The organism is Anabaena sp. FACHB-83 (assembly GCF_014697485.1).
Taxonomy (GTDB): domain Bacteria; phylum Cyanobacteriota; class Cyanobacteriia; order Cyanobacteriales; family Nostocaceae; genus Nostoc_B.
In genome coordinates this window covers 1-115343 of the sequence record NZ_JACJRY010000004.1, presented here as the reverse complement: position 1 = coordinate 115343, position 115343 = coordinate 1, and the positions used below count along the sequence as shown (strand labels likewise).

General features: G+C 41.3%; 92 protein-coding genes and 2 pseudogenes (1 of these 94 running past the window's edge). 56 read left to right on the top strand and 38 right to left on the bottom strand.

All coding sequences use genetic code 11. From position 1 onward, the window contains the following. The 4 genes from H6G79_RS06470 to H6G79_RS06455 form a co-directional block, all read right to left on the bottom strand. On the bottom strand, positions 1-1951 hold the 5' portion of the coding sequence (locus H6G79_RS06470) for a VgrG-related protein (protein WP_190590525.1). It extends 17 nt beyond the left edge of the window; 1951 of the gene's 1968 nt are visible here — the first part of the coding sequence; it begins with the start codon at positions 1949-1951; its stop codon lies beyond the left edge, outside the window. Positions 1952-2024: 73 nt separating this feature from the next. Beyond that, positions 2025-2546, bottom strand: a complete 522-nt coding sequence (locus H6G79_RS06465; RefSeq protein WP_190590526.1) for a hypothetical protein — start codon at positions 2544-2546, stop codon at positions 2025-2027. Between the two features lie 223 nt (positions 2547-2769). Next, positions 2770-3261: a hypothetical protein gene (locus tag H6G79_RS06460; protein WP_190590527.1), complete on the bottom strand. Its 492-nt coding sequence runs from the start codon at positions 3259-3261 to the stop codon at positions 2770-2772. Between the two features lie 262 nt (positions 3262-3523). Continuing rightward, positions 3524-5161, bottom strand: coding sequence for a DUF3352 domain-containing protein (locus H6G79_RS06455; RefSeq protein ID WP_199333981.1), 1638 nt, complete (start codon positions 5159-5161; stop codon positions 3524-3526). Positions 5162-5416: 255 nt separating this feature from the next. On the opposite strand from H6G79_RS06455, the gene H6G79_RS06450 reads away from it, so the two are divergent. The 4 genes from H6G79_RS06450 (at position 5417) to H6G79_RS06435 (ending at position 8973) form a co-directional block, all read left to right on the top strand. After that, the gene (locus tag H6G79_RS06450; RefSeq protein WP_190590528.1) at positions 5417-5776 is read left to right on the top strand and encodes a rhodanese-like domain-containing protein; all 360 of its coding nucleotides are present in this window, start codon (positions 5417-5419) and stop codon (positions 5774-5776) included. Between the two features lie 448 nt (positions 5777-6224). Next, the gene (hrcA, locus tag H6G79_RS06445) at positions 6225-7322 is read left to right on the top strand and encodes a heat-inducible transcriptional repressor HrcA (protein WP_190590529.1); all 1098 of its coding nucleotides are present in this window, start codon (positions 6225-6227) and stop codon (positions 7320-7322) included. A gap of 214 nt (positions 7323-7536) precedes the next feature. Further along, positions 7537-8274 (top strand): tetratricopeptide repeat protein, encoded by a 738-nt coding sequence (locus H6G79_RS06440; RefSeq protein WP_190590530.1) that lies wholly within the window; start codon positions 7537-7539, stop codon positions 8272-8274. 21 nt (positions 8275-8295) lie between these two features. After that, entirely contained in the window at positions 8296-8973 is a 678-nt protein-coding gene (locus H6G79_RS06435; protein WP_190590531.1) for a DUF2834 domain-containing protein, read from the top strand. 3 nt (positions 8974-8976) lie between these two features. Here the strand turns inward: H6G79_RS06435 and H6G79_RS06430 are convergent, their stop codons facing one another. Both H6G79_RS06430 and miaA read right to left on the bottom strand, forming a co-directional pair. Continuing rightward, positions 8977-9612 carry a type I restriction endonuclease subunit R gene (locus H6G79_RS06430; RefSeq protein ID WP_190590532.1) on the bottom strand — a complete coding sequence of 212 codons (636 nt, stop codon included), beginning with the start codon at positions 9610-9612 and terminating at the stop codon, positions 8977-8979. 64 nt (positions 9613-9676) lie between these two features. Continuing rightward, entirely contained in the window at positions 9677-10570 is an 894-nt protein-coding gene (miaA, locus tag H6G79_RS06425) for a tRNA (adenosine(37)-N6)-dimethylallyltransferase MiaA (protein WP_190590533.1), read from the bottom strand. A 356-nt stretch (positions 10571-10926) separates the two neighbouring features. Here miaA and gyrB point away from each other — a divergent pair, with 356 nt between their 5' ends. Together gyrB and rpoD are read left to right on the top strand one after the other, a co-directional pair. Then, positions 10927-12864 (top strand): DNA topoisomerase (ATP-hydrolyzing) subunit B, encoded by a 1938-nt coding sequence (gene gyrB, locus H6G79_RS06420; protein ID WP_190590534.1) that lies wholly within the window; start codon positions 10927-10929, stop codon positions 12862-12864. Between the two features lie 1863 nt (positions 12865-14727). Beyond that, positions 14728-15903: an RNA polymerase sigma factor RpoD gene (gene rpoD / locus H6G79_RS06415; protein ID WP_190590535.1), complete on the top strand. Its 1176-nt coding sequence runs from the start codon at positions 14728-14730 to the stop codon at positions 15901-15903. A gap of 242 nt (positions 15904-16145) precedes the next feature. On the opposite strand, the gene H6G79_RS06410 is transcribed toward rpoD, so the two are convergent. Both H6G79_RS06410 and gyrA read right to left on the bottom strand, forming a co-directional pair. Further along, complete coding sequence (locus H6G79_RS06410) at positions 16146-16328, bottom strand: chlorophyll a/b-binding protein (RefSeq protein ID WP_190590536.1); 183 nt, start codon at positions 16326-16328, stop codon at positions 16146-16148. 510 nt (positions 16329-16838) lie between these two features. Then, positions 16839-19361 (bottom strand): DNA gyrase subunit A, encoded by a 2523-nt coding sequence (gene gyrA / locus H6G79_RS06405; protein ID WP_190590537.1) that lies wholly within the window; start codon positions 19359-19361, stop codon positions 16839-16841. 227 nt (positions 19362-19588) lie between these two features. Between gyrA and H6G79_RS06400 the strand changes: the two genes are divergently transcribed. Then, the gene (locus H6G79_RS06400) at positions 19589-19987 is read left to right on the top strand and encodes a response regulator (protein WP_190590538.1); all 399 of its coding nucleotides are present in this window, start codon (positions 19589-19591) and stop codon (positions 19985-19987) included. A gap of 248 nt (positions 19988-20235) precedes the next feature. On the opposite strand, the gene H6G79_RS06395 is transcribed toward H6G79_RS06400, so the two are convergent. Beyond that, positions 20236-21093 (bottom strand): tetratricopeptide repeat protein, encoded by an 858-nt coding sequence (locus tag H6G79_RS06395; RefSeq protein WP_190590574.1) that lies wholly within the window; start codon positions 21091-21093, stop codon positions 20236-20238. Positions 21094-21349: 256 nt separating this feature from the next. Here H6G79_RS06395 and H6G79_RS06390 point away from each other — a divergent pair, with 256 nt between their 5' ends. Together H6G79_RS06390 and H6G79_RS06385 are read left to right on the top strand one after the other, a co-directional pair. Then, a complete protein-coding gene (locus tag H6G79_RS06390; RefSeq protein WP_190590539.1) occupies positions 21350-21979 on the top strand; it encodes a TetR/AcrR family transcriptional regulator in 630 nt (209 codons plus the stop codon). Positions 21980-22262: 283 nt separating this feature from the next. Beyond that, a complete protein-coding gene (locus tag H6G79_RS06385) occupies positions 22263-23609 on the top strand; it encodes a pentapeptide repeat-containing protein (RefSeq protein WP_190590540.1) in 1347 nt (448 codons plus the stop codon). 309 nt (positions 23610-23918) lie between these two features. Here the strand turns inward: H6G79_RS06385 and H6G79_RS06380 are convergent, their stop codons facing one another. Then, on the bottom strand, positions 23919-24689 hold the full coding sequence (locus H6G79_RS06380; RefSeq protein WP_190590575.1) for a YdcF family protein: 771 nt from the start codon (positions 24687-24689) through the stop codon (positions 23919-23921). 326 nt (positions 24690-25015) lie between these two features. Between H6G79_RS06380 and ctpB the strand changes: the two genes are divergently transcribed. The 4 genes from ctpB to H6G79_RS06360 all read left to right on the top strand — a co-directional run bounded on the left by ctpB (position 25016) and on the right by H6G79_RS06360 (position 31259). Continuing rightward, positions 25016-26353: a carboxyl-terminal processing protease CtpB gene (gene ctpB, locus H6G79_RS06375; RefSeq protein ID WP_190590541.1), complete on the top strand. Its 1338-nt coding sequence runs from the start codon at positions 25016-25018 to the stop codon at positions 26351-26353. A gap of 133 nt (positions 26354-26486) precedes the next feature. Next, positions 26487-27455 carry a glycosyltransferase family 2 protein gene (locus H6G79_RS06370; RefSeq protein WP_190590542.1) on the top strand — a complete coding sequence of 323 codons (969 nt, stop codon included), beginning with the start codon at positions 26487-26489 and terminating at the stop codon, positions 27453-27455. A gap of 146 nt (positions 27456-27601) precedes the next feature. Beyond that, entirely contained in the window at positions 27602-27928 is a 327-nt protein-coding gene (locus H6G79_RS06365; RefSeq protein WP_190590543.1) for a hypothetical protein, read from the top strand. Between the two features lies 1 nt (position 27929). Next, positions 27930-31259, top strand: coding sequence for a tetratricopeptide repeat protein (locus tag H6G79_RS06360; RefSeq protein ID WP_190590544.1), 3330 nt, complete (start codon positions 27930-27932; stop codon positions 31257-31259). 41 nt (positions 31260-31300) lie between these two features. On the opposite strand, the gene H6G79_RS06355 is transcribed toward H6G79_RS06360, so the two are convergent. The 4 genes from H6G79_RS06355 to H6G79_RS06340 all read right to left on the bottom strand — a co-directional run bounded on the left by H6G79_RS06355 (position 31301) and on the right by H6G79_RS06340 (position 33581). After that, positions 31301-31717 carry a PIN domain-containing protein gene (locus tag H6G79_RS06355; RefSeq protein WP_190590545.1) on the bottom strand — a complete coding sequence of 139 codons (417 nt, stop codon included), beginning with the start codon at positions 31715-31717 and terminating at the stop codon, positions 31301-31303. Continuing rightward, on the bottom strand, positions 31714-32019 hold the full coding sequence (locus tag H6G79_RS36615) for a ribbon-helix-helix protein, CopG family (protein ID WP_242048215.1): 306 nt from the start codon (positions 32017-32019) through the stop codon (positions 31714-31716). Before H6G79_RS36615 ends, H6G79_RS06355 begins: the two co-directional genes overlap by 4 nt. Before the next feature lie 84 nt (positions 32020-32103). Beyond that, complete coding sequence (locus tag H6G79_RS06345; RefSeq protein WP_190590546.1) at positions 32104-32805, bottom strand: Uma2 family endonuclease; 702 nt, start codon at positions 32803-32805, stop codon at positions 32104-32106. Between the two features lie 143 nt (positions 32806-32948). Then, entirely contained in the window at positions 32949-33581 is a 633-nt protein-coding gene (locus H6G79_RS06340) for a Uma2 family endonuclease (RefSeq protein ID WP_190590547.1), read from the bottom strand. 136 nt (positions 33582-33717) lie between these two features. On the opposite strand from H6G79_RS06340, the gene recQ reads away from it, so the two are divergent. Next, on the top strand, positions 33718-35874 hold the full coding sequence (gene recQ, locus H6G79_RS06335) for a DNA helicase RecQ (protein WP_190590576.1): 2157 nt from the start codon (positions 33718-33720) through the stop codon (positions 35872-35874). Positions 35875-35952: 78 nt separating this feature from the next. Here recQ and H6G79_RS06330 read toward each other — a convergent pair whose 3' ends face one another. Further along, the gene (locus tag H6G79_RS06330; RefSeq protein WP_190590548.1) at positions 35953-36102 is read right to left on the bottom strand and encodes a hypothetical protein; all 150 of its coding nucleotides are present in this window, start codon (positions 36100-36102) and stop codon (positions 35953-35955) included. 382 nt (positions 36103-36484) lie between these two features. Here H6G79_RS06330 and H6G79_RS06325 point away from each other — a divergent pair, with 382 nt between their 5' ends. The 3 genes from H6G79_RS06325 (at position 36485) to H6G79_RS06315 (ending at position 40259) form a co-directional block, all read left to right on the top strand. Further along, positions 36485-37114 carry a Uma2 family endonuclease gene (locus H6G79_RS06325; RefSeq protein WP_190590549.1) on the top strand — a complete coding sequence of 210 codons (630 nt, stop codon included), beginning with the start codon at positions 36485-36487 and terminating at the stop codon, positions 37112-37114. A gap of 553 nt (positions 37115-37667) precedes the next feature. Then, positions 37668-39674, top strand: coding sequence for a long-chain fatty acid--CoA ligase (locus tag H6G79_RS06320; protein ID WP_190590550.1), 2007 nt, complete (start codon positions 37668-37670; stop codon positions 39672-39674). 135 nt (positions 39675-39809) lie between these two features. Then, positions 39810-40259: a YlqD family protein gene (locus H6G79_RS06315; RefSeq protein WP_062295191.1), complete on the top strand. Its 450-nt coding sequence runs from the start codon at positions 39810-39812 to the stop codon at positions 40257-40259. Between the two features lie 44 nt (positions 40260-40303). On the opposite strand, the gene H6G79_RS06310 is transcribed toward H6G79_RS06315, so the two are convergent. Further along, the gene (locus H6G79_RS06310) at positions 40304-40828 is read right to left on the bottom strand and encodes a hypothetical protein (RefSeq protein WP_313933885.1); all 525 of its coding nucleotides are present in this window, start codon (positions 40826-40828) and stop codon (positions 40304-40306) included. Between the two features lie 531 nt (positions 40829-41359). Between H6G79_RS06310 and H6G79_RS06305 the strand changes: the two genes are divergently transcribed. From H6G79_RS06305 to H6G79_RS06270, 9 genes and pseudogenes are all read left to right on the top strand, one after another. Then, positions 41360-42691, top strand: coding sequence for an AAA family ATPase (locus tag H6G79_RS06305; protein ID WP_190590551.1), 1332 nt, complete (start codon positions 41360-41362; stop codon positions 42689-42691). A gap of 217 nt (positions 42692-42908) precedes the next feature. Continuing rightward, positions 42909-44579, top strand: a complete 1671-nt coding sequence (locus tag H6G79_RS06300; protein ID WP_191049344.1) for a tetratricopeptide repeat protein — start codon at positions 42909-42911, stop codon at positions 44577-44579. 26 nt (positions 44580-44605) lie between these two features. Then, a complete protein-coding gene (locus H6G79_RS06295; RefSeq protein WP_190590553.1) occupies positions 44606-44923 on the top strand; it encodes a DUF2281 domain-containing protein in 318 nt (105 codons plus the stop codon). Continuing rightward, on the top strand, positions 44916-45281 hold the full coding sequence (locus H6G79_RS06290) for a type II toxin-antitoxin system PemK/MazF family toxin (RefSeq protein ID WP_190590554.1): 366 nt from the start codon (positions 44916-44918) through the stop codon (positions 45279-45281). Before H6G79_RS06295 ends, H6G79_RS06290 begins: the two co-directional genes overlap by 8 nt. Positions 45282-45302: 21 nt before the next feature. Beyond that, a pseudogene (locus H6G79_RS37260) lies at positions 45303-45401 on the top strand (DUF2887 domain-containing protein); the annotation flags it as partial. Between the two features lie 6 nt (positions 45402-45407). Next, positions 45408-45731, top strand: a complete 324-nt coding sequence (locus H6G79_RS06285; RefSeq protein WP_242048214.1) for a hypothetical protein — start codon at positions 45408-45410, stop codon at positions 45729-45731. A gap of 235 nt (positions 45732-45966) precedes the next feature. Further along, entirely contained in the window at positions 45967-47268 is a 1302-nt protein-coding gene (locus H6G79_RS06280; RefSeq protein ID WP_190590555.1) for a dihydrolipoamide acetyltransferase family protein, read from the top strand. Positions 47269-47511: 243 nt separating this feature from the next. Further along, entirely contained in the window at positions 47512-48603 is a 1092-nt protein-coding gene (locus H6G79_RS06275) for a patatin-like phospholipase family protein (RefSeq protein WP_190590556.1), read from the top strand. Between the two features lie 367 nt (positions 48604-48970). Then, positions 48971-49744, top strand: a complete 774-nt coding sequence (locus tag H6G79_RS06270) for a PEP-CTERM sorting domain-containing protein (RefSeq protein ID WP_190590557.1) — start codon at positions 48971-48973, stop codon at positions 49742-49744. Between the two features lie 666 nt (positions 49745-50410). Here H6G79_RS06270 and H6G79_RS06265 read toward each other — a convergent pair. Next, on the bottom strand, positions 50411-50623 hold the full coding sequence (locus H6G79_RS06265) for a hypothetical protein (RefSeq protein WP_190590578.1): 213 nt from the start codon (positions 50621-50623) through the stop codon (positions 50411-50413). Positions 50624-50633: 10 nt separating this feature from the next. Between H6G79_RS06265 and H6G79_RS06260 the strand changes: the two genes are divergently transcribed. The 5 genes from H6G79_RS06260 (at position 50634) to H6G79_RS06240 (ending at position 55345) form a co-directional block, all read left to right on the top strand. Next, entirely contained in the window at positions 50634-51743 is a 1110-nt protein-coding gene (locus H6G79_RS06260; protein ID WP_313933884.1) for an MFS transporter, read from the top strand. Between the two features lie 214 nt (positions 51744-51957). Further along, complete coding sequence (gene cbiE, locus H6G79_RS06255; RefSeq protein WP_190590559.1) at positions 51958-53160, top strand: precorrin-6y C5,15-methyltransferase (decarboxylating) subunit CbiE; 1203 nt, start codon at positions 51958-51960, stop codon at positions 53158-53160. Between the two features lie 367 nt (positions 53161-53527). Continuing rightward, positions 53528-53962 carry a cyclic nucleotide-binding domain-containing protein gene (locus tag H6G79_RS06250; protein WP_062286916.1) on the top strand — a complete coding sequence of 145 codons (435 nt, stop codon included), beginning with the start codon at positions 53528-53530 and terminating at the stop codon, positions 53960-53962. A 39-nt stretch (positions 53963-54001) separates the two neighbouring features. After that, positions 54002-54844 carry an FAD-binding domain-containing protein gene (locus H6G79_RS06245; protein ID WP_190590560.1) on the top strand — a complete coding sequence of 281 codons (843 nt, stop codon included), beginning with the start codon at positions 54002-54004 and terminating at the stop codon, positions 54842-54844. An 84-nt stretch (positions 54845-54928) separates the two neighbouring features. Continuing rightward, positions 54929-55345 carry a hypothetical protein gene (locus H6G79_RS06240; protein ID WP_190590561.1) on the top strand — a complete coding sequence of 139 codons (417 nt, stop codon included), beginning with the start codon at positions 54929-54931 and terminating at the stop codon, positions 55343-55345. 109 nt (positions 55346-55454) lie between these two features. On the opposite strand, the gene pdxH is transcribed toward H6G79_RS06240, so the two are convergent. Continuing rightward, a complete protein-coding gene (pdxH, locus tag H6G79_RS06235) occupies positions 55455-56099 on the bottom strand; it encodes a pyridoxamine 5'-phosphate oxidase (RefSeq protein WP_190590562.1) in 645 nt (214 codons plus the stop codon). Positions 56100-56225: 126 nt separating this feature from the next. Here pdxH and H6G79_RS06230 point away from each other — a divergent pair, with 126 nt between their 5' ends. From H6G79_RS06230 to H6G79_RS06220, 3 genes are all read left to right on the top strand, one after another. Continuing rightward, on the top strand, positions 56226-57320 hold the full coding sequence (locus H6G79_RS06230) for an AI-2E family transporter (RefSeq protein ID WP_190590563.1): 1095 nt from the start codon (positions 56226-56228) through the stop codon (positions 57318-57320). A gap of 232 nt (positions 57321-57552) precedes the next feature. Further along, positions 57553-58380 carry a segregation/condensation protein A gene (locus H6G79_RS06225; protein ID WP_190590564.1) on the top strand — a complete coding sequence of 276 codons (828 nt, stop codon included), beginning with the start codon at positions 57553-57555 and terminating at the stop codon, positions 58378-58380. A gap of 257 nt (positions 58381-58637) precedes the next feature. Continuing rightward, positions 58638-59804 carry a sugar phosphate nucleotidyltransferase gene (locus H6G79_RS06220; protein ID WP_190590565.1) on the top strand — a complete coding sequence of 389 codons (1167 nt, stop codon included), beginning with the start codon at positions 58638-58640 and terminating at the stop codon, positions 59802-59804. A 233-nt stretch (positions 59805-60037) separates the two neighbouring features. Here the strand turns inward: H6G79_RS06220 and speA are convergent, their stop codons facing one another. Next, positions 60038-62056, bottom strand: coding sequence for a biosynthetic arginine decarboxylase (speA, locus tag H6G79_RS06215; protein ID WP_190590566.1), 2019 nt, complete (start codon positions 62054-62056; stop codon positions 60038-60040). Between the two features lie 229 nt (positions 62057-62285). Between speA and ndk the strand changes: the two genes are divergently transcribed. Next, complete coding sequence (gene ndk / locus H6G79_RS06210; RefSeq protein ID WP_190590567.1) at positions 62286-62735, top strand: nucleoside-diphosphate kinase; 450 nt, start codon at positions 62286-62288, stop codon at positions 62733-62735. A gap of 303 nt (positions 62736-63038) precedes the next feature. Here ndk and H6G79_RS06205 read toward each other — a convergent pair whose 3' ends face one another. Beyond that, entirely contained in the window at positions 63039-63761 is a 723-nt protein-coding gene (locus H6G79_RS06205) for a TerC family protein (protein ID WP_190593565.1), read from the bottom strand. Between the two features lie 581 nt (positions 63762-64342). On the opposite strand from H6G79_RS06205, the gene H6G79_RS06200 reads away from it, so the two are divergent. After that, a complete protein-coding gene (locus tag H6G79_RS06200; RefSeq protein ID WP_190593566.1) occupies positions 64343-64978 on the top strand; it encodes a hypothetical protein in 636 nt (211 codons plus the stop codon). A gap of 36 nt (positions 64979-65014) precedes the next feature. Here H6G79_RS06200 and H6G79_RS06195 read toward each other — a convergent pair whose 3' ends face one another. Then, positions 65015-65983 carry a CHAD domain-containing protein gene (locus tag H6G79_RS06195; RefSeq protein WP_190593570.1) on the bottom strand — a complete coding sequence of 323 codons (969 nt, stop codon included), beginning with the start codon at positions 65981-65983 and terminating at the stop codon, positions 65015-65017. Positions 65984-66225: 242 nt separating this feature from the next. Between H6G79_RS06195 and H6G79_RS06190 the strand changes: the two genes are divergently transcribed. Continuing rightward, positions 66226-67293 carry a DUF3616 domain-containing protein gene (locus H6G79_RS06190; protein ID WP_190593572.1) on the top strand — a complete coding sequence of 356 codons (1068 nt, stop codon included), beginning with the start codon at positions 66226-66228 and terminating at the stop codon, positions 67291-67293. On the opposite strand, the gene H6G79_RS06185 is transcribed toward H6G79_RS06190, so the two are convergent. Together H6G79_RS06185 and H6G79_RS06180 are read right to left on the bottom strand one after the other, a co-directional pair. Continuing rightward, a complete protein-coding gene (locus tag H6G79_RS06185) occupies positions 67290-67694 on the bottom strand; it encodes an NIL domain-containing protein (RefSeq protein ID WP_190593574.1) in 405 nt (134 codons plus the stop codon). The two genes, H6G79_RS06190 and H6G79_RS06185, sit on opposite strands and share 4 nt — an antisense overlap. Positions 67695-67780: 86 nt before the next feature. Continuing rightward, positions 67781-68675, bottom strand: a pseudogene (locus H6G79_RS06180) (IS982 family transposase). 141 nt (positions 68676-68816) lie between these two features. On the opposite strand from H6G79_RS06180, the gene H6G79_RS06175 reads away from it, so the two are divergent. After that, the gene (locus H6G79_RS06175; RefSeq protein ID WP_190593635.1) at positions 68817-69404 is read left to right on the top strand and encodes a thioredoxin family protein; all 588 of its coding nucleotides are present in this window, start codon (positions 68817-68819) and stop codon (positions 69402-69404) included. Between the two features lie 357 nt (positions 69405-69761). On the opposite strand, the gene H6G79_RS06170 is transcribed toward H6G79_RS06175, so the two are convergent. After that, complete coding sequence (locus H6G79_RS06170) at positions 69762-70037, bottom strand: MoaD/ThiS family protein (protein WP_190593575.1); 276 nt, start codon at positions 70035-70037, stop codon at positions 69762-69764. Positions 70038-70096: 59 nt separating this feature from the next. After that, positions 70097-71401: a threonine synthase gene (gene thrC, locus H6G79_RS06165; protein ID WP_190593636.1), complete on the bottom strand. Its 1305-nt coding sequence runs from the start codon at positions 71399-71401 to the stop codon at positions 70097-70099. Between the two features lie 502 nt (positions 71402-71903). Between thrC and H6G79_RS06160 the strand changes: the two genes are divergently transcribed. The 6 genes from H6G79_RS06160 to H6G79_RS06135 all read left to right on the top strand — a co-directional run bounded on the left by H6G79_RS06160 (position 71904) and on the right by H6G79_RS06135 (position 85330). After that, positions 71904-74438 (top strand): hypothetical protein, encoded by a 2535-nt coding sequence (locus tag H6G79_RS06160; RefSeq protein ID WP_190593577.1) that lies wholly within the window; start codon positions 71904-71906, stop codon positions 74436-74438. Positions 74439-74462: 24 nt separating this feature from the next. Then, the gene (locus H6G79_RS06155) at positions 74463-75026 is read left to right on the top strand and encodes a DUF11 domain-containing protein (protein ID WP_190593579.1); all 564 of its coding nucleotides are present in this window, start codon (positions 74463-74465) and stop codon (positions 75024-75026) included. A gap of 200 nt (positions 75027-75226) precedes the next feature. After that, the gene (locus tag H6G79_RS06150; protein ID WP_190593581.1) at positions 75227-76750 is read left to right on the top strand and encodes an isopeptide-forming domain-containing fimbrial protein; all 1524 of its coding nucleotides are present in this window, start codon (positions 75227-75229) and stop codon (positions 76748-76750) included. A gap of 7 nt (positions 76751-76757) precedes the next feature. Further along, positions 76758-80393 carry a TonB-dependent receptor gene (locus H6G79_RS06145; protein WP_190593583.1) on the top strand — a complete coding sequence of 1212 codons (3636 nt, stop codon included), beginning with the start codon at positions 76758-76760 and terminating at the stop codon, positions 80391-80393. 395 nt (positions 80394-80788) lie between these two features. Continuing rightward, positions 80789-84037, top strand: a complete 3249-nt coding sequence (locus H6G79_RS06140; RefSeq protein WP_190593585.1) for a lamin tail domain-containing protein — start codon at positions 80789-80791, stop codon at positions 84035-84037. Between the two features lie 396 nt (positions 84038-84433). Further along, complete coding sequence (locus H6G79_RS06135; RefSeq protein ID WP_190593587.1) at positions 84434-85330, top strand: hypothetical protein; 897 nt, start codon at positions 84434-84436, stop codon at positions 85328-85330. A gap of 248 nt (positions 85331-85578) precedes the next feature. On the opposite strand, the gene H6G79_RS06130 is transcribed toward H6G79_RS06135, so the two are convergent. After that, on the bottom strand, positions 85579-86781 hold the full coding sequence (locus H6G79_RS06130; protein WP_190593589.1) for a phosphoglycerate kinase: 1203 nt from the start codon (positions 86779-86781) through the stop codon (positions 85579-85581). An 88-nt stretch (positions 86782-86869) separates the two neighbouring features. Between H6G79_RS06130 and H6G79_RS06125 the strand changes: the two genes are divergently transcribed. Beyond that, a complete protein-coding gene (locus H6G79_RS06125) occupies positions 86870-87283 on the top strand; it encodes a universal stress protein (RefSeq protein ID WP_190593591.1) in 414 nt (137 codons plus the stop codon). A 241-nt stretch (positions 87284-87524) separates the two neighbouring features. Beyond that, complete coding sequence (locus H6G79_RS06120; protein ID WP_190593593.1) at positions 87525-88964, top strand: RtcB family protein; 1440 nt, start codon at positions 87525-87527, stop codon at positions 88962-88964. 86 nt (positions 88965-89050) lie between these two features. Here H6G79_RS06120 and H6G79_RS06115 read toward each other — a convergent pair whose 3' ends face one another. The 4 genes from H6G79_RS06115 to H6G79_RS06100 all read right to left on the bottom strand — a co-directional run bounded on the left by H6G79_RS06115 (position 89051) and on the right by H6G79_RS06100 (position 92461). Then, entirely contained in the window at positions 89051-89797 is a 747-nt protein-coding gene (locus H6G79_RS06115; protein WP_190593595.1) for a Uma2 family endonuclease, read from the bottom strand. 390 nt (positions 89798-90187) lie between these two features. After that, a complete protein-coding gene (locus H6G79_RS06110) occupies positions 90188-91024 on the bottom strand; it encodes a DNA-formamidopyrimidine glycosylase (protein ID WP_190593597.1) in 837 nt (278 codons plus the stop codon). A gap of 281 nt (positions 91025-91305) precedes the next feature. Beyond that, complete coding sequence (locus tag H6G79_RS06105; RefSeq protein ID WP_190593599.1) at positions 91306-91515, bottom strand: photosystem I reaction center subunit IV; 210 nt, start codon at positions 91513-91515, stop codon at positions 91306-91308. A 361-nt stretch (positions 91516-91876) separates the two neighbouring features. After that, complete coding sequence (locus H6G79_RS06100) at positions 91877-92461, bottom strand: PAP/fibrillin family protein (protein ID WP_190593601.1); 585 nt, start codon at positions 92459-92461, stop codon at positions 91877-91879. A 252-nt stretch (positions 92462-92713) separates the two neighbouring features. Here H6G79_RS06100 and H6G79_RS06095 point away from each other — a divergent pair, with 252 nt between their 5' ends. Together H6G79_RS06095 and mraY are read left to right on the top strand one after the other, a co-directional pair. Further along, positions 92714-92956 (top strand): DUF3134 domain-containing protein, encoded by a 243-nt coding sequence (locus H6G79_RS06095; RefSeq protein WP_190593603.1) that lies wholly within the window; start codon positions 92714-92716, stop codon positions 92954-92956. A 76-nt stretch (positions 92957-93032) separates the two neighbouring features. Then, positions 93033-94139 (top strand): phospho-N-acetylmuramoyl-pentapeptide-transferase, encoded by a 1107-nt coding sequence (mraY, locus tag H6G79_RS06090; RefSeq protein ID WP_190593605.1) that lies wholly within the window; start codon positions 93033-93035, stop codon positions 94137-94139. Positions 94140-94316: 177 nt separating this feature from the next. On the opposite strand, the gene H6G79_RS06085 is transcribed toward mraY, so the two are convergent. The 3 genes from H6G79_RS06085 to H6G79_RS06075 form a co-directional block, all read right to left on the bottom strand. Continuing rightward, positions 94317-95813, bottom strand: a complete 1497-nt coding sequence (locus H6G79_RS06085) for an HlyD family efflux transporter periplasmic adaptor subunit (RefSeq protein WP_190593607.1) — start codon at positions 95811-95813, stop codon at positions 94317-94319. A 166-nt stretch (positions 95814-95979) separates the two neighbouring features. Further along, positions 95980-96855 (bottom strand): SDR family oxidoreductase, encoded by an 876-nt coding sequence (locus tag H6G79_RS06080; RefSeq protein WP_190593609.1) that lies wholly within the window; start codon positions 96853-96855, stop codon positions 95980-95982. Between the two features lie 344 nt (positions 96856-97199). Continuing rightward, on the bottom strand, positions 97200-98126 hold the full coding sequence (locus H6G79_RS06075) for a carbohydrate ABC transporter permease (protein WP_190593611.1): 927 nt from the start codon (positions 98124-98126) through the stop codon (positions 97200-97202). Between the two features lie 257 nt (positions 98127-98383). Here H6G79_RS06075 and H6G79_RS06070 point away from each other — a divergent pair, with 257 nt between their 5' ends. Beyond that, positions 98384-98995, top strand: coding sequence for a DUF1003 domain-containing protein (locus H6G79_RS06070; RefSeq protein ID WP_190593613.1), 612 nt, complete (start codon positions 98384-98386; stop codon positions 98993-98995). A gap of 245 nt (positions 98996-99240) precedes the next feature. After that, positions 99241-99963: a cadmium resistance transporter gene (locus tag H6G79_RS06065; protein WP_190593615.1), complete on the top strand. Its 723-nt coding sequence runs from the start codon at positions 99241-99243 to the stop codon at positions 99961-99963. A 135-nt stretch (positions 99964-100098) separates the two neighbouring features. Here the strand turns inward: H6G79_RS06065 and H6G79_RS06060 are convergent, their stop codons facing one another. Both H6G79_RS06060 and H6G79_RS06055 read right to left on the bottom strand, forming a co-directional pair. Further along, the gene (locus H6G79_RS06060; protein ID WP_190593637.1) at positions 100099-100704 is read right to left on the bottom strand and encodes an exopolysaccharide biosynthesis protein; all 606 of its coding nucleotides are present in this window, start codon (positions 100702-100704) and stop codon (positions 100099-100101) included. 115 nt (positions 100705-100819) lie between these two features. Then, positions 100820-101740: a lipid kinase gene (locus H6G79_RS06055; protein ID WP_190593617.1), complete on the bottom strand. Its 921-nt coding sequence runs from the start codon at positions 101738-101740 to the stop codon at positions 100820-100822. A 712-nt stretch (positions 101741-102452) separates the two neighbouring features. Here H6G79_RS06055 and H6G79_RS06050 point away from each other — a divergent pair. The 5 genes from H6G79_RS06050 to H6G79_RS06030 all read left to right on the top strand — a co-directional run bounded on the left by H6G79_RS06050 (position 102453) and on the right by H6G79_RS06030 (position 106249). Continuing rightward, the gene (locus H6G79_RS06050; protein WP_190593619.1) at positions 102453-103511 is read left to right on the top strand and encodes a metal ABC transporter substrate-binding protein; all 1059 of its coding nucleotides are present in this window, start codon (positions 102453-102455) and stop codon (positions 103509-103511) included. Between the two features lie 132 nt (positions 103512-103643). Further along, positions 103644-104510: a metal ABC transporter ATP-binding protein gene (locus H6G79_RS06045; protein ID WP_190593621.1), complete on the top strand. Its 867-nt coding sequence runs from the start codon at positions 103644-103646 to the stop codon at positions 104508-104510. A 107-nt stretch (positions 104511-104617) separates the two neighbouring features. Then, positions 104618-104848 carry a type II toxin-antitoxin system Phd/YefM family antitoxin gene (locus H6G79_RS06040; RefSeq protein ID WP_190593623.1) on the top strand — a complete coding sequence of 77 codons (231 nt, stop codon included), beginning with the start codon at positions 104618-104620 and terminating at the stop codon, positions 104846-104848. Further along, entirely contained in the window at positions 104845-105231 is a 387-nt protein-coding gene (locus tag H6G79_RS06035; RefSeq protein WP_190593625.1) for a PIN domain-containing protein, read from the top strand. Before H6G79_RS06040 ends, H6G79_RS06035 begins: the two co-directional genes overlap by 4 nt. Before the next feature lie 160 nt (positions 105232-105391). Next, on the top strand, positions 105392-106249 hold the full coding sequence (locus H6G79_RS06030) for a metal ABC transporter permease (protein WP_190593627.1): 858 nt from the start codon (positions 105392-105394) through the stop codon (positions 106247-106249). A 69-nt stretch (positions 106250-106318) separates the two neighbouring features. On the opposite strand, the gene H6G79_RS06025 is transcribed toward H6G79_RS06030, so the two are convergent. From H6G79_RS06025 to H6G79_RS06015, 3 genes are all read right to left on the bottom strand, one after another. Then, complete coding sequence (locus H6G79_RS06025) at positions 106319-112270, bottom strand: AAA family ATPase (protein ID WP_190593629.1); 5952 nt, start codon at positions 112268-112270, stop codon at positions 106319-106321. A 172-nt stretch (positions 112271-112442) separates the two neighbouring features. Beyond that, positions 112443-113276 carry a nucleotidyl transferase AbiEii/AbiGii toxin family protein gene (locus H6G79_RS06020; protein WP_190593632.1) on the bottom strand — a complete coding sequence of 278 codons (834 nt, stop codon included), beginning with the start codon at positions 113274-113276 and terminating at the stop codon, positions 112443-112445. Beyond that, the gene (locus H6G79_RS06015; RefSeq protein WP_313933883.1) at positions 113269-113931 is read right to left on the bottom strand and encodes a hypothetical protein; all 663 of its coding nucleotides are present in this window, start codon (positions 113929-113931) and stop codon (positions 113269-113271) included. The genes H6G79_RS06020 and H6G79_RS06015 overlap by 8 nt, the downstream gene beginning before the upstream one ends. A 333-nt stretch (positions 113932-114264) precedes the next feature. Between H6G79_RS06015 and H6G79_RS06010 the strand changes: the two genes are divergently transcribed. After that, positions 114265-114933 carry a 2OG-Fe dioxygenase family protein gene (locus H6G79_RS06010; RefSeq protein ID WP_190593634.1) on the top strand — a complete coding sequence of 223 codons (669 nt, stop codon included), beginning with the start codon at positions 114265-114267 and terminating at the stop codon, positions 114931-114933. Positions 114934-115343 lie beyond the last annotated feature (410 nt).

Below are 115343 nucleotides of genomic sequence, written 5' to 3'. Positions count from 1 at the left end.
TTATCCCGCCTAAAATGCCGACGGAAGCTGCACCGTTGATACTGACTGTAGCGCCAGCATTGACGCTGACCGAACTACCAGAATTAGCGGAAATTGCGCCACCAGCGTTAGCACTCAAAGAACCTCCAGCTTGCACACTGATGGAACTACCAGATTGGATACTGACAGTTCCCGTCGTTCTCATTGTGATACCACTAGTTGTCAGTTCAATACTTGTACCTCCTACAGTTAAAGAAATTTTTTGTATTGCAGTTAAAGCAATTTCACTACCGTTGACACTAATTTTATTGGCTGTCCCGGTTGTGCCAGATTTAACGGTGATGTCACCTGTGGAAGTCAAGCTAATGGTTTTATTGCTGTCATCACAGCGAAATTTGTGACCGCCTGTAGTTTCTAATTCAGCAAATTTCTCGCTGTCATTCATTCGTAAGTTATGACCGCCTACTGTTTGCAGATATGCACCTTTTTTAGTAGTGCTTTTGTCTTCTTCAACGAATTGGAGTTTATGACCAACGCGGGTTTTAAATGTCCGCAGGCGCACTTTGCCACTAACAACGGTATCAGCAACTGCTTCTGGTGGTGCGTCTGTGCCATTCCACACACCACCAATGACGTAAGGACGATGAATATCGCCGTGTTCAAAGGCGACTAAAACCTCATCGTTGATCTCTGGTAAACAGTCAAAACCACGGCTTGGGCCTGCACCAACACTCACAACTCTTGCCCAATTACTTTCATGCTCTTCAGTTAATGTTGGAAACTTCACTCGCACACGACCCCAACCTTTTGGGTCTTGGTTGTTACTCACTACACCTACTAATAGAGTTTGTCCTGCTTGCAGATGTGTTTGGGGTGAGAGAGTTGCTAATAAATCTCCAGAACGCAAACCCCGCACACTAAACTCTGTAACGAATTTTCGCTCCTGAAACAGATGGCGAGTTTCTGTCACGTAGTAGCTACCACTGTAACTACCCATATCTGTCAATTTAATGACTTTTCCTGGCCTGATTTCGGGATTTCCTTCACCAACAGCATCAGCCATAACAAACTCACCACCCAGTTCATTACACAAAGCTTGGGCGATTTTTGCTGCTTCATTCACACTAAACACAGGCTGGTCTACCACAATCATTTTCGGCTGGCTGCTGAATTTTGTGCTGCTTGAACTGCCTTTGCCGTTATCTGTGGTGGTAATAACCTGCTCTGTAGAAGCTGTAGAAACAATAGACTTTTTGGTAGCGTAGTCCCAGCCTCTTACTTCCACAGAACTGACTTGTTCTGCACTGCTAACACGAACCCGGAAGTTATGGATATCTTCTAACCATTTAAGTGATAAAGATTCATTTTGGGCAGGTTGGCGAAAGTTTAATTTACTATCCTGCACATATAATTCAAAGCCAAGGCGGGCGGCTCGTTCCCGCAAAAATTCCATATTGGTCTGATTTTCTTGAAAGACGTAATCATGAACAATAGTGGTAGAGGTAACTGTACCTGCTGTAATACCTGCTTCACCGATAACTTGGTTGACCACATCGCTATCGGTAACATTTTGAAAGGAGCGATTGTAGCGTCCTCGGTGCAAGCGGTGGGACATATCATAGCCACGAATGATGATGGGAGCTTGAGAACCACTGGTGAACTCAGTTTCTATGGCTGTAATTTCCCCTTCTAAGACGTAACCTTGCTCTGCATCTTCAAAATCTGCGTTTTGCGTCGTGCTGGAAACAAAGCCAATTTTAATTTTCTTACCAATAGCAAATAAACTTTGATGCTTCCAAGTTGCTTCTGTTGTCTGTCCTGGAAAGTAATCATTACGGATTACTAAAGTAAACATTCCTGGTAAATGCAAACTTTCTTCGACTGTGATTTGCAAAATATCATTGAGCAAATCAGCAGAAGCATTAGTGCCATCAATTTGTAATAGTGGCTCAGGTATGTAAAGGACAGGCATACATATTGGCAAGAGGTGATTGCCAATAGCCTAGTGAAGATATTGTGTTACACGCTATTCCCCAAAGGTCGAATTAACTGCGGCTACTTCTGCTGTCGCCAGTCCGGTCTACGCTGCTAGATGTCCCCATCCCAGGCTGAGAAATTGATTCATCCACTTCCTCTAGGGTGAGGTTAACTTTGGCACGTACTGGTGTACCGTCTGGTAAAAACAAAGTCAGGCTGTAGTTAAGAGATTGGACAAAACAGCGTAAATATTGCTGGTCGCCCCAGGTAAATATATACACTGGTGGGCGTTTTTCTTGACCTGCGCCAGCTTCAGCAAAGTTAACTGCTTTTTCAAATTTTTTCAGATGGGTGAGGACGCTAGTACCGCTTTCGTAAGTATCAAATATGATGTTACTAATACTGAGTCTGCACGGTTCTGGGTAAGCAAAACTAACTTTCGGTAAACCTCGTCCTGTACGCGCACCGCTACTTTTAGTCAAATTAATTTGCTGCGAGAAGTCTAACTGGCTGGGGTTAAACATAAACTCGATATCTGGCGCAGCTTGTTCTGTAGCGATGAGTTTTGCTTTTACTAAACGACTAGTCATATTTGGGGAGTCGGGAGTGGGGAGTGGGGAGTGGAGAAATGGGGGAGTTTGGGTTAAAAGTACTGATCATGAAAATTAACTAGTACAGGTCGGCGGAAATAAACAGACCATAAGAAATTGCTAAAAGGCTTGTGGTATCGTTATTCTTTCTTTTTACTTTTGCCTTTTTACTTTTGCCTTGCTGTACTAGCCCCTAGCCCCTAGTTCCTAGCCTCTTTCTTGATTATTTCTGCTGGACTGTCAAAGTATACTTATGTTTGGCATCAGAATTAAATGTACCGACCCAAATTTGATAAATACCTTTTTTCCAGTTGCGATCGCTAATACTAGCATCTTTACTTCTACCAGTGTCATCGCCGCAACGAATTGTGTCATTGTCTGGGCCTTTCACCAGCAATGTTGTATCTGTATTCCCCGTGTTAACTAATATTGTTAGTTGCTCAAAGTCTTTTTCTAAAACCATTGTGTAATCTGGTTTAGGATCTGCAAAGCCAATGCAAGCGTTTTTATTGCGATCGCGGTTACTAATCGCCGACAAGGAAAAAGAACCACCCGTATAACCCGAAAATCTACCTTGGGCAGTTTCAAACCCTGGTACTAGATTGAATTTACCAAAGTTGGGTGTTTCGGCGATCGCTGGTGCTGCTGTAACAGCTGCTAAGATAGCTAAAACCCAGCCGATTCGCTTCTGAAGTCGGGGGCGACAGTCTTTCATAGTAGCTCTCCAACAAGCTTGACTAAATGTAGTTATATATACATATTGTAATTAGTTCATTCCTGAAAAGTTTGATTTGGCTGTGCCACATTAAGATGTGACACAAAAGTATGAAGTGTGAAGTCTGAAGTCTGAAGGCTAGTCCGCGTAGGCGGACTAGCGTAAAGTCAAAAGTTTTGTCCGTGTAGCAGCGACTTCAGTCGCTTGGTGCAAGAGGTGAATCTTCATTTCATACTTCATACTTTACACTTCAGACTTTTTCTTACTCTTGCAGTTGTAGGAAAATCCCGCCTTTGAGTACGTTTGTTTCGCTACTGTAACTGCTGACTGTGAGCGATCGCAATCTGTTAAAAAATGGTTTACCCAGGACTTCTATGAGTTTCAGTACGGGGATTTGCCTTTCTAACACTCCTTGACTTTTTGCCCAATCTAGATATACATAACCTTGATTGGGTTGGGGAATCGCCGCGACGCTGGTTTGAAAATTGCGACTGTCTAGTAAGGATTTTTCTTTACCTGCAAGAACTTCATCCATTGTCGCCAAGTCGGAAGTAAAAATTTCGTAATTGTCGAGGGTGGTGTGTATCCCTTGGGCTGTGGCTTCAATGGTGAAAGATGGTTGGTCTTTATTTGCTGTTTTTTTAGCGGTTAACTCTGTCCAAGCGGAGATTTTTTGTTTATCTAAACTCAGGGTACTACTGCTAAGTCCCTTTGCAGAGGCGATCGCATCTAATTTCGCAATTCCTGCTGGTAATTCCTCAGTTTTCTCCACAACAAAAATCCAATCGGGGAAAACTTGGCCTGTACGTGGTAAAAGTGCGATCGCATATTCTCCTTTAACCCAGCTAAAAATATCTTGATTAAAGTTCATCCCCCAGGTTTTCTGGACTTCTGTTAATGGTTGTACCAAGCGGGAAATCACATCTGTTTCCGAACCAGAAATGGCTGTTTTAATTTGCGTCCAGAATTTGGCTAAATCACTGTCAGCCAAGTTGCTTAAGTTTGCACCAGAAATTGCCAAACCCGCCGATGCTGGAATATATTTCAACGCCTCGACTGGTTGTGTGAGTGGCGTGGCTGCTTGGGTGAGTTCGGATGTTGTTAAAAAGCTGGTTTCTGCTAATAAACCTTTGGAGTTCAAGCCCAAAGACACAATTTCACCGTCGTAGGTTGGTTCTGGTAGTTCTAAACTTTGCCATTGAGCAATGATGGGAAAATTCAAGAAAGCCACGGCTAAGGAAGCTTCGGGTAATTGCTGGAGAGCTTTTTGGTATTGGGGCGAACTAGTTAAATTGAGGTCTGGTGCTTGGACGTTGTTAATTGCATCCTTGACAACGCTGGGACTATTTGCAAATAACACAAAGCCATCACCAACCACTGCGGCTGCAAGTTGGCTATCGTAAAGCACCTTCACACCTTGATATTCTTCTGTATCTAAGTTCGCGCCAGCTAATACTCGTTTTGAAAACAACAACTCGACAAACTCGCGGCTTTTGTCTTGTTTGTTGGTAGCTAAAGCCATGAGATATCCTGGCTGCTGTCCATTGGCGGAATCACGGTCTAAATCTGTGGTGGTGACAGCTAGGGTAATTTCGTTACCCAACCAAGGCTGAATATCTTTTTGATAATCAATGCCACTTTTAGCCAATAAACTGGTTTTGATTTTAGAAATTTCTCCTTCTCGTTCCAAAGCCTGCAAACGGTCAGGGTTGGTGAGTAACGACACCATCACCGGAGAAAGCTTCGACACAAAAATAGCTGCACCAGGCTGGGAGGTGGTGGAAGTGACGAGGGTAACAGGAGTTCTGGTGAAGAACCAAAAACCTGCGATCGCAATTAATACCAGTGCGATCGCACCAGCCACTATAAAACCAAAAAATGAGCTTTGCCGATTCACCATAAAGTTATTAAATACTGACTTTCACAGCCATTTAAGCAGAATTAATGAACAGGGTGTAAGGATGTGAAAGATAGGGATGCGGGTTTAGGTGAATAGAATCATTATTTTCCCTTATACCCCAACACCCTTAACCCCCTACACCCCGCCTGAACAGACAATCTTGAGACTAAGCCTAAAATCACTGAGAATCATTGCTCATGCTAAGGGTCAGATTTTCTGTCAACATAAATGTATAGGATCGTTTACAAAAACTTCATGACAGATAAATCCTTTGGGCAACCCATGACTCAAATTACCGTTGAAGAATTAGCCAAACGTTTAGCTACTGGCGCTGCAAATATTCAGTTAGTAGATGTGCGTGAACCCCAAGAATTAGCGATCGCCAGCCTCCCAGGGTTTGTTAACTTACCGTTGAGTGAATATGCCAACTGGAATGAACAAATTTTCACGATGTTGAATCCAGAGGCTGAAACCCTTGTCCTTTGTCATCACGGTGTGCGTTCTGCTCAGATGTGTCAGTGGTTGATTGCTCAAGGATTTACAAATGTCAAAAATATTACAGGTGGTATCGCCGCTTATTCTCAACTAGTTGACCCAGAAATCCCACAATATTAGTCAATAGTCATTGGTCATTTGTCCTGGCTTCTTCCCCCTACACCCAAGGTTGGTGAGCGCACTTGTGCTGAGCGCAGCCGAAGTAGCCGAACCACACCTCTACTCCCGGTTGGTGAGCGGAGCCGAACCACCACTCATCACAATCAGCATTTATCCTGACGACATCTAACTTAAATGGTGAGAAAAATAAGTATCTACCAATACAACTTATTTGTAAAATTTGTGGGAAGATACTTAATAATTAAAAAACTTTAAATTGTCAAACAGCTTTTTTAGCTGAAAAGATTAATTCGTTCAGAGTTAGCAACTCAATTAATGTTGCTGCAAGTAACTATAATATAGATAAAAATTTTGCTATCTTAATTAACCAATATTAATCTTTTTTTGCATTAGCTCAAAAAATTTTTTTCAAACTTTTCTTAAATTTGCTTTCGGTAATACACACCTTATGGAAGTCCAGTTAACCAATCGACAACAGCACATCCTTTGGGCAACAATACGTCACTACATTGCGACAGCAGAACCTGTTGGATCAAAGGTTTTGGTTGAAGAGTATGACTTAGGCGTTAGCTCGGCCACAATTCGCAATGTGATGGGTGCATTAGAAAAATCTGGGCTACTTTATCAACCACATACCTCAGCTGGAAGAATACCTTCTGACTCCGGTTATCGCATTTATGTTGACCAGTTAATTACACCTTCTTTGCGAGACGCTACACGAACAGAAACCTTAGCCAAGGAAGTAGAACTTTCACTCCAACAACGCCTGCATTGGGAAGATTGGAGTTTGGAAGCCCTGATTCATGGAGCCGCACAGATTTTAGCGACATTAAGTGGTTGTATTAGCTTGATTACTATGCCCCAAACTTCAACAGCCTTAGTGCGACATTTACAACTGTTGCAAATTGAAGCTGGTAGAATCATGCTAATTTTAGTCACAGATGGCTATGAAACCCATTCTAAAGTGATGGATTTGCCACCAGAAAAAGAAAATTTGCAACTTGATGCTGAAGTAATTGATCGGGAGTTGCAGATAGTTTCTAACTTCTTAAATAGCCATTTACGCGGGCGGAGTTTATTAGAAATAGCTAACTTAAATTGGAGTGAATTAGACCAAGAATTTCAACTGTATGGCGAATTCTTGAAAAGTTCAGTTGCGGAATTAAGCCGTCGCACTCAAGCACCAACCCCAACACAAATTATGGTGCGTGGTGTCACAGAAGTATTGCGTCAGCCAGAATTTTCTCAATTGCAGCAAGTCAAAACAATTATGCAATTGCTAGAAGAAGAACAAGACAAATTATGCCAATTAATCTTTGATGAACCAGAGACAGAAGATGCAAGTAAATCTAGGGTGACAGTGCGAATTGGTGCAGAAAATCCCTTAGAGCCGATACGTACTTGCAGCTTAATTTCTTCTACCTACCGTCGAGGTTCTGTACCGATTGGTAGTGTCGGGGTTTTAGGGCCGACGCGCCTAGATTACGAAAGTGCGATCGCAGTAGTAGCCGCCGCCGCCGATTACCTGTCTGAAGCTTTCAGTTAAATGCTTTCTCGCAATCCCACGGACTAGGTTTGTATCTTTACTAACCCTTGATGATTTGACTGAATCTAGGTTTTAATGGAATTTCCTACCTCATACGTTTCTACTTTACAGAAATACTAGGGTATCATCTCGGAAACTAGGACTGTTCCCAAACGAGTGAAACGCATTTTGTGAGGAAAAATCAAACTTGCAGATAGGCTAGGGAATTCAGTTAATGATCAAAGTTGTGGGATTGTTGTTAATGACCGGATTTTGGTTATTCATGCTTTATGACTGTATTCGCAATGAACCAGACAAGCGGTTATGGCTGTGGGTTTTAATTATTGTCAACTTTTTTGGGGCGATCGCTTACTGTTTTCAACGTTGGATACCGCGAGGACATATCCCAGTTCAGAAGCATTGGCGCAACTTGACAAGCTCTCATAAACGACGCAAAGTAAAACTAAAAGTAAAAAGTATCAAAAAAGCTGCTCAGTATGTTAATTTCAGTCATCATCTCTCAGATGACGTGGAAAGCTTTGATCAACCAACAGCCTTAAATCAGCCTGATTTTAACAACGAAGATGACAATCTCCAAACCCTTTGGCATGAAGCATTTATTGATATTAAAAATAAAAAATTCACCTCTGCCAAGTCTTATTTACACACTCTATTAAAAATAGACCCAGATTATAAATATGGTGATGCTTCTTTAATGTATGGCGAAACATTGTTTGCTTTACAAGAATTTGAAGCCGCTAAACAGCATCTAGAAAACCACATTCAAAATTGGAATCATCCACAAGCCTATATCATCTTGGCGGAAATTCTCTCTCACCAGGGAGATGTCCAGACTGCATGTAATTATCTGGAAACAATTATTGTTAAAATTCAAGAGTCTTCCTACTTCCATTACAAGCGTAAACGGCTGGTCAATAAAGCAGCAAAACTCTTAAGAACCATAAAACGTTAAAATAAATTTATTTTTAAGTTTATGTTGAGGAAAGTATCTCTGTTTTCCCTGTGGGTGGGATTTGTGGTTTATGCTTTTTTCCTAGCACCCCCTGATCAACCTGATACATTCGAGTTAATCAAGAAACTTTCTCTTGGACAATGGCAAGGAATCAACCCTCTAGTGATTTCCTTGTTTAATCTGATGGGGATTTGGCCTCTTGCCTACAGTGCATTAGCATTTATTGATGGTAGAAATCAAAAAATCCCAGCTTGGCCATTTGCGACTGCATCTTTTGGTGTAGGTGCTTTTGCTTTGTTACCTTATTTATTTCTCCGAGAGCCAAATCAAGCATTTGTTGGCAAAAAAAATATTTTCATCAAGCTGCTAGATGCTCGCGTGACTGGGATTATACTCACCGTAATTGCAGGCATATTAGTTGCTTATGGTGTGCAAGGTGGAGACTGGCAAGATTTTATCCAACAGTGGCAAACTAACCGCTTTATCCATGTGATGAGTTTAGATTTTTGCTTGCTGAGTTTATTATTCCCGGTGTTGCTAGGAGATGATATGGCGCGTCGGGGTTGGAAAAATCATCAAATATTTTGGTTAATCAGTTTGGTTCCGTTATTTGGCCCGTTAATTTATTTGTGTGTCCGTCCAGCTTTACCGGAAGCTGAGACAACAGGTATATCTAAGCAAAAATTGACTGTTAATTAACATTCAACTCAGCACTACTTGTCCCAATCGCTTCATAATCTGCAAAACTTCAGCTAACTCATGTCTTCTAGGAAATAAAGAAAATGTTCGTGATACATCATACTGGGGATTTTCATTGAAAGTGAGCTTAAGAAATACAAACTCATCACCGTTTGTCGCCATTCCAAACACAGGTTTATTGCTTTCAGAGTTAGTCAGCATATAAGCTAATAACTGTGGTAATGCTGCGGGTACAGGAATGCCAGTTCGTTTCGACTCCACAACCAAAATCCAAAGCCTATCTTGTACAGTTAGGGTATCAATAAAGCCGCGAATTGTTTCTTCAGGATCTTCAAGTTCTAATGCGACTCCATAAGGTGAACGAATTCGGTATGGAGGATCGAGAAATCCTGCAAGTTCTAGTAAAGGTGAAACTACTAAAAGATTAATCGTACCTTCTAAAAGTAACCCATCAACCCGGTGATAATCGTAGCGTTGCTTAATCCGAGTAATACCCGCCTGTTCTTGGGGATTGAGTTCGGTTAATTCTTCAAACCATTCAAAGAAAAAGCGATCGCTATCAGCTTGAGTTAAATTACAACGAGTTTGTAAATCACTCAAGCTTTTAATAGTGTCAGTAATACCAACGCCAGAAACCATCTGTTGTTATCTGTTTATTACTTTATAGTGTAGCAGTTGTAGGCAATTTACTGGTATAAGCTTTTTAATTCACAAACTCATTCACATGCAGCCAAACTTTCTCTATCACATCAACATCATCTGCATTAAACCACTTAATTTGCGGATATGCTCTAAACCAAGTACGCTGGCGTTTGGCAAATTGTCTTGTATGCAAAACTGTTAATTCTTGTGCTGCATTTAAAGTAATCTCACCCGATAAATATTGCTTGATTTCTTGATATCCCAAAGTGTTTAACAATGATAAATCTGCACCATATTTATGACATAAATATTCCACTTCAGCAACTAAACCATCGGCAATCATTTGTTCAGTCCGCTTGTGAATGCGTGTGTCTAATCTTTCCACATCACAATCTAAACCAATCTGCAAAATCGGGTAATCTGGCGGGTTTTCACCTTGTTGTTCAGATATGGGATTTCCTGTTATGTAAAATACTTCTAATGCGCGTAAAGTCCGAACGGGATCATTGGGATGAATTTTTTGTGCGGCGGTGGGATCAACTTGTTGCAACATACTATAAAGTTGATTTTGACCGAGAGATTCTAACTGCGATCGCAATTCATAATCAGGCGCGACTCTGGGAATTTTCATCCCCTGCACAATGGAACGAATATATAAACCAGTTCCACCCACCAATAAAATTGGCTCAACACTAAAAGACGCAATCAAAGCCTGTGCTTGTTCTTGATAATCTGCTACCGTCATTGTTTCTGTTGGTTCGCAGATATCTATTAAATAATGTGGCACTAATTTTTGTTCTGCTAACGTTGGTTTAGCTGTGCCAATGTTAAACTCTCGGTAAACCTGACGGGAGTCTGCACTGAGAATCACAGAACCCAATCTTTGCGCTAAAGTTAAACCTAAACCAGATTTACCTGTGGCAGTCGCACCACAAATCACAATTAATTTAGTCATTGATTAATGGTCAATTGTCATTGGTCAATAGTCAATAGTTTGTTGCTCCTCAACAATGGTATATTTGTACTATATTCTCAATAGTTGAGAACCATGTTAACCTCTCAAAGAAGTATTTTTATTGAGGTTTTATAAAGTCATCTTTAAAAATGCTCTGTGTCCATAAGTGCTGAAAGAAGTGATTTCGGAAAAAATTAGATTATCTATCGGGAAAACTTATGGGGATACATCCCCTAGATAAACTTCTCACAAAAATGCCCTACAGTCGTCACTAAGGCTTTTGTGTTAAAATTTTGGTGTGTTTTTACTTTTTCAGCCTTTTGGCGATTTCAACCCCACGCATCAGGAGAATTTTCATGACGAGCAGTTACAGTGCCGATCAGATTCAAGTTCTGGAAGGTCTGGAAGCCGTCCGCAAACGACCGGGGATGTACATTGGTTCTACCGGGCCGCGAGGACTCCACCATTTAGTTTATGAGGTGGTAGATAACTCTGTTGATGAAGCATTAGCAGGATACTGCACGCATATAGAGATAGAGATTAATGCGGATGGTTCTTTGACTGTAACAGATGACGGTCGGGGTATTCCTACTGATACTCATTCGCGGACTGGGAAATCGGCTTTGGAAACCGTAATGACAGTGCTGCACGCTGGCGGTAAGTTTGGCGGTGGCGGCTACAAAGTTTCTGGAGGATTGCACGGGGTTGGGATTTCTGTAGTAAATGCCTTGTCTGAAGTTGTAGAAGTTACAGTCTGGCGCGATAAAAAGGTTCACACCCAACGCTATGAACGGGGTGTACCAGTGACTGAATTGGTAGCGAAGCCATATAAAGAAGCGCGAACTGGGACTTCTGTAACTTTCAAACCCGATATTCAAATTTTTACTACTGGTATTGAGTTTGATTACATCACCCTAGCAGGCCGTCTGCGAGAATTGGCTTATCTGAATGCTGGGGTGAAGATTACTTTCACAGACAATCGTTTAGAAATTCTCAAAAGCGATACACCCAAGGTCGAAACTTATGAATACAAGGGTGGGATTAAAGAATATATCGCTTACCTGAACCGGGAGAAGCAGCCACTCCATGAAGAAATTATTTATGTCCAGGGAGAACGCAGTAACGTTCAAATCGAAGTGGCGTTGCAATGGTGTACTGATGCGTACACAGACAACGTTCTAGGTTTTGCTAATAATATCCGCACCGTTGATGGCGGGACGCATTTAGAAGGTTTAAAGGCAGTTTTAACGAGAACCTTAAATGCGATCGCCCGTAAACGAAATAAAATCAAAGAAAATGAACCCAACCTCAGTGGTGAACACGTCCGTGAAGGTTTAACCGCAGTCATTTCTGTCAAAGTCCCTGATCCTGAATTTGAAGGACAAACCAAAACCAAACTTGGTAACACTGAAGTGCGCGGGATTGTTGATTCTTTGGTAGGCGAAGTTCTCACGGAATACCTCGAATTTCATCCGGGGATAGCAGACTCTATCTTAGATAAAGCCATCCAAGCTTTTAAAGCCGCAGAAGCCGCACGCCACGCACGGGAGTTAGTACGGCGTAAATCTGTACTGGAATCCTCGCCATTACCTGGTAAATTAGCAGATTGTAGCTCCCGCGATCCTAGCGAATCTGAAATTTATATTGTGGAAGGTGATTCTGCGGGTGGTAGCGCCAAACAAGGACGCGATCGCCGCACTCAAGCTATCCTCCCCCTGCGTGGTAAAATCCTGAACATCGAAAAAACTGACGATTCTAAAATCTATAAAAACAACGAAATTCAGGCGTTAATCACAGCCTTGGGTTTAGGCGTAAAAGGTGAAGAATTTGACTCTACCCAGCTGCGCTACCACCGCATTATTATCATGACCGACGCGGACGTAGACGGGGCGCACATCCGCACATTGCTGTTAACATTCTTCTACAGATACCAGCGATCGCTCATTGAGCAAGGTTTCATATATATCGCTTGTCCTCCTTTATATAAAGTAGAACGCGGCAAAAATCACGAGTATTGCTATAGCGAACGAGAACTACAACAAGCAATTGCCAAGTTCCCGGCTAATGCGAACTATACCATTCAACGCTTCAAAGGTTTGGGTGAAATGATGCCCGAACAACTCTGGACAACCACAATGAACCCAGAAACCCGCACCCTCAAGCAAGTTGAAATTGAAGACGCTGCCGAAGCCGATCGCATTTTTACCATTTTAATGGGCGATCGCGTGGCACCTCGACGCGAGTTTATCGAAACTTACGGTTCTAAACTCAATTTAGCAGAACTTGATATATAATATCAAGCTAATATCAATTATCCTGATGTGCAGTAATGGTAGGTAATGGGCGATCGCTCATTACCTTTTTTTATGTCCGATCAGATTCTGGCTGACGATATCACAATACAGTTCAGTTAAGGCAACAACTTAGACTGGTGTAGGTTGGGTGGAGGAACGGAACCCAACATTCACGCATACTTTGTTGGGTTACGCTATCGCTACACCCAACCTACTATTCTCTTAACTGAACTTTATTGGATTATATCGTGTCGCGGAAAGACTTATCATTAAGACAGAACCGGGGGTAGCACCTCGACCCGACGACCAAAAGCAGGCCATTAGAGAGTTTTAACCTCTAACCTCTAACCCCTAGCCCCTAACCTCTAGCCTCTAGCCTCTATCCCTACGTAAATTTGTGATAAGTATTATTTCCTGGTTCTAAAAGTTGTTTGATAAAATACATAATTATTAATTAATAAGGTTATTAGTTTTCTTTTTGTCATAAAAGTGCATAAAAACTTTTTTTCGTCAAGTTAGTGGTCAAGTGGGTTTAATACCTAAATCCCCACTTCAGTGGCATTTAGCCAAAATTAAAAATCCCTAATCAAGAATTTGTGTAGTCAAATTTCCTTCTAGCCGGAAAAGCATTTGTTATCCTTAAGGTGCGAAGCTTAATCTTGTATACCAACAAAATTGGTTAAGTGTTTAAGGATGTTGAAGATTACACAAAGTCATCATTTTCTTCATAAACCAGTAGTATATTTAACATATGCGTACGTGAGCAAAATTAACTAACTAGATTCTCCACCAAGGCGCTAACTTCACCTATGTCCAACTTACCAGTTACTAGCGGCAAAAATTTGTGGAATATAGTACATGCAAACATCTTGATGTTGTCTTGCTAACATAGCTAATTTGTCTGTATCCAATAAACTTTTGCCGTGAACAGATAAATATCTAAATTAGCAACTGTCAAATTCTTTATAAATTGATTAAAATATCCTTGTATACAATAGGAGCAGTTTGTCAAGATTCATAGGGTTGAAATCTCATCTGTGCGCTAATGTGTGAATAAGACCAACTCAGTTAAAACTTTATTGAACGCCATCTGGCAGATTCTGCCTTACTCTCAACTCCTCAGTTAAGGTAACTGGCATCAACCAAAGTTTAGTGTCTTGATATTAGCAGCATCTTTATGACTGCTTTATATAGCATGACTGCATAACTGTTTGGGATGAGTCATTTATAAAGGAAATGTAAAAATATGCCTCTCAAGACTTCTTGCCTAAGTTAATATAAAACACACTGTTTCTCGGTAATTAATGTTGTAGTTAATACCTAAAATTGTGTGAGGGTGAGAGTAATTTCCTTTGAATGTAAAGATGAGTCCACTGTAATTCCAAAAAGGTTTAAAGAAAATTTAAGGGAATACCTAGCCTTTCTTATATCTTTTTGATAATAGTGGCTTTAACTTACTTAATGACTTCATGATTAACACACAAAAAGAGTGCAATTTTTGTGAAACAGGCTACAATCGGAACAGTCTTTGTAAGAAAATATGCCAGCAATCATAATTGTTTATATGAAGTGGTGAATTTTTGAGCAACACAAAGACAAGTCCTGTTTTAAACAAACAAGTTAAAAGTTGTGTGCGACAGCAACACGCGACTATTAATAAAGTGAGTAAGTCAGCAGTCAACGCGACTTTTCACACTTCAATAAATAACTCCTCCAAAATGGAGTAAAACCACCGAAAAGTTTTCAGGGAAAACAGCCTAAAACCCGATTTTTCGGTTGTTAAATAGCCCTCGCCAAAAGAGTGCTAAATACATCTTGAGTAATTGAAGTAATTGATTCTGCAAGGAGCATGAGGAACGCGGCATGAACCAGGCTAACAACGTACTCGAAAGCAATTATCAGCCTGACCTAGAAATAATAAATCAGCCTGATTTCGAGGAGTTAGAAGACCTCCTGATCGAAGAAGAGGATGACTTGCTTCTCGTTGATGACGGCGACATGGATGAATTTTTAGAGCCTCAGTCTGATGAGGACGACGCAAAGTCTGGAAAAGCCGCTAAATCGCGTCGTCGCACACAAAGCAAGAAAAAGCATTACACCGAAGATTCAATTCGTCTTTACTTGCAAGAAATTGGGCGAATTCGCTTATTGCGGGCTGATGAAGAAATTGAATTAGCACGGAAAATCGCCGATTTACTGGAATTAGAAAGAGTCAGAGAAAGACTCTCAGAACAGTTAGATCGCGATCCCCGTGATAGTGAATGGGCAGAAGCAGTACAATTGCCGTTGCCAGCTTTTCGTTATCGTCTGCACATTGGCCGGAGAGCAAAAGATAAAATGGTGCAGTCAAACCTCCGGTTGGTGGTTTCGATTGCGAAGAAATACATGAACCGTGGTTTATCATTCCAAGACTTAATTCAAGAAGGTAGCCTTGGTTTGATTCGTGCGGCGGAAAAATTCGACCACGAAAAAGGTTATAAATTCTCCACCTACGCTACATGGTGGATTCGTCAGGCCATCACCAGAGCGATCGCTGATCAATCTCGGACTATCCGCCTACCAGTTCACCTTTACGAAACTATATCCCGGATTAAGAAAACCACCAAGCTACTTTCTCAAGAAATGGGTCGCAAACCTACAGAAGAAGAAATTGCGACTCGGATGGAAATGACCATCGAGAAACTGCGGTTTATTGCTAAATCTGCACAGCTACCAATTTCCTTAGAAACCCCCATTGGTAAAGAAGAAGATTCTCGCTTGGGTGATTTTATTGAATCTGATGGTGAAACCCCAGAAGATCAAGTTTCTAAGAACTTGTTGCGGGAAGATTTAGAAAAAGTTCTGGATAGCCTCAGCCCCCGCGAACGCGATGTTCTTAGACTGCGTTACGGCTTGGATGATGGACGGATGAAAACCCTGGAAGAAATTGGCCAAATTTTCAACGTTACCCGCGAACGTATTCGTCAAATTGAAGCCAAAGCCCTCCGCAAATTACGCCACCCCAACCGTAATAGTGTCCTCAAGGAATATATTCGGTAGTCAACCAATTTTAGATTTTGGATTTTAGATTTACTCCAACTCCAAGGAAAGGGGTCTGAACTAATAATCCAAAGTCCAAAATTTAAAATCTCAAATTTGGAGATTCAACAATTAATAGTCATCAGTTTCTAACAAATGACTCTTGACTAAGGACAAATAACAAGAATAAACAACCTGGTAGTTAATTGCTACCAGGTTTTTATTTTTCATATTCTTAAAAAAGTGAGTTCGTTACTTAAAACTTAAAGAATTCCCCAGAAATGTAGGAAGCCTTGACCAGAAAATAATTCAATCAACACCGCAGCTAAAAAGCCAATCATTGCTAAACGACCATTCCAAATTTCTGCTTGTGGAGTAAAACCCCAACGCCAAGCATTACGATCTTCAACTACAGGAGCGGTGATTTTTGTGGTTGTGTTAGTCATTGTTAAAACTCCAAACTGGATTTACTCAAGATTTATTGCCTTATGTAAACTAATATAACAACTTTTTTAAGAAATGCAACATTTGTTGATATTTACCAAAGTGCGATCGCACCGAACTATTCTCATACCAATAAATTGTGTAGAGACAAAAAACTGTTTGCTCTGATAAACAATGAAGGTATGGGGCAGATTATGTATTAGTTAACAAAACAAATAACCGGAAAAATCTCTCTTCCGGTTGATCATTAATCTGTAAATTTGATATAGCAATCCTATCTGAGTTGTGAAAAAGTATTCTTTTTAACGAACCGCAAAGGACGCAAAGGACACAAAGAAAGAGAGGAAGGAAAAGAAAGGAAATTTCACGAATGATTTAGCACTGCTATGGGAGTTCCGCAATCATAAATCCGCTACACACTCTTGTTCTGATTTGTGAATTCTGACTGCTGAGTTCTTCTTCAATAATTTTTTCTGATTTTTCCTATATTTTGACTACTGAATTCTTACGAATCAAGACTGAACCAGATGAGAGCGCACATCAACAACAGCAATAATTTTCTCATCTCGATTGAGTTGCAGAATGCTTTCGCCTGTTGTATCTCTAGTCAAAACCGGGACTGTATCTACAGTTAGCCGGACTACACGCTCTTTATTGGTGATGAGTGCGACTTCTGGGGTAGTTGCCTTCACCATACTGGCTAAGTTGTCGGTTTTACTCGCAAACTTCAGAGCTTGTGTACCTAAATCGCCACGGTTCGCTGCTCTTAATTGACTTGCGGGCATCCGCTTGGCGTATCCTTGTTGAGTCACTAACAGCAATTGGTCATCTTTACCCACAGTTGCACAGCCAACCATCTGCTGATTTCGCAACAGTCGAAAGGCTTGCAAACCCATCGCGGTTCTACCCATAACGGTTAACTGTTCGTCATTGACAGCAAACCGCAATAATCGCCCACCGGAACTAGCTAAAATTAAATGTTCTCCTGTGGTGGTGAACTGAGTAAATAACAATTCATCATCGTCTTTGAGTTTGACAATTGTGATTCCGCGACGAGTCAGGTTAGTAAATTCTGCCAAAGATAACCGCTTGATTCTGCCTTGTTTTGTCAGGAGAATCATTTGCTTGGAGTCGAAATCTGCTGGTAATAAAAAGCGGCTGACAACAGGTTCTTGACTGCCTTGGGCTGTAGTGGTGAGTGTGGTAATTAATGGTGTTCCCCGTGGAGAACGACCCGTAGTTAAGGGAATGTCGCCGACTCGCACAGGATAAACTTTGCCACCACTGGTCAGAATGAGTAAATCTTGGTTTGTATCGGTTAATTCCGTTTGGATGAGGAAATCATTGTCTGGTAGACCATTTTCTACTTTTGATTTTTTCCCAGTGGTGGCTAGGCGACGGACATAACCCCGTTGGGTAAACTCCAGAATTGCGTCTTCCGCAGGCTGTTCGATGGCGGGACTTTCTTCAGTTTCTTCGGTTTTACGACTTCTAGAACCTTCTGCTGTTTTGCTTTTTGGGAATTCCTCGGCTATGCTGGGGCCTAGCTTAGTACGTCGCGGATCATTATACTTGCGCTTGAGCGATCGCAAATCTTTTTTCAGTGACTTTAACAATTCCCGGCGATCGCTAAGTAAGTTTTGCAATAAGGCAATTTGTGAAGTGAGTTGCTCAAATTCTTGCTGCAAATTCTGTTGTTCTAAACTTGTTAAGCGCCGCAAAGGCATAGCTAAAATTGCGTCTGCTTGCGTCTCACTTAAATTTAACTGGCTACTCAAATTCATTTTGGCTGTACTACCGTCAGCAGCTTGGCGCAAAATGCTAATCACTTCATCGACTTGAGATAAGGCTTTGAGTAAACCCTCAACTATATGCAAGCGACTTTCAGCTTTACCTAATTCGTAACTATAGCGACGGTTGAGGGTTGCTTCTCGGAAATTGAGAAACTCTTGTAACAATTGACGCAGGCTTAATTGCCGGGGTTGTCCTTCGACAATTGCCAGTAAAATTGCCCCAAAATTAGTTTGTAAAGCAGTTTGATGATACAAATGTTGCAATACTTCTTGGGGATTTGTATCACGTTTGAGTTCAATGACTACCCGCATCCCTTCGCGATCGCTTTCATCACGAATATCAGAAATACCCTGCAAGCGTCCTTGGTTAACTAACTCTGCGACCTTTTCAATCCAGCCAGCCTTATTCACTTGATAAGGCAATTCCGTAATTACAATGGCTGTCCGGCGCTTTGTTCCCTTCCCGCCAGCAACTTCTTCAATTTGGGCAACACCCCGTAAGATAATTCCACCTTTACCTGTGGTGTATGCTTCTCTAATGCCTGCATCACCCACAATTTCCCCACCAGTAGGAAAGTCTGGCCCTGGAATTAACTCTAATAACTTTTCATCTCCTAAATCTGGCTGGTCGATTAAAGCAATTAAGCCATCAACAATTTCCCCCAAATTGTGCGGCGGAATATTCGTGGCCATACCCACAGCAATTCCCGCACAACCATTGAGTAACAAAAAAGGTAACTGTGCAGGTAATACTGTGGGTTCTTGCTGGGAATTATCAAAGTTGCCGATAAATTCTACAGTTTCTTCACCGATTTCTGTCAGCATCCCCTCATGGCTAATGGATGCTAAACGAGTTTCGGTGTAACGCATGGCGGCTGGTGGGTCATTATCCACGCTGCCAAAATTGCCATGTCCTGCTAGTAAAGGATAACGGCTGGAAAAATCTTGCACCAACCTCACCAAAGCATCATAAACTGCTTGATCACCGTGGGGGTGGTATTTACCTAGTACATCACCCACCACACGCGCACATTTACGATACGGTCTGTCTGGTGTTAAACCTAGTTCGTGCATGGCATATAAAATGCGCCGATGCACAGGCTTTAAGCCATCGCGGACATCTGGCAAAGCTCGCCCAACAATCACACTCATGGCATATTCTAGATAAGACCTTTGCATCTCGGTGTGCAAGGCTGTTGTAATTACCTGTCCCGTTGAGAGAAGGTTTAACTGTTTTGCCATGAGTTTTTTCCCTGAAAGTTAACTACACAAAAATCTCTATAACTGAACAATGCAGCAAACACAGCATAACGGATGAAAAGACATTCCTAACACAATCTTGTTAGCCACAGGATAAACGGCAGTAGTATTATCCTTGATGACGGGAACATACATTAGTGATTAAAAAAGAGCTAGACAACTTTGCTGCTCAGTGCATTCTTCCCTTAACCTCTATTAATAAAATTCTCATGAAAACAGTTTTAATTGTTGAAGACGATCTAATTAATGCTCGCGTTTTTTCCAAAATTTTGACTAAGCGCGGTGGACTAGATGTAAAACATACCGAAAATGTCGAAGAAGTAATCCAAATTGCTCAGTCTGGGAACGCCGACTTAATTTTAATGGATGTTTCTTTGTCTAGAAGTGTCTATCAAGGTAAATCTGTTGATGGTATCAAAATTACCCAAATGTTAAAGGCTGATCCACAAACAGCCAAATTACCGATCATTTTAGTGACTGCACACGCGATGGAAGGCGATCGCGAGAACTTCCTCAAGCAAAGCGGCGCTGACGGTTACATCTCTAAGCCTGTTGTTGACCACCAACAATTTGTTGACCAAATCATGGCACTGCTTCCCCATTCATGACCGCTAGGAATTAACTAGACTCTGTGAAAATATTCGCCCGAAAGCACAGTGTTTTTGGGCGAATATTTTCCTTTTATCTAGTATATGTGTACTATAAGATACGTTTTTCCGCAAGTAGTAGTGAGAAAAAAGTGCTGAGTGCTGAGTAAGAGTCGAGATTAATCATCAGAACCATCATATTTGGTAAATGCCCTACACCGCGTAGCGGTCTTTTGACTCAGCACTTTCAACTCAGCACTCAGCACTCCTTACTGCGTTGGCTGTTGCTGTAGAGCTGCTTGAATGCGGGGCAGTTCTAAAAATTTCTTAGTATCAGTTAGTAGACGTTCACCCCAAAGATTTTCTTTTAAAAAATCTAAATCAGCGTAACGCTGATCAATACGTAAAGCGTTTTCTCCCAATGTCAAACTTTGTTGACGATCGCCTTTAGTATATAGTGCGACTGCTAAAGCTAATAAAGGTTCAGCCGCTTGCTTATCGATAGATATAGCCGTTTGCCATTGCTTAATGGCAGCATCAGTTTGACCCTGTTCGTATTGAATTAAGCCAATGTTATTAATTGCCGCCCAGAATTTTTTATTTTGGGCAACAGCTTGATTATATTGGGCGATCGCCTCTGGTAATTTACCCAGCATATAGTAGGCATTACCTAAATCAAACAAAGCTTCTGGGTCATTGGGTTTGAGCTTTAAACCTGCTTGATAATTAGTAACTGCCGCATCATACTGTTTCTGTTGAAAATTAGCCGAACCCATCGCAAAAAAAACATCGGCATTTTTAGGGTTGAGCGATTGTGCTTTTTTCAAAGCTGCAAGCGCCGGCTCAAATTCCCGATTTTGTAAATGCAAACCACCCAACAGCAACCAAACTTTATCATTTTTGGGAGCCAGTTGGCTGGCCAACCGCGCTCTTGGTAAAGCTAAATCAATCTGCTGAAACTGAGCGAGTTGCGCTGCTTCTTGAGCTAAAGCCAAACCTTGCTTCTCCAGTTTTGCTGGATCTAGTTGCAGGGTATGGGGAACGAGTGCCTGTGCATGAGCTACTTGGGGTAAACTCAACAAACTACAGGCAACCAGAAATGAAATCAAACCAACGTGTTTAGGCACACTACCGCCTCTTACCACAAATCGAATCATCTGTCAGTTAGCTTAAACGATCTCCACTTTAGCTGACAGGCCAAGTTTACAGTCGTTAGCAATGGCTGTATTCATCACCTTAGCTTAATTGAGTAGAAAGTGCTGAGTGCTGAGTGCTGAGTAATTTAGTCCCTAGCCTCTAGCCGCTAGTCTCTGCCTCCTATCTCCCCAGTATTGACATCAGCATGAACCAAGCATAAATTCATCAGTATGTAGTTACTTCTGTATGGCTCGTAAACCTAAAATTACTAATCAGCAAATTTTAGAAGCTGCTCGCCAAGTTTTCTTTCAGCAAGGTTTTAGTGGTTCCACAATCGAAATTGCTCAGTTGGCTGGTATTTCTGAGGCTTTAATTTTCAAGCGTTTTTCTACAAAAGAAGAATTGTTTTTTGCGGCAATGGGGCTTCCAGAAAAGGCTTTGTGGATGAAAGAATTGGAAAACTTATGCGGCAAGGGTAATCTCAAAGAAAATCTGATTCAGGTCTGTTTTCAAATTCTGGAATTTTACAGTGAAGTCCTACCCCGGTTTATGATGTTGCGTTCTCGTGGCAATGCCATTCCAGAAAATTGTGTGACCAAAGAACAAGGGCCAGTACAAGATGTAAAAATACTTACTGATTTTCTAGAACAAGAAATTAGTCTCAGTAGATTGCGTCCAGTTAATGCCAAAATAATTGCTCATATTTTAGTAGGAACTCTGATGAACTACGCCCTCTCAGAACAACTACATTTCTCGCCAAATCATTGCCAAACAGAAGCTATTCCAGACTTTGATTTAAAACAGCAACCAAAAGTAGAGTTGTCATTTGTACAGGGTTTGATAGAAGCAATTTGGTTGGGGATTGCACCGATTTAATCCAAATAGGGCTTAGGCGGTGAGATGAAAATCAAGGGTGTAGGGGTGTAGGAGTGTGGGGAGTTTGGGGAGAGGGGGGAGAGGGGGGAGTGTGGGGGGAAAGATTTCTTTACCATCCTCCCACACCTCCCACCCCTCCCACACTTCCCACTCCCAACTCCCGTCCTGCACGGATAATCACACCAAATTACTATACTAGCGATCGCCCTGTGCCGAATTCTACCTGTTAGCAGTTAACATAAAACAGCTGTTGAACTGAGTCTACTGGGGCAGAATAGAAAGCATGTCCATTGAATCAAACTCACCCAAACCCCAAAACCCAGAACCTTTACCCGAAGAGGAACCAAACGATTTCGATCATGGCTTGATGGATAATCATGTTAATCCCGAAGCACTGACGGCACAACAAGCTTTAGCGGCGATTTCATCTTTGCAATCATCGCAAAATAATGCCGTTATGCAGCAAGCCCGTTCTCAGGTACTACAACGCTCTATTCCGCATTTTACAGTTAAACCCAGGGCATTAATCGTCACAGTAGCAGCGATCGCTATGACTTTGCTGGGAGTGATCATCAATAACTGGATAATTGGAATTTTGGGAACCTTGGTGACTTTGGTATTATCTCTAGCGATGCTCTTGCCTTGGTTGCAATATGTCCTCAAAGAATGGTTTACACCAGAAGACAGAACCTTGTTTGTTGGTTTTTTGGGATTAATCGCTGCATTGGTAGGCTTGATCAAATTTTCTGGTACAGGCGATCGCCTACTGATGTTTGGGCAAAAAATCAACTGGGAAGCTTCTGGTACATTAGCAGAATGGTTTGGAGCATTGGGGCAAATTTTAATTGCCATTATTGCTGTTTATGTAGCTTGGCGACAGTATGTAATTTCCAAAGACCTGACCATTCAACAAAATTTGCTGACAGTTCAACAAAATATCATTACTCAACAGCAGACCATAGATTCTTATTTCCAGGGCGTTTCTGACTTGGTGTTAGATGAAGAAGGCTTACTAGAGGACTGGCCCCAAGAAAGAGCGATCGCAGAAGGTCGCACAGCAGCCATTTTTAGTAGTGTTGATGGTAGTGGTAAAGCCAAAATTCTCCGCTTTTTATCCCGTTCTAAGCTACTCACACCCTTAAAACGCGATCGGCGCTTAGGTCGAGCCATTCTCAACGGTATGGGTGGTTATGAAGAAGACCGCCTAGAAGGTGTGCGTGTAATTGACTTAGGTGTAATGTTAGCCGCAGCCGACCTTTCCGCAACAGATTTACGCTGGACTGACTTGAGTGAAGCGAATTTAGTCCGTGTCAACCTGAGTGATTGCGACTTGGTAAAAGCCAACCTCTCGCGCACCATTTTGTATAATGCCAATCTTAGGGGCGCAGACCTCAATGGAGTACGTTTATTTTATGGCTCCCTAGAGAAAGCCTCACCCCGTAGCCGCTCAGAACCACCCAACTACGAAACTGGTGAACACACAGGCGCTGTTATTGAAAATGCCGACTTCACCAACGCCCAAAGAATTTCTGAAACTAACCGTTACTACTGCTGTGCTTGGGGTGGAGAAGCAACTAGAGCCACCATTCCCGGCGGTTGTGAAGGTATTCCCAACTTGTTGGGGAGATAAATCAAGTCAAAAGTCAAAAGTTAAAAGTCAAAAATTCTCTATCTTTTGGCTTCTCCTTAGGGGTGTAGCCCGGATTTCTCACCACACCTTTCAAAGCCTGTGCAGGGGAGCAGGGGAGAATGAAGGTACTCTCTCCCCTGCCCCTCCGCACCTCTGCCCCATCAAACGCCTGAAGCTTGTGAGAAATGCGGGTGTAGGTGTTCAAAACCCTCACACCCTCAAACCCTTACACCCATTCTTCACCGACAATCTTTGTTCCCTATTCTTATTGCACCAACTTACTGAGTCAAAATTCATCTCCTCCCTTATCTACCTTGTCCCCCTTGTCCCCCTTATCTCCCCTGTCCCCCCTTCCCCTACACCCCCAATACCTCCTCGCCCTCTGCCTCCCAAATCGCCTTGTCGTTCACAGACAAAACCTTGGCGTTGCCAAAACTGCATATTTACATCGGTGAGTTCAATGACAGATGAGCATTGTGGTTGGACAAATTGACTGATCACAGCCCAAAATAAACTGCGTGTAATATCAAATACTGTTTTCCACCAATATTCCTGATTTGCGGGACGACCTTTTTCCTTGACTACTTCTGGTTCTACCCAAATACCATGCGCCCCTAAAAGGATCTGCGCCATCCATTTGGCTCTCGGAAAGTGACTTGGTGAACTAATTAACTTAACTTTATGTACTTTCCAGCGTTTGAGAATCGGAATGCCGTAATAGAAATTATCAAAGGTGGAATTGGCGCAATTTTCTAACCACACGTTTTCTAAATCTGCTGTTTCCCTTTCAAAAATCAGCTTTATACAAGGGTCGAGCGAACCACGAGAAATTAAAATTGGAATTTTGGGATTTTCTTTGGCTTGTTGGGCAACATAGATTTCACGGCGAATGCTACCACCAAGGACAAATAAAGCGTCCACTGGCTTGGAGGATGCCGGAACTAAGGTTATAGTGATGAAAATTAGCCAGCAGCCCAAAATTAAGCATAAAGTACGTAATATTTTTTGTAACAATTGCAACCATTGTCTGATTTTTCTTTGGTCAAGAATTGATGAAATACGAGTAAATTTATGTCTCATGTCATAGCTAAAAAAAGCTAAGTTAAATAATATCCAAAATGCCAGCAGTCCATTCAACAAAATGCTATCTTATAAAATTAATATAGGGTGTAAATATGACACGGTTAAAAGTGTCACAATACTTGTATAGGACTCGATAAGACTGCTAAGTTATTTAGCAGAAGTATGGCTACGACACTAATGGTAAGTAAGGCAAAATTATCAAGATAATTCCGAGGGGAAAATAATGAAGAAAGCTTAACTGAAAATAGATTATAAAAACTTAAAAGTCTCTGAAAAGTCTGATTGCTAAACTTTCAACAAAACAACCATTCCAGCTAATATACATGAACCAATCTGCGAAACGTTACTCGCCCCTCCAACTGGCCATGATTGGTGGAGCGATCGCCACAACCGCTACCGTGTCCGTATTCGGCCCTGCTTGGACTCGTTGCGTTCGTGCCGCCCTACAAGATAGCCCCAAAGCCTTAGTTGACCAAGTGTGGCAACTGGTAAATCGTGAGTATGTTGATGGTAATTTTAATCAACAAGATTGGCAAGCAACTAGGCAGAGCTTATTAAGTAAAGATTATGCTTCTAAACAAGAAGCCTACATCGCTATCCGCGAAGCTTTACAAAGATTGGGCGATCCATATACAAGATTCATGGACCCTAAACAGTATGAAGCTCTCACCAGTCAAACTTCTGGCGAAGTCTCTGGTATTGGTATTCGGATGGAAATTAACGAAAAAACTCAACGGCTGACGGTTGTCGAAGCCATAGAGAATTCGCCAGCCTTGAAAGCAGGGATTAAAGCTGGGGATGAAATATTAGCAATTGATGGAAAACCCACTGTGAAGCTGAAGGTGGATGATGCTTCTAAACTAATTCGTGGTCAAGCAGGTACACCAATCACATTACGCTTGGAAAGAAGTGGACAAGGTGCTTTTGATTTGAAACTGACAAGAGCAACCATTGAAGTCCCGACTGTTAGTTATAACCTCAAGCAAGAAGGTAATCGCCGTGTAGGTTATATCCGCTTAAGAGAGTTTAGTGGTCACGCCGCCGATCAAATGCGTCGAGCCATTCGAGATTTAAATGGTAAGAAAGTTGATGCTTTTGTCTTAGATTTGCGTGGCAACCCTGGTGGTTTGTTGCAAGCTAGTATTGAGATTGCGCGGATGTGGATGGATAATGGTGCGATCGTCCGCACAGTTGACCGTCAAGGTAGCAGCGAACAAACCAGAGCAAATCGCACTGCTTTAACAAAACTCCCCTTGGCAATTTTAGTAGATGGTAACTCCGCTAGTGCCAGCGAAATTTTGACCGGGGCGCTCAAAGATAATAAACGCGCCGTAGTTATTGGTAGTCAAACCTTTGGTAAGGCTTTAGTCCAATCAGTACATGAACTATCTGATGGTTCTGGTTTAGCTGTGACTATTGCTCATTACTACACTCCACTGGGAACTGATATTAACCATAAGGGTATTACTCCCGATATCAAGATTGATTTAACCGAAGCACAAGAGCGTCAATTGGCATCTAACCCCGGTTTAATCGGCACTTCTAGCGATCCACAGTATGCAAGAGCGATCGCAGCTTTGTCTAGTAACAGTTTTGCTCAGTCTTCTGTGATTCAAAACATCCCGCCTGTGAGTGCGAGTGCTGAAACCTTGAAGTTCTAATGATTTCAGGTTCATGTATGAGGGTTTGTTAATCTAAATTGCTGGAGTAAAAAAACTACCTGATGAAATCTACATAGAATTAGGGAATTGGGAATAATAATGAGTAATCTAATTGCCAAAATCCCTAATTTTTATGAATCATCAGTCAATTGATACAACCACCGCCGCCAGATTTTTGCCAATGGTTTCGGTGGTTGTTCCTATTTATAATGCTGAAGCAGATTTATCAGCGTTGATTGCTTGTTTGTCGGCGCAAACCTACCCCCAAGACCGAGTAGAATACTTGTTGGTAGACAATAACAGTAGCGATCGCACCTTAGCTTTACTCCAAGAAGCGGCGGCAAATTCAGTAATTAAAATTAGTGCTTTAAGCGAAAATCAAATTCAAAGTTCCTACGCTGCCAGAAATACAGGAATTCGCGCTGCAACCGGAGAAATTATTGCTTTTACCGATGCTGATTGTCATCCCCAACCCCAGTGGCTAGAATCGCTCATTCAACCATTTGTTAATTCTGATGTGGTAATTGTTGCTGGCGAAATTACAGCACTTCCAGGTAACAGTTTATTAGAACAGTACGCCGAACTTCAGGACGTTTTATCGCAAAAGCACACATTAGCTCATCCCTTTTGCGCCTATGGACAAACTGCCAATTTAGCAATTCGCCGCATCGCTTTAGAAAAAGCTGGCTTATTTCGTCCTTACTTAACTACTGGTGGTGATGCAGACATCTGCTGGCGGATTTTGCGGCAAAATCTTGGGCGTTTAGAGTTTGCACCCCAAGCGACTGTACAGCATCGCCATCGTTCTACACTTAAAGAACTGACTAGTCAGTGGCGACGTTATGGACGCTCAAATCGCTATTTGCATGAATTACATGGGGTAGAACTGATGCCAGAATTGACGCTGGCAGAATATGGACATCGGTTGGGACGTTGGATGTTCAAAGAATTACCTAAAAATACGGTAAAGGCGATCGCAGGTAAAGCCTCTCTTGTAGATTTATTGAATACTCCTATTAGTGTCTTTGTTATTCAAGCTCGCGCGGCTGGGCAGAAAAACGCTAAGTTACCAGAAAATGCCAAGATAATTGCTTGGTTGTAAAAGTTAATAGAGGCTAGGGGCTAGGGGAATTTAACTTATTGAGATGAAAAATGTTGTAAGTTAGGAGATTTATAAGCTAAGTGACTACAGCTATATTTAAAATATTTTTGGGATGTATGATTTTATTCTTGTGGTAAAGATTACTAATGGCAGAAATTCAAATTGGGATTGAGGGTGAAGGCGCACCAGCCGCCGCCGAAGCTTTGTTAGAAATTCCTGGGATATCGGGGAGTTATGAAGTACCGACGCAGCGCGAGGGAACTTTGGCTGCTATAGCTACCATTGTCGGGATTGTTGGCGGTGTGGTGGCTTTAGCTGAACAAATCCGCAAATGGTATCAAGAATGGCAAGAATCCCATCCAGATAAGCAATTTGATGTGGTAATTCTTGACCCAGATACAGGTAACAGGATTTTTCTTGCAGACGCTACTATAGAGGAAATCACCGAAATCCTCAAATCTCTCAGCAAATAAAGTGCAAACTATCCGCATTCAACTCCGGGAAAGTACACAAGAAACTGTTGAACTCAGGTATTGGCTACCACAGCAAAAACACTATGAATCTCGTACTCTCAACTTGGCGGAAATTGCCGACTTGTTGAAACTGGGGAAACGAGAATACTATAATCTGCTGCCTAATTTACCAAACATCGGGCGGCAGTTATTTTATTGGCTGGATGGCGATGGTAGATGGCTGAGTCGTGCGATCAAAAATTGTCGCGGGGATGGATTAGTAGTTGCCATTGATACTACAGAATTAGCTCATTTACCTTGGGAAGTGCTGCATGATGGTGATGATTTCCTGATAAAGCGGGTGAATCCGGTAGTTTTGCCTGTGCGCTTGGTGGAGGGAGATACCGAACCTTTCACCGTAGAAACGCGACAGTTGCGCGTATTGTTTATGGCAACAGACCCAGAAAATGTTACTCCCAAATTAGACTTTGAACGGGAAGAAGCGCGAATTTTAGCTGATACCCAAGATATGGGTTTAGATTTGCGGGTGGAGGAAAGCGGCTGTGTGACTGAGTTGGGGAAAGTTTGGAGTCGGTATATTGATAGTTTTGATGTATTTCACCTGACGGGACACGCTTCCATTAGCGGTGAATCACCTTACACGCCTTATTTTATTACCGAGACGGAAACGGGAGAACGTCAGGAAACCACCGCCGCCGAATTAGCGCAAGTTTTCCGGTTTCGCTTTCCTAAGTTAGTGTTTTTGTCTGGCTGTCGTACCGGAGAAGCAGCCGCTAATGGTGCTGTCCCTTCAATGGCTGAGGCGTTGATTGCTCAGGGTGCTAGAACCGTGTTAAGTTGGGGTCGTCCGGTGGAAGATAGGACAGCGACAAGTGCCGCCGCACATTTATATGGTAAGTTGGCGGGGGGATATCAATTAGCGGAAGCTTTGGCTAGTACCTATCAATATTTATTTCAACAACAAGTTCAAGATTGGCACTTGTTACGGTTGTATGTGCGTGGTGAATGTCCCGGTGCGTTTGTGGAAACTTGGGGGGATGTACCTCTACCGCTAGTAGAAACAGCATATCAACAATTTTTAGATCCCCAGACGCAACAGGTGAGAGTAGCGACAGCAGCCGAGTTTGTGGGGAGACGGCGATATTTGCAGCGTTGTCTCAAAGAAATTCGCAATCATTTAGGGTTACTGATTCATGGCTTGGGGGGTGTGGGTAAAAGTACCCTAACGGCGCGGCTGTTGGAAAGGTTGGTGGGTTATGACAGGTTGGTGATTTATCGGGGATTAGATGCAGATAAATTGCGAAAAGTCTTAGCTGAACAATGTACATCAGAACAGGGGTTAGAAATTCTCAACGGCAATTTACCCCTGATGCAGCAACTCACTAAGTTTTTTCAGGAAGGTTTGAATACTCAAGAACAGCGTTTTGCTGTGGTGTTGGATGACTTTGAAGCAAATTTAGAATTGCGCGGGGATGGGGTGTATGTGTTACAGCCGCAAGTGGTGGAAGTGCTGCTGGCGTTGTTGAAAGCTGTACAAAATTGCCGACTTCCCCATAAGGTGATTATTACCAGTCGCTATGATTTTGTACTGCCGGAATTAAATCAACGCTTGCATCGAGAAAATTTGGCGGCGTTGCGGGATGCAGACTTGACGAAAAAGTATAGCAGGTTGAATGCTTTTAATGGGGTGTTGGCGATTGATGCTGAGTTGCAGTCACGCGCCAAGAAAGCAGCAGATGGTAATTCCCGGTTGTTGGAATGGTTGGATAAGGTTTTGCAAGATGGGACTTTGCAAGCGCAGGGAGTAGAGGCGATTTTGCAAAAGATGCAGGGGGAGGAGGAGAGATTTCGAGAGAATATCTTGGCTGAGGAGTTGCTGAAGTTGCAAAAGCCAAGTTTGCGGAAAATGTTGGGGAAGATGTTGGTATATGAGTTACCAGTTCCCAAGGCGGCGATTTCTGCGATTTGTGGTGAGATTTGTGGTTGGGAAGGAGATTTACAACGGGCGGCGAGTTTGGGTTTAGTGGAGGAAGTGACGGTAAATGGGGGAGAGGTGCTGTATCGTGTGCCTCGGATTTTAGCACCGTTGTTAGAGTTTGCAGGTGAGGAGTTGTATCCGCAAGCCGTAAAGGTTTTATATCGGCTGTGGTGGGAGGAGGCGAAAGGCGCGACGGAAGGGCAAAAGTTAGAAATTCATCGCTTGGCTTTGTTGGGGAAGGATGAAGGGATTGCGGCGAACATTGCGGAGAGAGTGGTTTATGAATGGTGGTATCAAAATCGATATCGTGAAGGAGTGCAGCTTTGTCAATCAACCTTAGAAGTTACTGAAGACTTTCGTGTTCTCACAAGAATAGCTTATTGTGAGCAACAATTAGGTAATGTTGAACCAGCACAAGAATATTATCAACAAGCTTTACAACTTTGTCCCGCAGAAGACGAACAAGAATTAGCATTAATTTATCACCAATTCGGTATCCTCAAAGGAGAACAAGGGGAAGTGGATGAAGCTATCGCTCTCTGCCATCAGTCTTTGGATATCACTGAACGCATTGGTAATGTCCGAACCAAAGCCGCGACGTTGCACCAACTAGGAGTTCTCTACGCCAACAAAGGGGAAGTGGATGAAGCGATCGCTCTCTACCAGCAGTCTTTGGAAATCAAAGAACGCATTGGTGATGTCCAAGGTAAAGCCGCGACGTTGCACCAACTAGCAGGTATCTACGCCAACAAAGGGGAAGTGGATGAAGCGATCGCTCTCTACTACGAGTGCTTGGAAGTTTTTGAACGTATTGGGAATGCTTATTGGAAAGGATTAACTTTATACAATCTAGCAGGTATCTACGCCAACAAAGGGGATGTGGATCAAGCGATCGCTCTCTACCAGCAGTCTTTGGAAATCAATGAACGCATTGGTAATGTCCAAGGTAAAGCCGCGACGTTGCACTGTTTAGGAATGATCTACGCCAACAAAGGGGAAGTGGATGAAGCGATCGCTCTCTACCATCAAGTCCTTGAAATTGATGAACGCGTTGGTAATGTCCAAGGTAAAGCTGCGACGTTGCGCGAACTAGGACGTATCTACGCCAACAAAGGGGAAGTGAATGAAGCGATTAAATTATTTCAGCAATCTTTAGAAATTAATGAACGCATTGGTTATGCTGAAGGCAAAGCCAAGACTTTGTGGAGGTTAGGACATTTGGCAGAACAACAGGGTGAATACGCTCAAGCCATATCCTATTTGCAACCAGCTTTAGAGATTTTGCAGAAGTTACAATCACCCGATGCTGAACAGGTAAGGGCGATGATTGAGAGAATAATTCGTAATTCGTAATTCGTAATTTACTGGATATGATGTTTGTGTTTGAAACCTTTTTACTCAGCAAGCATTTTCAACAACTCTTCTGGCAAGATTGCTGGCACTGAGGACGCTGTAAAATCGGCTTTATTTCGGGTGACAATTACTTCTAAATTAGCGTTCATCGCTGCTGCACTTGTCACTGCATCTTCAAAATCTTTAATTGAACTTTGCAAAGCTTGGTGAATTACTTTGTCTGTAACGCTGGCAACTTGTATGTGTTGCAATAAATTTTCTATCAATTTATGTGCTGCCTCACTGCCGATTTGCCGACGTAAAATATAGAAGATATTTGTAACAGCGTGTCCTGAAACAAAACCTTGCACTTGTTGTTTCATGACTGTATTTAACGCTTGTGCTGAGGCGATAACAAAAGGTTGACGTTGAGCTAAAATATCAAGCAAAACATCGCTGTCAAATAATACTCGCTTCAACTATATTTTTCCTCTAGGTAATTAACATAACTTTCCTGTTGATTTTCTGATTCTAAAGAAATTACACCTATTAGGCTTTTAGTCCAAGGATCAAGCTCAGATAAGTTTTCTAAGTTTTGACTAGCAGAAACAGCAGATGGTATTTGTTGTTTCTCCGTCACTATATTTTGCATTAAGGTAATAGCTTGACGCACAACATCGCTTTTACTTGCGCCTATTTTCTTTGCTAATTCTTCAAGGGTTTGATTTAGTTCTGGTGATAAATCCAAGGTTATGTAAATCTTTCCAGATGTATCAGTCATCGTTGTATACTGATGTAATAAGTTAGTTTTGGTAGTGAATAGAGACTTTAAGAGAATACAGAATCATTTGTAATTTACAGCAATTTAGGTGAGAGAATCGGGATCTACGCCAAGAGATCGCAACCTTTCCGCTAGTAATTGTACTTGTTGTTGGGCTTGCTGGGCTTGTTGCTTTGCTTGCTGGGCTTGTTCTTCTGGTGTTAACAACCGTTCCCCTTGTTCGTTATACCAATACACCCACTCGCGCGGAATGCCTAAATAAGTTCCTCTTTCGATGCCAATTCCTAAACCAATTTCTGGCAACCAAACATGATTTCCATCATGCAATAATTCATAAGCATTATTCACTAATTTATAAACTTCTAAACGCGGTTTACGGCGACGCAGTGGGTTGTAAACTACATAATATAAAATTCCCAATTTTGCATACTCGGCTTTCTTAGTCGAATACTCACCGCGATAAGTTTGAGATACCACCTCAAATACTAATATTGGTAGTTTCTTCTCTTCCCAAAGCACATAACTGGGGCGGAGGTATTCATCATAAAATCGCTCTACGCCCAAACTCAAAAACCCATCTGGGACGATCGCTGGTAAATCTGGGTCATAATAAATACCCATATCTACGCCAAAAAACCAATCCATGCGTTCTGGCCAAGCCATTGCTAGAAGGGCTTTGAGTAGACCGGGAATTAAATCTTGTAATTCATTATCCACGGGGGTATCGTCAGAGTCTGGCAGTTCCTCAGATGAAGGCAAGCAAGCTAATGGATTGTAATTTAGCATGATTGATATCCCGTTCCTCAATTATGAGTACATTTTTATTTTATAAATGAAAGTATCAGGATCTACGCCGAGCGATCGCACTGAAATATTGTCGTCTCACGCAGAAGTGAAAAACCGCGAAGAATCAATCTTTAAATTAGAACTTACGCATCTTGTTCAAATTGGTCGATGGCTTCGATATCATCAGAAATCTGAACGCATCGTTCTAATAAGGCAATATTGAGTTCTGGTAATATTTCACTTGCAGTAATCTGTTCGTAACCGTGAGTATCTAATAACTGAGTGGGTGTTTCTTCACGTAAATGATAAAGTTTGAGTTGATTGAATTGCCAAACCCAAACCTCAGCTACTCCTAAACGTTGGTAAATTTTTAACTTGTCCAGGCTACCACTAGTAATATTTACCTCTATAGCTAAGTCTGGGATATCTTTTTTCTCGCCAATGGCGTAGCATTCATCGGGTTCAACTCCAGCTTGTTTGAGTTGTTTTTTAACAGTAGAACTTCCCATTGGGCTGAAGCGGATTCTTTTTAAGTAGAGATAGCGTTCTATTAAAATTGCCAAACGTTTTTTAAGATTTTCATGTCTGATAGACGGTGAAACAATTTCTAATATTCCATCTATGTAAGTAACGCGGTAATGAGAGTTATCTTCTAGTTTGGCTAGTAATGCTTCATACATTTGCCAGTTTACGCCAGTAGTGATAAATTTTTCCTCTGGGTCATCAATTTGGGATAACTCTGGATCGTTTAAAAGTTCTGTCAGGCTACTGACCATAATTTGATTTCTCCTAGTAAGGTTTTCCTGGGGTCATGCCTGCACATATTTTAATTCACACCGCAGACAGGATTTTATGCTTTTATAATCTTTGTATCAACTACCTACGCGGAATGCAGCCAAAAAAGCGATCGCTATGCTTCAGTATCCTAATCTCGAACAGGCGCTAAAATATCACTTCGGTTATGATCAATTCCGTCCGGGACAGCGAAAAATTATCGAAGATGCGCTACAAAATCGGGATTTGCTGGTAGTTATGCCCACAGGTGGCGGTAAGTCTTTGTGCTTTCAGCTACCAGCGTTAATTAAGAAGGGATTGACGGTGGTGGTATCGCCGTTAATTGCGTTGATGCAAGACCAAGTAGAAGCACTGCGAAATAATAATATTAGCGCCACGTTTCTCAATAGTAGTTTGAATCCTTATCAAGTTCGCTCTCGTGAAGAAGCCATCCTGAATGGTAGGGTAAGATTACTCTATGTTGCCCCAGAACGGCTGATGAGTGAAAGGTTTTTGCCGTTTCTCGATTTAGTACATCACCAAGTTGGGATTTCTACCTTTGCAATTGATGAGGCGCACTGTGTTTCGGAATGGGGACATGATTTTCGTCCAGAATATCGCCAGTTGCGCTCGTTGCGATCGCGTTATCCCAATGTCCCGACGATTGCGTTGACAGCAACGGCAACTGAACGTGTGCGTTCTGATATTATTCAACAAATCGGGTTAAAGCAACCTAGTATTCACATTGCGAGTTTTAATCGGCAAAATCTGTATTACGAAGTCCGCCCCAAAACTAAATATGCTTACGCTGAATTATTAGAATTAATTCGAGAAATTGACGGTTCAGCGATTATTTATTGTCTGACGCGCAAAAAAGTTGATGAATTAACTTTTAAACTGCAAAATGATAAAGTTTCAGTTTTGCCTTATCATGCGGGATTAAGTGACGAAGAACGCAGCAATAATCAAACGCGATTTATTCGAGATGATGTGCGGGTGATGGTGGCGACTATCGCTTTTGGGATGGGAATTAATAAACCAGATGTGCGGCTAGTAATTCATTTTGATATTCCCCGCAATTTAGAAAGTTACTATCAAGAATCTGGGCGGGCAGGGCGCGATGGTGAACCTTCACGCTGTACAATCTTTTTTAGTTTTGGTGATATTAAAACTATTGAGTGGAGTATTAACCAAAAAACAGATGCCCAAGAACAGTTGATTGCTAAACAACAACTGCGACAAATGATAGATTATGCTGAGGGGACAGATTGTCGGCGGACAATTCAACTAAGTTATTTTGGCGAAAGATTTCTCGGAAATTGCGCTAACTGCGACAATTGTCGTCATCCCAAACCCGTGGAAGATTGGACAATTGAAGCGATGAAGTTTTTATCTTGTGTGGCGCGTTGCAAAGAAAGATTTGGAATGCTGCATATTATTGATGTGTTGCGGGGGGCAAAAAATCAGAAGATTACCCAATACGAACACGACAAGTTATCTACTTACGGTATCGGCAAAGATAGAAGTGTGGAAGAATGGCGAATGTTGGGGCGATCGCTGTTACATCAAGGTTTGCTAGAACAAACTAGTGATGGTTACTCTGTCTTAAAATTAAACGCCCACAGTTGGGAAGTGATGCGACGACAGCGCAAAGTGGAAATTGCTGTGTCTGCAACCCAAAAATTAACTTTAATCGAAGAAAGTCCCAAAGCTGCTGAGGCTGAAGAATTATTACATAAATTGCGATCGCTGCGTAAGCAATTGGCTGATGAACAGTCTGTTCCACCTTACGTAATTTTTCATGACTCGACGTTAAAGTTGATGGCACAGGTACAGCCTAAAACATTAGTTGAATTTGGCAAGTTATCTGGTGTCGGGAGTCATAAACTTGCCCAATATGGCGAAAAATTCTTAGCAGAAATTCGGACTTACCGCGAGGCGAAAAGTTCAGCTAGTTTTGATGTTGATGTGATACCTTCAGTCAGCTTAATTTCTGGAACGGAATTACAAACACTGCATTTACATCAACAAGGTTTAAGTGTCGCTGAAATTGCCAAACAACGCAAACTCAGCCCAACGACAATTGTTAGCCATCTCGCAAGATTAATCGAGAAAAATCAGCCTGTAGACTTATACCAAATTGTACCGTTAGAACATCACCAAAAAATTTGGCAAGTACTAGAAGTTCTCGGTGATATTCCCCTCACCCCGCTAAAAGAACAACTGGGTACAGCCTATACCTTTGATGAAATTCGCTTAGTCAAAGAAAAATGGCGACAAGAAAAGCGTAAATAAATTTTTTGGCGATCGCATCAACACATATTATTCCATGTTTCTCTACAGAGCGATCGCCCGACAGCAGCAATCAGGATTTTAGGAAATTTCAGAACTAGATACAGGTTGAGTTGCTACTTTAGCTTCAGCTTCGGTTTTGTCAGTCAAAATCACAGACAACAGCTTTGGCAACATCAAACAAGCCACAGTATTTACCAATGTCAGCAATAAACCATCTGTAAAGCTCATGTATATGCCCCTTTTTGCAAAATTTTGTTTGCTATTTACCTAGTGTGAAACATATTTTGTCAAATGAACTACATTAGTCCTTTTGATTTTCTTCTCATCTCCATAAGCTAGTTCAATATTTAGTTTTGTAAAATTTTGCCAGAATGATATTCCACGATCAGATTCTCCTCTGCTGAAGTAAAAATTTATCTGCGTTCATCCTCTTGAATCGGCGGTTAAATTTATATTGCTGTACTTCACCAGTATGGTAATAGTTATAAATAAGTGTGAATTTATGGATGCTAGATACTGATTAAGCAGTAAAATCCAAAAATATTAAAATAAATTGTAATTAGAGTAATTTTATCTGTTCATCAAGCACTTAAAGTATAAGTTCGATAATATGACTCAAGCACAAATCGAATCCAAATTATACAGTTTCGATGAATTTATCAAATGGTATCCTGAAAATTCAGAAGTTCGTTACGAACTGCATGATGGAGTCATTATCGAAATGCCAAAGCCAAAGGGAAAGCATTCAAATCTCACAGGTTCCCTAATCGAGCAACTATTGATAATTATTAGACAGATAGGCTTTGGTGGAGTTTGGATTATTCCCAGAGAATCGATTATCAAACCTAAACGAGAAAAATCAGGTTATGAGCCAGATATCATAGTTTTAAACAAACAAGTTCTTGGGAATGAACCCCGATGGGAAAGCGAATCAATTATTCAAAATCCTGATTCAGTCAAATTAATTGTTGAGGTGGTTTCTACTAATTGGCGTGATGATTATTACGATAAATTTCGGGATTATGAAGAAATGGGAATTGAGGAATATTGGATTATCGATTATGCAGCACTAGGAGCGAGAAAATTCATCGGTAATCCGAAGCAACCCACAATTTTTGTTTGTAACTTGGTTGATAAAGAGTATCAGATGACTACCTTTACAGGAAATATGACTATTGTTTCTCCTACCTTGCCTCAATTTAATTTAACCGCACAGCAAATTTTTGATTTGGCTTCGTAGGAAAACTTTCTAGATCCCCGACTTCTTAAAGAAGTCGGGGATCTAGGACTTGAACCCATTAATAACTAGAACATCTGGAACAAAAATGGGGACTGAATTTACAATATTGACTGCCTGTTACTGCATAAACCGTACAATAGGGGAAACTAGTAATTGCAACTGTAGCTTTTGTTGATGTGGTCGCTGTTGTAGATGCTTGATTAGACCTGATTTTAGCTAGAATCCCAGACAGAAACTTAGGTAATGCCAAACAAGCAGCCGCGTTGATTAGGGTGAGGTATATTGCATCTGTGAAATCTATAGGTAATCACCCCCATTGAAAAGTTAGGTGGTCACTGTTTTTGATGTTTGCCATCAAAAATTAAGCAATCATTGGTGAATGTATTGCTTAAAGTTTATATAACTTCACTCTAACATAAATTTTTATCAATACAATCGTTGGACTGACGAAATAACTGACACAATCCGCGATCTAGAAATTGAGGAGAGTATTGTAGTGTGGATAGCAGAATAAACTAGAACTTAAAAATTACTACAATTTAGGTAATGTGCTATGTCCAAGACCCAATCTGCATCTTCCATATTATTAAACATCAGTGAGAGAGAAAGGCTGGCATTTCAAGGTTCTGTAGATTACTCAAAAGTAAATTTACTCTCGGAGATTTGGCCTTTAGCTGCAAAAGAATTTGGGAATATTGTGGCATTGCGAAATCCCCATTCCAAACCAGAAACAGTTGTTACATATACTCAGTTAGCAGAACAAATTCAACAATTTGCGGCAGGTTTGCAAGCTTTAGAAGTCAAAGTAGGCGATCGCATTTCCTTAATTGCTGATAATAGTCCTCGCTGGTTTATCGCTGACCAAGGTATTATTACGGCTGGCGGTGTGGATGCGGTGCGTAGTTCGCAAGCCGAGAAAGAAGAACTGCTGTTTATTATTGCCAATAGCGGCAGTACAATTTTGGTAGTTGAAGATTTAAAAACCTTAAATAGATTACGCGATCGCCTATATGACTTGCCAATTCGCGTCATTATCTTACTCTCTGACGAAACGCCACCAACTGATGACGCACTCAAAATCCTGAATTTCAACCAGTTACAAGAAATCGGGGTAAATCGGACATTAGTCCGACCGCAACAGTCTCCTGATGACTTAGCAACGTTAATTTATACATCTGGAACCACCGGAAAGCCCAAAGGTGTAATGCTGTCCCACAGCAATTTAATGCACCAGGTGAAGTATTTGCGGGCGATCGTCCAACCACACCCAGGTGATGTGGTGTTGAGTATTTTACCAACCTGGCACAGTTACGAACGTAGTGGTGAATACTTTTTGTTATCACAAGGTTGCACTCAAGTTTACACAAACTTGCGTTCTGTCAAACGCGACTTGAGAGAATTTAAACCAAATTATATGATTGCCGTCCCCCGGTTGTGGGAATCGATTTATGAAGGTGTCCAGAAGCAGTTTCGAGAACAACCAGCCAACAAGCAACGCCTGATTAACTTCTTAGTAGGGACAAGCGAAAAGTATATCAAAGCGCAACGCATTGCCCAAGGCTTGAGTTTAGATCATATTCAGGCTTCCAGCGTAGAAAGAATTTTGGCTAAAATTCAAGCCTTGGCATTGTTACCGTTGCATATTTTGGGAGAAAAGATAGTTTATGCCAAGGTAAGAGAAGCCACAGGCGGACAAATCAAGCATGTGATTAGTGGTGGTGGCGCATTACCAAGGCATATTGATAACTTTTTTGAAATTATTGGTGTAGACATTTTACAAGGTTACGGTTTAACCGAAACTTCTCCCGTGACGAATGCGCGTCGTCCTTGGCGAAATTTCCGTGGTTCATCCGGTCAACCAATTCCAGGAACAGAAGTAAAAATTGTAGATCCTGAAAATCGCCAGCCTCTCCCAAAAGGACAACGAGGTTTAGTGCTGTTGCGGGGGCCACAAATCATGCAAGGCTATTACCAAAATCCCGAAGCAACCGCCAAAGTCATTGATGCTGAAGGTTGGTTTGATAGCGGTGATTTGGGTTGGGTCACACCAGAAAATGACTTGGTGCTGACTGGCAGAGCCAAAGATACAATTGTTTTGACCAACGGGGAAAACATCGAACCACAGCCAATTGAAGATGCGTGTTTGCGATCGCCTTATGTTGACCAAATCATGCTCGTAGGGCAAGATCAGCGCAGTATTGGTGCTTTAATTGTCCCCAACCTCGAAGCCTTAGCAAAATGGGCTGAAAGTCAGAACGTGCAAATAAATCTACCAACTCAACTCAGCACTCAGGACGGGCTAAACGCCTCGCTACCGCTAACAGCACTCAGCACTGGTGTTGACCTAGAGAGTAAAATAATCCAGGATTTGTTTCGCCAAGAATTGAATCGGGAAGTTCAGAATCGTCCAGGTTATCGTTTAGACGATCGCATTGGGCCATTCAGGCTGATTCTAGAACCGTTTTCTATTGAAAATGGCTTGATGACCCAAACACTAAAAATCCGGCGACACGTTGTTGCAGAACGCTACCGCGACCTGATTAACGAAATGTTTGCCTGATAAAGCAGAATTCAGAGTCAAGAATTCAGAATTCAGAATTGATGAAAAACAGTTACATTCTGAGTTCTGACTACTGACACCCTGATTTCTTTGTTGATAATTTCCAATGCAAACTTTATAGAGTGAACGCGAAATATGGATCTTTCCAACCCCCAACTACTTTTGAAGCGCATCGTCAATGTCAAAGTGATTGTAACTCCTTTGTGGAAAGAGGAAGTACAACAGCAATTACAAGCCCAGATCAATCAACTTGATCAGCAATTGCAGCAACTAGACCTCGAAGGACAAAGAGCGATCGCAGCCATTCAAAAGCAAAGTATCCAACCACCTAGCCCCCAAACTCTGCAACAAATCGACAACATCCAACTGCAAGTTAATCAAAAGAAAAGCGAATTCCTAGAGCAGAAAAACCAAATGCTGCAAAACCTTCAGCAAGTACAACTGCTGGAGTTAGATCAAGAAGTTAACCAATTTCAAATGGAAGGATTTTTCCGTGTCGAAAAAGGTGATAACTTAATTAGCAAAATGCAAGTTGAAATCGTCATCCGTGACGGCATTATTGAAGATATTCGCGGAGATATCTAAATAAAGTGTGAAATATGAAGTATGAAATCTGAAAATTTTATACTTCATACTTCACACTTCAGACTTTTACTTTGGCGACTCCCAGATTTACATTGTATCTGGGAGCCAGCCCAGATAATTTCCCAGACAGGCGGAGAACTAACTAAAAGCGATCGGCCAAAAGTATTCATTTCCACCCGATATTTAATCGCCGTTACAGCAGCACTGTTTTGGGGAATATGTGTAATTGTCACTAAAGCTTGATTAGGTTGCGGATAAATCACTTCAACCTTACGAATTCCTTTCTCTTCCCCCACATCTTCAATCGCATTTAACGCCAGAGTTTTGGGGTCACTCCCTTGCAGAGCCGAATTAAGACTTGTTAATGGTATAGATTTATAGTTAACTCGCTCTGGATAAACCAGATGATTTTCAGAATGTTGTATCACTGAAAATTGTTCTTTTTCGGGATTTTCAGTATTAATAACTGTTGCCGGAGGTTGATGTTGAGTGATATAAACACTAGTAGCAGCAGTAATAAAAATACTGAGTAATAAAATCCTCAGAAACTTCCACTTGCCTGACAGCATAAGCTTACAAAAATTTCCTACAGAACTAATTGTTAATTCTGAATTTTAAATTCAAGTTAAACCATTGATCCTATACACGTCCCTAAGAACAAAATCCTGATAAGTAAGTTTACATAATTATCTAGAAGACGCATTTCGACTTCGCTCAAGTTGTCAAAAAGCAATACAGACGGACTCTTATTGCACCTGAAAGTTCCTGTAAACATTTATCCACAAATACTAAAAGATTAATTCCTGTAGGGTGTGTGAGGCGCAGACTGTGTAGCTCATTCATCACCAAAACTATATACCAGCGCCTCACGCACCATCATCTGGCTACTTACAGCACTTTTGAAGCAAGCGAGGTACACCGTGAGTATTAAGTAATGAGTAATAAATAAATTTCTGACTCGTTACTCATTACTTAATACTCATTACTTTTTCCAATCAGTTGCTGTACCTCATAAACATCGAATCTGCTGTAAGATTTACTAACCTACCTATCTCCGCAAATTTGCGATAATATGACGCTAAATTCAGCGACTCATGTTTATGACCTCGAATTTTGCGCTTTTAAAGCGGATATATAATGTTTTTGACCCGTTCCGCCCTCTACCAGCAGGAGATCCGGCTTATGTTGATTGTTCAGAAGTGCGGGGCGACGGCGATATATTAGTAGAAATCGGCAGAGAGATTTTATACTCAGACAGAATGACCTCGCAACTGTATGCAGGTCATCGCGGTGCGGGGAAATCTACAGAATTGCTGCGGTTACAGAAATTTTTAGATGACGAAGGTTGCTTTGTAGTTTATTTTCCCGCCGATGAAGAAGATATTGACCCAGAAGATGCTCAATATACTGATATTTTGTTAGCTTGTACCCGCCACTTAGTAGAAGCCTTAAAAGATAGCACTCCCCCAACTGTTTTGTTGAATTGGTTACAAGAACGTTGGCAAGATTTAAAAGATTTAACACTCACTAAAGTTTCTTTAGAAAGTTTAAGTATCGAAGCTCAGATTTCTCAATTTGCTAAATTAACAGCAAATTTGCGAACAGAACCAACTCAACGCCAAAAAATCCGAGAACAGATTAATCCCCATACAGTTACTTTAATTGCGGCGTTAAATGAGTTTATTCAAGATGCTAAAAAGCACTTACATGAAGGATATTCTCAACTAGTATTAATTGCTGATAACTTAGACCGAATTGTACCCATACCGCAAGAAGATGGACGCAGCAATCATGACCAAATTTTTCTTGACCGTAGCGAACAACTCCAAGCGTTAGATTGTCATTTGCTGTACACAGTACCAATTTCCTTACTATATTCTAATCGCGCCGCCGACCTTGCTAATACCTATGGTAGTACTCAGGTGTTGCCGATGATTATGGTGCAAACACCTGAGAATCAACCATACCAACGGGGTATTAATAAAGTTACAGAAATTTTACAAAAACGCCTGAATTTGATAGACCCTAGTTTATCTATCGTCGATATGTTTGAAGAGCGAGGAGCATTAGAAAGACTATGCTTAATGAGTGGAGGTCATGTGAGAAATTTATTATTATTAATGAAGGAGGCGATTAAATACACTAACACTTTACCCATTCCGACTAGAGCTTTACTGCGTTCTGTTAGCGAGTTGCGGAATACTTATCGCAATACAGTTTTTTCTAATCAATGGGACGCACTGGCAACTGTGCATTATTCTAAAGAGATAGTAAATGATTCACTGTATCGAGATTTATTATTTAATCGCTGTATTTTAGAATATCGTTATTTAAATGGAGATGGAGAAAGTCAAGTTTGGTATGATATTCACCCTCTGATTAAGGGAATTAAAGAATTTCAAGATACCTTTAATCGATTGTATCCAGGATAGATGAATGCAACACTGTTAAAGATTTTTACCCCACCCTAACCCTCCCCTTTACAAGGGGAGGGAACAGTTTCCCCCCTTTACAAGGGGGGATTAAGGGGGGTAATTAGACTTATGTTTACACCGCAGTCTTTCCAAGAAGGGATTAATAGGATTAAAACCAGAACATAGAATTTTTAAAACATGCTCTGAAACTATCAAGCATCAAACAGTTAAAACTATGTCGCTAGAACTAACTGATTGGGATCAGGATTTACCGTCACAAGCAGAAGAAGAATATCAAGCCTTAGTGCGTACGCTTAATTTTACAGAAGGATTTGGGTTATTATTTGTGCGTTGCTCTCCGGCTGGAGGTGAGCAGTTAATTACCAAGGTAAAAGCAGATATTAGTAATAAAAATATTCAAGTTTTGCGACTTGAGAAAGCGGTAAATAATTTATATGAAATAATTGATAATTTAGAGAATAAAGCAGAAATCAATATTTTATTTATTACAGGTTTAGAGCATTCATTTTATGAATATGAAGAATGCAAAAGCTTACAGGGTTGGCAGAGTAAAGATATTTATTCATACAGTTGGAAAGGTGTACCACCTATTTTAATAAACCTGAACCAACAACGAGAACGGTTAAAGGATAACTTTAATATCTGTTTTGTGTTCTTGCTACCGATATTTGCAATTAAATATTTTATTCAACGTGCGCCAGACTTTTTTGATTGGCGTTCCGGTTTGTTTGAATTTCCTATGGATTCAGACACTTTAGAACAAGAATCATCGCAGGTTATTCAGGAGGGAAAATATGAGAAATATCTAGTTCTTACTCCAGAGGAAAGAACAAAGGAAATACTCAAGATTCAAGAATTGATTGGCGAAAATAAACAAACACTTGAACGACAATGTGATTTACTGATTAACTTGGGAAATTTGCATTTCGCTGGACAAGGTTACAAAGAAGCGATCGCCGCCTACGATAAAGCTTTAGAAATTAAACCTGATGACCACGATGCTTGGAACAATCGGGGGATTGCGCTGTGGAATTTAGGACGCTATGAAGAAGCGATCGCCGCCTACGATAAAGCTTTAGAAATTAAACCTGATGACCACGATGCTTGGTACAATCGGGGGATTGCGCTAGATGATTTAGAACGTTATGAAGAAGCGATCGCCTCATATAACAAAGCTTTAGAAATTAAACCTGATAAACACGAAGCTTGGAACAATCGGGGGAATGCGCTAGATAATTTAGAACGCTATGAAGAAGCGATCGCCTCATACAACAAAGCTATGTCCATTCAACCTGATGACCACCAAGCTTGGTACAATCGGGGACTTTCGCTACGAAAATTAGGACGCTATGAAGAAGCGATCGCCTCATATAACAAAGCTTTAGAAATTAAACCTGATGACCACGATGCTTGGAACAATCGGGGGAATGCACTCAGGTATTTAGGACGTTATGAAGAAGCGATCGCCTCATACAACAAAGCTGTATCGATTAAACATGATTTACTCGAAGCTTGGGGAAACCGGGGGATTGCGCTGGGGAATTTAGGACACCATGAAGATGCGCTCGCATCTTTTGACAAAACTTTAGAATTTAAACCGGATTTACACGAAACTTGGTACAATCGGGGGTATGCGCTAGAGAATTTAGGACGCTATGAAGAAGCGATCGCCTCATATAACAAAGCTTTAGAAATTAAACCTGATTACCACTATGCTTGGTACAACAAAGCTATCTATTATGCACTTAAAGGTAATATTGAGCAGGCATTAGAAAATCTACAACAAGCAATTAATCTCAATCCTGACAAATATCGAGAAAGCGCAAAAACTGACTCTGATTTTGATAATATTCGCCATGATAAACGCTTTCAAGCTTTGATTTAAGGTTAGCTACTGAGCAGTTAAAAAATATGTCAGACACAATCGATATTGAACAAGCTATATTAGAAAACCTCCGAAGTCTCTCCCATGACAAGCAACAAGAAGTGTTAGATTTCGTAGAATTTCTTGTGCAGAAAACTGCCAATCAAAAGCATTTAGTGAATGAAGCTGTATCCAAACCACAAAAACGTTTATCTCTCCAAGAAATTGCTAGGCTACCAATAGCAGAACGGCACAAAATCCTAGAACCTTTTATTGCAGCCACAGCCGAAGATTTTTTAACTGACACTGAATTAACTGAGTTTTCGGTTTTAGACGGCGAAGATTGGGAGATAGAAGATGACTAATCCCAAAAAAGGTGAAATTTGGCTAGTACAACTCGATCCCACCAGAGGACAGGAAATCCAAAAAACTCGCCCTGCTGTTGTGATTAGTTCTGATATTTTCAGTTCTATAGCCATGCGAATTATTATTCCGGTAGCAACATGGCAACCTAAATTCCAAAATCGCCCTTTCATGATTCCCATTCAGCAAACTGATGAAAATGGCTTAGATACAAACTCAGCAGGTAATGTTTTGCAAGTCCGTAGTGTAACAACTCAGCGATTTGTTCGGTGTTTAGGAAAAGTATCAGCAGCCGTTATGGAAGAATTACTGATTGCCTTATTTCTTTGTGTTGATTACGATCCTGAAAACAAAAACTGAAATTAAAAGCAACTATCATTTATTTTATTAAGTAAAGATACAGCCATCCAAAGAAAAATTTTAGAATTAATAGAGGCGATTCTTGTTAATAAGTTTCCTAATTTGAGCAGGGAGGAGATAAAGGCAATGTTAAGTTTGGAATTAATTAGAGGTACAAGAGTATATCAAGAGTTAAAAGAAGAAGCTAGAGAAGAAGTTAAACAAGAAGTCAAAGAAGAACTCAAGGCAGAAGCTAGGGAAGAAGTTAAACAAGAAGTAAAGGCAGAAGTTAGAGAAGAAGTCAAGCAAGAACTCAAACAAGAAGTTAAGCAAGAACTCAAGGCAGAAGTTAAAACAGAAATGATTGCCAAGCTGCTGCAACGTGGAATGAGTGTAGAAGAAGTAGCTGAGATATTAGAGTTAGATGTGGAAGTTATTAGAAATGTAGCAGGTGAGCAATCGTCTCCGTAGGAGACTGGAGTCGAGGTGCTGCTCCTTCTGCTTGTCCATTTGTATCATGCTTAAAGTAAAACGGTACAAGCTGCAACAATAGGCGAGAATTAATAATTTTCAGCACCGTCCAGATATTGTTGACTGCGCGGTGACATAAAATAGAAAGTCTAAAACTCTCTAGCCAAGATACAATTCGATCTGGCAAAAGCTGTTAAAGTCCATAAATTATTTATCGATTCTGAAACCACCATATATGAGCATTCACGAAATATTCATGCCGGCGCTTAGTTCCACCATGACCGAAGGTAAAATTGTTTCTTGGGTAAAATCGCCAGGGGATAAAGTGGAAAAGGGCGAGACAGTGGTGGTTGTCGAGTCAGATAAGGCAGACATGGATGTAGAAACCTTTTATGAAGGTTATCTAGCTCACATCATTGTAGAAGCTGGTGGCACTGCGGCTGTAGGTAGTGCGATCGCTTATGTAGCTGAAACTGAAGCAGAAATTGAAGCTGCAAAATCTCTCGCTAATTCCGGTAGCACTGCGGCGACAACTCCTGCGCCTGAAAAAGTACCAGCAACAGCCTCTGTCGGCGCACCCACAGCCGCTCAAAACGGTAACGGCTCGAACCACAAAGAAGGTAGACTCGTCGCTTCCCCCCGCGCCCGCAAGTTAGCAAAAGAATTAAAAGTTGATTTAACTAGCCTCAAAGGTAGTGGCCCCTACGGTCGTATTGTGGCTGAGGATGTGGAAGCTGTAGTAGGTAAGGCTAAACCAGCAGCCCCCGTAACCCCTGCACCAACTGTTGCACCAATACCAACCGCCGTCGCACCAGTCCCAGCAGCACCCGCACCAGTTCCCGCCGCCGCCAGCAGTGCAGTTTCTGGTCAAGTTGTACCTTTCACGACTCTGCAAAATGCTGTAGTGCGGGGTATGGTTGCGAGTTTAGCTGTACCTGTTTTCCGTGTCGGCTACACAATCACCACCGATGGTTTAGATAAGCTTTACAAACAAATTAAATCAAAAGGCGTGACCATGACTGCGCTACTGGCGAAAGCTGTTGCAGTCACATTACAAAAACATCCCTTAATCAACGCCAGCTATTCTGAGCAAGGAATTGTCTACCATTCTGATATTAATATTTCTGTCGCTGTGGCAATGGATGACGGAGGATTGATAACACCTGTATTGCGGAATGCAGACATGATAGATATTTATTCTCTCTCACGCAATTGGAAATCTTTAGTAGACCGCGCTCGCGCCAAACAATTACAACCAGATGAATACAACAGTGGTACGTTTACCCTGTCTAACTTGGGGATGTTTGGTGTCGATACTTTTGATGCAATTTTACCACCAGGACAAGGTTCAATTCTGGCGATCGGTGCGGCTCGTCCCCAACTAGTTGCTACTCCCGATGGTTTATTTGGAGTGCGTCAACAAATGCAGGTTAATATCACCTGTGATCACCGCATTATTTATGGCGCTCACGCCGCCGCCTTCCTGCAAGACTTGGCGAAGTTGATTGAAACTAACGCCCAATCTTTAACACTGTAACTTATGACAGCAGGCAGAAGAATTTGAGATTTGTGCCTGAATTTATGATCCTCTGACCGATAACACTGAATTAATAAAATCAAAAATAGAGACTTGGATTATTGAATAATTCAGGTCTCTATTTTTATGTTAACGGCTAGTAATAATACTGGACGTGAGTATTTATAACAACTATATTATGGAAGACATCTACAGCTAGGTTGGCTGCTGAATTTCGCAAAAACAGCCAAAAAAGGAGTTTATATGGCTTATCGCTACAAAATATTGTCGATTGATGGCGGTGGTATTCGCGGTATCATCCCAGGAATTATTTTGGCGGAAATTGAAAAACGTGCAGGTAAACCAATTTGTCAGCTATTTAATTTAATTGCTGGAACCTCAACCGGGGGGATTTTATCTGCTGGTTTAACCAAGCCTCATCCCCATCATCCCAATCAACCACATTTTAAGGCGGAAGATTTAATTGACATCTATCGCAAAGAAGGAAAGCGGATTTTTGCTGAATCTACACTAGCAAAAACTTTCAAACTTGATGATATTGTCAAGGCCAAATATTCTTCCAAAGGCAGAGACGAAGTTTTAACAGAATATTTGCAAGATACTGCCCTCAAGAAAGCACTAACTGACTTGTTTATTACTAGCTATGATATTGAATTACGGATGCCGATTTTCTTTGTCAATAATGTCAAAAACCAAAAATTAGGCGAAAACTTCCGCAAAATTTGTGATGGTTACACTATGAAGCAAGCAGGAATGGCTACTTCTGCTGCACCAACTTATTTCAAACCTTATAAAATTGATACTGTCGGCGAGAAAAGCGGTTACTATGCTTTAGTGGATGGTGGTGTATTTGCCAATAATCCTACATCTTTGGCAATTATGGAAGCTTTAATTTCATCTGCTAGACCTGATCCCCAAAACCCTGACAAAAAACCCCTGACTATCAATGATATTCTCGTAGTTTCATTAGGTACAGGCTCTCTGCTTCGTCAATATAATTACAATCAAGCTGTAAATTGGGGTTTGGTTCAGTGGGTACAACCGTTGCTGAGTATTACTTTGGATGGTAGTAGTGAGTCAGTAGCTTGTCAATTAGAGCAGATGTTACCACAAGCTGACGGTTATCCTAAACAATACTATCGTTTCCAAGGACAGTTAACTGAAGCTAATGACGATATGGATGATACTAGTCCAGAAAATATTGCTCGATTAATAACATTAGCACAACAGATTATTAAGCAACGAGATTCAGAATTAGATGAACTTTGTCAGCAGCTAAAATCAGGCATTAATCTACAAGAACAGCCAGAAAAATCTCTGGTTGTCGGGAGATAGCCTTTCAGAATCTAAAACTTCATCGCCATACCACATTATTCTGTAGAGACGCAATAAATTGCGTCTTTATTATTTCAGGACTTACGCACCAAAATTGTCTATATCTTTATTTGACTGCTATCTTCAACACGAGATTTTTAATTATAAAAATTTGTTGAATCGTAATTATACGATTTTCATTAAAAATGAAGAGTTTTTCATATTCTTTTTATGATTTTACTTTAAACTTACTTAGATATGAACGAATAATAATACAAAATTATGATTTTTATATGTTGAATAAAATATCGTAATTGTATCCTTTGTTTTGTGAGAAATTAATCGCAAAATTGACTCATGAAACGGCTAGTAAGGAACAAATTAAATTATGTCTCTCAAAAAAATTACTTGTAGTGTTCTTCTTTTGACATCTGCGATCGCATCTGTGGCTTATGCTGGTTCTGCCCATGCTATTAGCTTGACTTACACCGCAGGTGCTTACAGAACACCCAAAGTTACAAATGAAGGTGCGTTCTCGGAAAGTGTTAACAACAGTAATTTTGTCACTGTTGATTTCAATAATGTCAATGACAAAAATTTTAAAGGCAACGATCTAGTCGAGTACACATTCTCTAAAGGTAGCTATGCGACCAGCCCTGGAAGTACAGGTATTTTTAATGATCAATGGGCTCCGGCTGGTGTAAATGGTGAAGTCAACCAAAGCAAATATTTAGCAGTATTTGCAAATAACTCTGTCAGCATCAAAGCCAAAAGTGGTGGCGTTTTCAACTATTTTGGTTTGGATGCAGGTGCTTTAAGTGGTGGTAACACTTTTGAACTACTTAAAGGCGGGGTAACAGTAGCGAAATGGAACTTCGAGCAGTTGAATAAGATTGCTACCGTTGTTGGTATCAATATGAATAACCAAAAGAACGGCTTCTTTGAGTTTTTCTCTGACGGTAAAGACGATAACTTTGACGAAATCAGACTTTCTCAAGTTGGGGGTGGTGGTTTTGAATCTGATAACCACACATTTCACCTGGGTAAAGGTAAGTTCGCTCAAGCTCAAGCTACTCCTGAGCCTAGTGTTACTTTAGGGATGTTAGCCGTAGGTGGTATGTTCTTGTACCAACGCCGCAGACAAAAATTACAAAATAGCTAGTCAGCCTAGATTTGAAATTTGTTGATACGGGCTAAGTGGAGTTGTAATTGTATCTACAATAACTTTGACTAGGATAAAAGGATTTCGGCAAAGACCATAATTTATGATTATTTCTCCAGTACGCTTTTGAGTATCTGGAGATATTCGTATTTATCCATATTTTGCTATTTGAGAGAAAAACTGGGTGCTAGATTCAACAATATGGCGTATTTAGAGGGATTTGACTAAATATTTCACCATTCTGACTCTTAGATTTTGGCTCCTGAATTCTTAACTATGGGTATATCGTCAATATAGTAATTAATACAGATAACTCAATCAATAATTATGATGTCATTAATATAAGTTATCAATCCTGGTATACTTACGTTTAAGTTAACATGATATTTTTGTGATTTCTGCCGATAAATTATATCTTCAGGTAATTGATTATATACTCAGTTGGATTATATAAATTATGTAATGTGGCTACTTTGGTTAAACATTAAAATAGTTGAAATTATTCTTCAACGACATATTTTCCAGGAATTTACCCGAACATGGATATTATAGATTGTGCATTAAATAACATCTAGTAATTTGTGAACTGGCATAATTACTATGTTATTAAGATAGTTAAAGGCTAGTTGTCCAAAAGTTGTTATTAGTAATTTCACTCAGACATACTTAAATTAGTTTTATTTGTAAGTGATAAATTGTACAAAATAATGATTCTGGACTTTCTAAAATATGCAATTTTAAATGCGATTTATCTTGAAGAATTTGTCTTAAAATCACTCCACGGGTATAAGGCAGAATCATGGTTAACTCTTGCAACACTAACCGGGGAATATTATGGCGACAGGTTTGGGGATTAGCGGCTTTATTAGTAGCTATCATCCTCTGTTGGATGGCGTACGCTTTTTATCAACCAAGGATATTGCAAAATTTAGAATTGGTTGAATTAGCGGGTTGGTTAGGAATTGTGCAAGGGTTAATTGTTGCGGTGGTTGAACCTTTGAATGGAGGAATTTCCGATCGCCTCCAGCAACGTTTGGGTAGTCGCTTACCAATGATTAGTACAGGAGTGCTATTAGCTGGGGTGATTTTTGTCAGTGTTTCGTTGTTGGCTGACTACAATTTACCCACGGGTATGCGGTGGATAATTCCCGTACTGATGACAGCTTGGGTAATGGCGATGATTATTTTTCGCGGCCCGGCGATCGCACTTTTAACTCAGTTTGTCCCGACAACCGTATTACCGCAAGTTAATGCCATCTTAGTACTTATATTTGGTACGCTAGGAGCGATCGCACCTTTATTACACACCTTACTTGATAGTATGGGTGCGTCAATCACTTTCATGTTAGGTGCGATCGCTTTAGTTTTGGGTGCATATATTTTGCAATTATTCACTCCCAAACATACTTTGATTGCTGCAATTCAGCCAGATAAATCGGCGACTGCGCCTTCTGTATTATTACTCCTAATTTTTATCATCGGTTTAGCGACAGGATTTGAAATTAACTTGTTATTGGGCATTTTTCCCCAAAAGTTGCAAACTCAGCTACCTGGATTGTCAGTAGAATTTGTTGCTTCGGAAATACTCTTAGTTTCTGCGATCGCATCTGTACCTTTAGGTGACTGGACAGCAGATTTGGGTGCAAACAAGTCCATGTTGCTGGGTGTCGGAACAATGACGGGTTTGATGGGGTTAACAGTATTAAATGATAGTTCGATTCTGGCGATCGCTTTAATTTTGACTTTTGGGATAAGTTTAAGTTTAGTCTTGATGAGCATCATTCCCTTGGTGTTAGGGAAACTAGCTGTAACTCAGGCTGGCTTGGGGATAGGTTTATATTTGGGTGGGAGTGCTGGCGGAACTGCAATCGTTTCATTATTAATGAAGCAAATTGGTATAACATCCGTCGCTGCATTTTTGTTGGCGGAAGTCGCCTGTGTGGCAGTAGCTTTGTGTATTCTTTTGTGTAAGAAAGTTTCTCATATCAAATCTCTGTAAGCCTCCACTAAATAATTATTATTGAATGACTTGGCGCTCTTGGCGTTCTTGGCGGTTCGTCAAAAAATTAAGTGCATCTTCATGGAGAATTGGTATTAAGTCAGCTACTCATGAGAAAATCTCACAACCAAACATCAAAAAGGGACTCTTGACTAGGTAGTAGAATTTTTACTCAGCACTCAGCACTCTCAAACTAGGATTGGGGAATAAAACATTGAAATGGCTTTCTATTATAGGTATTGGCGAAGATGGGTTACAGGGTTTAAGTGCGATCGCCCGTTCTATAATTGCCCAAGCTGAAGTTATTATCGGAGGCGATCGACATTTGGCGATGCTTCCCAGTGATGACCAGCGCCAGAAAATTCCTTGGACTTCTCCTTTTAGTGCATCAGTCGCCGAAATTATCAGCCGTCGTGGTCAGCAAATCTGCATTTTAGCCAGTGGCGATCCTATGTGTTACGGCGTGGGTGTGACTTTAACTCGACACATCCCCATTTCAGAAATCACAATTATTCCCGCACCTTCAGCCTTTAGCCTCGCCTGCGCCAGACTGGGATGGTCATTAACAGAAGTCGAAACTATCAGTTTGTGTGGTCGTCCCGCAAGTTTGCTTCAGGCTTATATTTATCCCCAAGCCAAGTTATTAATTTTGAGCGCCGACAAGGAAACACCGCAAATTGTGGCAGAAATCCTGAAAAATCGGGGCTATGGTCAAAGTAAAATGATTGTTCTAGAACGTTTAGGTGGCAATCATGAACGAATAATTACAAGTACAGCCGCCGCTTGGAGTGAAACAGAAATTGCTGATTTAAATACCATCGCCGTTGAATGTCTGGCTGACATTGGCGTTACAGCCTTACCAAGATTACCAGGATTGCCAGATCATGCCTTTCACCATGACGGACAATTAACCAAACGAGAAGTCAGGGCAATTACTTTATCAACATTAGCACCCTTACCAGGGGAACTTTTGTGGGATGTCGGCGCGGGTTGTGGTTCCATTTCCATTGAATGGATGCGGACTCATCCCCGGTGTCGAGCGATCGCCATTGAACAAAATTCATCTAGACTGCAATATATTGCCGATAACGCCGCCGCTTTGGGTACGCCAAACCTAGAAATTATTGCAGGAAAATCACCCCCAGCTTTGCAAAACTTACCCACACCAGACGCGATTTTCATTGGTGGTGGCGTGACAGCAGCCGGATTGTTTGATATTTGCTGGACAGCACTACCTTCTGGCGGTCGTTTAGTCGCCAATGTTGTCACCATCGAAGGCGAGCAAACCTTATTTCAATGGTATGAAAAAGTTGGTGGCAGTTTTACCCGCATCGCCATTCAACGAGCAGAACCCATTGGTAAATTTTTAGGCTGGCGAGCAATGGCTCCTGTGACTCAATGGATTGCTATCAAATAGAAAAAACCTGCTACAAATAAAAGGGAGAATATGAGAAAAGCGTACACAGTCTAATACCATTTTGGATTTTGGATTTTAGATTTTAGATTTTAGATTTTGGATTGGGTAAGGGTTGATCGGTAAGCTTTTGAGCCATCCATCTGTCGCAATCATTTTTTAATTTAGTATAATTTTATACAGCGTTTCTCCAAAACTGATAACTAGCCTCCAGCCTCTAGACCCTCCTTTATACTTAGTTATGAAATTTGTCTCATCGGGACTGCCTTCTGCTATAGTTACAATTTTTATCGGTTAATATGGCGATCGCATATTCAAAAATCCCAAAACTGCCCGATTATGTTGTGTGGGTGTATCTTAACTCTTAATTATGCTGAGTAGTGTTGACCGATTATTATTTGTGCGCCGAGTCCCGATTTTTAAAGAATTGCGGGATGATTTTATCGTGCGGCTAACTTCAGTCATGCACGAGTTGTCATTTCCGGCAAACTATACAATTTTTAGACAGGGTGAAGAAGGGCGATCGCTTTATATAGTGGTATCAGGTAGAGTTAAAGTCCACATTGGTAATAAATTTCTCGCAGAAGTAGAACAGGGAAAATACTTTGGCGAGATGGCAGTATTTGATACACAGCCCCGTTCTGCCACTGCGACCACCATCGAACCTTGTGAATGCTTAGAACTCACACAAGAACAACTTTATGACGCAATTGAAGAAACTCCCGAAATTGCCGTCAACATCATTCGTGAGTTATCACGGCTCATCCGCAGACTGAATGAGAGTGTTGAAGTAACTCATTCATAGTCTTCTACAATTGGGATTAATACACTTGAATTATTATTCATGCTACGTAAATTTACTAGTCGGGATGAATTGATAACGTATCTGCGCGAACAATTTCCCCAAGCCGCAGAACGTGACAACCATATTAGTAATACTATTGGCGGACGCAAAGCAGCCCAAAAAGCATTACAAAAAGTAGACCCAGCCGCCTACAGCAAAACCCGTAACTTTTTTACAGGCTCAGTTACAAAACTTTCACCATATATTCGCTATGGGGTGTTAAGTCTAGCCGAAATCCGCGAATATGTACTGGATAACGTTAAACAGCCAGAAGATGCTACCAAACTAATTAACGAATTAGGCTGGCGTGATTATTGGCAGCGATTGTATGTCAAGCTAGGTGATGGCATCTGGCAAGACCAAGAAGAATATAAAACAGGTTACACAGTCTCAGAATACGCCCCAGAACTACCCCAAGACATTCAAGCAGGTAGTACAGGGCGAGTTTGTATCGACAGTTTCAGCCAAGAATTGCGAGAAACTGGCTACTTACACAACCACGGGCGGATGTGGTTAGCGGCTTACATCGTTCATTGGCGGCGTATTCGTTGGCAAGCCGGGGCTAAATGGTTTTTGCAACATCTTTTAGATGGTGATCCTGCCAGTAATAATATGTCTTGGCAATGGGTAGCCAGCACATTTAGCCATAAACCATATTTTTTCAACCGCGAGAATTTAGAACGCTATACCAAAGGTGTTCATTGTCAAAAATGCCCACTATACGGGCATTGTGACTTTGAAGGTAGCTACGAAGAATTAGAACAAAAGTTATTTCCTAAAGGGGAATTTACCAAAAAGCCAAATAGCCAAAGTTGGCAGCATGGCAAAAAAGGGAAAAAATAAAGCTTATAAACCCCTCAGACTGGAAGTCTGGGGCTATACAAACACTTCTTTTACACCCTTACACCCATTTTCAAGGCAGTTCTCATGAATAAACCAATTATCTGGATACACGGCGACTGTCTCAGCCCATCCAACCCCGCATTTCAAGAATACCCTGATGCCCCAGCAATTTGGGTATGGGACGATGCTTTAATTGAAGAATGGCAATTAAGCCTGAAACGCATCGCCTTTATTTATGAATGCTTGCTAGAGTTGCCAGTAGAAATTCGTCGCGGCAATGTTGCCCAAGAAATTTTAGCCTTTGCTAAAGAAAACAATGCTAATTTTGTGGTGACAGCCGAAAGCCCAAGTCCGAGATTTGATGATATCTGCGATGACATAGAACGTTCTGTGAAATTAGAAGTATTAGCCGTAGAACCATTTTTTGAGTATGACGGCTACATCGATTTAAAGCGTTTTTCCCGCTATTGGAAGGTAGCGGAAAAGTACGTTTTTGATTGATGCGGCAAGTGCTGAGTGCTTTACACTGAGCGTAGTCGAAGTGTGAGTGCTGAGTAAAACATTCTTCCTCTACCCCTACTCCCTACTCCCTACTCCCTACTCCCCACTTCTAAGGCGACAACCGCTCAATTTTCCAACTGCCATCATCTAAAAGAGTATAAAGCAAGCGATCGTGTAGTCGGCTAGGACGACCTTGCCAAAACTCAATTTCGGAAGGAATGACTCTTAAACCCCCCCAATGAGGCGGACGGGGAACTTCTTGGTTTTCATATTTACTCTGAAACAGTTCCATTCGCTTTTCTAGCAGTTCTCGACTTTCGATAACTTCGCTTTGATGAGAAACCCAAGCACCTAAGCGACTATTAGGCGGACGACTCTCGAAATACTTGTCTGACTCTGCTTCCGAAACTTTTTCTACATGACCACAAATTCGTACTTGGCGTTCTAATTCTGCCCACCAAAAAACCAAAGCTGCTTGAGGATTTTCTGCGAGTTCTTGTCCTTTGTGACTGTCGTAATTAGTAAAAAAAACAAAACCTCGTTCATCAAAATCTTTGAGTAACACCATTCTCGCCGCAGGTTTAGCATCAGGTGTGGCAGTAGCTAAAGTCATGGCATTGGGTTCTGGCAATTGCGCTGCTAATGACTGCTCAAACCATTTTTTAAATTGTATAAATGGGTTAGGGTCAACTTCAGTTTCAGTTAAGTCTTGTAATGTGTAGTCTTTGCGGAGGTCAGCTATGGTGGTATTCATCGTTATGTATTTCCTCTATAACAGATACACTTATACAGGGCTTAGTTAAAAATATCTATAAATCATGGCTGGTATCAATGCCAGTTGCCCAAATTTCTTCCCGAACCGTCTCAAGCATTAAATCCAATGCGCCGTTCAGCCTCTCTGCAAACTCTGTTATTCTACGGTTTGAGCGGCCCGATTATCGCTCTCAATGTTGGGCTGCTATCAATACTTTTCAACTATTTTAAGCATCCCATCACGATTGTTAGTGTTGCGGCGATTTTAGCTTTTTTACTGAATTACCCAGTGAAGTTTTTTGAACGCGCCCGCATCACTCGGACACAGGCAGTCATCATAGTTTTGTTGGTGACATTAACATTGTTTGTCATTTTGGGTGTGACTTTAGTCCCAATTGTGATTGACCAAACAATTCAACTGTTAAATAAAATTCCTGATTGGTTAACTGCAAGTCAAACCAACTTAGAACAACTAGAAGCATTTGCCCAAAAGCGCCGTTTACCTTTAGATTTACGAGTACTGAGTAATCAAATTAATGCCAGTATACAAAACATAGTCCAGCAGTTAGCATCTGGGGCGGTGGGTGTAGCGGGGACTTTGCTATCGGGCTTATTAAATATTGTACTGGTGGTTGTACTGGCATTTTATATGCTTTTGTATGGCGATCGCGTCTGGCTCGGTTTAATCAATCTTTTGCCATCTCACATTGGCGTACCTTTGACGATATCTCTACAGCTAAATTTTCAAAGATTTTTCTTGAGTCAATTGTTACTTGGCTTATTCATGGTGGTGACTCTCACCCCGATTTTTATTGTGATGAAAGCGCCTTTTGCCTTATTGTTTGCCATAGTTATCGGCATATCAGAACTGATTCCCTTTATTGGGGCAACCTTGGGCATTAGTTTGGTGACAATTTTAGTAATGCTGCAAAACGGTTGGTTAGGAGTGCAAGTTGCGATCGCTGCAATGATTATGCAACAAATTAAAGATAATCTCTTAGCACCCAAATTACTCGGTGACTTTATCGGTCTCAACCCCATTTGGATTTTTATTTCTATTTTGATTGGATTTGAAATTGCGGGATTGTTAGGTACACTTGTGGCTGTTCCCATCGCTGGCACCATTAAAGGCACATTTGATGCCATCAAAACCAACAAAGGAGGTAATTTCGTCTCACCTTTCACCATTTCCCACGACCCGCCAGAAGACCGGATAAATTAGTGAGTGGGGAACTGAGGAAGTAAAGTAAAGGACGCAGAGGAAGCAGAGGAAGAATTTTTTACTCAGCACTCAGCACTCAAAACTCAGCACTATTAAGTTATCTTGCTGAAACACCAGTATAAAAACCTAATGATATATTAGTTTGTCCATAAATAATTAAATTAACTAGAGTATCTTGCTGGGATTTGTTTCACCGACCTCAAATCACACCTTCCATAATTCGGAAATCAGAATGGATGCTTCCGAGCTATTAGAGACAATAACACTCCTCATTGACCAAGCTGAACGGGGGGAAATAGACCCTTGGGATGTCAAGGTGATAGAGGTAATTGACCGTTATTTAGAATTTATGGCACCGGAGGCGACAACAAAAGGCTATGAAGCCGATTTATCTCAATCTGGCCAAGCTTTTTTGTCGGCATCAATGCTGGTGTTATTCAAAGCAAATACCTTGATGCAATGGTCAACAGCTGGAGATGTCGCAGAAATTTTAGAAGATGACGGCATAACTGATTTGGAAAACGGCTTCTCTCATCAGCGTCGGTTGCCATTAGAGTTACAGCTACGCCGCCGTCCCTCGGCTATGCCACCGCCTAAGCGACGTGTCACCCTGCAAGAATTAATTGAACAATTGCAGCTGATGGCAAATCAGCTAAAACTCGTCCAAAAAGTTGATAAGCCGGCGCGGGTGAAGCGCCAGCCTAGTGTCCGTACAATGCGGCAGGCGCTAGAATTAGCTCACCAAGAAAATCTCACAGAAGTTGCTCAAGAACTGGAGGAGTTACTGCGTAATGCTGCCCAAGAATTATTTCAAGAACAAAGTTATGTCACCCTGGAACAGCTTGTACAATTATGGTCTCAAAACCAGCAACCACAACAAAATAATGCTCACCATGAGTCAGAACACAGCCACTTAGTTGGTGTGTTTTGGGCTTTACTGTTGTTATCGGCTCAATCTAAAGTCGAACTATTTCAAGCGGAATTTTACCAAGAAATCCAAATTCGGCTGATTACAGATGCAGTTAACATACCAAAATCCGTAGAACAACCAATAAACTAAATTACTAGTTCAGATTAAAAATAATTATGTAAGTTACACAGAGATACCAAAGCTATTTTTTTAAGTTTTAGCAAATTTAGAATATTAGCGATCGCTTGCGGCGGGTTAAGCCTGTAGCCTATCTCTCGCTATGGTTGCAATAACCAGTAAATTACTGTTATCCCTGATTCTAGGAGTTGCTTAGAACAGAGATTAAAACTGATGATTAAGTATTACTCGTTGAAAGTAAACTGGCTTGTGGTTGAGGAACAAATTTTATGAAAGCGATGATTCTCGCGGCGGGTAAGGGTACTCGCGTTCGTCCCATTACCTACACGACTCCCAAACCAATGATTCCTATCTTGCAAAAGCCAGTGATGGAATTTTTACTGGAACTTTTGCGTCAACATGGTTTTGACCAAATTATGGTCAATGTTAGCCATTTAGCTGAAGAAATTGAAAACTATTTCCGCGACGGTCAACGGTTTGGCGTACAAATTGCCTATTCTTTTGAAGGTAAAATTGATGACGGTAAACTGGTGGGGGAAGCCATTGGTTCGGCGGGAGGAATGAGGCGTATCCAAGATTTCTCGCCGTTTTTTGACGATACTTTTGTAGTATTATGCGGTGATGCTTTAATTGACTTGGATTTAACAGCAGCTGTGAAGTGGCATAAATCTAAAGGGTCTATAGCCACAATCATTTCTAAATCTGTTCCCCTAGAAGAAGTTTCTAGTTACGGTGTTGTCGTTACTGATGAAGAGGGACGTGTCAAAGCTTTCCAAGAAAAACCTTCAGTAGAAGAAGCCCTCAGCACCAATATCAACACAGGGATTTACATTTTTGAGCCAGAAGTATTTAAATACATTCCCTCTGGGGTTGAATATGACATCGGTAGTCAGTTATTCCCCAAATTAGTCGAAATTGGTGCGCCTTTCTACGCGATTCCGATGGATTTTGAATGGGTAGATATTGGTAAAGTACCAGACTACTGGCGAGCAATTCGCGGTGTGTTGCTAGGTGAAATTAAAAACGTCCAAATTCCCGGTCATGAAGTCGCCCCTGGCATCTACACTGGTTTAAATGTGGCAATCAATTGGGACAAGGTAGATATCACTGGCCCAGTTTACATTGGTGGAATGACCAGAATTGAAGATGGAGCGAAAATCGTTGGCCCAGCGATGATCGGCCCGAATTGTTGGATATGCAGTGGCGCAACTGTAGATAACAGCGTCATCTTTGAATGGTCACGTTTGGGGCCTGGTGTCCGTCTCGTTGACAAGCTGGTGTTTGGTCGTTATTGCGTGGATAAAACAGGCGCATCTATTGATGTGCAAGCTGCTGCTTTAGACTGGCTAATTACTGATGCGCGTCAAGCACCACCAGTCCACACACCTCTAGAACGACAAGCGATTGAAGAATTGCTGGGGACAAGCACCAGCTAGGGGCTAGAGGCTAGAGGCTAGGGGCTGGTAACTTTGGATTAATCCCAAAAAAATTCCCCTAATCTCTAGTAGTCTGCCAAGGAAACTTTGCGTTGTGGTCAGCAGAGGAGCAGAGGGGCAGGGGGAAAAGACTTACTGCAAGTTTCTCCCCTGCTCCCCTGCACAAGAGCTTACCTCCACGTAGCAATTTTGGGTTGGTACACTACTAGTCCCTAGTCTCTGATCCCTAACCTTTAGCTGTTCAGATAGGTGTATCTTCTGAGACTTTGTTCGTAAGTTTGCAATAACCTTTGGGATTCTGCCAAGGTAATGCGTTTTTCTTCTAGTGCTTTCTCGCAGCGTTGGCGGATATTTTCCACCATATCTTCGGAGTCATACTGCACATAACTGACTACCTCGCTCATAGTATCGCCTTTGACGACGTGTTGAATTTGGTAGCCTTTGGGTGTGAGTTGAATGTGAACGGCGTTGGTATCACCAAACAAGTTGTGCAGGTTGCCCATGATTTCTTGATACGCACCATTGAGGAACATTCCCAAGTAATAGGGTTCGCCTGGTTGGAAGGTGTGCAGTTCTAAAACAGATTTGACATCACGCAGGTCAATAAAGCGGTCAATTTTACCGTCACTGTCGCAGGTGAGGTCTGCCAAAATTCCCCGTCTTGTTGGTTCTTCATCAAGGCGGTGGATAGGCATAATGGGAAATAATTGGTCGATCGCCCAACAATCTGGTGCTGATTGAAACACTGACAAGTTGGAGTAGTAGATGGAAGCCATGATTTTTTCTAGGTCTTCCAGTTCATCGGGTACGTAATCTTGCTGTCTAGTAATGTCTAAAATCTTTTGACAACAAGCCCAGTAGAGTCGCTCGGCTTTGGCTCTTTCCCGTAGACGCAAAATTCCTAAGTTAAAGCGGCTGATGGCTTCTTCTTTAAATTGGGTTGCGTCGTGGAAAAACTCTTGGTAATTTTCTTTGTTAATTGATTGATAAGTTTCCCACAAGTAATTGATAATTGGTGATTCTCCCTCTTGTGGGGGTTCGGGGGGATGGAGGGGGACATCGCTGGTACTGAGAATGTCAAAAATCAGTACCGATTGGTGAGATGCGATCGCCCTACCACTTTCACTAATCAGTGTTGGTACTGGGATTTGTCTTTCCGCACAGGTATCTTTTAACTCTGCAACAATATCGTTGGCATAGTTCTGCATGTTGTAGTTTTTCGAGGCGTAGAAGTTGGTTTGAGAACCGTCATAATCTACACCCAAGCCACCACCAACATCGAGATATTTCATGTCTGCTCCCAACATCGCCAACTCTACATAAATGCGGCTGGCTTCTTGGATGGCATCTTTAATTACATTGATGGCAGAAATTTGCGAACCGATGTGGAAATGTAATAACTGCAAAGACTCGATTAACTCGGCTTCGCGTAATTTATCCACAGCTTCGATAATTTCGGGCATGGTTAAACCAAACTTGGCGCGATCGCCACTGGAAGTTCCCCAGCGTCCCATTCCTTGGGTGCTGAGTTTGGCACGCACTCCCAAAATTGGTTTAATCCCTAACTGGCGATTAGCCGCAATTACCAAATCAACTTCTTCAATCTGCTCTAAAACAATAATTGGGGTTTGGCCTAGTCTTTGGGCTAACATTGCCGTTTCGATGTATTCCCGGTCTTTATAGCCGTTGCAAACGAGCAATGCGCCTGGGGTATCCAATAAAGCCAGGGCAATCATTAATTCTGGCTTGGAACCGGCTTCTAATCCAAATTGATGGGGTTTACCAAATTTGACTAAATCTTCAATCAAATGCCGTTGTTGGTTGCATTTGACAGGAAACACCCCACGATAAACACCAGGGTAGTTATAACGAGCGATCGCTTTGGCAAAACAAGCGTTTAACCGCTCAATGCGGTCTTCTAAAATGTCAGAAAAGCGAATCAGCAAGGGTAGCCCCAAATTCCTTTGCTTTAAGGCGTTGACCAATTCAAACAAGTCAAGAGAACCCCCGCGATCGCCTTTGGGGGAAACAGTCACATGACCAGCAGCGTTAATTGAAAAATAAGGTTGTCCCCATCCTTCAATGCGGTATAGTGCTTCGCTATCCTCGATTTTCCAAGCGCGAGGTAAATCGCCGGCGGTAGTGCTTGGTGGTAATAACTTTTTTTGTTTGTGATTTTTCACTTCAGATTTATGACCATTTGACGGTAGTTGTACCACCTCATCAGATGTAGCAGTTGACTCAACACCCATTTCTGACCTCTGTGTTTCACCCACGAATAAACAATTTAACGCATTCATCTGGTAATGGATACGCACCTAGTGATGATTTCTGAGATAAACTCTGATTGGTCAATTGTCATTCGTCAATATTGTCATTTGTCATTGGTCATTCGTTTTTAGACTATTGACAAAGGACAAAAGACCAAGGACAAAAGAAAATTGACAAGATAAAAACTTTATTAAGTTTTGGGAGACAGCTTTGGAACGCACATTTTTAGCAATTAAGCCTGATGGCGTACAACGTAAACTAGTTGGCGAAATTATCCGTCGGTTTGAAACTAAGGGTTTTACCCTGGTGGGGTTGAAGTTTCTCCAAGTAAGTAAAGAATTGGCGGAACAACATTATGGTGTTCACCGGGAACGCCCCTTTTTCGGTAGCTTAGTCGAATTTATCACTTCTGGCCCAGTTGTAGCGATGGTCTGGGAAGGTGATGGTGTGATTGCGGCGGCGAGAAAAATCATCGGTGCTACCAATCCCTTAACCGCAGAACCAGGAACAATTCGCGGCGACTTTGGGATCAATATTGGACGCAACTTAATTCACGGTTCCGATGCTCCCGAAACTGCACAGCAGGAAGTTGCTTTGTGGTTTAAAGATGAAGAGTTAGTTAATTGGCAACCACATATTTTCCCTTGGTTGCACGAATAATTTTGGGGAGTGGGGAGTAGGGAGTGGGGAGTGGCTCACAAGTGTAGGTTTTTAACAGAGTGATGAGTAGCGACTCTAAAAATCACGATTTAATCAGAGTTCCACCCCCCTCACACCCTTACACCCCTACACCCTAAATCAAGGTTTTTGGGGCATAACGTAAAAAACCTACACCTGTCAGGTGGGGAGTGGGGAGTGGGGAGTAGGAAAACACGGCATTTCTGCCGCCTGCCTCCGGTTGGTGAATCTCGACTTCGCTCGATTACCGCGTAGCCGAACCACTGCCTCCTGACTCCTGCCTCCTTATTTCGAGACTTCTGTTTTTTCCGGTTCAGCTTGGGGTAATGGGGCGGGATTCCGTTTAGAAAAGCCCCAAGCTAAAATCAGGGCGATCGCAGTGATCATTAACCATTCTGGTGGCACTAAATCATCGTTGATCACTTTTAAGAGCAAACGCAAACCTACGAACGCTACAGTTACATAACCTGCATCTTCGAGGTTGGCATATTCATCTAACCAGCGAATAAACAAGCCAGCCATAAATCGCAGTGTAATAATTCCGATGGTGGCACCTGTTAAGACTAACCATCTTTCTTGGGAAACTGCGATCGCGGTTGTAACGCTATCTAATGAGAATGCCAAGTCTGTAAATGCAATTACAGGTATGGCTTGTAAAACAGTTTTAAACCTCGGCCCATGATGGTGAGAGTCTTCGGTTTCTTCTGAGGTAAAGTGTTGGAATACCAGCCACAGCAAGTAAGCCGCACCTAACAGTTCAAATTGCCAGAAATTTTGTACCCAGGTAGCAGTCAAAATCAGGGAAATCCGCAACACGTAGGCAATTACTAAACCAAAGTTCAGCGCCTTACCTTCTAGTTCCTTGTCTTCTAATCCCTGGGCGATTGCAGCGAGGGCGATCGCATTGTCAGCCGAAAGCACCGCCTCTAAAAACACCAGAATTAGCAGGACTATAGGGGCTTCGACGCTGAAGTGAAAGTGGAGATAATCAAATATGCTGTCTAGCATTCCGGGGTTCTCAAGTCAAAAATAAAAACTAACAGAATTTTTTTCTATAAAAAGCGCAATCAATCGCTACTCCTATCCAGCTTAACTTGTAAAAGCTGCATAATCGCAGCGATCGCATCTAAGTATTTTACATTCTCATTTCAATGTAGTATTGAGAATACAGAAATTCAGCAGCGATCGCTAGAAGCTGGATGAAAGATATGGCAATTCTATTTGAGATATCAAACGAGAGACAAGGGAGATAAGGGAGACAAGGAAGATAAGGTAGACAAGGGAGATAGATAACAACAGGTTGGCGTAAATAAACAAACCACAGTTCGGCTACGTGGTAATCGAGCGAAGCGATGCACTGAGCTTGTCGAAGTGTCGAGATTCAACTACCGCGTAGCCGAAACTCAGTGACCATAAGTAATTGCTAAAAGCCTTGTGGTATCAAGGTTCTTTCTTTTGCCTTTTGCCTTTTTACTTTTTCTTTGTTGTACTAGTCTGACAGGCTGCATAAACTCATCAACCCAAACCTATTGATTGAGTGAAGGGATAAAACCCACACACCAAACACTCACATTCAAAGGAAAACAGTTATGAAAACCAATCTTTTACTCAGCCTTGCTTGTTCTATCTCCTTATTAGGTACATTCACATTACCTACTCATGCTCAACCAGTTCCAACTGTGCAACCACAAGCAATCAGTTCTGAAATCACCATTCCTCAAGATACCGCAATTATTGTGGCTTTTCCTGCACCTGTTACCATCGATGTTGGGCAGAAAAAAGATTATCCTCTGACTCTTCCTTTAGCTAGTGCCATTAAAGATGCTCAAGGCAATGTTATCGCGCCTGAAAATACCCCAGTCAGTATAGTTTTAAAACCCAAAGAAGGCGGAGCAAGAATTGTGGCACAGTCTTTAGTGATTAACGGCAGAATTGTGACCATCAAAGCCTCTAGTCAAGTAATTCCTGGTACTACCATTACCCATGTGCGAGCTAATGATAAGGCAGTTGAAAATGGTTCGGTTTGGGGGAGAATTGGCGGCAGTACTTTAGGCTTTATCAGCCAAGGAGATCCTGAGCAATTTGATCGAGGAGCTATGTTAGGCAGTGCTGTAGGATTGTTGACAGGTTTACGTTCCGCAGAAAACACCCGGATTGTACAAATTCCCCAAAGCAGTGTTTATGTCCTATCCCTTGAAGCTCCTATTAGTTTAACTCCTCGTTAGTCACAGAAACAATCAGATAAAATCACTCCCAAAATTTTACGCTGGCTGTAAGATGGCTAAATGAAAATTATGTCGATTTTCTACTATCAAGTATTTTTCTTGTAACGGTTGCCACTGCTGCCATAATTGGTGACGATGTTCGGCTAATAAGTTAGCTAAAGTAGGCAGATGACTATTAAATTCTGACTTAAAAACATCTGTCAGCCACTGTCCCATCACCACACTATCTTGAATGCTCCCTAAAATATCTTGTATGCTTTTTATTTCCGCAATGTACCCTGTGTAAGCGTCTGTATATAAATCAGCAAATAATTCCATTTGATAACGCAAACGTTTTGCTTGTTTGCGTAAATCATGAATCGTCTCACCTTTACTGGTTAAATGTTGTTCTATTTTTTCAGCTTGCCAATCACTGCGAATCTTCACTTCAGACTCGGTAACTTGAGTTCCCACTAACCACCCTGGATGGAGAAAGAAAACACTGACTTCTGGTAAGAGTAAATCTGGTAATACTTGCTGAATTGGCAGAGTAGCTAAAGATTGATAGTGGGGTTTTTCTAACCATTCTTCTAATGTTTGTTTAAAAGATTTATATGGCTCATCTTTGAGTGTATTCAACACATCAGCTAATGCAACTTCTCGTTGTTTTGCTAAAGCCTGAAAAGCTTTATGTAGAGATTTTTGTTCCTTATGTGGTAGTTTTGGTTGGTAAAGCTGTTCTAAACTTTCTTTGAGTACGTCTAAGTCTCTGAGGCTACCTAGTCGACGAGCAATTTTACCAATATTTTTATCACTTGCTGGCTTTGGCAAATCTAGTACAATATCAAACCGATTCACTGCGGTACGGAGACGGCGCATCCCTACACGCATTTGATGTAATGCTTCAGGATCTTCATCTTTTTTAACAGTTTTTTCGTACTTTAAAGTTTTATTAAAATGCTTTTGAATTGCTTGGTAAGTGTATTCGCCTAGTGTTTTGACCGTGGGTTTGGTGGCTAGTTTCATAATTAATAGCAACTAGTTACTGATTAGGGTTATTGCATACTAGCATCAGTTTAAAAAAACCATCTATCTCCAGATAGTTTTTTTAAACTTGATAACTATAATGATGAGTATTAATATTAGCATTATTTTGAGATGAATCTAAAAATAAAGTGAGTTTATAGAGATTTTTGTCTAATACTGATTAAAATGGCTGTCATTATCTTGGATAGTTACTGTAATCACAAAAAATATTCATCATAAAAATGCCAAACTCACAGATAATCAAGCAAGTTATTCTCACATTTACTGAAAGTTTTCGAGAATACAGAACAGATATTTCAGGAGTAATGCTAACACCTGATAAACATTTATGGTTAGGCTCAGATGAAACTTCTACCTTGGAAAGACTAACTTTGAGTGAAGAAAATAAATTTGCCGAACACCAACAATATAAAGTCTCAGATTTTCTTAAATTACCTGCTTCAGAAGACGAAGAAATTGATATTGAAGGATTGGCATATACAGATTATTATTTATGGTTAGTTGGTTCCCATAGTTACAAACGCAAAAAACCCAAACCTGACAAGTCTGATCAAAAGAATGTTTCGAGACTGGCAAAAATTGAAACCGAACCTAATCGTTATATCTTAGGCAGAATTCCTTTGATAGATGGCAAATTAGTTTCTGCTTGTCAACACCCACAAGACGCAAATTTACAGTTAACTTCGGCAAAATTAGAAATCACAAAACAAGGTAATTTACTAATGTCTGCTTTAGCAAATGACCCTCATTTGGGGGCATTTATTCAAGCTGCAATTCCCGGTAAAGACAATGGTTTTGATATTGAAGGGTTAGCTATTTATCAAAATAAGCTTTTTTTAGGGTTGCGTGGCCCTGTATTACGAGGTTGGGCAATAGTTCTGGAAATTGAACTACAAAACTCCAGTCCTGGATTGCTGAAACTCATGCCGATTGGTGAAGCAAAGAAAGAATACAAAAAATATTTCCTTTGGCTGAATGGGTTAGGAATTCGTGATTTGTGTCTGGATAGAGAAGATTTATTAATTTTAGCTGGGCCAACAATGGATTTAGATGGCCCAGTGCAAGTTTATCGTTGGCAAAATGGTGTGAAGTCTTCAGAAAATCTGCTCAACTATCCACAGCTTGTGCAAGAAATTCCTTATGGAAATCGCAATGATCATGCTGAGGGGATGACTTTATTTCAAGATATTTTAGGAGCGCCTTCGCTGTTAGTGGTTTATGATTCTCCAGCTGAGACTAGGTTAATTGACGATCGCAGCGTCACAGCCGATATATTCTCCTTAAGTTAAAGGTTAGTAGAAATTGCTTGCACAGGACAAGTCGGAATACACTGTTCACAAACAATGCAGCGCGATCGCGTAAATGTTAGCTTGAATGTTTCTGGATGCAAACTCAGTGCTTCTGTGGGACATACCCCAGTACACAAGCCACAGTCAACACAGATATCTTCATCAATAGCAATTTCTCCCAAACTGGAAGATACACCAATGTGACGCGATCGCATCCATTCAATTGCTGCATCTAACTGATCAATATCTCCAGAAAGTTCCACCACCAATTTACCGATTTGATTGGGGGCGACTTGGGCGCGGATAATATTGGCAGCTACATTAAAATCTTTTGCCAGTACATAGGTTACAGGCATTTGAATAGCACGCTTGGGAAATGTTAAAGTAACTCGTTTTTTCACAGGTTTAAGCAGGTAGAGGCGGACAGATAAAAAGAAAGCGATAAACTAAAAAGTGGCAATAGTTAATAAGTAACGCGATGTGCGACTTAATATTGCGTAACAAGTTCATCGAATTGAAGAGGATCGCAGTTATGGCGATTAAGCCAGAAGCAAAGTGTATGAGCTAAAATTTTCCGGTTGATTCTGCTGGTTAAGTCCCACATATCTCGCTTCTCGAATTTTCTCGATGTGGAATCGTTCAACAAGTTGCCCAATGACAGTTTCAATGAGCCGACGAAAACGTTGTTGTAAATGAATGTAAGCCTTGTTGCTAGACTCAGACATATTGGAACGAAGCGGAGTGCGTAAAATAATGCCCACTTGTGCAAGTTCTTCACCAAGAAACTGGCTCAAATAGCCCTTGTCTCCAATCAACTCACCACGAATCCGACTCACCAAATCCCACAGTGCCTCTCGTTCGCTACCATTTGCCGGAGTCAGAGAAAAGCCACTGATGACACCTGTAACGCTGATAATTAAGTGTCCGTGAAACCCATAGTAGGTTTGTTTTTTGGCGGCACAAAAACCGTAATCCGCTTCGGCTCTAAAACTACGACATCTGGGCGCACGACTGAAGCAACACAAAGGCATTGGTAGTCCATCTATCAAATGAATCTCACACTCGAATGCACCCAATTTTGCTGCTAACCTCTGTTGTATTAATTGCTTGTATTGCCAGAAATTAGCCGCTTGGCGAATGAAAGCACAACGACTTTTGAGCGCCGGAAACCACCCTAACCAATGGCGATGAAAGTACTTCCAAATGTCTTTTTCTGCATCAATACCCAAATATTCTGCCACAATTTCCATTGTCATGACTTCACTCGCGCTCAAACTCGGTGCAAAGCCTCGTCGAATCACTGGGTAAACTTCTGTAATCTCTACTAGTAAATCGTCCACACAACAGAACACGGCAATGATAAACTCTTCGATAGAAAACATGATTCCCACTCTCTGCAAACTGGAATGAATTGTCCTGTTAATTAGCAGTCTGTGGGATTTTTCTTTTCAATCGTTTACATCCCTACTCATTTGTAACAAAATAATAAGTCGCACATCGCGTTAAGTATGAATAAATTTGCTATGACTACAGAAGCACCCGTTAATACTCCCACCAAGCCAGAATCTAAATTTGGGCAGCGTTTAAGAAACTTCTTAATTGTAATAGTAGCGATCGCCCTGAGTGTTGCCCTTGTTTTAGGGTTAAGAACTGAAACTAATTCCATTTCCGTTGCTGAGTTGGCGAAAAACTCCACACCCCTAGATGTTGCTGTGAGTAACGGTAAACCATCCATCGTGGAGTTTTACGCTGACTGGTGTACTGTTTGCCAAAAAATGGCACCAGATATGGCAGAACTAGAACAGCAGTATGCCGACAAAGCTAATTTTGTCATGCTGAACGTAGATAACACCAAATGGTTGCCAGAAATGTTGAAATATCGCGTAGATGGTATTCCCCATTTTGTATTTTTAACTAAAGATGCAGAAAGTACAGCCCAGGCGATCGGTGATATACCCCGTAATATCATGGCTAATAATGTCGAGGCGTTAGTGGCTGGTACACCCTTACCTTATGCCCAAGCTAGTGGTAAAACTTCTAAAGTTTCTACCTCAGTTGCACCAAAACCGCAAGATGATCCCCGCAGTCATGGTAGCCAAGTCGTGAATTAATTGTTTTAAACATATAGGAATACGGTTTGATTCCTGAATCTATAGCAGTTCTTACTTGCTTGTAATACAGTTGGAACCCCACCCCCAACCCCTCCCCGCTTGCGGGGAGGGGTTGGGGGTGGGGTTGAAATGTACTCATCCAACCGAGAACCGCTATAGTTGTGTACCCAGGGAGTAGGAAAGAAGCCTGACCTATCTTTGTCTACAAAAACAAATGCACCAGTAAAATACCCTGGGTGGGGTATCTTCCTGGTGCAACAAGCAAATTTCGACAAACAGGGGAGTAATTAAGAACAGTTGTTCGCTATTTTTGTAGATGGATATTGTACCGATTTGAGCAACCTACATTTTATTGGCTCAACCGCCTGCAACAGCAGGTACAATACTCACTTCATCACCATCTTTCAACGATGTAGCTATTCCCTCTAAAAAGCGGATATCTTCACTATTCACATACAAATTTAAAAAGCGTCGTGGTTGTCCTGCTTCATCACACAGTCGCTCTTTGATACCAGGACAATGTTTTTCTAAAGAATCGAACAACTCAGCGACACTGCTACCTGTGCATTCGATGGTAGCTTGACTATTTGTGAATTTTTGGAGAGCAGTTGGAATTAAAACAGTAACAGCCATATTGGAAGTGTGAAGTGTGAAGTATGAAGTAGGAAATTTAGGTTTGTTGTTTTTTACCTTTAAACTAGAACTTGTTGCCATTCTAGGCGGTCTAGGGTACGAGAACGTTCTAGGGCGCGTTCAAAACTATCGAGTTTGGCATCAATTGTCAATGGTTCGCCAACGTAACCTTGAATTGCTTCTTGAGTTTTCAAACCATTGCCAGTGATATAAACAACGGTAGTTTCATCTGGATCAATTTTGCCAGCTTCTACCAATTTTTTCAGCACAGCGATGGTTGTACCACCTGCTGTTTCTGTAAAGATACCTTCGGTTTCTGCCAGCAACTTGATGCCTTCGATAATTTCTGCATCGGTGACTGATTCAATATTACCGCCTGTTTTCTTCGCAATTTCGACAGCATAGACACCATCTGCTGGATTACCAATTGCGATCGATTTAGCAATTGTATTTGGTTTCACAGGCTTGATAAAGTCGCGGTCTTCTTTAAATGCTTGAGCGATGGGCGAACAACCTTCAGCTTGTGCGCCACTAAACCGCACATTTTTATCTTCTACTAAGCCAACTTCGACAAATTCTTTGAAGCCTTTATAGATTTTGGTAAACAGCGAACCAGAAGCCAGAGGCGCAACTATATGATCTGGTAATTGCCAACCTAGTTGTTCAGCGACTTCAAAGCCGAGAGTTTTGGAACCTTCAGAGTAGTAAGGACGCAGATTAATATTTACAAAACCCCAACCATGTGTATTTGCAACTTCTGAACAGAGGCGGTTTACTTGATCGTAGTTGCCTTTAACAGCCATGAGAGTAGGGCTGTAAATCAAGCTACCTAAAACTTTACCTGCTTCTAAGTCAGAGGGGATGAATACGCAGCAGTCTAAACCAGCATGAGCCGCGATCGCAGCTGTAGAATTTGCTAAGTTACCAGTACTAGCACAAGATACTGTAGTAAAGCCTAGTTCCCTAGCGCGAGACAAAGCAACTGAAACTACCCGATCCTTAAAGCTGAGGGTAGGCATGTTGACGGCATCATTTTTAATGTAAAGCTTATTCAGACCCAGGCGACGGGCAAGACGTTGGGAACGCACCAAAGGAGTCATCCCAGTTCCCACATCAATTACATTGTCAGTTGCAACAGGTAAAAATTGACGATAGCGCCAAATTGAATTTGGCCCGGCTTGAATTTTTTCGCGGCTCACACTCAGGCGAATATTGTTGTAGTTGTATTTCACTTCCAACGGCCCAAAGCAAAACTCACAAACATGACTAGCTTGGAGTTCGTATTCTGCACCACATTCTTTACACTTCAACGCTTCTAATGTGGCTGTGGTGGTTTGGGTATGTTTGGAGATTGCCTGAGTCATAGCGATCGCTTTCCCTGTTTTGTCCGTCAACTGTCGCTTGATAGTAACACGAGTAAAAATACCAGTCAAACATACCCGATAAAAATAGTCGGATATTTGTCTACGCACAAAAATTCCTTGAAAAAATAAAAATATCTTTCTGATTGTTGATGAACACTCAGTATTACGGTAATAACTTATTAATTAAGTATAAAAAAATGTATTTTTTTAATTAAGATATCGTTGATAATACTGGGTAAATTTAAGTATGAATTTTTGGTATACCAGTATTTCGACTGTTTTTTTATTGCAGATGCTTGATTTAAGGTTGTTATTGTTACGCAATATTTGTGTAAGAAGTAATAGCCAAAGTGTCAGTAAATCAAGCAAAATGTAAGTAAAATCTGTCACTTATATTTAATTAGTATTACATCACTATTGGAATGGAAGAATTCAATTCCAGCATTTATATCGACTCTTATCGAAATTAATCAGACTGCACCGTATTTAGCAACTACACCCAATGAAATCTCGTTACCCAACTCACAAGACTAAAAACGGCACATTTCGCAATACTTTAGTAGCAACAGTATTGTTAGCTAACGGGTTTTTCTTGGTCTCCCCAGTGTTAGCTCAAACTACGCCAACCGCAGCTGGTACATCTATCGATAACCAAGCTACAGCCACCTACGAAGATCCCAATAATCCAAATATACCCATCAATGCCACTTCTAACACCGTTACTATCTCCATAGCAGAAGTAGCTGGTATTTTGGTTCAAGCTGGTACACCTGTAGATAACAACGGTGGAACTATTCAAACAGGCGATCTGATATATTTTCCTTTTACTATCACCAACATCGGTAACGACCCGACTCGGTTCCAAATTCCCACCCAGGCTGGTATTACAGGGCCAGGTACACAAGGCACACTACAATACAGCACTGATGGAACAACATGGACAGATGTTCCTACTGGTGGCTTCACTACAGTTTCCATACCAGTTAATGGCACGATACAAGTACGAGTCCCAGTCACAGTAAATTCAGGAGTAACACCTGGACAAACCATTAAAGTGACTTTAGGGGAAACTAACCCTGCTGAGACTAACTCTAACTCTCCACGAGCCGGATCGATTAATGATGCTAGAGATATTTACACTGTGGACAATGCAGATGGCACACAAGGAGAAGTTACAGGTGTACCTGCTAACGGTGTAGTAGAAGGCAGTGCGGCAGCCACAATCACTATTGCTCCGAAGTACTATTCTTTGGCTACCATACTCAAAACTCGCGGTACTTATAGCAATAGCAATACGCCAACTGATATTACAGACGACACCATCAATTACGGCTTGAGTTTGCAAGTTAGGTCTACTGATAACACAGGTCAAAACATCACTCCCTCAGCTTTAGCTGGTTCTGTTATACCGGGTCTTACTGGTACCAATATCTTAGTTTCCGATGCTATTCCTTTTGGGACACAATTAGCAGCAATACCAACTGCTCCCACTGGTTGGACTGTAGTTTACTCTACTACTCCTGTAACTACATCTGCTAACGCTGCTACCTGGACAACCACAGCGCCAGCAGATTTATCTACTGTCACCCGCATCGGTTTTGCAAAAACTACTGTAGATGGCAACACATCTACTTATCTTGCTGCTGCGGATGCACAATCAACCAGCTTCTCTATTCAGGTAAAAGTTAAAACAGGACAGACTGCACCTCTAACCATTGCCAACATCGCGCAAGTATTTGGTAAAACACCAGAGACAAATGCTCCTGTATTTGACGAGTCTGGTGATATCAATCCCAGCAACTTTGATGGGACTCCGAATAACATGACACCCTCACGAAACGTAGATACAGATGGGGATAATGTACCAGATAAGTTACCAGATGTCGTACCTGATGGTTATATTACTGATCCAAAAACTGACCCCACTGATCTAAACAACACCGGAACTGATACCAATGGGAATAATACTGGTTCAGGCACTGATGGTGAAGCCAACGTATTTACAATCAGCCTCAACGCACTTGTCAACGGGCCGAATGGTTTTCCTGACGCAGTAGGCCCGAATAATAATAATGATGATTTTACAAACAAGTCTTCCAATGTTCCGGCTGGCTTAACTCCTGGTTCAACATTTAATCCAAACGCAGTTACTTTTACTAACACTATTCTCAATACAGGTAGTTTGGTAGCCAATATATCTTTACTACCTACACCACCAGCTACCCCAAGTCACTTGCCTAACGGTACAACCGTAACGATAACTGTTGGCTCTTCATCCGCTACTTATACATACAACGGCACAGTCTTTACATTTACAAGTGGCACTGGTTTTGCGGCAGGCAACCCTATCAGTGCTACTAACCCATTACAAATTAGCGCATTGGCAACAAATACTCAATCTAGCTATACCGTCACTGTTGATTTGCCTGCTGGTACTCCACTTTCGACTGATCCTGGTTTGGAACGCGGCTTCCCTGTACCAATCACGGCATTTATTGACGCTAATGGTGATGGTGTGTCTAACAACAACGAAGTGGCAAACATCACTATTGATCGTGTCTACACTGGTTTCTTGCAACTAATTAAACAGTCACGGATTTTACAAGGAACTGGGCCAGCAGTTCAAGGTACGGATGGTACTTTGAGTACAACACCGAAAAAACCTGCACCGGGAAATATTGTTGAGTACGTTATTCAGTACAGAAATATTTCTGAACCACAGCCAGCAAATGGTAACAATAATGTAATTTTAAATGCTAGTAATGTGGTAATTACGGAAGATGGTACTTTAGCTCCCAATAATTGGGCGGTAGACAATGCACCTACCAATAACGTAATTGATACAAGCCATGTTCTTGGCTCAGTTCAGGCAGCAGGAACAATTCAATTCTTCGGTGGTACTCTTGCTAATACTGTTGGTAGTGAACAAAGTGGTACTACTGCGGCTACAGATATCACCAAGTATGTAAATACTCTCTCTGCCCCAGTTACACCTGGTCAAACAGGAACATTTATCTTTCAACGTAAGGTTAACTAACAGTAATTTATCAGGGTGATGAACATGAAACAAATTTTTATGGCTGGGATAGGAGCAAGTTTATTGCTGACTACAGCCTCTTTTATGACTAATTTATCAGGGGTATTTCATTGGCAACAATTTAACATTGCCGTTGCTCAAACTCCACAAAAAACACAGGCTTTAAAGTTAGTTTTGGTAGCAGAAAAGCAGGTTTTGGTTAAAGATCAGCAAGGTAAGCAAAAGGTAAATTGGCAAGCATTAAAAGGGCAAGCAGTAGTACAATCGGGAGATATATTACGGTATACCTTGACTGGGCAAAATACAAGCGATCGCCCACTAAAAAATCTTACACTCAATCAACCCATTCCCAAGGGAATGATTTATATTTTAAAATCTGCCAATTTTACTGGTGATGCCAAAATTACCTACAGCATTGATGGCGGAAGTAGTTTCGTCACAAATCCCACATTAAAAGTTAATTTACCGAATGGCAAATTAGAAACCAAACCAGCACCTGCAACTGCTTACACTCACATCCGGTTACAACTTCCCTTGGTAGCAGCAAAAACTACAGTTAAATTAACTTATCAAACTCAGGTACGCTAACTGATAATTTTTGTGCTGTTTTTGGGCAAGATTTATTTACTAGTCAGCCGTCATCTCGGTCTATTTTCACTACTTCAATTGACTAGATAATTACTTACTAATAAGTCATTGGTAGACTTCTTTTAAACGACAACAAATTCAACTTATCAATAAATGTTTTTATTAACAAGTATTATGGCGTTTATGAGGAGATTAATTCAATGAATCTTCCTTGTAAAAAAAAACAGATAACTTTTGGTATTAACTGGAAACAAAGTTTAACAAAAATAGTTTTTTTGGTTAGTTTTTTGCATACTAGCGCACCCATAGTAGTAACCGCGCAAGATACTCGCGTGGTTAATCTCACTAACCAAGCTACTTATACTTATACTTATCAAGATAATGGTCAAAATATTCCATATCAAGGAACTACCAGTCAACTTCAAATTAGTCCTATCCCATTAGTTGACCCATCAGGAAGGATTTTAGGTTGTGGGGGTACACCCCTAGCAGACTATACAGGTTTTTCTGTGGGTCTGTATGAACCTAACCCCTCTGACCCCACCGGAACAGAATTAGGGCAATTACTTTCTTTAACCCGTACCGAAATTCCTGATATTCCGAGTAACAATATTCCTGGTGGTAAATCACCCAATAGCGAGAATAGTAATCCCTTTTCGATTACTAATAATCCAGCCGGTTTCTATAATTTTTTACTTGACCCCAATCGAGGCCAAACCGATCCGGGGAGACAATATATTTTAGTTATTAATCCTCCAGCTAATTCTATATACCAACAACGGCGGATTAAAATTGAAATCATCGATCGCACAGGTACAGGTAATAACAGTATTGTGCGTTATGCTGCTACCTCTTTAGATGGTCAACCAATCCGAATTACAGGCGAAACCAGAGTAGAAGATAGCGTTGTTGTCGTACCCAATGCAGAGGTAGTGGGGCTAGATTTATTAGCTTTTGCCTTGACCACTAATATGTGTCAAGCACAGCAATTACAGATTATTAAAACAGGCGATCGCGCCACGGCGGAACCAGGGGATACAGTTATTTACCGTATATCAGTGAAAAACTTATCTGATACTACTTTAAATAACTTAGTTGTCACTGATACCTTGCCTTTAGGCTTTAATTTCATTAACAAATCTGTGCGTGGTGAGTTAAATGGTCAAGCAGTTAACATTACTACAGAGCGCAATGGTAATACAGTTACCTTCCGCACAGATGTCACAATTCCATCTCAAACAGTTGTCAATATTGCCTACGCTGCCCAACTCACACCTGATGCAGTGCGGGGGACTGGCCGCAATAGTGCGATCGCTCGTGTACTTAGAACTGACAACAACCTAGCCGCCAAGGATGGCCCTGCAACTCACCAATTAGTCATTCGTCCAGGAATTGTGGCTGACTGCGGCACAATTATCGGTCGTGTGTTTGAAGATAAAAACTTTGACGGCGAACAGCAAAATGGTGAACCAGGAATTCCTAATGCCGTAATTTTTCTAGAAAACGGTAATCGCATCACCACAGATCCCAATGGTTTGTTTTCTGTCGCCAATGTTTTGCCAGGAAGCCATACAGGAGTACTCGACCTCAGCAGCATTCCCGGCTACACTCTAGCCCCCAACCACAAATTCCGCGAACGTAATACGCAATCTCGCTGGGTACGTCTGGAACCTGGCGGCTTAGTCAGAATGAACTTTGCTGTCACCCCCAGCAAGCAGGAGTAAATAAAGTATGAAACCTCAAGTGCATGGTGTAACTACCTTGAATCTCAGGCTGATGGGTGCTGTAGCAAGTGCAATCAGCGTTGTTTTGTATCCAGCTGTCGTTAAAGCCCAAACATCCACGCCAGAAACAGAAAAGAGTCAGTTTCCCTCAGCTTCTACCTTAGCCACAGCAGATAATCAAACTTCTGTGGATGTGTCCAAAGAAGTTGATGAACTTTCTCAGCCAAATCCTGCAACCCAAGACAATCATATTCATAGTTCGTTAATATCTGACAACGAACTAACTGCGGTTGAACCTCCTTTAGTAACAACCGGCATACAACCATTTCAACCTGCTACTGATATTCAAATTCCTAAAAAGTTACGTAAAATTGCGGCATCTGTAGAGAATCAAAACACAACTATCAAAATTCTTAACCCCTCTACTGATAGTGTGGTGGATATTCCGGCGACGAACGTGAGTGTGCAGTTTTCGAGTGGTAGTCAAATAGAATTGCGCGTTAACGGCCTACTGGTAGATGCTTCATTAATTGGACGGACAGAAACGGATAGTCAGACCAATTTAGTCACACAGACATGGTATGGTGTCTCACTCCAAGCCGGAGAAAATATCATCTCTGCACAAGAAGTAGGTAAACCAGAATTATCTGTAAAAGTACGGGTAGTAGTGCGGAGTACACCAAAAAAGCTCACACTAGAAACCCTAGAAGCCCGTATTCCGGCTGATGGACGTTCAACTGCAACTATCCGTGGTGAATTAATCGATGAAAATGGCAATCGCTCTAACCGCGATGCTGTTGTGACCGTAATACCAACGGCGGGAGAATTAATCGGAAAGGACTTCAAACCTGATGAACCAGGATTTCAGGTAGAAGCGAAAGCTGGGGAGTTTACCGCCAGATTGCGGTCTGATTTAAAAGCCCAAACCGTCCGCATTCGCGCCACAACCAATGATTTAGAAGCCTTTACCCAACTGCAATTTGAAACAGCCTTGCGTCCAAGTTTATTAACTGGTGTGATTGATGTCCGTTTGGGTGCAAGAGGTACAGATTACTACAGTAGTTTTCGAGATTTTGTCCGTCCTGACAAAGATACCAGCACGCAATTAGATTTTCACTCAGCGATATTTGCCACAGGTGCAATCGGCGAATGGTTGTTTACAGGTGCATATAATAGTTCCCGCACTCTCAACGAAGATTGTAACTGCGACAATCGCCTATTTAGAAACTATCAATTTAACGAGCAGAACTATCCTGTTTATGGCGATAGTTCTCGCACCGACGTTGTTACACCCTCAATTGATAGTGTATTTTTGCGGTTTGAACGCACCTCAAAAATTCCTAATGCGGCTCCTGATTATTTCATGTGGGGTGATTATGACACAGAAGAGTTTGCCCGGACATCCCAGCAATTTACTTCTATTACTCGTCAACTCCACGGCTTTAAAACTAACTATAATTTTGGAAATTTTCAATTTACAGGCTTTTATGGTAACAATATCGAAGGCTTTCAACGAGATACTATTGCGCCTGATGGAACCAGTGGTTATTACTTCCTTTCCAGAAGGTTAGTCATCGCTGGTAGTGAAAATGTCTTTTTGGAATTAGAAGAACTCAACCGTCCTGGTACTGTATTAGAGCGGAAACAACTCAGTCGTGGCCCAGACTACGAAATTGATTACGATCGCGGTACTTTAATTTTTCGTGAACCGATTCTTCGTACAGATATAGATAGTACTGGACAAGTCTTAGTCCGACGCATTGTAGTGAGCTATCAATATGACAGTCAAGACTCTGACAGTAATATCTATGCAGGTAGATTACAGTATCATTTTTCCCGCACTTTGAATCAAGAAAGTTGGTTAGGTGCAACTTTTATCCAAGAAAATCAAGGAATGCGGGACTTTCAACTGTATGGTGCAGATGCGCTGATTTCTTTAGGTGGTAATGGCAAGCTAATTGCTGAATATGCTCATTCATCGAATGATTCGGAGGTGATTGGTAAAGTCAGTGGTGCAGCTTACCGCTTAGAAGCCGAGGGACAAATTAGCAAGACTATTCAAGGACGTGCTTATTATCGATTTGCTGATACAGGCTTTGCCAATAATGCCACCATCAGTTTTGTACCTGGACAAACTCGCTATGGTGGACAAATCACAGCGAGACTTTCGCAAACAACGAATTTCCGGGCGCAATATGACCACGAAGATAACTTTGGAATTGCACCCCAACCGCTAGATACTTTTGAAGAACTATTTGCACAACGTTCGGAAGCTACACCAGGAAGTAAAGTTGATAACTCCTTGACAACAATTTCTGCCGGGATTCAACAACGTTTAGGTAAGGCTACCGTTGACGTTGATTGGATTCATCGCCATCGAGAAGATCGGATTCCGGTGAATGCTTTAACGAGTGATTCCCATCAATTGCGATCGCGTTTGACTTTTCCCATCGCCAAAAACCTGACCTTCGCCGCCCAAAATGAACTCACACTCTCTTCCAGTGCCGATACTGTTTATCCAGACCGTACCATCTTGGGCTTGAATTGGGCTGCTATCCCTGGTGTGAATGTCAGTCTTGCCCAACAGTTTTACAGTAGCGGTCAACAAAGCGGCAATTCCATCACCAGTTTAAGTATCAATGGCGAGCATAAACTCGGCACAGACACAACTTTGACTGCTCGTTACTCAATTTTAGGAGGTGCTAACCAACTCACAACTCAAGGTGCTATTGGCCTAAATAACCGTTGGAAAATTGCTCCTGGTTTACGGCTGAATCTGGCTTACGAACATGTATTTGGCAGTTTCTTTAACCGCACCGGCGCAGGACAACAATACGCCCAACCTTTCACAGTCGGCCAAGCCGCTTCATCTATAGGTTTTGAGAGTGGCGATAGCTACAGTGTGGGTTTAGAATACAGTGATAACCCTGAGTTTCAAGCCAGTGCGCGTTATGAGCATCGCACTTCTGCTAGTGGTTCTAATACAGTAATTTCAGCAGCAGCCACAGGGAAAATTTCGCCAGCACTCACAGCCTTAGCACGTTATCAACAGGCAAACTCAGCCAATCAAAAACTCACGGGTTTGGGTGATACAGTGAACCTCAAACTAGGTTTAGCTTACCGTGACCCCAGCAATGATCAATTTAATGCTTTGCTACGCTATGAATACAGAGAAAATCCAGCCGTGATTCCTGACACGATTTTGTTAGGTAGTGGTACAGGCTCTACAGACCATACTTTTGCCCTAGAAGCTATTTATGCACCCAATTGGCAATGGGAATTTTACGGTAAATATGCTTTGCGGAACAGTACATCTTACTTAGCTAACGATTTAGTCGGGACTAGTAGCGTGAATTTGGGGCAATTGCGAGCTACTTACCGCTTGGGATACAAGATGGATTTAGTAGGAGAAGCGCGTTGGATTGGGCAAGGTAATTATAGTGAAACAGGCTTTGTTGTCGAAACTGGTTATTATTTGTCGCCTAACCTGCGTTTAGCTGCTGGATATGCTTTTGGCAGAGTTGATGACCGAGATTTTTCCGGCGTGCGTTCTGCTGGCGGCCCTTATTTGGGTTTAACTTTGAAACTCAACGAATTATTTGAAGGTTTTGGACAGCAGAAAATCCCCCCACCACAGCGTTAGAAACTTGACATTGTTGGCTCTCTAGATAATAGAAGTTTTGCGGATTTTAATAACCATGATTTGACATAATTCTCAGTAAAAATACTGCTTACGATCTAGTCGTTTAGTAAGTCACAATGAAGCGGCTGATATTTGGATTTTGTTTCTGTTGGATAAGCGATCGCTCCCATTTTTTGGGCATGTTAACACTAGTCAAATCATACTATCCGTAATTAGTAAAATAACTCGAAATTTTTAAGTAAAAACTCTCAGGAATTTTAATTAAAAATACAATAAGCCTTATGTAATTATATTTAACAATATCCACGACATCATTTTTATTAATTGTCCCAAGCAAATCAATTTAGAGACGCGAAACTACACGTCTCGATCATTCCCAGATATGAAAAACCACTATGATCAGAAATTTATTACTTAGCAAGCAATATTTAGCAACTAAAAAAATTTCTTTTAATCGTTGTAGAACATCACTAGGGAACTTGGCTGTTTCACTGTGCGCTCTGGGTCTGTGGATACAACCTGTTCAGGCGGAAGGTAGCCGTACACTGTATCCCAGTGGTGCTACGGGTAATCGAGCTAACCTAGAGTGGCGTACTGATTTATGGGGGGGACTAATTAAGCGACGAACCATCCTAAAGGTCTACGCTGAAAAAGACGAATACATTCTTTTAGGCTCTAGTGCTGTCAGAGTGAATAATGGCGATATTGTCGTTTTTCAACCAGGAAACAATGTCACTGGTAGTATTGGGAGCGAAACTATTCCCTCAACACCAGATTTTAAATGTTCTACTCAAACAGGACAGGGTTTTATCTCATCTCGTACCCAGGAATTAGCAGGCCCGAAATCTATTTCTGGTACAGGTAATATAACTGGATATACGCCCTGCTACTACCAAGCACCATCCACCGGAATATACGACATCATATTTTACGGCCCCGTGGGAGATAACATATCCAATAATGCTCCTACTGGTCAGATTAACTTGAGCAGTGGCAGTAATTTTAACGCTAGTCAGGGAAGCACTGTTGCTGCATGGGATGTCACTGTACGCAGTAGTGACCAAAACTCTACAACAGACATAAACGCCAGATTATTTACTTACTATCTTGCTTTATTTACGGGTGGTAACGGCAGAACTCTCAATTTCCCAGTCTATCCAGTCACTACAGATGGCTACCGCTACAAAATAGAACTGAGAGGTACAGATCCAGATGGGTTTTTACTTTATGGTAATCAAATAGGATTTTATGATAGTGATGGGAAAACGCCACTTTATCACAATATTCTTGCACAAGAGAGTGTACTGACAACGAGAGAAGGTGGTACTAGCTTATCTCGTCCTCAATTCCCTACATTTTTTAATCAGTTATCAAATGATACGGTACTTTCATATCTTGATCGCTACCGAGCCGATGGCACATTTGATGGTACTGGTATTCCTGCCATCCCAACCGACCCCAGCGTAGATAGTTTAAGCTTTACAGGTACACTGGCAGGAAATACCAGTTCTCTAGGCACAGGTGGTACTTTCTCTTTTAATACCAACGTACCGGGTAACTACGAAATCATTATCAGTCGGGACGGGGTAAATTTTGACCCTACTAACAGTCAAAACCGTGTACTGAGGGGGGTAATGATTAGCTCTGGTTCACAGTCTGTTACTTGGAACGGTAAAGATAATAGCGGGGATAATTTTCCTATAGGTACTGGCTATCAAGCCCAAGTGAAAATTCATGGAGGTGAATATCATTTTCCCTTACTAGATGCAGAGAATAATTTTTCTGGTGGCCCTACTCTTAGGCTGTTAAATCCACCTGGGCCTCTTCGTTTGGGCAGTTTGACCCAAGCATTTTATGACGACCGAGGATATACGACTGTTGGTGGTACAAATGTTGGTATACCAGGTACAGTACTCTGTGGTATTAATCCACCAAACCCAGCTTTTAGTAATCCTATTTCTGGGTTTGACAGTACAAACAATGATAGAAAATTTGGTCAGTCGGGGAACGCTGGTAATGCTGGAAGCAAATGTAACGGTTCTTTTGGGGATACTAAGGGACTTGATTTGTGGACATATTTTCCTAGTAATGCTGCAAACGCTCAATTAACTATTGTTGACTTTGGTGCAACTATCTCAGGTACTTTATATCAAGATAGCGATCGCGGGGATGATTTTGATACTGGCGAACCAACTTTACCTGCTGGGATTAATGTCAAACTACTCAAAGCTAGTGATAACTCTGTTGTCACTGTAACTAGCACAAAAGCAGATGGAACTTACAGCTTTACTGGTGTGATAGATGGTAGTTATAAAATTCAAGTTGATACCACCAATAGCAACATTCCTGTAGGATTTTCTTTAGGTACACCTAATGACCTAGCTGTAACTGTTTCTGGAAGTGCCATAAATAATCAAAACTTTGGCTTTGATGTTTATCAAGTCTCGCCTCAAGCCGGTAAAATTATTATTAATGAAGTGTTATATAACGAAACAGGATCAACGAGTGGTGCTGGTACAAACGATGAGTTTATCGAACTTTATAATGCTTCCTCTTCAACTGTTGATTTAAGCGGTTTCAAATTAGCAGATGGCAATCTCATTGTTAATAGTGTTGAGGCTACATCAAATAGCTTTAATTATACATTTCCTAATGGGACAACTTTAAAACCAGGAGAATACGCCGTTATTTGGATAGGTTCTCAAAACTCCAACACTCAAGCTACAGATGCAGCGTTTCAAGATTGGCTAGGGGTTTCAACTCGACTGACTAACGGCGGTGATGATGTCTGGTTGTACGATAGCCAGAATCAAATTATTGATTATGTTGCTTATGGTTCTGGTAATGCAATTAGCACACCTCCGCCTAGTTCTCTTAATCTTTGGGACAGTACTTATCAATCAAACATTGATAATGCTGCTGATGCTCAATCGATTAGCTTAACCAGAAATGGTAATGATACCAACACCAGTGCTTGTTGGGAAAGAACAATTAGCACCGATGCCAGCAGCAGATGTCCTAGTTATCTACCAACTAGAGATACGGATAATGTGGGTACTAGAGTCACCAGCGTCGGTGTTAATAATAATGGTAGTCCCAAGATAGTTTTAGTAAAACGCATTACCCGCATTAATAGTACCGATTTAAACGATAGTGTAGATGGTGCGGGTACTGATGATAATGATTCTAAGTGGCCGAGTGGTTATTTGCGAGGCAAGATCAGTGCTACTGATGTCAAGCCAGGAGATGAGGTAGAGTACACTATTTATTTCCTCTCTAACGGTAGTGGTAGTGCTACTAATGTGAAATTCTGTGATTTAGTTCCAGGAAACACTACTTTTATTTCTACAGCATTTAATGGTTTATCTCCTAATGATGGTGTTTCAGGCGGAAACCAAGGTATTGCAATGGCTGTTGGTTCTACTACACCAACTGTTTATTTTAGTAATGCCGCAGATTCAGATCGAGGAGCCTTTTACACAGCGAATGATTCATCTACGCCTACAAGTTGTGGAAGTAATACGAATGGGGCTGTAGTAGTGAATGTTACAAATTCTAGTCTAACAAGCTTACCTGCGGCGACTGGACAAGGTACACCGACTAATTCTTATGGTTTTATTAGGTTCCGTGCCAAGATAAACTGACAGAATTTATACAGAAAGTTTATCTGTAGTAACTGGGTATCAGGGTGTAAGGGTGTAGGTGTTCAAAATTCTTACACTCATTCTTACAGCAGATTATACCATTTTGGATTTTAGATTTTGGATTTTGGATTGGGAAATTGCTTACTGGTGAGCTTTTCAGTAACCCATTTGTCGCAATCATTTTTCAAATTGGTATTAGATGTTTATGAGGTACAGCAACTGATTGAAAAAAGTAATGAGTCAGAAATTTACTTATTACTCACTACTTATTACTCATTACTTAATACTCATGGTGTACCTCACCTACTTCACAAGTGCTGTAGCAGACAACTTTTGTGTTTAAGTCCTATACTCTATTGTGTGTTAAGTAGAGTATGTCAGCAGTTTTTACAGGGTATGACAGAACCAATTAAGATTCTTTTACAAACCACAATTCCCCCTACTGAAAATGACTGGAGCATTTTTCGATTCTCAATGCTCCAGGAGTATTTAGCATCTATTCAAGATGAGGCGGGTAATTTTTTATTTACAGTTGTAGCACGCGATCGCATTTCCGATGCAGAAGGCAATGATCCCATTTTAGGGAGTCTTGACCAATCTGATTTTGATGAACTTTGGTTATTTGCTTTAGATGTTGGTGATGGTTTAACAGCCAAAGATATTGCTGGAATTAACGCTTTTCGCCGACGCGGAGGCGGGATTTTAACCACCCGCGATCATCAAGATATGGGCTGTTCTATGTGCGATTTAATTGATATTGGCGAGATTCATTATTTCAACAGCAAAAATCCCGACCCTGATCAATCTCGTTGGTGTCGAGATGACCCATATACAATTTATATTTCATGGCCCAATTATCATTCAGGGGCGAATGGCGACTATCAAAAAATTACTGTTGTTGAACCAATTCACGAACTATTAAAAAACCCCAATTCACCATCAGGCAAGATTGAATTTTTCCCCGCCCATCCCCACGAAGGCGGTATTGGTATACCTCCTAGTCATTCTCAGGCGCAGGTAATTGCTTTAGGAAAAAGCTTAGTTACAGGTCGTGATTTTAATTTAATTGTGGCAGTTGATCATTACCAAGATGCACAAGGTAATAACTTAGGACGTACAGTAGCTACTTCCAGTTTTCATCATTTTGTGGATTATAACTGGGATATTACCAAAGGCTGTCCTAGTTTTGTTGATGAACCGCCTGGAGATGGGATGAAAAAAGAGCCACAGGCTGTAGAAGATATTAAAACTTATGTTCATAATCTTGCCTTGTGGCTGGCAAAAAAAGTCTGAAGTCTGAAGTCTAAAGTCTGAAGTGAAGAAATTTTGGCGTTGCATAAATGCGGCATGGATTAAGCCTTTTTATCAAGGTTAACTATCCATTTTTCGCGCCTTTGAGCCTTTGCGCGAAACAAAAAACATGCCTCTAATCAGCAACGCCGAAATTTTTATAGTCAGGCTTTTAGCAATTTAGTGAGAATGAAGTATGAAGTATGGTGTATGAAATTTCATACTTCACACTTCACACTTCATACTTCTAATTACGCTTCATCTAAAGCCGCGATACCGGGCAGAACTTTGCCTTCGAGTAATTCTAAGCTTGCGCCGCCACCGGTAGAGATATGGCTCATTTGATCAGCCAAACCTACTTTTTCCACAGCCGCAACAGAGTCACCACCACCGATAATGGTAGTTGTACCTGTTTTGCTGATATCTGCAAGAGTACGTGCGATCGCTTCTGTACCGACAGCAAATTTATCAAACTCAAACACACCCATAGGCCCGTTCCAAATTACAGTCTTGCAATCAGCCAAAGCTTCTTGGAAGACTTTCACAGAGTCAGGGCCAATATCCAAGCCCATACCATCAGCAGGGATATTCTCAATGCTGACGGTGGTTGCATTGGCATCGGGAGCAAATTTATCAGCCGAGACAATATCTGTAGGTAGCAAGAAGGTAACGCCTTTTTCCTTAGCTGCTGCTTCCAAAGATTTTGCTAGTTCCAGCTTGTCTTCTTCTACCAGAGACTTGCCAACATTCAAACCACGGGCTTTGTAGAAGGTGAAAATCATCCCACCGCCAATGATTAGCTTGTCGCACTTCTCTAGGAGAGTTTCGATTACGCCAATTTTGCTAGATACCTTGGAACCACCAACAATTGCAGCCAAAGGACGTTGGGGATTTTCAATTGCATTTTGTAGATATTGCAATTCCTTCTCCACCAAATATCCAGCCACAGAAGGACTCAGGAATTGAGTCACCCCTTCAGTAGAAGCATGGGCGCGGTGTGCAGTACCAAAAGCATCATTTACATAAAAGTCAGCATTCGCGGCTAATTTTTTCGCAAATTCTGGATCGTTTTTCTCTTCTTCTTTGTAAAAGCGGACATTTTCTAGTAAAAGCACTTGCCCATTTTGCAAAGCGCCAACTGCTTGAGCAACTTCATCACCGATAGAGTCATCAGTCTTGACAACTTCTTGACCCAACAACTCAGACAAACGCTTGGCCACTGGTGTTAAACGCAGTTTGTCGTCTACGCCTTTGGGACGACCAAAATGGCTGACCAGAATTACCTTAGCACCCTTGTTTGTTAAATCTTGGATGGTTGGCAGCGCAGCGCGGATACGAGTATCATCGGTAATGTTACCTTGATCATCAACAGGCACATTAAAGTCCACCCGCACTAAGGCACGTTTACCAGAAATATCAGCCGCCGATAAACTTGCTAAACTTTTTTTGGACACAGCCAAACCCTCCTGATTGCCTTTTTGTTATCGTTTTGAAAGTATAACCATCAAGATTTTACCGGAGTCTGGGGTGCGGAGGAGAGATATGTTTAAGACAGTATTATTTCCAATCGATCAAAGTCGGGAAGCACGAGAAGCTGCTGATGTAGTGGCTAATGTTGTGCAGAAGTACGGTAGCCGCTTGGTTTTGCTATCTGTGGTTGAGGAAACCGCCACAGAGACACAAGCACCAAGTCCTGATCCGATGGTGTCGCCAGAGGTAGTTGCCAAACTGCTAGAAAATGCCCAAGCTTTATTCTTACAGCAAGGTATTCAGTCTGAAATTCTAGAAAGACAGGGAAAACCAGCTTTTACTATTTGTGATGTGGCTGATGAAATCGGTGCGGATTTAATTATTATGGGCTGTCGGGGACTGGGCTTAACGGATGAAGGTGCAACTGATAGTGTGACAACAAGAGTAATTAATCTTTCTCCTTGTCCAGTGTTGATTGTGCCTTAGTTGAGTGCGATCGCTGCGATGACCATCATATCAAAGTGCGATCGCCTCAAATATCCCCCTTGCCAGACCACAAGAATCTGTGTTACCAAAATAAATAGGCAAAATATTAACAATCATCCCGTTGTTTTCCCCATAGTTCTGGGAAAATAACCCCTAAAAATACTTGAGATGCGGCTGCTGAACCCATGTCTCTGCAATCAATTTAAAACCAGGGTCTTTTTCAGACTCTCATGGAGTTTTCATGCAGCCCAAAAATCTTCAACGCCTCCTGCGTGCTTTAGCACGACAAGGTTTGAATGTCAATTATTTTAATGGTGTTTATTCTGTTCGTTTAACTAATTCTCCTGATGCACCAGTAGCTGAAGTCTTATTACCAGAAGGCTTTCCCATTGAAGCTAAAGCCCTGAAGCAACTAGCTAATTTAGCAAATGTGCGTCATCCCAATGGCGGATGCGTTTGTCGTGCCTGTGCCACACCTGATTTTCATCCTGGTGATGCGGGTATTGCCATTGGTTCTGTAGTTGAAACTGTTGGTCAAGTCATCCCTGCTGCTGTCGGTTCTGACATTAACTGTGGAATGCGGTTACACGTTGCCGATTTGACCATTGACAAATTTCTTGCTCAACGGGACTCCTTTGTAGAACGGATGAAGGGGGATTATTTCTTTGGTACAAGAGATGTCACCATGACCGCCCACACCATGAAAGCATTATTTCAGTATGGTGTTCTTGGTTGGTTAGATGCCATGTTTGATCAGCCGACGGGTAGTTTTGTCAAATCAGACTTGGAGCAGATTTCCCAGGAAAGCGAATCTATATTTTTAGGTGGTGCAATGGAGGGTGACTGGAAGTTAGCACCAGAAGAATTAATTCCTGATACTGGACTGGTAAGGGATGGAGGACTGGCAACGATTGGTTCTGGCAACCATTTTGTTGAAGTACAACAAGTGGAAAAAATCGAAAATCGCTCCCTGGCTTATGCTTGGGGAATCAGAGAAGGACAATTAGCCTTTATGATTCACTCTGGTTCACGCAATGTCGGTAAGTACATTGGGGGAATGTGGCGAGACCGAACGAAAGCAACTTGGCCGAAAGGTCTGAAGTATCCAGAATCCCAGATTTTTCCTTTATCAGTGCATTCTCACCCAGAATTAGTTGCTAGTTATCTCCAAGCTGAAGCGACGGCTGCTAATTATGGCTTTATCAATCGCCTATTATTAGCAGAACTGCTACGTCTGCGGTTGCGAGAAGTTTATGGTGATGTGGAAGCACCTTTAGTTTACGACTTACCCCACAATATCACCTTAGCTGAAGGTCAAGGATGGGTAACGCGCAAAGGTGCTTGTCCCGCCCATTCAGGACAACCTGTGATTATTCCCGGTTCAATGGGGGCTGACTCTTATCTGATGGTGGGCAAAGGCAATGCAGCTTTTTGTAATTCAGCTTCGCATGGCGCTGGTAGAATTCGGAGTCGATTTGATTTGAGTCGCCAAGGTGCATCTCAAACTGAGTCAGAACTGGGCTTAACCGGAGTAGACTGTATTACCTTGCGTGCAGAACGGCGAATTGAAGAAGCACCAGCAGCTTATAAGCCAATTCAGTCGGTGATTGATGTACAGGTAGAAGCGCAAATGGTAGATGTCGTAGCCAGATTAAGTCCGGTGTTGACATTTAAAGCGTAAGTGCGATCGCCTAATTCTATAGCCTCTTTCCACTTCGGGAAGAGGTTATAAAAATAAGTTGCACATCGAGTTCATCAAGCAAAGTTTTATCTTTCTATTTCAGCTACACTCAAACCTGTTAAATTAGCTACTTGTTCTACTGTCATCCCAGTCTCAAGTAAGTTACGTGCAGTTTGTAATAGCTGAGATTCTGCCTTCTCGGCTCGTTGACGTTCTTTTTCTTCAGGAGTGGGTAATAATTCTCCAGCCAAACTTGCCCAGCGTAACCAAATAGCATCAATACCTTTATAATTTCCTTGCCACAATTGCAAGGCTAAACCTAAAAATTGACTCACTAACTGGTTTTGAGCGTTGGTTTCGATGGGTTGATAAACACCTTTTTCGTTAGAAAAACCAGCTAAATCATCGGGGTGAAAAGGGTCGTACCAAAAATATTCCGGGACACGCATTTGATTTTGATAAATCAGTTTTTTCTCATTTTTGTCAGCTATGGCTGTACTGTCAGAAAGTAACTCAATTACTAAATCTGGGGCTTTCCCTTCTTCCCAAACTACCCAACTGCGACGTTCACCCTTTGGAACTTCCAACACAACAAAAAAGTCCGGCCCTTTAAAATCTTTGTTTCGTACCTGTGCCAGACTGTAATAAACAAACATATTTCCGCCCACAAACCCATCATCCCGTTGTTCCAACCAAGGAATTAAAGCATCTATGAGTAAATCCATTTGGGCTTTATGGCGGGCGCTTTCCATTGGTACACCATCATCATAGGGAAGTTCTGCTTGGGTAGGCGGAATTTGAATATCTGGTGCAGCTAGAGTGGTGTCTGACATAGCTTTTCACCGATGAGTAATGGTTGCGGGTATTTTTATATTAATAGGACTTACGCAGTGAGATGAAAAATCAAGGGTTTGAGAAGAGGTGAAGGGAAAACATCAAGTCAAAAGTCAAAAATTCTCTGACTTTTGAATTTTGGCTTCCCCGTAGGGGTGTATCTAAAACCCTTAAACCCCCTGCTCTTACAGGACTTACGCACCACAATTGTCTGTGGAGATTGGGTGTGGGGGTGAAAGGGTATGGGGTGTAAGGGTTTTGAATACTTACACCCTTATATCCTCATACCCCTGCACCCTTTACTAAAACCTTATTTTTCCGTTTTTTTGCGTAAGTCCTACCTTACAACCAATCTCCACAGAAAAACTTTGTACGGAAGTCCGATAAAACTAACTTTGACACTGGGGACAAAAATGACTAGAACGGCCAGCTAATCGAATTCGCTGAATCACGTTGTGACAAACTCGGCAAGGTTCCCCAGTGCGATTGTAAACCCAGGCGACACCACCATAGTTACCGTTGATCCCCTTGACGTTGAGGAAGTTACTAAAGGTTGTACCGCCAGCCGCAATACTAGTTTCTAAGACTTCAATGATGACTTTGCGTAACTGTTCAATTTGCTGGGGTTGCAAATCTGTACACAAGGTTTCTGGTAACACGCCACATTTAAATAACGCTTCATCGGCGTAGATGTTACCTAATCCGGCAACAACCGATTGATCTAATAACGCGGTTTTAATCGGACGACGGCGGTTTTTGAGTTTAGCAGCCAGATACTCAACGGTGAATTCTGGTGCAAATGGGTCGGCTGCTAATTTAGCTAAACCAGTCATGACACTTTCTATCGGCATTTTTGGGGGAACCCACCACATTTGACCGAAGGTGCGTTGGTCAACAAAGCGCAATTCCTGTTGATCCCCAAAAAATAGTCTGACTCTTGTGTGTTTGTGCAGTGGTTCATCACGGTGTAGCCATAATAATTGACCAGTCATCCGCAGATGTACCCCAAGGTAGCCAGCACCAGGAGATAATTCAGCGAGAAGATATTTCCCCCGACGATGCCAAGCTATGATGGCACGACCTTGGATTCCTTGAATAAACTCATCAACAGAAAACGGGTAGGCGATGGTGCGATTGAGCAACACATCTCCACCCGTAATGTTTTGATTCAGGGTCAATTGATTAAGACCCCGGCGGACTGTTTCAACTTCAGGCAGTTCAGGCATTGGAACTGATAAGTAAGCAAATTATTTAGGGATCATCGAAAAGGATCAGGGACATAATCCCTTGCCTATTCCGGTTGGGAAAGATGAGAGGAAGTACTGTACGCACTTAGGGGTAAATATCTATTGTCTCGAACAGAAACCGTAAATACCCGCAGGGCAGTTGCTCTGACTTAGAGTAGGCTGAGAGGAAGCATGAGAGAACTGAAACTTTAGGCTTCATTCTACATACTTAAAGCTTCCCTTCATCATCCCATTAAAGAATCCCCTTTGAGCTTTGCTACTTATTTTTTAGCTTTAGCCGGAGGTGCTACTTCGATTAGTTCATCTAAGGCAAAGTTATTGGTGTTGATACCAGAGTAGTTTACCTTCTCAAAACGGACGATTACTGGGTATTTAATGCCGCTTTGATCGATAGAAGCCACGGTGCCGACATCTTGGAACCAGTAGGATTCTGGGCGGAGAATACGTACTTTAGAACCACGTTGAACCATGATTATCTTCCCTTTTAGTTATCAATTGCCGATATATAGGGCTATTTGATTTCACTCTACAACCTGAAGGTCGCTGCTAGAGGGTTTGTTAAGTTATTTATCTGATTTCATGGGGCAGGGGGCAGTGGGTTCGACCTCGCGGTAATCGAGCGAAGTCGAGATTCACCCACCAGGCAGGAGGCTAAAGGAGAAAATTTCAGACTTTAGACTTCACACTTCATACTTTTTTGCCTGATATCTTCCTGACGTTAGGTTCTCAGAAAAATCCTGATACCTAGAATGGGGGTCAGACCCTCCTTGACAAAGCGCACATGATGAAATAACTTCGTTCTCGTTCTCCAAAACACACAAAAGGAAAACTTTATGTTCGAGTTAAAACAAATACGCTACCCTCGTTACCCCTGCCAATGCGGAGATCATCATCTATATAAGTGATGTCTAACCAGCCTTGTTGGTTTTCGCTGTTAATTGGAACATCTATTCCCGAAAACTTTTTACCTGATTCAATTTGGTGAATAAAATTCTCTGGTGAAGTGTAGCCAATTAAACGTTGCAAACCTACAATAGAACGATTAAATTTTACTTGGACGCGACGACCGGAAACTGGCTCAAATTTAGCTGCTACGCTGACCAATCCTTCAAGATAAGGTAAGCCGTAAATTTCAGCGATGTTGTAAACACTGGTAGTTTCTACCCGAATACACTGATAAATTTGACCAAGTTTACAAAAAGGTAAACGATCTAGGTTTAAAAGCGCCTTACTAGTGGTATAAAGTAATTGCCAATTGCCATTGAGCAAGTTACTTGCTTCTAACGGGCGTGGTGTTGGGTTAAAGTCTTCTAAATTAGCGATCGCAGCTAAGATAGCTTGTTTTTGTGGCTCAGTAGCCAGTAAACCACGATTGGTTGGTGCGATCGCATTGATTAAAGCCGCCTTGCCCATCATTGTTTATTACCCCAAATCAAAAATGTGTAAAATTCATCCACCTTAAGTCGAATTATTGTTGCCCTATGTATCAAGCTCTCAAAAGTTTTAAGAATTTATTCCTATCTGTCCTACCACTATTAAATAAAATATTTTTGCTAACTTACGGATTTCAGCAGGCAAGACTTGAATCAATAAATAACTAAATTATTACGTTTCAAGTGATAGACTGCTTAATGTCTAGTTACATTAACATTTTGTTTCTTCGTCGATATGTTAAATTCTCCCTTACGTGAAGAACCCCGCAACCAACGCGCAGCCGTAATTCCATTAAAACAAGAATCCTCCCTCTTAGATTGGCTGCAATCTCATGGTCGTTTAATAGCGCGTGATGTGCATGAACCTGATTTTTCCGAAGAAGAAAACGAAGAAATTTCAGATTTTCTCGGTGGAGAAGATGGCATTGGTGACTATCTTGATGATGATGATGACGATATAGCTATTGACGAAGATTAGCCAGCAGGCTAGGGACTTGGTGATAGCTTTCGTCCCTGTAATTAAATTTTGTAGTGTGGAGTGAAGGGAACATCCTGTGGACGCTAAATTGTCTCCTAACCAAGGATTAAACATTTTTTCTGGTATCGGTCTCGCTTCTGCCTTAGCCACTGGGCTGGGTTTAGCAGCAGTAACTTGTGATTTGATGGGCAATAGATTGCCTTGGCAAAACACATCACTCACGATGCCTTTATTGTTGTGTGCGGTGATTTCGGCTGCTGTGGGTTATGTGGTAGTACCTCTACTACAAGCACTCAAAACTGGACAAATTATCCGCGAAGATGGCCCACAAGCCCATCTCAAAAAAGCAGGCACACCAACAATGGGCGGGATATTCTTCATCCCGGTAGCAGCGATCGTTGCCTGTATAATGTCTAATTTTGCCACAGAAGTTATTGCTGTCTCCGCATTAACCCTGAGCTATGGCTTTATTGGTTGGATTGATGACTGGCAAATTCTCCGCCGTAAGTCCAACAAGGGGATTTCTCCCAAAATGAAATTAGCTTTGCAAATTGGGTTTGCAGTGCTGTTTTGTATATGGTTAATCTTTAATCAGCCTTCTAATATTACAAATATTGCTTTGCCTTGGGTGAGCTTTGCACTACCTTTAGGTTTCCTGTTTTGGCCGTTGGCAGGGTTTGTGCTAGTAGCAGAGAGTAATGCAACTAATTTAACTGATGGAATTGATGGTTTAGCAGGTGGAACTGTGGCGATCGCACTTTTGGCTTTAGGTGCTGTAGTCGCCCCAACTTCCCCAGGATTGATGGTTTTCTGTGCGGCTTTAAGTGGTAGTTGCTTAGGTTTCTTGGCACATAACCGCAACCCAGCCCGCGTATTTATGGGTGATACTGGTTCTCTGGCGTTAGGTGGTGCGTTAGCTGCTGTGGCGCTGTTAACCAACAGCTTGGTAGCATTATTTATCCTCAGTGGGATCTTCTTTGTTGAAACCTTGTCTGTAATGGCGCAAGTAGCTTATTACAAAGCGACTAAAGGCCCAGATGGCAAAGGTAAACGCTTGTTAAGAATGGCTCCTTTACATCATCATTTAGAGTTGGGTGGCTGGTCAGAATTACAAGTTGTGGCTGTATTTTATGTGATAGCTGCAATGTTAGCTGTAATTTGTTTAGCGATCGCACCTTTCTAAATTTATTTAAAAAACTGATTTAAAAAAAGAACCCTCGAAATTTCGAGGGTTCTTTTTTTATAGCGAAGGGGGACAAGGAGGACAAGGGAGACAAGGATAACAGCGTTTTTCACTCCAATAAAATACATTCATCTAGTCTCTAGTCCCTAGCCTCTATCACCTGTCACCTGTTACCTGTTACCTAACAGAAAAAGCTTCGCTAAATCGGCGAGTTACGGGTTCGATCAGGAAAGTTAAAATTGATTTTTTGCGTGTGACAATTTCTCCTGTAGCTACCATACCGGGTGTAAATACTACTTCTTTACCCCGTACATTTAGGGAATGTTTATTCATTTGAATTCTGGTGGGGAAAACCAAACCTAAGTCCTTATCAACCACGGCATTGGGACTAACTTGTACGACTGTGCCATCAATAGTGCCGAATTCCTGGAAAGGGAAAGTAGCCATTTTAACCTTTGTTTTCATTCCTGGACGAATAAAGCCAATATCACGGTTAAGGACTTTCACTTCTAGTTCTAATTCTTCGCCATCTGGCAAGATTGACAGTAATTCTTCCCCTGATTGTACGGGGCCTTTGGTCGCCTTAATTCTGTAGATTGTCCCAGCCACAGGTGCTTTAATGGTTTCTCCATCTTGTTGCTTTTTCGCCTGGGCTAATTGACCAGAGACAGTGGTTAATTCTTCTTTGCGCTTGTTCATTTGAGTCAAAATTTCGCTTTGACGCTCAGATGTGACACGTTGTGCTTGATTACGCGCCCCTTGAAAAGCTTCTTCGGCTTGACGTACTTCTTGGACTTGGGCTGCGATGTCTTTTTCGAGGGAGACAACGCGATCCTGTGCTTCTGAGACTCTGTTACTCGCGTTGGTTACTTCATCTTCTGATCTGGTGACATCTGTGGTAGCACGATTTAATCGTTCTTGCGCTTCTAAGTAATCAACTCTAGGGACAGCACCAGGAGTAATCAAGGTGCGGAGTTTGGTTTCTCGATTTTTGGCAATTGTTAATGCTTCTTTGACTGTGGCGCGGATATTTTGAGCATTAGCAAGATTAGCTTTAGAGTTAACTAATGCAGTTTTGGCAGTTTCTAAATTTTCTCGCAATCTTGTTAGGCGGACTTTTGCTTGGTCGAGGAGGGCGCGTTGGCGGTTGGCTTCGGCTTCGGCGGTGGCTTGACGTGCTTGATAATCGCGCAGACGTGCTATTAACAGTTCATCTTGCAATTTCTCACCAGTGCTTTGACCGCCGATGCGTTCTACATCCAAACGCTCTAAGTCATCTTTAATCAACTGGCTAGATTCTGTCAGGCGGTTTACGTCTGTTTTTTGGAAATCGGGGTCGCGTTGAATTAATACTTGATTTTTGGTGACGCGATCGCCTTCTTTCACCTTCACTGCTAAAATCATCCCATTCCCCAGCGATGTCAAAGGTCTGACTTGGGTTGAAGCAATTAATTCCCCTTGAGCGATGGCTACTTCATCAATTTCCGAGAAATTCGCCCAGGCGATCGTGCCGAATAACGCTAAACTAATGGTTCCGGCTAATAATCTAGTATAAAGCGGGGGCAATTCTTGAACTGCCTTACCTAACTCATAAGACAATTGATCCTCTGGCTTGGCGAATCGCTGTTTTGTTTGACGCGCTTGAGCAGCATTGGCAAATAGGGGAGAAGTCATAAGATTTTTAAATTTAATTAGGAGGGGCTAGGGGCTAGGGACTAGAGGCTAGGGGCTTGGAGTTAGGGTTTAGGAATTGAGGACTTGGGGAGGAACTAAGGATCGCATTAAACTAAGCTCTAACCTGTAACCTCTAACCTCTAACCTCTAACCTCCACCCCCTGATTCAAACTGCTAAATAGCGTCGTAAAAAATTTTCCAAAGTTTCCAATTGAAAATTGAAAATCTTCTCTAAATTAGCTATTTCATCTTTTTTACAGAAAAATTCATTAGATAGCAATGTCCGATAAGTCCCCAAGGCTGTTTGCGCTTGCGGACTGAACAAACCAATAATATGTCTTAAGCCATCCACTAAGAAAACTGGTGGGTTGATGACTATCGGTTCTTTATTAAAAATTCGACCAAAAATTTGCGGAATATCTTCCCGTTGCAAAATTTCTGGCCCCCCAACTGGCAATATTTGGTTATGCGCCTGTGTAAGTTTGACAGAATCAACTATCATTTTTGCTAAATCATCTGTACTCACAACTGAGCTACGGTTTTTGCGATCGCCAATTAGTAAATACAATCCTGTTTCTCGAAACTGTTCTGCCAGTGGCAGCAAATTAGATGCTAGTCCAGATGGACGTAAAATTGTGTAATTTAAGCCACTATCTACTAAATATTGTTCGACTGCGCGTTTAGCTTTAAATACAGGCGCATCTTCATAGCCGCGATCTACTCCCAACACAGACACAAACACAAAATGCTGAACTTGGTTAGCTTTTGCTTGGTCAATTAGTTCTATGTTGGCGCGATAGTCTAGTGAGAGAGCATCACCATCAGAACCATGAGTGCTGATAATATATGTGACACCTTGAGTTGCTTTTTCTATATCTCTAGTTTGGCGCAAGTCACCAATAAAAATTTCTGCGCCCCGATGTTCTAACTCACTATAATGTGAGGTCAGCCGCACAAACGCCCTGACTGATTGTTCTTGTTGGCGTAGCAGTCGCACAACACGACGACCAATTCCCCCCGTTGCTCCTGTTACTAAAAACATATAAATACCTAAAAATTAATATACTTAGAGGATATTGGGAAAGTATTTAGGACTTACGCATCAAAACGAAAAATCAAGGGTTGTGGCGAGGGTTCAAGGGTATAGGGGTGTACTTATTCAAAATCCTTACACCGTTCGGCTGACGCTCACGGCAAAGCCCCAAACCCTTTCACCCTTACACCCAATCTCCACAGATAATCTTTGTGCGTAAGTCCTGGTTAAATATCCTAGCTTTTTTGCCATCATTCTCCAGCGACAAAAAACCACCCTGAATGTAGCACTTCTCAATCATTCTCCTCAACTTCCAAGAAGTTGAGAATCTGAATCTCTAGATTGTTTGGCTGCTAAACTAGAGAATCTCCACCTGATTGATTAAGAGTTAACCGTAAAACTGACAGACCTAAAATTATTAAAAATAATATTAATCCAATTGTACAAGCATAGCTAATGTCTAAATTACTAAAAGCTTGTTCATATAAATAATAAACAATGGTTTTAGAACTATTGAGTGGCCCGCCTTGAGTCATGATATATACTTCTTCAAAAACTTTTGTGGCGGAAATAGCTGAAATTACTGCTACTAAAGCTAAATAAGGTCTCATTAAAGGTATCGTAATATCCCAATGTTTTTTAATACCATCTGAACCATCAATAGCGGCGGCTTCATAAACATCAGCCGGGATTGATTGTAACCCAGCTAAATAAATTACCATGTAGTAGCCCAAGCCTTTCCACATAGTTACAGCCATCACACTGGCTAGAGAAATTGGTAAAATCCCCAAAATTTTATCTGGACTAGTTAACCAAGGAATTCCTTCGGGGAAAATTCCTAAAGTTTTGAGTAACTGATTCAGTAAACCGTTTTCGGCGTATAACCATTTCCAGGCGATACCTGCAACTACCATTGAAATTACTACTGGTGTATAATATGCGGCTCTAAACCAACTAACACCCCGCAGTTTTTGATTGACTAAAATTGCTAAACCCAGGGGAGTAATTACGAGAATGGGAACTACACCCACTAGATAAAGAAAGGTGTTTTCTAAAGTTTTCCAAAACACTGCGTCTTTCCACAACCGCAGAAAATTCCCAAAACCTATCCATTGTGGTGGCTGGGAAATATCTTCGTAGCTGGTGAAACTGAGGTAAAAAGCTTGTAATGCAGGCCAGAAGACAGTTAACCCCAACAGTACTAACGCTGGTAGCAAAAACAAGTATGGTGTAAGTTTTTGTTGGATGAGAATCCAATTTTTAGATGTCAGTTGACTCATAACTGTGTGAGTTCGACAGCAAGGCTAACTCATATTACACGAACAGATGCAGTTGGAGAGCGATCGCACGATTTTCGATTTGGGAATTGCTGTCTCAATCATTTTTTAGTTTATCTCAGTATTTCTTAGCTGTTCTCTGTATCAATCACTTAAATTTATTAATTTAAAAAATAATAATATTTGTATTTATCAGAGTAACAGCATAAATTAAATTCATCAACAAAAACACAGACAGCAATCACCCAGAGAGGTAAATTATGAAGCCAGTAGTTAATCAAAAATTGGCAACACAACAAATTACAACTGAAGAATTAACTCCCGGTCAACGCCTTGCAGATAAACTCGCATCTCATGTAGGTTCTTGGAAATTTCTGATTTGTCAAAGCACAGTTTTAGCCGGATGGGTTGGTTTAAACTTAGCACCAGGAGTTCCTCACTGGGATGAGTCACCATTCATTCTGCTGAACTTGGTGTTTTCTTTCGCTTCAGCTTACACTGCACCAATTGTATTAATGAGTCAAAACCGCCAGTCTGATACTGACCGAAGAAACGCCGACATTGACCATCAGGTAAACTTACGCGCCGGACAAAATATTGAACTACTCCATGAAAAACTGGATAAATTGCATACACAACAAATTGCTGAGTTGACTGAAATCGTGAAAGAACAGCAACAAATGTTGCGGGAAATGAAAGTACATTTAAGTGTTTCCAAGGAGGTTAAAGATAATCGCGTTACTTTAGCACCAGGACTCGTTGTACAAATTAACGAAAAATTTCCGAAAACAGCACCTTTTACTCCAGTTAGTAAACAAGATAAGTTCGTTGATGATCATACCAAAGTTATTGATCAATACATTCGTCGATAACAATGAATGACCTACAATTTCATTTTTTCAACAGAGTGAGAGTCTAAATTTTAAATATCTTGAGCCAGTTCTAGACTAAAATCTTGACTCTTCCACTCTTCAGTTACAATCAGCCTTCGCAGCTTTTTTATCTTCAGTTACTTATTGAGATAAATTCATTTGGGATGCTACATCTCTACACTTACTTAAAGTAGTTAATTCCCAAAATATGCAGAAATCAATGTGCAGATCAAGGAGAGATAGACATGAATGGAATTATTAACAGTATTCCCACTGGTATCACAGCTTTTACCGCTACAAATTTGGATGATTTAGTTATCCTGACGCTGTTATTCTCGCAAGTGAATGCAAGTTTCCGTTGTCGACACATTGTGATTGGTCAATATCTAGGTTTTAGTACATTAGTAATTGCTAGTTTAGTTGGTTTTTTAGGAGGTTTAATTCTACCTTCTGAGTGGATGGGTTTTCTTGGTTTTGCACCCATTGTTATTGGCTTACATCGTCTATTGAATCCAGATCAAGATTCATCTGAAACAACCGCATCAGAACCAGAATTAACTAAATCTTCTCCCTTAACTAACTGGTTATCTCCCCAAGCTTTTAGTGTGGCTGCTATTACTATTGCGAATGGTAGTGATAATGTCAGCATTTATATGCCATTGTTTGCTAATGCAGATTTCTCTAGTTTACTAGTGATTATTGCAGTCTTTTTATCGCTTGTTGGTGTTTGGTGCTACGGCACATATAAACTTACCTGCCAACCTGCTATCTGTAATTTAATTTCGCAATATGGTAACAACATTGTTCCCTTTGTGTTGATTGGTTTAGGTGTGTTTATCGTTTTAGATAGTGCTTCATTACCTCCCATTGCGTTAGTTGTTAGCTGTTTAGTTTTAACAGGCTTAGTCAAACTATATGGCATCAATGCACAAGTAGAAACATCTAGTGATGTTGACTGGAGAATATAGTTAGCAATTATGGTTCAGCCAGCAAAGCAATTGATCATCTTTTGAAATTGAAAGAAAATCCTGCGGATTCCTAATGTAGCTTTGTTGGTAAAACCCCAGACTTCTAGTCTGAGGGGTTTATTTATAGAATTTGTTTTATTTAAAAAAATTAGGTAATAACCCAGGCGCTAACCAGACTGCATATCCCAGAAATGCAAAGAAAGAAGTAATTAAAGCAGTAATAATATAACCAATACAAATCAATAAACCATCAGCTTCGAGAGTCGCAATTGCTAATAGTAATATGCCAATAGTCGGAATCGGATTTGTTAAAGGTAATGGTAGCATTAGCAATATTGTTAACCAAGAAATACATAACCCGTTCAGTCGCCAAGTTAAGGGATTACTGGCGATACGCTTTAGGCGCGGACGGGTAATTTTTTCGACTATTTTTGTGAGACGTTGGAGATTTTTTAAGATAAGTTGGGCAAATGGACGCGGAAATTGATATCTGGCGATTTGTTTTGGTAGCCAAGGCGATCGCCTGCCAAAAACCATCTGTATAGAAACCAGCAAGCAAGCAGCACCAAAAGGCCCAGCTAACCCTGGAGGCATGGGAAACAAAAAAGGTAAAACTAATAAAGCTATTATCAGGCTAAACCCTCGTTCCGCAGTCTCTGCCAAAATATCACCTAAAGTTAAGTGGTGATTAGATAAGCGTTGTAGCAAGGATTTAATTTCTTGCGAAAATCTTAGAGGCATTTGGCGCGAGTTAGAGTGAATTGTCACAAGACCCAGCTTTTTTTAGTATATCGGATGTAAATTTAAATATCGGGGAGTGGTGAGTCAGGAATCGAAAAAACACTATTCTCTGAATTTATATTGGCGGTACTAAAACCGGTATTGCCTTGGGTATGACTTTAAAACTGGCAGGAGTATAAGTTGTGATTTCCCCATCAGTATTAATTGGGCGGGGTTTGCGAGTATAAATTTCAAATTTTTGTCCTTGCAGCGCCCGTACACTCCGCCAGTGAATATGTCTACCTTGGCGCATTGCTGGCAATAAGGGTATGATTTGCCACCAGTGTTCTATTTCTAAACTGTAGAGATCCAATCTTTGATCATCAATAGTGGCATCGTGAACTACTGCCATACCACCACCATAATAACGACCGTTACCGATCGCAATCTGCACAGTTTTAACACGAAAGGATTGATCCTTGATTTTAATTTCGGCGCTAAAGGGGCGAGACTCCCAAATTACTTGTAATGCAGTGGCAATATAAGCTAATACTCCCCAACGACGTTTTCTTTCTTTGGTGAGTTTTTGGGTAATTTTGACACTCAATCCCATACTGGCAACATTAAAAAAATGTTTCCCGTTTACCCAACCTAAATCAATGCGGCGCAATTCTCCATAGGCAATAATTTCGCAAGCTTCTGCTAAGGAATTGGGAATTGCTAATGTTCTGGCTAAATCGTTGGCAGTACCTAAAGGTAAAATTCCTAAAGGTAATTGTGTTTCTACTAAAGCTTCCACTGCGGCGTTTAAAGTTCCATCACCACCACCCACAATTACTAAATCAACTTCATGTTGATAACGGCGAATAATTTCTGAAAGATGTTTGGGGCTTTCGGTAGATTCTTCTATTAATTTAAAGCCAAGTTTATTTAGATAATGAGTTGCTTCTCGTAATCTTTGCTCTCCTTGGCGGGCATGACGATTAACTAACAGTAACGCACGGGAATTTACTGGTATTGACCTTTGTCTTGTTTGTTGCCAATTATCAGCTTCCATACAATTTAATTAATTTGGTTAAGATAAAGATATGTAAGTATATTTTTTACTTGATTGGTTTATTTCTATGTTTGTAACTTTTGATTTATTGCATAAGCTTACTTAATTATATATTAAACAGATTTAAACAAAATGTAGTCAAATTACTCTTTATTAAAGCATTTTAGGTTTAAGAGTCATCAGCAATCATTAAGAAATAATTTATAAAGTAAATCTTAAGTAGGGTGTATTATGGCTTCAGCCTAACGCCTCTACATAATTTTGGATTGTACACTTATACCTCATTTCGCTGAAATATATGTAACATTACGAATAATTATTACTAAGTATTAAGAAAAAATAAGTTTTGCAAGAATAAAAATTGTTTTCAATATTAATCAAAATTAAACCCCAATAATTTTGGTGAAATTCAATATCTAAATGATCAAACATTATATTTTTTATTAATTAGTAAACTCGGTGTAATATTATGCCCAAAAAATCATTATCGAGTTAGATTTATACTGAAATATATGGCTTGTCATATAGAAACATCTATCTTAAGAAGGAACTCATACCCAGTTTTTTAGACAGAATTAATCCTAAAACCAGCCAGATGTTAAAAAAACATAAAAGTTACAGGGAAATCCTCTATTGGGGGATTGTATTAACTAGGAGGAAAATATTTACTATTGGATGATTTCACACCCAAAAAATTACTAATATTCAAGTAATGAAAACATCTGCGTGGTTATTAATACTTAGTTTGTCACTAACAGCTTGTAATGCACCACCAAATACAACAGTGTCTCCTAACCCTGGTGGCACTGGTGCGACTGCAAAACCTGTGCAGAATCAAACTAAAAGTAAACTAACTGTTGTGACCACAGTTGCACCGATCACGAATATTGTGAGTAATATTGCAGGCGATCGCACTCAAGTCAAAGGCATTATTCCTGAAGGTGCTGACTCTCATACATTTGAACCGCGCCCTAGTGATGCTGATTTGTTATCCAAAGCTAATTTGATTATCGTCAACGGACTGCGTTTAGAAGTACCCACGGAAAAACTCGCAAAAACTTCTAAACCCAAAGAAACAAATATTTATGAACTGGGGAACAACACTATTACGGAAGCCCAATGGATTTATGATTTTAGCTTTCCCAAAGAAAAAGGAGACCCCAATCCCCATTTGTGGGTAAACCCCAAATATGCAGAAGCTTATGCTAAATTAGCCGCGCAACAATTAACAAAGTTAGACCCCGAAGGGAAAGAATACTACGAGAAAAATTTGACGAACTACTTGCAACGTCTGGACGAATTAGACAAAGTTACCCGTGAAGTGGTGGCGAGTATTCCTGCTAAAAATCGCAAACTGTTAACATACCACGACTCTTGGGCTTACTGGGCTAGAGAATATGGCTTTGAAGTTATCGGCGCAATTCAACCATCTGATTTTAAAGAACCTTCCGCCCAAGATGTTGCCAAACTCATCGACCAAATTCGCAAATCTGGAGTACCTGCAATTTTTGGTTCAGAAGTCTACCCCAGCAAAGTTGAAGAACAAATTGCCAGAGAAGCCAAAGTCAAAATAGCCAATACCTCTGATGATGAATTACCAGGAACGGGATCAGCTAATGCCATAGAAAATACTAATCCCCAGCATACTTACATTGGCATGATGGCAAACAATCTGCGAATCATGGCCGCAAATCTGGGCGGAAATCCTCAATTAGTTGACAAGCTAAATACTACCAATGTCGTCGGCCCAGCTACCACGGCTAATAAATAACAAAGTGTGGAGTGAGGAGTAGACAAGGTAGAGAGGGTAGACAAGGTAGAGGGGGTAGACAAGGTAGAAAGATTGCTTCCTTGTCTCCCTCATCCCCCACTTCACACTTCATACTTCAATTACTTAATTTGCATGGAAACAATATTAGAAATTAAAAATCTTACCTGTGGTTTTCAAACTCAACCAGTGTTGACGAATGTCAATTTGTGCTTATATCCTGGGCAACTTTCTGGTTTAGTGGGGCCTTCGGGTAGTGGGAAAACTACTCTAATTAAAGCCATATTAGGGTTAGTTAAACCTTGGGCGGGAGAAATTTGGTTTCGTGGAAAACGTTTAAAACCGGGAACCGCGCCGCCAAAGGTGGGTTATGTCCCGCAAGTAGAAACAGTAGATTGGAATTTTCCGGTAACTGCACTGGAAGTAGTGATGATGGGACGTTACCGCAAACAGCAATTTTTACCTTGGTCATCATACCGCGATCGCATTATAGCTAAAGCTTTATTAGAACGGGTAGGAATAGCGCACATTGCTAATCGTCCCATTGGTGAGTTATCTGGTGGACAACAGCAACGGGTATTTATTGCTAGGGCGTTAGTTGGTGAACCAGAAATTGTTCTGTTAGATGAACCAACAAGTAGTTCTGATTTACGAGTGCAGCATGAATTATTACATTTGTTGGCGGAACTAAATCAACAAGGGTTAACAATTCTACTTTCCACCCATGATTTAAATTCGGTAGCGACTCATTTACCTTGGGTAGTGTGTTTTAATCACAGTGTTATTGCCCAAGGTGAACCCAGCGATGTGTTTACACCTGCAATTTTAAAGCAGACCTTTGGTGCAGAAATGGTGGTATTTCATCAAAGCGATCGCATTTTGATTGCTAATGCAGGTACTTCGTTACGCCATCAAATGCAAGACAATTTACCCGATATTCTCAGAAAAATTCCCTCAAGCCACAACGGACATAATTCTAAATCTTCAAGTAGTAGCAATTAGCAAAAGCAACCCAAAAAAGTTTATTTTGTCAGCTTTCCGATGATTCATCGTCCAATTATCGATAACTGTAAAATTAAACAAAAGCAATGGTATCAAAACCCAAAACAATGACACGAATTCCATTAACAGAAGCACAACTTCGTTTAGCCGAACTGATTGCTAGTCTGCAACCTGGTGAAGAAGTAGAAATTATTACAGGCGATCGCACTGTCGCCAGACTAATTGCCGAACTTCCGCCACTGCGTAAACCACGACAGCCCGGTAGTGCGATCGGAACTTTAACTATTTTGTCTGACGATGAAACCCACTTAGAAGACTTTCAAAATTATATGCCGTGAAGTTGTTACTCGATACTCAGGCATTTCTTTGGTTTGTACTTAATGATCGCTCTCTTAGTCAAGTTGCTTGTAATTTGATTGTTGATCCTTTGAATGACATCTTACTAAGTCCTGTTTCCTATTGGGAAATTGCTATCAAAGTTAGTATTGGTAAATATCAAATTCCTGAAAGCTTTGCTACCTGGATTGAGCGTCAAATCTACGTCAACGAATTGGAAATATTACCTATTAAAGTTTCTCATACAGCCGCGATTGTTAATTTACCATTTCATCATAAAGATCCCTTTGATCGGCTTTTAGTTGCTCAAGCAATCACAGAAAAGATTCCGATCATTAGTGCAGATGCAGTTTTAGACAATTACGCAGTCACTCGTTATTGGTAAATACACAGGACTTACGTAAGTGTCACAATTGGCGGTTGGTGTGTGACGCTATAAATCTTATAACTACGTTCAAATCTTCTCGTTGCGTCACACACCCTACAGAAAAAATATGATAGTTGCGTAAGTCCTAAATACAATAACTACCAAACTTATTAAATACATGGAATTTCTACTTAAACCTTTTGCTTATGAATTTTTTAGCCGTGCTGTCATTGTGGGGATGATGGCGGGGCTATTGTGCGGTGTGATGGGTGTATATATCATTACGCGCCGGATGAGTTACATTGCTCATGGTCTTTCCCATGCTATTTTGGGCGGAGCAGTGTTGAGCTATGTTTTAGGGCTAAATTTTTATATTGGTTCGGGAATTTGGGGATTTGCTGCCGCCTTGCTTATCCAATATCTTACAGGTCGCAAAGTATATTCTGATGCTGCCATTGGAATTGTCACCACAGCGAGTTTTGCTTTGGGTGTCGCGGTAATTAGTACCTATCGCAAATTTAGCCAAAACTTTGAAGCGGCTTTATTTGGCAATGTCTTGGGCGTTTCTCCTACAGATTTGTGGTTTGTGACGGTAGTATCGATTGTGATTTTAGGCTTAGTGTTTGTATTTTATCGCCCTTTGTTGTTTTGGTGTTTTGATAGAGAAGTAGCACAGGTGCATGGTGTACCAGTGGTGGTGATGGATACATTATTTGCTTTAATGCTGGCAACTTTGTTAGTCGCCACATTAAATATTTTGGGAGTGACATTAATTATCTCTGCGGTAGTGATTCCAGCTTCCATTGCGCGACTGTTGAGCGATCGCTTTGGTTATATTATGATTATTTCTGGCATTTTAGGCGCAGCGATCGCATTTGTGGGAATTTACCTCAGCTACTACTTAGATATTGCGTCTGGCGCTAGTGTAGTTTTGCTATCCACTTTAATTTTTGCTGGTGTCTTACTGTGGAAAAGCATTCAAAGTCGGCGAAAACGCTACTTACCACCCATCTCTACACAACATTATCAAGGGTAGTGTGGGAGTCTTGTTTGAGATATGAATGAGACAGACAAGGGAGAGTGGGGAGAATATGGGACTGATAACTCAGCACTCCTCACCAATCGGCAGGTAGATGCAAAACTCGCTACCTTGACCCAACTGGGACTGTACTTCCAGTCTGCCACCATGTTTTTCTACCACAATTTGACGAGCGATCGCTAATCCCAAACCCGTACCTTTACCCACAGCTTTAGTAGTAAATAAATGCTCAAAAATTTTCTCTTGTACTTCTTGTGTCATACCTTTGCCATTATCGCGGATACCGATATATACCTGCTTTGATCTAACTTCAGTATGGATAGTAATGATTTGGGGATTGGCTTCTAGTTCTTTGAAGGATTGAGTTTGCGCCATTTCGTCAAACATATCAATGGCATTAGCCAAGAGATTCATAAATACTTGGTTTAACTGTCCAGGGAAGCATTCGATTGTGGGTAAATCGTCAAACTCTTGGATAACTTGAATCTCTGGACGGTGTTCGTTGGCTTTGAGGCGATATTTCAAAATTAACAATGTGCTATCAAGTCCCTCATGGAGATTGGCAGAGATTTTGTATTCGGTATCAGCACGGGAGAAGGTACGCAGACTTGTACTGATATTTGTGATCCGATTCGTTGCACCTTTCATCGAATGGAGTAACTTGGGTAAGTCTTCCGCCAGAAATTCCAAGTCTATTTTGTCAGCATTGTTTTGAATTACCTTGTTTGGTTCGGGATACTCCTGTTGATAAAGGGCTAAATGTCCCAGTAAATCTTGTACGTAGTCTTGGCCATTGCTGATACTGCCATTCAGGAAACCGATGGGGTTGTTGATTTCATGGGCAACCCCAGCCACCAGATTTCCCAGAGATGCCATTTTTTCGCTTTGTAGTACTTGTAATTGAGTATTTTGCAATTCTACATCTGCTTGATGGCGTTCAATGGCAATGCGGGCAAGATAGGTGGCAACTTCCATCAGTTGGCGGTCATGTAGGGTAAATTCCCCAGCTACAGGCTGATACATAGCCAGGGTAGCCAGCACCTGTCCTTCCGCACCTAAAATGGGTGTCGAAGCACAAGCCCGCAAACCAAAGTCTAAGGCGAATTGATAATTAGCCCAGAGGGGATCGGTAGCAATATCTGTCACTGTAACAGATGCTTTGCAATAGGCGGCAGTTCCACAAGAACCAACTTCTGGGCCAATTTTAGCCCCATCAACTATGGCATTGTAGCCTGCTGGCAAACTGGGTGCTGCGCCATAACATAATCGCCCTTCGGTATCAATCAGCAAAACGGAACAATAGGCTGGATGATGAACGTGGCTTTCAATGTATCGGACAGTTGCTTCTAAAATCGTGTTTAAGGAAACCCCTTGGGCAATCAACGCCAAAATTTGTTGTTGTCCATTGGAAAGTGCCAAAACTTCTGCTAAATCCTGCGACTTTTGTTGAGCATCTTGGAGTGAGTGTTCCAACTGTTGATAAAGTCGGGCATTTTCCAGGGAAATTGCCGCTTGGGTGCAGAGGAAATTGAGAATTAAAATCCGCTCTTCAGTAAATACTCCACTGGTAAGTTGATTGTTGAGATATAAGATGCCAATTAAATGCCCTTGATGGAGCAAGGGCAAACATAGTAAGCTTTGGGGCTGGTGTTGTCTGAGATATTCCCCAATCACAGGTAAGCTAGTTTCCATGTTGTCAATCACCACAACTTCTTGGGTGTTTTTGACGTAATAAATCAACTTTATTGGTACATAAGGATTATTAGTGAGTGGTTCAGCACATAGTTGTGTTTCATGAGGAGTAGCCATTGCCCGCACTTGCCATTCTCCAGTCTCACTCAGCAACATCAAGGCACAGCGATCTGCGCCTGAGTTTTGCAGAATGATTTGGGTGAGTTGATGTAAAAGTTCATCTAATTGAATTGTGCTAGAAAGTCCTTGAGAGGCTTTGAGGATAGTGGCAAAATCAACGGACTGGTTAATGTTGGTACTACTGGAACTCTTGCGATCGCTGGTATGACTAGATACAGTTAACGGGGAAATCGTTGCTAGGGTACTCAAAATGCTCGTAGATGCTTGTGTCTGTTGCAAGATGGGGCGAAGCAGATTGGGATAGCTGGTTTCTAAGTTAGCAACTTTGGCTTTAGCTCCCCAATGGGTATAACAGTAGTAGGCTTCTTGCATATAACCTGCGGCGACTTTCTCTTTCTCCCAGTTGAGATAGAATTTGGCGGCGAGTTCGTTGGCTAAGGCTTCATCTTGGATGAATCCGTTGGCTTTTGCTCCTGCAATGGCGCGATCATATAAATCTGCGGCTAGGTAATTTTCACCCCACACCCGTTGCTTTTCTGCCTCGATTAAATCTACCTTATGTTGGTGATTCATGGGTGCTTGATGTGCAAATTGAGCCAGAGTCGTTTGATGGGTTTGAGCCATTGCCAAAATTTCATCTTGATCCTGTTCTGATTGAACCGGTAAGCGTGTCAAATGAGTCAGGGCTGCATAAAAATAAAAAATAGGCACGAAAAATGTGCCTGATAAAGCTGCTATGTAAGACTGTGCTTGAGCCTCATAATGAATTGCATCTTGATAATTACCAAAATAGTAAGCCAGTAATAACTTATATATATAGACTTCTGCGATCGCTGTTCCATCCCCATCTTGCTGGTGCTTAGGCAGCATCACTGTTTCATTGTAAGAATTTCCGGTTAAACAATGTGGTTGAGTCACTATTTCAATAAAATTTTCTGCTGTTTGTTTTCCTAAATCTATATAGGCTTGAGCCGCATATTGTTTCACCTGAGCTAAAGCCAGACTATAGTGAGCCATGTCTTGCACAAAACCACTCAATTCTTCACCACTAAAAAATCGGCAATTGCTGTGGATAGCTAAGGAAAAGCCAGCGTACATAAAATTACCAGTCTCCATCCCCACATCAAAAGCTGTTTTCAAGGTTGGGATTGAGTTCTGCAATGGCTCTTTATGGAGTTGAATAAAGCTGCCAAACAGAAACATCACGATGGGCTTAATCTCTGGGGTATTATATTTTTCGAGTAAATTTAAAGCAACTTTGCCAAAATCATAGCCTGTAGCTGCATCTGCTAAAAAGGCAGACATGACTAATCCGTGTATGGCATAGCCGATAGTTGATGATACTGTATTTCCCGATTGCAAAGATAGACTGACCATCTTGGAACTTAGCAAAGGTAATAAACTGGGCATACCCTGAATCATTGGTGGAAATAAGATGCCCATAATACGCATTGCTGCTTGGGTAACACTATCATTGGTAACTGGTAAATCGACCAATGTTTCTACTGGAATATTTGCTAACTGGGTGCTGAGGGTTTGTAGTGCTGTAGCAATCTTGGTGTCGTTGGCTTCTTCAGGTAGTTCAATTCCCAATAGGGATAAAGCTGTTCTGCCCACAGCGATCGCCTCTAAGACATGACTTTGTAAAGTGTTGGCAGCAATTTGAATTTCATAAATTTTCACGCGGTCTAGAACTGTTTGCGCTTGCTGTAACACCAATGCTGCTTGCTGTTCCATACCCTCAAAGTCGCCATTCAAATAACTGACTTCAGTAGATGTAATATACAGATTTAAAGTCAATTCATATTGATGTTGCCAACAGTTGCTTTCTAATAAAGTAATTCCTGTTTGTAAATAAGTCCTGGCTGCTGGATAGGCTGTAGAATTTCTGGCCTTAACTCCAGCTTGCAAATTGAGTTGAGCTAATTCTTGGCGATCGCTTGGTTGACTAATTAGGCATTGTCCTAAATTCAAATGCTCAACAATATCAAACAATTTTTCCTGTTTTACCGTTTCCGAGGAATTTTGTAGCAGTAATTGTCCGATATGCAGGTGAGTTGAGGTTTTCTGCTCATCGTAAATCAGAGAATAAGCTGCTTGTTGGACGCGATCGTGCAGAAACCGATAATTGAGGGTTTCCTGTGGGGTGTGCTGATTCACCTCATTTTCCCCCAAATAAAATTTGTAAATATCACTTTGAGGCAGAACTAAACCTTCCTGTAAGGCTTTCCACAATGTTGCTGCTACTTCTGTTTGGGATTGCTGCGAAACAATCGCCAGTGTATTTAAATCAAACTGTGCGCCAATACAAGCCGCAAGTTTTAAAATCTCTTGGGTTGTTTCCGGCAGTTTTTGTAATTGCTGCACCATCAATTCAACAACATCATCGGTTAAAGCTGCATCTCGCACTTGCACAATATTAAACTGCCAATATCCTGCATTCGAGTCAAAGGTAATTAACTGGTCTTGATGTAATGCCTTCAAAAACTGCGTCGCAAAGAAGGGATTACCCTGAGTTTTCTGCATGACCAGTTCTGTAAGTGGTTGCACTAAAGATGCAGGAGCATAAAGGGTATCGGCAATCAGATGATTGAGACTATTGAAACTCAGGGGTTGTAGGGTGATGGTGTGGATTTTTACCCCAGCTTTTTCTATACCATTGAGAGTCAATATCAATGGGTGGGCAGCAAACACCTCATTATCCCGATAAGCACCCAGCATTAATAGACAGCCCGTTTGCGACTCAGACATTAACACTTGAATCAAATTCAAGGAAGCCGAATCTGCCCATTGCAAATCATCCACAAACATCACTAACGGGTGTTCGGGCTGGGTGAAGACTTGAATGAATTTTTGGAACAATAAATTAAACCGATTTTGGGCTGCGGTTCCTGATAGTTCCGGTGCTGGGGGTTGTATACCAATAATCCTTTCCAGTTCGGGAATCAGTTCTACAATCACTTGGGCATTTTCTCCCAATGCTGCTAAAATCCGAGTCTTCCAGTGTTGCAATTGGACATCACTTTCACTGAGCAATTGCCCGACTAAATCCCGAAAGGCTTGCATAAAAGCACCCAAGGGAATGTTGCGATTGAACTGGTCAAACTTACCTTTAATAAAATAACCACGCTGGCGGACAATGGGTTTGTGGACTTCATTGATGACGGCAGTTTTCCCAATCCCCGAAAAACCCGCCACCAGCATTAATTCTGTAGTTCCAACGGCTACCCGCTCAAAGGCATCGAGTAAGACTTGTACTTCGGTTTCCCTACCGTAGAGCTTTTCGGGGATGATGAAGCGATCGCTCAAATCTCTCTGTCCTAGTTTAAATTCCGCAATTGTGCCTGTTTCTTTGTACTGGCTCAAACAATGTTCCAGATCATATTTGAGTCCGATGGCACTCTGATAACGGTCTTCGGCATTTTTCGCCATTAGTTTAGCCACAATTGCAGCTACCATCTGCGGTACATCGGGATTCACCTGATTTACCGACATCGGTACTTGAGCAATGTGACAATGAATCAACTCCAATGGGTCTTCACTGATAAATGGCAATTGTCTAGTTAACAACTGATACAGTGTGATACCCAGAGCGTAAAAATCTGCTCGGTAATCAACCCCCCGATTCATCCGTCCTGTTTGTTCTGGCGCAAGATAAGCTAGAGTGCCTTCTAACACATTGGGATTTTGGATGGTTTGGGTTTCTTTGGGTAACAGGGAAGCAATACTGAAGTCGATGAGTTGTACTTGTTTGGAGTCTGGGTGGATGAGAATGTTGGCTGGTTTAATGTCTTTATGGATGACTCGATGTTGATGCAGGTGATGGAGAATCTCTGCTATTTGAATGGCAATAACCAGCGTCTCAGTCGGTGAGAGGGGCTGTTGTTGGAGGTACTGCTCTAAAGAAATACTGCCAAAGTCTTCCATAACCAAGGCATAACTGTTCCCCAACGATTCCAGACTCAAGGGTTGAACAATACCCGCGCTCGGCAGATTTTTGGTGACGGTATATTGATTGCGAAATTGTACAAGTTCACTAAAACTGGGATAATCTTGATGCAGTAACTTAATTACTACTGGGCGCTGTGTCTCTATTTGCACCGCACGATAAACAATTGTTTTTGTTCCTTGATAGATTTGCTCAAGGAGTTGATAACCTAAAGCCTGCAAAAGCGGTTGCGTGTGGGTGCTATTAGAGTCTGCCATAGCTTTCAGTGAAACACATATTTTTTACGACTGCCTATCTTTATAATTCCCAGAAATTTTGGCGATCGCATCACATAAAATTTACATTCAAGAAGGCAGAAGGCATTCCGACAAAGCCGCAGAAGTCAAAAGTATTCTTCATTTTTGCCTTTTGACTTACCTCAGCACTTTGCTACAGTTTAGCAACAATCGGTCGCCAATAATCAGTGACTTTTGCCACAACAGTCATAAAATCATCAGGCATGATTTGTGTCGGCACTTTCCGGCAGTAATAGCGCCAATTCCGTCGATTTTTCCCTGTATTCCACCATTGGGGTTGAGAGAGAATTGTCAGTACTTCTTGCAAATCAGCATTATGACTACTAAAAGCTATTTTGATAGCTTCTGGCAACAATGTTTTATCTAACGGTACTACTGTCGCCAGCAACATCAGGTCATACAAATCTTTACCGCGCCAGCGTTTAGCACCTTGTTCAATTAAACCGTGTAGTTTCCAACCCGCCATTAATTCTGGTCTAGCGGCTAGAAGTTTTACTGGTTCTGCTGTCACTAAGGTAGGATATTCAATCCATTGGGCGGGGGGAACGAGGGGATCGTTAAAGCCGACATCAATTTGCAGCTTTTGACGGTAATCTAGTACGGAAGCATCAAGTTGCAGGCGCACACCAGGAAATGGATCTTCCAACCAAATACCATAAGATTCTAGGGATTCTAGATGAAAAACCACAGCATCACTAAATCCTTCAGTCGCCAGCAATTCCCGAAAGCGTTTGGTTGTGGCTTCAATATCAAAGGGATATAACCCCAGAAAATCGACATCAACTGCAATACGATGCCCTGGGGGAACCCACAACCGTGTTAACATTCCGCCACGCAGCACTAAATCTGCGGTGTGAGTGGAGTTAGCAACACGACGCAAAAGACTTTCCAGGAGGTGATAATTCAGGACTTCTGCAAGTGGGCGATCGCTTGTTTGCGAAATGTCCTGTAAAATTTGCTCAAGCATGATTATTTACACCTCCCAACCAGCCAGCATCAAGCCCGATGTTGCTATCAAACACAGTATATTCTTGCTGTGGTTGCACTAAAGAAATACCCTTTGACCGTAGTGATTGCAGGAGTTTCTGAAAGCGGTCTTGTGCCGCGTTCCGTCCTATTCCATACAACCGTAAGGTAATAAATCGCTGATGTTGGCTATGAGTTTTCTGTTTAAAAGCATTGCTAGATAAATGTGCGCCTTGGACTGCACAATGTTGGCGCAAAGCTTCTAAGTCGGTATTATCTGCCAGCAAGGCTTTGATGTGAAACTCAAAATAATTGCTTGCAGGATGCTGCAAAACTTCCTGATCTGTCACCGGGATGTCTTGGTTATACACCATTGCTTCAATTTTCACCCGCGTCACCAAAAAACCTGCCTGGGAAATTGTTTGGGCAAGGTGGTAAACTTCGGTGTAAACTTCCGGCAAAGTTCCCCGATGATGGGATGCGGTCATTGGTTGCGATCGCACCACTCCCACAGGTAACTCAATCAAAATACATTTAATCTTTAACTGCCGACAAATCTGTTGAAAGTGCTGTACTGTAGCTGGTGACTCTGCACAGATTGTAATATGAGCTTCAAATGTGCCTGCGTAATTATATTTAGCAATATGATTCAACACCGCCAGCTAATGAAAGGGTGGTTCTGTAATTTGCAGTTTCGGTTGTATCATAGAAAACTTTTTCACCCGACTCTTTGTAGTATACATATTACAAACAAACCTTGTCAAGCAATAAAAGACGAAAATCCCCCTTATCTCCCTTGTCCTCCTTGTCTCCCTTCCCTTGTTCCCCTCACTCCTACCTTCTTTACAAAGTTATTGCTTTATCACAAATTGTCAAATTCTGTAGTCAATTTAACGACAGTTTAATAAAAAGTATCATATACTCGGTGGTATAAGCCTCCGAGAAAGAAAAATAGCGGAGGATTTAAACCTAATCAGCAGGTCAATCCTATGCAAAAAGTATGGGAATCAACAGAATTAGAATATGCTTTTCTGTTCACCTTAAGAAAGGTAAATTCTATTAATCCAGAAGGTTTTCAGCCATTTTTTAATAATTTGCCAGTTGATCCTTATATCAAGGGCAATTATCGTTTAAGAAGATTATCCCGGTTTACCGTTTCCGGGAATGATTTAATTAAACTACCGCATGGCTACCTCTTCCAAAGCAAAACATATAACCCCTTATTGGGAGATATTAAAAGAGAATTTGCAGAATTAGAAGATAGCATTATTGAGCTTGATATCTTTAAAAAGATGGTCTTAGCATTTAGCGACTCTTGTAAACTGCACCCAGAAGCAGAAATCGGAGTTCATCAAATCAGAACCATCTGTTCCGCCGAAAATATGGGTAATCCCGCCCCTGAGGGTATCCATCAAGATGGTACAGATTTTATTGGGATCTTCTCTGTGGCTAGAGAAAATATCCAAGGTGGAGAAACACATTTATATACAGCGAAAAAAGAAAAGCCAGTTTTTAGTAAAGTGCTGAATTCTGGTGAATTATTATTAGTTAATGACCATAAATTTTTCCATTTTACGACTCCCATTAAACCGCAAGTTGATGGGTTAGGTATTCGGGATGTGTTTGTGTTAACTTCGCCTAGTTTGCTAACTGAATAAATATAAGAATCTGATTTGATTTTTGAATAAACTTATACCAATTGAATGTAAAGTTGCACACACAGCACTTTTGAAGTAAGCGAGTTAAACCATGAGTAATAAGTAAATTTCTGACTCATTACTCATTATTCATTACTCATTACTTTTTTCCATCAGTCTTGAGAATGTTGGGTTCCGTTCCTCCACCCAACCTACCTATGGTGTACACACAAGTCTTATCAAGTTGCCTAGTAGCATTTCGATCCCCCCTAACCCCCCTTAAAAAGGGGGGAATTTTCTTCAAGTCCCCCTTAAAAAGCAGGACTGTTTCATTCTCAAAAGAAAAATGGTTGAATCAGGATGATAACAGTATTAAATCAGGGTGCTAATGACTACCAGCTTAATCACAGAACTCAAAAAAGTACCAGATT

Excerpts from the sequence above, each read along its gene's own strand:
- H6G79_RS06220 (WP_190590565.1), top strand. The coding sequence starts at position 58,638 with ATGAAAGCGATGATTCTCGCGGCGGGTAAGGGTACTCGCGTTCGTCCC.
- speA (WP_190590566.1), bottom strand. The coding sequence starts at position 62,056 with ATGGGTGTTGAGTCAACTGCTACATCTGATGAGGTGGTACAACTACCG.
- ctpB (WP_190590541.1), top strand. The coding sequence starts at position 25,016 with ATGAACCAATCTGCGAAACGTTACTCGCCCCTCCAACTGGCCATGATT.
- H6G79_RS06455 (WP_199333981.1), bottom strand. The coding sequence starts at position 5,161 with ATGGTGAATCGGCAAAGCTCATTTTTTGGTTTTATAGTGGCTGGTGCG.
- H6G79_RS06080 (WP_190593609.1), bottom strand. The coding sequence starts at position 96,855 with ATGTTTTTAGTAACAGGAGCAACGGGGGGAATTGGTCGTCGTGTTGTG.
- H6G79_RS06120 (WP_190593593.1), top strand. The coding sequence starts at position 87,525 with ATGCAGCCCAAAAATCTTCAACGCCTCCTGCGTGCTTTAGCACGACAA.
- H6G79_RS06310 (WP_313933885.1), bottom strand. The coding sequence starts at position 40,828 with ATGCTGTCAGGCAAGTGGAAGTTTCTGAGGATTTTATTACTCAGTATT.
- H6G79_RS06020 (WP_190593632.1), bottom strand. The coding sequence starts at position 113,276 with ATGCTTGAGCAAATTTTACAGGACATTTCGCAAACAAGCGATCGCCCA.
- H6G79_RS06070 (WP_190593613.1), top strand. The coding sequence starts at position 98,384 with ATGAAGCCAGTAGTTAATCAAAAATTGGCAACACAACAAATTACAACT.
- H6G79_RS06370 (WP_190590542.1), top strand. The coding sequence starts at position 26,487 with ATGAATCATCAGTCAATTGATACAACCACCGCCGCCAGATTTTTGCCA.
- H6G79_RS06225 (WP_190590564.1), top strand. The coding sequence starts at position 57,553 with ATGGATGCTTCCGAGCTATTAGAGACAATAACACTCCTCATTGACCAA.
- H6G79_RS06140 (WP_190593585.1), top strand. The coding sequence starts at position 80,789 with ATGATCAGAAATTTATTACTTAGCAAGCAATATTTAGCAACTAAAAAA.
- recQ (WP_190590576.1), top strand. The coding sequence starts at position 33,718 with ATGCTTCAGTATCCTAATCTCGAACAGGCGCTAAAATATCACTTCGGT.
- gyrA (WP_190590537.1), bottom strand. The coding sequence starts at position 19,361 with ATGGCAAAACAGTTAAACCTTCTCTCAACGGGACAGGTAATTACAACA.
- H6G79_RS06095 (WP_190593603.1), top strand. The coding sequence starts at position 92,714 with ATGTTAAATTCTCCCTTACGTGAAGAACCCCGCAACCAACGCGCAGCC.
- H6G79_RS06275 (WP_190590556.1), top strand. The coding sequence starts at position 47,512 with ATGGCTTATCGCTACAAAATATTGTCGATTGATGGCGGTGGTATTCGC.
- H6G79_RS06270 (WP_190590557.1), top strand. The coding sequence starts at position 48,971 with ATGTCTCTCAAAAAAATTACTTGTAGTGTTCTTCTTTTGACATCTGCG.
- H6G79_RS06045 (WP_190593621.1), top strand. The coding sequence starts at position 103,644 with ATGGAAACAATATTAGAAATTAAAAATCTTACCTGTGGTTTTCAAACT.
- H6G79_RS06325 (WP_190590549.1), top strand. The coding sequence starts at position 36,485 with ATGACTCAAGCACAAATCGAATCCAAATTATACAGTTTCGATGAATTT.
- H6G79_RS06050 (WP_190593619.1), top strand. The coding sequence starts at position 102,453 with ATGAAAACATCTGCGTGGTTATTAATACTTAGTTTGTCACTAACAGCT.
- H6G79_RS06085 (WP_190593607.1), bottom strand. The coding sequence starts at position 95,813 with ATGACTTCTCCCCTATTTGCCAATGCTGCTCAAGCGCGTCAAACAAAA.
- H6G79_RS06190 (WP_190593572.1), top strand. The coding sequence starts at position 66,226 with ATGCCAAACTCACAGATAATCAAGCAAGTTATTCTCACATTTACTGAA.
- H6G79_RS06385 (WP_190590540.1), top strand. The coding sequence starts at position 22,263 with ATGTCCATTGAATCAAACTCACCCAAACCCCAAAACCCAGAACCTTTA.
- H6G79_RS06150 (WP_190593581.1), top strand. The coding sequence starts at position 75,227 with ATGAATCTTCCTTGTAAAAAAAAACAGATAACTTTTGGTATTAACTGG.
- H6G79_RS36615 (WP_242048215.1), bottom strand. The coding sequence starts at position 32,019 with ATGACTGATACATCTGGAAAGATTTACATAACCTTGGATTTATCACCA.
- H6G79_RS06110 (WP_190593597.1), bottom strand. The coding sequence starts at position 91,024 with ATGCCTGAACTGCCTGAAGTTGAAACAGTCCGCCGGGGTCTTAATCAA.
- H6G79_RS06430 (WP_190590532.1), bottom strand. The coding sequence starts at position 9,612 with ATGGTTTCTGGCGTTGGTATTACTGACACTATTAAAAGCTTGAGTGAT.
- H6G79_RS06290 (WP_190590554.1), top strand. The coding sequence starts at position 44,916 with ATGACTAATCCCAAAAAAGGTGAAATTTGGCTAGTACAACTCGATCCC.
- H6G79_RS06300 (WP_191049344.1), top strand. The coding sequence starts at position 42,909 with ATGTCGCTAGAACTAACTGATTGGGATCAGGATTTACCGTCACAAGCA.
- H6G79_RS06305 (WP_190590551.1), top strand. The coding sequence starts at position 41,360 with ATGACCTCGAATTTTGCGCTTTTAAAGCGGATATATAATGTTTTTGAC.
- H6G79_RS06265 (WP_190590578.1), bottom strand. The coding sequence starts at position 50,623 with ATGATAGCTACTAATAAAGCCGCTAATCCCCAAACCTGTCGCCATAAT.
- H6G79_RS06340 (WP_190590547.1), bottom strand. The coding sequence starts at position 33,581 with ATGGTCAGTAGCCTGACAGAACTTTTAAACGATCCAGAGTTATCCCAA.
- H6G79_RS06240 (WP_190590561.1), top strand. The coding sequence starts at position 54,929 with ATGAATAAACCAATTATCTGGATACACGGCGACTGTCTCAGCCCATCC.
- H6G79_RS06285 (WP_242048214.1), top strand. The coding sequence starts at position 45,408 with ATGTTAAGTTTGGAATTAATTAGAGGTACAAGAGTATATCAAGAGTTA.
- hrcA (WP_190590529.1), top strand. The coding sequence starts at position 6,225 with ATGGAAGTCCAGTTAACCAATCGACAACAGCACATCCTTTGGGCAACA.
- H6G79_RS06200 (WP_190593566.1), top strand. The coding sequence starts at position 64,343 with ATGAAAACCAATCTTTTACTCAGCCTTGCTTGTTCTATCTCCTTATTA.
- H6G79_RS06100 (WP_190593601.1), bottom strand. The coding sequence starts at position 92,461 with ATGATGGGCAAGGCGGCTTTAATCAATGCGATCGCACCAACCAATCGT.
- H6G79_RS06170 (WP_190593575.1), bottom strand. The coding sequence starts at position 70,037 with ATGGCTGTTACTGTTTTAATTCCAACTGCTCTCCAAAAATTCACAAAT.
- H6G79_RS06440 (WP_190590530.1), top strand. The coding sequence starts at position 7,537 with ATGATCAAAGTTGTGGGATTGTTGTTAATGACCGGATTTTGGTTATTC.
- H6G79_RS06400 (WP_190590538.1), top strand. The coding sequence starts at position 19,589 with ATGAAAACAGTTTTAATTGTTGAAGACGATCTAATTAATGCTCGCGTT.
- H6G79_RS06105 (WP_190593599.1), bottom strand. The coding sequence starts at position 91,515 with ATGGTTCAACGTGGTTCTAAAGTACGTATTCTCCGCCCAGAATCCTAC.
- H6G79_RS06040 (WP_190593623.1), top strand. The coding sequence starts at position 104,618 with ATGACACGAATTCCATTAACAGAAGCACAACTTCGTTTAGCCGAACTG.
- H6G79_RS06295 (WP_190590553.1), top strand. The coding sequence starts at position 44,606 with ATGTCAGACACAATCGATATTGAACAAGCTATATTAGAAAACCTCCGA.
- H6G79_RS06195 (WP_190593570.1), bottom strand. The coding sequence starts at position 65,983 with ATGAAACTAGCCACCAAACCCACGGTCAAAACACTAGGCGAATACACT.
- H6G79_RS06205 (WP_190593565.1), bottom strand. The coding sequence starts at position 63,761 with ATGCTAGACAGCATATTTGATTATCTCCACTTTCACTTCAGCGTCGAA.
- H6G79_RS06065 (WP_190593615.1), top strand. The coding sequence starts at position 99,241 with ATGAATGGAATTATTAACAGTATTCCCACTGGTATCACAGCTTTTACC.
- H6G79_RS06250 (WP_062286916.1), top strand. The coding sequence starts at position 53,528 with ATGCTGAGTAGTGTTGACCGATTATTATTTGTGCGCCGAGTCCCGATT.
- H6G79_RS06365 (WP_190590543.1), top strand. The coding sequence starts at position 27,602 with ATGGCAGAAATTCAAATTGGGATTGAGGGTGAAGGCGCACCAGCCGCC.
- H6G79_RS06460 (WP_190590527.1), bottom strand. The coding sequence starts at position 3,261 with ATGAAAGACTGTCGCCCCCGACTTCAGAAGCGAATCGGCTGGGTTTTA.
- H6G79_RS06450 (WP_190590528.1), top strand. The coding sequence starts at position 5,417 with ATGACAGATAAATCCTTTGGGCAACCCATGACTCAAATTACCGTTGAA.
- H6G79_RS06175 (WP_190593635.1), top strand. The coding sequence starts at position 68,817 with ATGACTACAGAAGCACCCGTTAATACTCCCACCAAGCCAGAATCTAAA.
- gyrB (WP_190590534.1), top strand. The coding sequence starts at position 10,927 with ATGACGAGCAGTTACAGTGCCGATCAGATTCAAGTTCTGGAAGGTCTG.
- H6G79_RS06155 (WP_190593579.1), top strand. The coding sequence starts at position 74,463 with ATGAAACAAATTTTTATGGCTGGGATAGGAGCAAGTTTATTGCTGACT.
- H6G79_RS06055 (WP_190593617.1), bottom strand. The coding sequence starts at position 101,740 with ATGGAAGCTGATAATTGGCAACAAACAAGACAAAGGTCAATACCAGTA.
- H6G79_RS06345 (WP_190590546.1), bottom strand. The coding sequence starts at position 32,805 with ATGCTAAATTACAATCCATTAGCTTGCTTGCCTTCATCTGAGGAACTG.
- pdxH (WP_190590562.1), bottom strand. The coding sequence starts at position 56,099 with ATGAATACCACCATAGCTGACCTCCGCAAAGACTACACATTACAAGAC.
- H6G79_RS06260 (WP_313933884.1), top strand. The coding sequence starts at position 50,634 with ATGGCGTACGCTTTTTATCAACCAAGGATATTGCAAAATTTAGAATTG.
- H6G79_RS06435 (WP_190590531.1), top strand. The coding sequence starts at position 8,296 with ATGTTGAGGAAAGTATCTCTGTTTTCCCTGTGGGTGGGATTTGTGGTT.
- H6G79_RS06330 (WP_190590548.1), bottom strand. The coding sequence starts at position 36,102 with ATGAGCTTTACAGATGGTTTATTGCTGACATTGGTAAATACTGTGGCT.
- H6G79_RS06245 (WP_190590560.1), top strand. The coding sequence starts at position 54,002 with ATGCTACGTAAATTTACTAGTCGGGATGAATTGATAACGTATCTGCGC.
- H6G79_RS06135 (WP_190593587.1), top strand. The coding sequence starts at position 84,434 with ATGACAGAACCAATTAAGATTCTTTTACAAACCACAATTCCCCCTACT.
- H6G79_RS06075 (WP_190593611.1), bottom strand. The coding sequence starts at position 98,126 with ATGAGTCAACTGACATCTAAAAATTGGATTCTCATCCAACAAAAACTT.
- H6G79_RS06280 (WP_190590555.1), top strand. The coding sequence starts at position 45,967 with ATGAGCATTCACGAAATATTCATGCCGGCGCTTAGTTCCACCATGACC.
- H6G79_RS06410 (WP_190590536.1), bottom strand. The coding sequence starts at position 16,328 with ATGACTAACACAACCACAAAAATCACCGCTCCTGTAGTTGAAGATCGT.
- H6G79_RS06125 (WP_190593591.1), top strand. The coding sequence starts at position 86,870 with ATGTTTAAGACAGTATTATTTCCAATCGATCAAAGTCGGGAAGCACGA.
- H6G79_RS06160 (WP_190593577.1), top strand. The coding sequence starts at position 71,904 with ATGAAATCTCGTTACCCAACTCACAAGACTAAAAACGGCACATTTCGC.
- H6G79_RS06115 (WP_190593595.1), bottom strand. The coding sequence starts at position 89,797 with ATGTCAGACACCACTCTAGCTGCACCAGATATTCAAATTCCGCCTACC.
- rpoD (WP_190590535.1), top strand. The coding sequence starts at position 14,728 with ATGAACCAGGCTAACAACGTACTCGAAAGCAATTATCAGCCTGACCTA.
- H6G79_RS06230 (WP_190590563.1), top strand. The coding sequence starts at position 56,226 with ATGCGCCGTTCAGCCTCTCTGCAAACTCTGTTATTCTACGGTTTGAGC.
- miaA (WP_190590533.1), bottom strand. The coding sequence starts at position 10,570 with ATGACTAAATTAATTGTGATTTGTGGTGCGACTGCCACAGGTAAATCT.
- thrC (WP_190593636.1), bottom strand. The coding sequence starts at position 71,401 with ATGACTCAGGCAATCTCCAAACATACCCAAACCACCACAGCCACATTA.
- H6G79_RS06320 (WP_190590550.1), top strand. The coding sequence starts at position 37,668 with ATGTCCAAGACCCAATCTGCATCTTCCATATTATTAAACATCAGTGAG.
- H6G79_RS06060 (WP_190593637.1), bottom strand. The coding sequence starts at position 100,704 with ATGCCTCTAAGATTTTCGCAAGAAATTAAATCCTTGCTACAACGCTTA.
- H6G79_RS06465 (WP_190590526.1), bottom strand. The coding sequence starts at position 2,546 with ATGACTAGTCGTTTAGTAAAAGCAAAACTCATCGCTACAGAACAAGCT.
- H6G79_RS06025 (WP_190593629.1), bottom strand. The coding sequence starts at position 112,270 with ATGGCAGACTCTAATAGCACCCACACGCAACCGCTTTTGCAGGCTTTA.
- H6G79_RS06315 (WP_062295191.1), top strand. The coding sequence starts at position 39,810 with ATGGATCTTTCCAACCCCCAACTACTTTTGAAGCGCATCGTCAATGTC.
- H6G79_RS06390 (WP_190590539.1), top strand. The coding sequence starts at position 21,350 with ATGGCTCGTAAACCTAAAATTACTAATCAGCAAATTTTAGAAGCTGCT.
- H6G79_RS06010 (WP_190593634.1), top strand. The coding sequence starts at position 114,265 with ATGCAAAAAGTATGGGAATCAACAGAATTAGAATATGCTTTTCTGTTC.
- H6G79_RS06145 (WP_190593583.1), top strand. The coding sequence starts at position 76,758 with ATGAAACCTCAAGTGCATGGTGTAACTACCTTGAATCTCAGGCTGATG.
- H6G79_RS06030 (WP_190593627.1), top strand. The coding sequence starts at position 105,392 with ATGGAATTTCTACTTAAACCTTTTGCTTATGAATTTTTTAGCCGTGCT.
- H6G79_RS06380 (WP_190590575.1), bottom strand. The coding sequence starts at position 24,689 with ATGAGACATAAATTTACTCGTATTTCATCAATTCTTGACCAAAGAAAA.